This is a genomic window from Pseudomonas serboccidentalis (assembly GCF_028830055.1).
Classification (GTDB): domain Bacteria; phylum Pseudomonadota; class Gammaproteobacteria; order Pseudomonadales; family Pseudomonadaceae; genus Aquipseudomonas; species Aquipseudomonas serboccidentalis.
Window position 1 is genome coordinate 3,960,124 of the sequence record NZ_CP101655.1, and the last position, 84,795, is coordinate 4,044,918.

The window sequence follows — 84,795 nt, forward strand, 5'->3', positions numbered from 1 at the left end:
GTTCACCCAGCCAAACACCCATGTCGCCAGAATCAACAAGCCAAACGCGATCCGGTACCAGGCGAACGCGGCGTAGCTGTGGTTGGCGATGAATTTGAGCAGGCCGCGCACGGCGATCATGGCGAAGATGAAGGCGATGACGAAACCGAGAGCGAACACCGGCAGATCACCGGCCTGGAACAGGTCGCGGTACTTGTAGCCGGAGTACACCGCGGCGCCGACCATGGTCGGCATGGCGAGGAAGAACGAGAACTCTGTGGCGGCTTTCCGGGACAAGCCGAACAATAAACCGCCGATGATGGTCGAGCCGGAGCGCGACGTGCCGGGGATCATCGCCAGGCATTGCACCAAGCCGATCTTCAACGCGTCTGACCAGCGCATGTCGTCGACATGCTCGACGCTCACCACGTGGCGGCGCTGTTCGGCCCACAACATGACGATGCCGCCCACCACCAACGCCATGGCCACGGTGATCGGGTTAAACAGGTATTGATGGATTTTGTCAGCAAACAGCACGCCGAGGACCACCGCCGGCAGGAAGGCGATCAGCAGGTTGAGGGTGAAACGTTGCGCATTGCGTTGGGTGGGCAGGCCTTTGACGATGTCGAAGATCTTCGGGCGAAACTCCCAGACCACGGCCAGAATCGCCCCTAGCTGAATAATGATGTTGAACGCCATGGCGCGTTCGCCGCCGAAGTCCAGCAGGTCGGCGACGATGATCTGGTGGCCGGTACTGGAGATCGGCAAGAACTCGGTCAGGCCTTCCACTGCGCCTAAAATCAACACCTGGATAAAGGTCCAGAAATCCATTAATCCTCCGTCAGAGCGCTCTTGATGAGCGACCGGTCAACTGCATTCAGGAATTGAGTATCTGAAGTTAAACAATCGGTATAACGCGACACCCATTGCCTGATCAGGCGACGGAGAATATGTCTTATCAAAAGACACACTCAAGCCATGTTAATAAACGTCCGCGTACGAACTACTCGGAAAATATTTAGGTATTTAGTAGAAAAAAGTTCGATCCGGCAATAAAGTGTGATCGAGCTCACACTCTCCTACCACAGCAGACAGTGGCAATTAGACATGAACAAAGCCGTGGCCATAGATTCAAAATAGTGGCACAATTTCATATTGCCACCATGTAACGACTAGTTCACAGCCCCGAGAAAATCAACTAAAAGCTTGAAAAGCTTAATTATTGTTAGAAAACTCGGGAGCCACGTCTAAAAATCGCGTGAATGTTACCAATTGTCAGTCACAGATGAGAACCGGTGCTTTAACATCCCGATGTCAGCACCTAATTCGAGTCAATGCATGATGCTCTCAGGGAACTTGGCGACTAGAAGTCCTCGCCCGACAAACGACGATCCCGGTGTACTCACTCTGGGCCGTACCCGTGGCGTGGCCGAACATTTTAGAGCGCTGGTCGCAAAGCACGTACGCACTGATATGGCACTTGAGGCCAGTTCGTACCCTAGTTCATATAAGCACAATGAACTTTCTGGCTCATATCGAGCCATCTTCATCGTTATCGACAGTCCGCAAGCCTTGGAAGACAATCTTGCACTGATCGAGAACCTGCGCACCGACAACTTGAAGCCGATCATTTGCGCGGTCATCACCGGCCGCGGCGCCTTCAACAAGATCAAGTACTTTCTGGCCGGTGCCGATTTTTGTATCAAACTCAATACTCTATCCGACGAGGGCGCGGAGTTGCTCGGTGAGTTCTTCAACAGCGAAGAATGGCAGCGGGATATCAATCTCACGCTCGACCCGACGCGCATCTGCCTGCTGGGCACCAGCAAGAAACTCGACATCTCGTTTGCCGAGATGAAGATCCTGGAAGCCTTTGCGCAGACCAGCAATCACATTCTCAGCCATGATGAAATCGCCAGCATCATGGGGCTCAATACCAATTTCTACGACCCGAGAGCGCTGGAAAAATCGATCAGCCGCTTGCGAGGAAAAATCAAGGACATGTATGGTACCAATGCGATTCAGAGTATCCGCGGTCATGGATATCGCCTGATGCGAGGTCTGATATCGACTGCCTGAATCTCGGGCAGCCATTCTCTTTGCATACTTACGAAGGATCGTCCTATGCAACCATACGGCTCCAGTTGTATTACACACCTAATTATAATCAAGCAATTGAATGAGCACGGCCACACCAAACCATAACAATAAACATCACAACATAGCAGCAGAACGAGTGGAACTTATCGAGGGCCATTTTGGGCCCAGACCCTGCCTGTCGATTACTTCCGAGGAAGTCATTGCTCGCCTGCCGATTTATCTTTTTGCCCATTTTGGTGCACATTTTAGGAGAGAGACATGGAAACGAGTACAACCCTCCCAAGAAAATATTTTGTCGTCGTGACCCACAGTACAACGTCGCAGCGTGAACTTGAGAGCATTCTGTCCAGCGAGCGCTTCAATTCGTTTGGCACGTCTCAGGCACAAATGTTTATTGAAGGTGCTACTTCACCCTCTTTCGCCCCCATGCTGATGGAGTTCTCTTACCCAAGCGGCACCCGGAAAAACGTCGGCCGCACGATTGAACACGACACCCAGCGCATACTGACCAACCTCGAATCGGAATGGCTGGCCGCGCAATCGGCATATCCGTTTTACAAAATCCCGACGATGAACGTAGACACCGGCAACCAGACCTCAGCCAATGAAGGCGATGCAACCTGCAGCGAGACCTGGCACCTGGACAACGATCAAGGCGCACTGGTCAAGGAAGGCGTCGAAATCAGTCTTACCGGGCTTGAAACCGCGCTGGTCAGGAAGATGCTCAATCACGAAGAACGCGTGGTCAGTCGAGATGACCTGATCCTCAGCATCGGCCGCGAGCCGGAGCAGTATCGTGGCCTTGAGATGTGCCTGAGTCGCCTGCAGGACAAGTTCAAAAGCGCCAGTAATGGTGAGCGTCTGTTTCGCGCCGTAAGAAACCGCGGTTATTGCCTCATCCAGGAAATCGTTGCGTAAATACCGCCGATCTCTGCGGACAAAACAAACAGAAAACAGTGCGATTACAAAAACAACAAGAGCACTCTGTTTGACTTCACCTCCCTGGTAAAATAAAACTCCCTGCCTCCACCCCTCCTACAGTAACAAACACAACATCATTTATTCACCCCCTCCTCCACGACCTTTTCTAACAGCCTTGTATTTGATTATTTAAAAGTTGGCATTGTGCCACCTTGTTAGAACTCGTCAGACACCCTCTCCGGCAATAACTTAGTCTATTGATTGACGACAGTTCGACCTATCGACGTTGTTACCTCAGGACACTCGTCCAATAACAACAACAAGCCTACTTAGCAACTCGGACTTCAACTGTCGAAACCTGAATGGACGTATTTCTGGGGATATCTCATGGAACTTTCTCTACGGATCAATCGAAATAACGGCCTCAAGGGACTTACCTTCTGGGGCCAATGGGCGCTGGCGCAGAGTTTCATTGTTGCGCTGTTGTTCATACTCGCTGAACGGCATACCGGAACCGTCGAGTTCTATTACCGCATGTGCGCGACACTCGCGGTGCTGGCCTCGGTTCCGGCGTACACGTTCAGCGGTGTGTATCGCAAACAGGACAATTACCTGACGGGCCTGGGGCGTCTGTTCATGGGCTGGTCCATGACCATGGTCGCGCTGGCCTGCATCGCGTTCGTCTGCAAGGCCGACGAGGTGTTCTCCCGTGAAGTGACGCTGAGCTGGGCGGTTTACGGCTTCCTGGGTCAGGCGTTGCTGTACGCGCCGCTGCATGCCTTTTCCAAGTACTACCAGCGTTCCCGCACCAGCGCGCAGAAGACGCTGATCGTCGGTACGGGTGAGCTGGCACTGGGTCTGGCGAAGAAGATCAGCCAGGTGGAAAACCTGCCGCTGGTAGGTTTGGTCAGCAATGGAACAACGGCGGATCTGGATTCGGATGCACCGCGCGTGGTCGGCGATCAGGAAGATCTGCTGCAACTGATCAAAGACCATGACATCCGCCGCTTGTACATCACCCTGCCGCTGGCGGAAGCCGCGAAAATCGAAGCGATGTACGTCGATTTGCTCGGTGCTAACGTTGATGTGGTGTGGGTGCCGGACTTGAACAGTCTGACCCTGCTCAATCACTCGGTGAAGGTGGTGGACGGTCTGCCGGCGATCTGCCTCAATGAAAGCCCGCTGACCAGCCGCCCTACCGCTGCGCTGAGCAAAAGTCTGGTGGAAAAAGGCGTGGCACTGCTGGCGATCATTCTACTGAGCCCGCTACTGCTGCTGATTGCGCTGGCGGTGAAGATCAACTCGCCCGGCCCGGTGTTCTTCAAGCAGGATCGCCACGGCTGGAACGGCAAGGTGATTCAGGTCTGGAAGTTCCGCTCGATGCGCGTGCACGATGACCGCGAAGTGATCCAGGCCAGCCGCCATGACTCGCGCATTACCGCAGTCGGGCGCTTCATCCGCCGCACCTCGCTGGACGAACTGCCGCAGTTGTTCAACGTGCTGCAGGGGCAAATGGCCCTGGTCGGCCCACGCCCACACGCGGTGGCGCACAACAACTACTACTCGGGGAAAATCCTCGCCTACATGGCCCGCCACCGAATCAAACCGGGCATCACCGGGCTGGCGCAAATCAGCGGCTGCCGTGGCGAGACCGACACCATCGACAAGATGCAGCGTCGCGTCGAGATGGACCTGCATTACATCAACAACTGGTCGTTGTGGCTGGATCTGAAGATCCTGGTGAAAACGCCGTTTACGTTGTTGTCGAAGGATATTTATTGATGGGTGAGTGGTAGATCAGGCTATGCCACAAGGGGACGAAAGTCCCCTTTTTTGTGGGCGGGATTTGGGGAGGCCAGCGGATTGATGTTGGATGGGCCGACGCTATCGCGAGCAGGCTCACTCCTACAGGGGATATGTGGATGGATCGAGGTTGGTGGTTTGCCGCTGAGCCATTGTAGGAGTGAGCCTGCTCGCGAAAGCGGTGGGTCAGGCGCCATGGATGTTGGATGGGCCGACGCCTTCGCGAGCAGGCTCACTCCTACAGGGGATTTCGGTATGGTTTGGGGTTGGTGGTTCGCCGCAGGACCAATTGTAGGAGTGAGCCTGCTCGCGAAAGCGGTAGGTCAGGCGCCAGGGATATTGGCTGGACCGACGCCTTCGCGAGCAGGTTCACTCCTGCATGAACCGAGGGGTTTACTCGGTAATCTTCGAGAAGTTGCGGTAGAACATGTCGCCCTCGCGGCTGTCGGTCATCGAGTGCAGCTGGAAGCTGCGATTGAGCCTCGCGCCGCCATCACGGGTCAGTGGGGCCCAGACGAGGTTGGCGCGACGCATGGTCGACATGCTCATCATTTCGTCAAACGGGATCGACAGGTAGAGACCCTTGTCGAAACTACCCTCCCCGTACTCCGCGCTGCCGGCGGTGGTGATCGTCGCCCAGGCGCCGAAGCGCACGCCGTTGAAGAACTCGCGGGAGATGTCGAGTGTGCCGCCCCAGTCGCCTGCCAGGTATCGACCGACGCTGACCGCGGCCAACGTGTCGTATGGCAGGTCGGTATAACCGGTGACGTGGCCGGTCCAGACCGAGTAATCGCGCAGGCCGAAACCCTGGTCGAATTCACGCTGGCGCACGTAGTTCAGATCCGCCCCCACCGACCAGCGCTCACCGGTCGGACGGAACAGCACCTCGCCGCCGACACCGGCAAACATCGACTCCAGATACCCGCCATAGACCATGCCATACAGGTCTTTGTCCAACTGCTCGGCGTGACTGACCTGGAACAACGGCATGGTCACTTCCGAGGTGGTCAGGTACTGACGCAAATCGGTGCGCACACGTGGCAGGCCGCTCGGCGCATCGTAGGTGAACCTGTCGAAGTTGTTCACCAGGTTGGCACTGAGCAGGCCGTTCCACCAGGTGTTGCGATTGAAGCGGTATTCGGCGTCCGCATCGGCACTGAACTGATAGAGCAAACCATCAGGGCCGCCAACGTTTTGCTTGAAGCCCAGGCCGACGCCATAGTTGAAATGCTGCGGCGCTTCGGTGTAGAGGGTTTTCTCGTTGTGCGGCATCGCCGGATTGATCTCGGTGGTGCGGTGCAACGACTCCAGCGGCTCCTCGTTGTTGATCACTTCGCGGAAGGTCTGGCGTGGCACGCTGGTCTCCTCCAGCGGCAGGTCGTAACGCTTGTTGACCACGGTGAACCAGTTGATGTCGTCGTTCACACTGTTGTCGAGAATCCGGCTCGCGCGGCCAACGGCCTTGGACGAATGAAAGTAACGCTGCTGCTCGCCGTACACGATCAGTTCGGAATCGCGCTGGCTGATGCGCTCGACCTTGTACCCGGCATTTTGCTGCAGGCGTTGCGAGACATCGGCCCAGTTGACCTGATCCATCGGCGTACCCGGCGCCTTCGCCGGCAGCGGCTCAGGCGTTGGGTCGTAGGTCTTGGCCGGCGCCTTGCGGCTGACGAAATTGGTGTGGAACGTGATGCCGAACATCGCCGTGTTGCCACGCTCCCACGCCGCGCTGACGTCGACCGAATCGGTGACCTTGAACACCGCGCCGAGGTTGATCGGCGAGTCCTGCTCGATCACGTTGTCCTTCGGTTCGTGCTTGTAGTCGTTGCCTTCGTATTCGAGTTTCAGGCTGAGCCGATCCCACGGCGTCTGATAGCTCACGCCACCGAAGAACGACGGCTTGCCGCGAAAGTACGAGCCAGAGTTGACGTCACCGGTACCCTCAAGGGCCGGCCGGGTATCAAAGCGATCACTGACGTAGCCCAACGGGTTGTCGATGTCGCCGCGATTGCCCAGATAACCCCAGGCAATGCCGGCGCTGAAATCGAAATTGTCGTAGCGTTTGTTGGCGACAAAAAATTCACTGGAGAACAAGCCGGTACCGCCGATGTCTCGGAAGCCCAGCGCGACTTCCGGCGCCCAGTGGCTTTCCTGCCAGAGCCGGACTTTGGCGTCGACCGCCTTGTCCTTATAGCTCTGGCTGCCGCTCAGCGCCTCGGAGCCGTAAGGCCGGTTAGTGATGGCGGTGTAGCGGAACGAACCTTCGAGCCAGTCCAGCGGCTGCAGCGACACGCTGTAGCGGCTGTAAGGCTCGGTGCGGTTGGCGTTGACGCTCAGCTCGCCAGCCGGGGCCATGCGCGCCGTCGGCGTCTGCAACAGGCCGGTGCCACCGAAATCATTTTGAGTAATGCGCGGCTCGGCATGCACCAGGCCGCACGGCAATAACAACACAGCTGCAAAACGTAACTTCAACGAACCACCTCAGCCAGCTGCGTGGCAATCAATTCGGCCAACTGCTGATTCAGTTCAGGAAGAGGCGGATCAAGATCATCGTTTTTCACCGGCACCAGAATCTTGCTGCCGGCCACGGGAAAGTGCCCGCTCTCGCGATTCCAGTGCGCAGTACCCACGCGCCGGACCGCACCATTGGGCTGAATCAGCCACAGGTAATCGGCCTCGGCATCGTCCAGCGGCGCACAGATGTCCAGGTACTCGCGCGCCTCCAGCAATGGCTGATATGGCACGTGGCAGGTGTCGGCCACCGCGCCCAGCACTTGCACCTCGTCGACCCGCGTCGGATAGATCAGGCGATCGCCATCGTCGAGACGAATGTTGCGCGCAAAACCGACTTCCACCGCGACCGGGTCCAGATCCGCGACCTGGCGCCCGGTAACCGGCATCTGCTGCACCTGCTCGGCCAGACGCAATGCCAGCGCCGCACGGTCGGGGCGGTCGAACAACGAAGCCATCCGGTGCAGCACATCCAGATCGAACAACACCCCGGCCTTGAGCCGCGCCTGTTCCTCCAGCAACGACTGGCGCAGCAACACGCCGGCCAGCCAGTAACCTTCGGCATTCGGTTGCGCCACGCTGATCACATCGAGCAAGCGCCCGCCCGGCGGCAACTCGACCGGCCCCGGGTTGGCGACATCGCCGCTGACGGTGACCGCTGCCTGACTGACGCCGCTGATCAACAGCAGACACGCCGAGAACATCCGCAAGCGCTTCACGGCAGATGCCTGTGATCAGGGGTCAGTTGCACGATGCGCACACGCAGTTGCGAGGTCAGTTGTTGCTCGCTCTGCACGATGAAACCGTCCACCGGGTCGACCCAATAATGGTTGGTCGCCCGCAGGCCGATGGCCGGGACGTCGATCTGCTCGTCGACACGCAGCACGGTGTATTCCTTGTCGAGAATGTCCAGGGTTTGCGTGGACCGGCGCACGAAGCGGCTGTTGACGATCAAGCCGACTTCCTGGCCCTTGTAGAGGTCGATCCAGCGTCGGCTGGTGAAACCATCCGCGACACGGTGCAGGCCTTGTTTGAACGGCGCGTTGTCGGACAGCCGCGTGCCGTCCAGATCGCCCTCCACGCCCAGGCCAATCGTGCGCACGGCGAGGCCATCGCGCAGCAGCAACACCTGCTTGCCGGAGGCGACCCAGAACTGCAGGTCTTCACGCTCGCGCACCAGCGCCAGCACCCCGGAGCCGGACGGCGTGGTCAGTTTGATTTGCGGGTACTTGACCTCGGCCACCTCGGCCGCGCTCACGTCCAGTTCATCCGGGCCGAGCACCGCCGATTTGAGGTTGCGCACCGAGGCGGTCATCAGCGGGTTACAGCCACACAACATCAAGGCCGCCATCAGGCAGACGCCAACTTTCAAGGTTTTCACAGTCGGCCTTATTTGCTGTTGTTACTGAATTCGCTCCAGTTCTTCGCAGCGGAAGCACCGGTCCCGACAATCGATGCCGACGGCACCAGTTGGCTGATGAAGCGGTTCCAGCGCGTCACGTTGGCCGGGCCGACATAGACCACATCCTGCGGGCGTACCTCGAAATGCGAAGCGAGCGCCATGGCGGTCGGCGACTGGGCTTCCAGTTGATAGATCTTCGCTGGCTCGACATCGAGGTTTTCCACCCCGCGAATGACGTACACCGCATTGCCGCTGGAGGTGGTCTGGCTCAGGCCACCGACCGAACCGAGCACATCGGACAGGTTCATGGTCGCGGTCTTGAAGCTCAGCGCACGGGGCTGATTGACTTCCCCCATGACGTAGATGCGCTTGTTGTCGTTGTACGGCAGGTACAGCTGGTCGCCCCCCTTGAGGTAGACATACTGCAGCTCGGAATCCTGCTGGTTGAGCGAATCCAGATTGAGCGGATACACCCGGCCATTGCGGGTCAGCAGCAGGCCGGACAAATCGGCATTGTTGGTGTCGATACCGGCCGATCCGAGGGCTTCGACCACGCTCAGCGGGTTGGTGGAAATCGGCTGTGGACCGGCCTTGGCCACGGCCCCCGAGACCACCACTTTCTGACTGGCGAAACGCAGCACCGCGACATCCACCTGCGGCTCGGCGATGAACGCCGACAGACGCGTTTCGATGTCCGCCCGCAGTTGCTGGATGGTTTTGCCGGCGGCCTGCACTTCCTTGATGAACGGGTAGTACAGCGTGCCATCGGAGCGCACCAGACGACCGTTGGCGTCGATCTGCTGTTGTGCCCCCGATGGCGCGGTCAGCTCCGGGTGATCCCAGACTGTGATGTACAGCACGTCGTTGCTGCCGATGCGGTATTCGGCTGGCGTTGCCAACAGTTCCGCCGGCACCGACTGACGCTTTTGCGTGGCGCGCGTCGTCGAGATCAGCTTGGGCGTGATCGGGATCAGCTCGACCCGACTGCTTTCACTGGCGCCCTGGCGCGTGATGTCACTGGTGCTCAGGTATTGGCCCGGGGAAAACATGCAACCTTGCAAAGCGATACTTGCCAACAGCAAAAGAGAAAAACTACGAGTCATAATGGCACTACGCTATTCAAGGCAAATCTAAAAATAAAGTCACCCGACTTGCGTCGGGCGACCCTGTACAGCACTAACAAATGTTCCTGTTAGTTGTGCGTGCCGGTGGTGCCGGTGGTACCGGTGGTGCCAGTGGTACCGCCGTTGGCACTTCCGCCGCTGTTGGACGCTGCGACTGCACTGGCGACCATTGCCGTACTGGCTGCGGGCGCTGTAGAAGCCGCGACACTGCCAGATACATTGGTCACCGCAGTAAGCGGCGCTTCAGCGGCGGACGCCCAGTTGCTCAACATCGTCAACAGGGCAATCGCCATCACTTTTTTCATATCAACTCCTTTCTAACATTCGGCCTGTTAAAAACCGGCCTGTGTTAGAGGTGGTAGCGTTCAAGTCCGCGAAAAGTGCGAACAAGATCCGTTGTTCTTTCACAGTCTTACCCAACTGATAAAAGTCGAACGGCAGGTTTATATCTACGGACTTGCAAAAGGCATTTCCAGCGTATTTTCCCGACGTTATCTAACACCTGACCGAAACTAACATTCAGTATTAGAACGACATCATTCGAGATAACCGCGCGGATGGTTCGATTGCCAGCGCCAGGTATCGGTGACCATGTCCTGCAAATTGCGCGTGGCTTTCCAGCCGAGTTCCTTTGCCGCTTTCGAGGCATCGGCCCAGCTCTCGGCAATATCACCACTGCGACGCGGCATCATCCGATACGGCACCGGCTGTCCACAGGCCTGCTCGAAGGCGTGGAGCACTTGCAGCACGCTGTAGCCATCGCCGGTGCCGAGGTTCCAGGTATGAATGCCGGTGCGCTCCGAGATGGACTGCAACGCCTTCAAGTGCCCGTCCGCCAGATCGACCACGTGGATGTAATCGCGCACGCCGGTGCCATCGACCGTTGGGTAATCGTTGCCGAAAATCGACAACTCTTGCAGGCTGCCGACCGCCACCTGACTGATGTAAGGCACCAGGTTATTGGGGATGCCGTTGGGGTCTTCGCCCATGTGCCCGCTGTGGTGGGCGCCGATCGGGTTGAAGTAGCGCAGCAAGGCGATGCTCCAGCGCGGCTCGGCCTGACTCAGGTCACGCAGCACGTTCTCGACGATCAGCTTGGACTGGCCGTAAGGGTTGGTCGGATTGCCGGTGGGGAAATCCTCGCGAATCGGCATTTGCTCAGGCTCGCCATAGACCGTGGCCGACGAGCTGAACACCAGACGGAACACCCCCGCCGCCGCCATCGCCTGACACAGATTAATGCTGCCGCTGACGTTGGTCTCGTAGTATTCGAGCGGCTTGCGCACGCTCTCGCCAACGGCCTTGAGCCCGGCAAAATGCAGAACGGCATCGATGTTGTGCTCGCGGAAAATCCGGTCGAGCAGTGCCCGGTCACAGACATCGCCGCGGATCATCCAGGCACTCTTGCCACAGATGCCTTCAACGGCATGCAACGCTGCTTCGCTGCTGTTGCAAAGATTATCCAGTACAACAACTTCATAACCTGCTTCAAGCAGCGCAAGTGTGGTGTGCGAGCCGATATAGCCAGCGCCACCCGTTACCAGAATCTTCATAGCGCGGTCCGTCATTGGATAAGTGACAAGTAGCGTGTCAAGTCCCTTTTATTCATTCTGTGGCGCACCACACAAAGAAGGGCGACAACAGCCTCAAACAAAATTAGTTCAACCACTGGCAATAAATATTTTTGCGGGTCAAACTGTATTGCCTGGTACTTATTAGCACTCCAAGTACACTCATCACTATCAACAGATACCGACTAAAAATAACTAATAACACTGTTACCGACATCTCATAACATTGTCATGTTTTACCCCGCCTGCTAATTGCCACTCACCGCCTGAGTCAGGTATTAAAGCAGTCGTTCAATAATGATTGAAACTTGCACGTCCTTTATGAGGGCGCGCACCCGTTGCCTGTGTTCCATGACTGTTCAGGATACTTTTATGATTCGTAAATGTTTGTTTCCCGCCGCCGGTTACGGCACGCGTTTCTTGCCGGCCACCAAAGCCATGCCGAAAGAAATGCTGCCGATCGTCAACAAGCCGTTGATCGAATACGCCGTCGAGGAAGCACGGGACGCCGGCCTGCAACACATGGCCATCGTCACCGGTCGGGGCAAGCGTGCGCTGGAAGACCACTTCGACATCAGCTACGAACTCGAACACCAGATCCGCGGCACCGAGAAAGAGAAGTTCCTCGCCGGCACCCGCGAACTGATCGACACCTGCACCTTCTCCTACACCCGTCAGGTGGAAATGAAGGGCCTGGGCCACGCGATTCTCAGCGGCCGTCCGCTGATCGGCGACGAACCTTTCGCCGTGGTGCTGGCCGATGACCTGTGCCTGAACCTTGAGGGGGACGGCGTACTGACGCAGATGATCCAGCTGTACAAGAAATTCCGCTGCTCGATCGTCGCCATCCAGGAAGTCCCGGCCGACCAGACTCACAAGTACGGGGTGATCGCCGGCGAGCTGATTTCCGATGGCATCTACCGGGTCAACCACATGGTGGAAAAACCGGCGCCGCAGGACGCTCCGTCGAACCTGGCGATCATCGGCCGCTACATCCTCACCCCGGACATCTTCGACCTGATCGCCGACACCCAACCGGGCAAGGGCGGCGAAATCCAGATCACCGACGCGCTGATGAAACAGGCGCAGAACGGCTGCGTGCTGGCCTATAAGTTCAAGGGCATGCGCTTTGACTGCGGCGACGCCGAGGGTTACTTGCAGGCGACCAATTTCTGCTACGACAACGTGTACCTCAAGGGCCGCTGAGACGGTTCCCCGCCCACTTCTCTACTCAGGAGACCAGCATGAACATGGCACAACATTCAGCGGACATAGAACGGGAGGTGGGCAACCTCGGGGTGGTGAGCTGGCTGTCACGCCATCAGCCGTTGCCCAGCGCCAACGAGTCGTGGCTGGGCAGCATTCTGCTGGTGGAGCGCATCGGCATGTTTCCCTCGTCCGGCGACATCCGCCGGACGCTGGCGGATCCCTATCCCCTGCTCGCCCACCTGAAACTACGCTACGCCGAGCAGGCGCTGGAAATGGACGACCGTGACGGCCTGAAAGTGATTTTCAGCGACTGGCGATTCCGTGTGCGTCTGTGCTGCAACGAGCCGGCGATCATCATCAATGTGGAGACTCGTTGCGCTACGCAGTTGATGCCGCAGAAGCTCGCAGAGCTGCTGAGCCAGATCGAGCAATTCGAATAAACACACTCCCTGTAGGAGCTGCGGTACGCTGCGATCTTTTGATCTTGATCTTGATCTTGAAAACAAAATCAAAAGATCGCAGCGTACCGCAGCTCCTACAGGGGTTTTGTCGTGTCGCAACTGTCCGCATTGATGCCACTGACGATCCAGCGATAGAAATAATCGGCAATCACCTTGCCGCCCGTGGCCGGCTTTGGATGAATCTTGTCCGGGCCGATCATCGCGGCGGCATAACGTTTGACGTCAGGGCCAAACGCGCATTGCAGGTTGGCGTAACCCAGGTGTTGCGCCTGGGCCCACGGCTGTAGCACCTGGGCATACGCCGACATCGGATAAGCACTGGAACGTGTAGTGTCCTGGCGCATGATCAGGTTGATGCTCGCCGCCGGTTGAATCTCGCGGATCATCGCCACCAGGCCCTGAACGTTGTGCAGATACTGTTCGGGTTTGACGCCGAAGCCCTGGTCGTTGCCGCCGAGCATGATCAGGTAAATATCGGCGGGAATCTTCGACACGGCGGCTTTCCACTGCACCTGCCATTGCGGATCCTGGTGATAGAAGTCTGCAGATGCCGCGCCCGATGCCGCCAGTTTCGATACCCGCACGCCGTTTTGATCGTTGCTCATCCACAGGCCAAACAACGTCGGCGCGCCCTTCACGACCTCCAGTTTGAATGACCAGTCTGCCGCTGCAGAGAGACCTGCAAGCGGCACTTCCTGAACGCCTTCCCCCTTGAGCGTCAACGGTTTCCAGTCTTGCGCGGGTGTCCAGCGGTAGCGAATCTCTGCGGACTCGCCGTTGCCCAGGTAGAGCAATTTCGCCTGGGTGACGGCGGTGTCGATGGTCGGTGTCGGATTGGCGTCGATCTGCAGCCAGGCGCCGGGCTTGCCGGTCACCGTGCGGCTGTCGGGGCTGGCCTGACCGAGGCCGGACACCTGCCAGTCGCCAGCGAAATACTTTTTGCTGCTGCGGGTGTATTTGAAATGCGTGCCGCCCAGCGCCGCACCATGGTTGAAGCCGACATAACCTGGGCCGGCAAAACCGACCTCCCCGGCCACGCGCTGCACCAGTTTGTTCAGGTAGAAATCCTGCCCGGCGCTGTAGCTGTCACCGATCACCGAGACCGACAACACCTTGCCGGCCTTGCCTTCGCGCCACTGCGCAAAACGCTCGCGGGCATCGCCCACCTCAACCACCGTCGCCGCAACGGGTTGAGCGTCATTCACTGCCAACATGCTTTATTTCCTTCAGTCTGGAATGGCCCCTTCGCGAGCAAGCCCGCTTCCACACTGGATCGGTGCCGTACACCAATTCCCTGTAGGAGCTGTCGAGTGAAACGAGGCTGCGATCTTTTGATCTTTAACATCAAAATCAAAAGATCGCAGCGTGCCGCAGCGCCTACAGGTGATTGGTATCCACCACTGAACCCTGTAGGAGCGAGCCTGCTCGCGAAGCTTTTCAACTATTGGCTGGCACCGGAGCAATGCTCGCCGCCAGTTTCTTCTTCGCCGCACGCTCGCCCAGGAACAGCACCGAAGTGACATTGAAGCGACTGAAAATCATCGACAGCACCACCGGCCCCAGCAAGCCAAAGGTCAAGCCCCCCAGCACCAGCAGGCTCTCGTCCTTCACCCCGAGACGCCCCAGGACAAACCGCGAAGTCGCCGCGAACAGCACATGAAACAAAAAGATCGCGTAAGAGTAGCCACCCAGCCAGGTCAGCCACTTCGAACGCATGTCACTCGACAGCAAGGCGATGCAGGACACACACCCCACGGTCAACCCGATCAGGCTGCGACGATCGACAATCAACTCGCGATCAATCGCTGCCACGTACAGCAGCGTCAGTGAAATCAACACAAACACCAGCGGCCCGATTACCTTGAACCGCTGCTTCAACGCCTCGACATTTTCCTGCCCGATCATCCCCGCCACGAAAAACGGCAGCAGATAAATCGCGCCATTGATGCCGAACGCATCGAACTTGAACGGCGGCAGCAGAAACACCCCAGCGGCGAACGCGAACAGCCAATACAAGCGCGTCATCGAACGCAACATCCCGCGCCATTCCAGCAGGCCGACGAACATGAAAATGATGAACACCGCCTGTAAGAACCAGAAGTGGTTGATCGGCACCCAGAACGACAACAACGCATCGATCACCCCGACGTCCTTGTTCACCCCCGGCCCCACCGCCTGCAACACCGAGAACGGCACGCCGACGCAAAACAGCGGCACGATCAGCCGCCGCACCTTGCCGCTGAAGAACGCGGAAAAGTCATTGCCGCGAATTTTGTAGATGGAATAGATGTAGCCGGAAATAAAGGTGAACAGCGGCATGCGCACGTACACCATGGAGTCGGCGATCACCCGGAACGGCGAGCCGATATCGATTTTCAGCCCCCCGCCCAACGGGCCGATGACGTGATAGAGCACCAGCAGCAGGCACGCCAGGCCGCGCAGGGTTTCGATCTCCAAGGACTTTTTCTTGCTCGACATACAGCACCCGCCTCAATTCAGAACTCTTGATTCAACCCGCACCGGTTTGTTCGCGCGCAACATCAGACCCAGGCCGACAAACAGCACCGGCACCACCATGGAAAAGTGCCGGGCGAAGGAGCCGAAGTCCGGTTCGAACAACCCTTGAACCAGCAGAAACGCCAGCGGAATCGCGATCAGTTCCTTGGGTTTGGTCTCGATCGGCGCGCCTTTGTAATCCGTGGAGGTGATGACTTTGAACAGCAGCAGCGCGGTCATGATCATCAGCGCGACGAAGATCACCTGCCCCGGCCCCGACAACAGAATCAGCTCCACCGGGAACGACAGCCGGAAGAAGATGATCATCGAGTCCAGCGCCTGCGAGACGAAATCACTGCCACTGAGCCACGACACGATCAGCGATTTCGAGCCCTCCTCGCCCGCCGTGCGCAACTCGTTGTTGCTCGCGCGGATCGACGACACCGGAAACCCCAGCGCCAGCTGAATCGCCGTGGCCACCGCCAGGTAAAACAGGAACAGCATCAGGAAGAAGGTGAAGCGCGACACGTACTTTTTCATCACGCAGACGCCGACCCAGGACAGCGAAAACAGAATCCAGTAAGGCCGGATCAGCACGCCGTAGATCACTGCCGAGAGGAAAAACCCGCCACGGTATTTGCGCGTCAACGCGCTGAACAAAATACTCAGCACCGCCACCGACACGATGATTTCCTTGGTCAGGTTTTCCAGAAAAAACGAACGCACCACACCCCACAGACACAGGGTGCCGAAGATCGCCAGCGGCATGCGCCGGAACACCACCACCGGAATCGCCGTGAGGAAGAAATTGCAGAACATCCCGTAGGCCCAGGCGTTGGTCAGGTTGATCCCGGTGGGCCGTAGCAGGAACGCCGAACACTCGTAGGAGGAGCGGTCCGGCGAGAACGGGTTCCAGAAATTGCAGTTGTCCGCCCGGGCGTAGGACGACCACAACGTCATCGCATCCGGCCCCGGATCACGCGGGATCAGCAGCGGCATCGCCACCGACAGAAACAGCCCGGTGAACAGAATCAGGAACGACAGCGAGGAATCGAGTTTGCGCCCGCGAAACTCGATGCACGGCAACTTCAACCCCATGCCAGTGCCCCTTTTGCACGGGTCGCCCGGGTCAACAGAGCAATCACGCCAAGCTGCACGACGATCGCGAAGACATTGCCCCACGCCGCGCCATAAATCGAATAGTGCTTGATCAGCAGGTAGCTGACCGGCACCGACACCAGCAGACAGATCGCCGCGCTGGCGAATGACACTCGACTGTTTTTCGAGGCGATCAAACCGCCCCAGACGATGTCGCCGATGGCCCGCAGGGCAAAGGAAAAGATCAGCACGCCGAGGATCGCGTTATCCGGACGCGGCACGCTGGTGGCGACGTAATCGAGCACCACGTTGAAGAACAGATAAATCAGCACGGCCACCGCCGCCGATACCACCAGCGAGCGCATCACCCATTGGTTGACGAACAACTGCCGGACCGTGAACGCCTGTTGATCAGCCTGAAAGCGCTTGGCGAGTACCGGAATGCCGACCACCGCCACCACGGCATAGGACAACGCCTGCAGGGTGTTCGCCGCCGACCACGCATACACGTATTTACCGAGGCTGGCGTAGGGTTCGAGATCGGCGATCAGAAAGCGCTCGGCGTACTGACTCAACGCGATCAGCCCCGTGCCGAAATAGAACGGCAGCCCGGCTTTCCATACGGTCGCTGTCGCCAGCGTCTCGCTGACGCGGCCCTTGTGCACGCTCACCACGATCAGGTAACCGGCGACGATCACCAAGACGTTGGCCGCGACCCACAGCCACAGCACACTGGCGATGCCGGACACCCGGTCGAGCATCATCCCGCCCACTGCCAGCAACGCCCACAACCCGGTCTTGATGAAAAACAGCAGCGCGCCCGCCGTGGCTTTCTGCGCGGAAAACACGAACGAGTTGATTTCGAACGACAGGTGTTCGGTCAGCAGCACCAGCGTCACGCATAGGATCAGCGCCGTGGTCGCCTCGACCTGCTGGAACAGTGAATAAATCCCCACCGTGACCAACGACAAAACCAGCCCGACCGCCAGGTACAGCAGCAGGACTTTGTCGACCACTCGCCGCGAGCTGCCGCCGACACTGATCAGCCGATTGATCTCGGAACTGAAACCGACGCTGTAGAACTTCGAGGCGATCAGCGAAGCCGCGACCACCACCCCGTAAAACCCCAGCGCTTCGTAGCCCAGGTAATGGGTGATGGCGAGCACCAGCAGAAACTTCGCGCCTAAAGCTCCGCCGCGCAGCAGCAGGCGAAATATCATCGAACGATCCCTTTGATGATCTCGTCCATGGCCACGGTTTTTGCCTCAATCTCGCGGCAGGTGTCGGTCAGGCGTTTGCCGAAATTCGACAGCGCGTTCGGCGCGTAAACGGTGTTGATGATGGTGTCGACATTGATGTCGCCGCCATTGATCACCCAGTCTTCCACGCCCATGTCCTGATAAGCGCCGAAGCCCTTGCGCTCATAGCTGATGTGGTACGCCGGGACCCCGGACAGCAGCGATTCGATGGCGCCGTGCAGGCGCACCGAGATCACCAGGTCCGGCTGATATTTGGCAATCGTGGCTTTCAACGACAGCAAGTCTTCAGTAATGCCCAGTTCGCGATAGAACGCACCGTCATCGTTGCCGCGAACGGCGCTCTGCACGGCGCACACCACTTTGCTTTTGTTCTTCAGGCGCTGCAGCAGCAACTTCAGGTTGGCGACGTAGGCGACCTTCTTGTCCTTGCTCCACTCCGGCGGCTTGCGCAACACCACGCACACAGTGGCCGGCGATGCGGCGCAGCGGGTGAACTTGGGTTGCTGGAGGATCTTGCCGGCCAACGACTGCACCGCCAGATCCGGCGCGCGGTAGACGTTTTCGCAGGCATCGAACATCGCCGAGGAGCGGTTATCGCGCACGAACACCGCGTCGGCGCTGGCGTAGTGCTCGACGATCTTGCGGCTCTCACCATGGAACGGGCCGATGCTTTGCGGCAGGTACACCGACGGCACCTTGCTGAGAATCGCCGTTTCCAGTTGCTTGGCGTGGCCGAGCTTCAGCTTGATGTGTTCGAAGGCACTTTTGGAGCGCATGTAGCCGCCACCCACACCGACGATCAGATCAGTCTTCTGCAACAGATCCGCCAGGCCGGCATACGACTGGTTGAGGAACACCGCCTGCTTGACCCGACCCAGGCCCTTGGCCGCCATCACTGGCGCGTCGAAACGCGGGTGCGGCAAGTAGGCGAAAGATTGCGGGTCGGACGCCACGACGTTGATCGAAGTGTCCTCGCCAAAGTTGCGCTGCACCAGCGCGATGGCCAGATCGACGAGCAGGCCGTCACCGGAGTTGGACGCACTGTAGCCATGCAAAATCGTTACGTTCATAAGCTGAGTTCTACTTAATAAGTGGGAGCGCAATACACGTCATAGGTCTGGCGAATCATCAGTGCAGCGCTGAAACGTTCGCGCACGATGTTCCGGCCTTCGCTGCCGAGGTCGAGCAACCGCGGCTTCTGGATTCGCGCCAGCACATCGGCCAGCGCCTGGTGGTCACCGGTGGGGAAGACATAGCCGGACACTTCATGGGTGACCAGTTCGGGCAGCGACGTGCAATTGCTGGCGATCACCGGCAACCCCATGGCCATGCCTTCCAGCGGCACCATGGCGAAACCTTCCCAGCGACTGGGGACGATCAGCGCGTCGGCCTGTTGATACAGCGCGTGCACTTCGGCAGGCGTGACCCACGGCAGGTACTCGACCGCGTCCATCTCCGGGCATTCAACCGTGTCCTCGTTGACCGCACTGCCGACCACCGTCAGTTTCAGATCGCTGCGCTGCACCTTGGCGAAGGCCTTGAGCAGCACGTCGAAGCCTTTCTGGTAGTCGAGGCGACCGACGAACAGCAAATGAATCGGCTCGGGACTATCAACCTTCGGCGCTTCGTCACGCTGATGGATGCCGTTGTAGATCAGCTTCATGCGCTTGCGCTGGATGCCGAAGCGCGCCGCCTTGTCCATCTCGTAACGGCTGACGCAGATGATCACGTCAGTGACCCGCTGCAGGACCCGTTCGATCCACGCGTAGAGCTTCTGCTTGATCGGCGAGCTTTCCATCAGGAACGAAAACGCGTGCGGGCAGTAGACGATTTTTGGTCGACGCCATGGTTTGAGCAGCACACACACGCAACGGCCGATCACCCCGGAAAAGGTGCTGTGCAAATGCACCACATCGGGTTTTTCCTTGAGCATCACCCGGGTCAGTTGCCAGGCGAAACGCAGCAGTGAGCGCACATCGCGGCCGCTGCGTTCGAACGTGCGAATCTGTCGTTCATCGATGCCGTGCAGCTCTTTTTGCTGATCGAGCGGCACCAGATAGACCAGCTCGTAATTCGAATCCTGACCTTCGGGGGAAGCCGAGATGGTGCGGATAACGGTGGCGACCCCACCTTTTATCGTTTCAGCCACGTGCAGTATTTTTTTCACAACCCACCCACTTCCTTGCCTGTAAGGACAATCGCTGACACTCAGGATTTGTCGGACGCGTATTCGTAGTTGTAATAACCGTAGCTACCGTTGCCGTAGGAGCTGGCTGTGCGCTTCTCGACGCCGTTGAACACCGCGCCCTTGAGCTCGATGCCGTTCTGGGCGAAGCGGCGAATGGTTATTTCAATCTCTTTGGCCGGGTTCACCGCAAACCGGGTGACGATCAGGCTGATGCCGGCTTCGCGCCCGACAATCGCGGCGTCGGTCACCGCCAGCAGCGGCGGCGTGTCGATGATCACCACGTCGTAGCGCTCACTCAGTTCGGCCAGCAGGTCGCGGAAGTTGACGTGCATCAACAGCTCGGAAGGATTGGGCGGAACCTGCCCACGGCTGATGAAGTGAAGGTTGTCGATTTCCACCGTATTGACGGCCTGCTCGATGCTGCAACGCTTGGCCAGCAGGTCCGACAGGCCATTGTCGATCGGCACATTGAGCGTCTTGTGCAGATGGCCCTTGCGCATGTCGGCGTCGATCAGCAAGACGCGCTGACCGCTTTGCGCCATGACGGCCGCGAGGTTGGACGAGACGAATGTCTTGCCGACCTGCGGGCTGGGGCCGGAGATCATGATGCGGTTGTTGGTCGAATCCAGTGCAGCGAAATGCAGACTGGTGCGCAGGCTGCGGATCGATTCGATGGACAGGTCGGTCGGATTGCGCAGAGCCAGCAGAGAGGCCGGCGTCTGCGCCGTGCTTTTGACCCGCACTTTCTTACTGTCCTCTTCGCGCTGCAAGACGCTATAGGGAATCGAGGCGTACACCGGCAACCCGAGCTGCTCGATGGCTTCCGGCCCTTCCAGGCCTTTGCTCAGGGATTTGCGCAGCAGCACCAGGGCCACACCGACAAAAGCACCGAGGAAGGTTGCGATCAACACAATCAGGGCTTTTTTCGGTTTGACCGGGCTGGTCAGGTCGACATCCGCCGGATCGACCAAACGCACGTTGCCCACCGCACCGGCGCGGACGATGTCCAGCTCCTGGGATTTGTTCAGCAACTGCGTGTAGATCTGCGAAGCCACTTCCACATCGCGGGTCAGGTTAAGCAGCTCCTGCTGCGTGGCCGGCAGATCGCCGACTTTGCCTTCCAGCGCCTTCTGCTGCTGGGTCAATTCACCGATCTGCGACATCAGGGCGCGATACGCCGGATGCTGCTTGGTGAATTTGCGATCGAGTTCCGCCTGCTGCATTTTCAACTCGGAAATCCGCGTTTCGAGCGCGACGGACTGACCGAGCACCGATTGGGTTTCCAGGGAAATATTCACGGTCTTGCCGTGGGTCTGGTAGGCGTTGAGCGCATCGCTGGCCTTGGCCAGATCACGTTTGACCTGCGGCAACTGGCTTTGCAGAAACGCCAGGCTCTGCGCCGCTTCCGCCGAAGTACGGCGCACGTTTTGGTCCACGTACAGCGCCGCGATCTTGTCGAGGATCTTCACCGCCTCGGCGGCGTCGGCACTGGCCAGCGCCAGACGGATAATCCCCGATTCCTTGCCCTGCTCGGAAATATCCAGCGCATCCTGGTAACCCTGAATGGTCACAATCCGTGGATTGCGCACCACTTCAAATCGGGTACCCGGGTTGGCCGACAACTGAGCGATCTGCCCCTCTACCCCGCCCTGCGCGAAGGCTTCGCCCGCGACGCCCTCGGCCAACAGGTTGTCGTTGTCATCGAACAACTGAAAGTGCTGTTGGTCGCCCGCCACCAGCGTGAGCTTCTTGCCCATCAGCTCTTTGGGCAGATTGAGCCGGGTGAACTCCAGACGCTGACCGCCCCAGGCGTAGCTGTTAAAGCCGAAACGCGGCGGCGCCACGCTGAACTCGGTTTCGCCGCGATAACGCCGGGCGAGAAAACCGCCGATGACCGGGAAGGTGTTGGGGGTGACGTCGATGTCCAGACGCAGGTCGTCGACGGTTTTGCCGATCACCGCGCGGGACTTGATGATGCCGATTTCGGTCACCGACGGCGATTGCCCGCCGAGCATGCTGCTGAGGTCGGAAAACCCGAGCATGTCATTCTTTTTCGGTTCGACCTGAACCAGCGCGTTCGCCAGGTACACCGGCGTCGCCAATACCGCATAGGCTACGCCGGCGGCCATGAAGGCACCGGTGAAGGCACCGATCAGCCATTTCTGGTCGATCAAACTGCCAAATATGCCGAGAAGATCAATAGTGTCTTGATCGTTATCACGGTTGGCGATTACTGACGGTAACTGCATAAGTCTGTTCTTACCATTCACTGATCTGAAGAATATTCATCAATGTCCGAGGCGCTGCGCCCACGAGCTAACAGCATCTTCAATCAATGCATGGGCATGAATAAAAGCGGCCTTACCTTGACGATACGGATCCTGTATTTCTCGTTCGCTCTGCCACTTGCCAAGAAGAAACACTTTGCCTCTGGCGTGAGAGGCAATCTTCAGCACCTGATTCACATGTTGTTTTTCCATGACCAGAATCAGGTCCGACTCATTGACAATATCAGCGGTCAATTGCCGCGCCGTGAAACCCTCGGCACTGTGGCCGCGGGCTTCCAGAACCTGGCGCGCCGACGCTTCCATGCCTTCACCAACCCGCGCCGCGAGGCCTGCGGAGGTCACCGAGATCGTTGAGGGAGTCAGCGCGTTACGCAGCAGAAGTTCTGCTGTCGGACTTCGGCAAATATTGCCAACGCACACAACCAGGATATTTCTGAACAAGGTTTACTTTCCTGTGTAATATCATTCTGCCAACATCCAGTGCGGTTATTAATGAACCCACTAGATCATCCTGCACTCAGAAATAGATTCGCCCTGTTAATACCAGCGTATTAAGTACCACAGCGCCAAAAGTCGCCCAAACGGAATTACCGGACTAAAAATAACTGTGATTTTCAGAGCCAGATTTCCTGACAAAAACTAACATTTACGCACTTAGTTCAATTGTCAGTTTCGAATCGGTTATCACCCGATACTTTTCGCCGTTGTCACTTCTCACCGGAGAACCGACATGAAATCAGCACCTCTCAAACGACTGGGCGCTTTGACCCTGTTGCTGCTGGCTGCAACCGGCCACAGTCACGCCAATGAACTGTTCCCGGCCCTTCCCGCCAATAAAACCGTTGGTGTTCAGGTCAAGGTTCAGACCTTCTCCGCCGCTGACGCCCAGCAGATCAAAGCCACCGGCTTCAGTTTCGTGCGCTTTGGCGTCTGGACCGACAGCCTGGCCAGCGCGACGTATCAAAAGCAGATCAGCGACGCCTTCGCCGTGGCCCGCGCCGCTGGCCTGCCGGTATTGATGACCCTGCGCGCGACCAAGCCGTTACCGACCAATGATCTGACGAGCGCCGGCGTCGCGTACGCCAACGCGCTGACCAGCCTGGCGACGACCTACGGTTCGCAACTGGTGGCGATTGAACTGTGGAACGAGCCGGACCTGGGCACCTACTGGCCGACCGGCAATTTCGACACAACGTTCGTGCCGTTCATGAGCGCGGCGTGCAAGACACTGCAGGACCAGCCTCCGGCCGCCCCGGTGATCGGCTTTGGCTTCGCCCGGCCACCCACCGCCGACTCGGCGTCCACGGTGGCCCTCAACCGGATCGTCAGTGAATACCCCAAATGTCTCAGCGCGATCTCCTATCATCCGTATGGCATGACGGGCACGCAGATCAGCAACGCTCAGGCGTTCATCCAGCAGAACTTCCATCTGCCGGGAGTGATCAGCGAATGGGGCATCTCGGCGCTCGCCTCAAACGGTGGGACCGAGGGTCAGGCGAGCAAAATCAGTGCGTTTGTCGCCGATATCAAAACCCGCAACATTGCACTGACCTCGATCTACGAATGGAAAAACAGCGACACGGGCAGCAACGACCGAGAGAAAAATTTCGGCCTGCAAACCTCCGACGGCCAGGCAAAACCAGCCGAATCCGCAGTCAGGACCCAGTTGAACCTGCAATAGCCCTCTCTCAACGCGCTCAAGGGGCGTTAGCCGTCAGTTGCTTTGAACCTGCGGCCGATTTTGGCATCGTATTCATCGATACCGCGTCCCGCCTTTCAAACAGCCGTTCTCAGGTTGTTGCCACCGGGGAACCCGTTACGCCTTGATGCCCTTGAGTGGCTGTCAGCGCTCGGGTAATGTCGTCAAACCCACAGGACAGAGCACACCCATGACTTCCAAGCTGGAACAACTCAAACAAATGACCACCGTGGTTGCCGACACCGGCGACTTCGAAGCGATCGCCCGGGTCAAGCCGGTAGACGCCACCACCAACCCTTCCCTGCTGCTTAAAGCCGCAGCCATCCCGGCTTACGCCGAACTGCTGAACGCGTGCGTCAGCGACTGCAAGGGCGACGTAGGCCTGGCCAGCGACCGTTTCGGCGTCGCCGTGGGCCAGGAAATCCTCAAAGTGATCCCGGGCCGTATCTCCACCGAAGTGGATGCGCGTCTGTCGTTCGACCAGGACGCCGTGCTCAAGCGTGCACACCGCCTGATCGAGCTGTACGACAAGGCCGGCATCGGCCGTGACCGCGTGCTGATCAAGATCGCGTCCACCTGGGAAGGCATCCGCGCGGCCGAGATTCTCGAGAAAGAAGGCATCCAGACCAACCTGACCCTGCTGTTCTCCTTTGCCCAGGCGGCCGCCTGCGCTGACGCCGGGGTGTTCCTGATCTCGCCGTTCGTGGGCCGCATCTACGACTGGTACAAGAAGGCCAACGGCAACGACTACACCGGCGCCGATGATCCGGGCGTACAGTCGGTCACCCGCATCTACAACTACTACAAGTCCAATGACTACAAGACCGTGGTCATGGGCGCCAGCTTCCGCAACCTGAACCAGATCGAGCAACTGGCCGGCTGCGACCGTCTGACCATCAGCCCGGACCTGATCGACAAGCTGGCGGCAGACACCGGCAAACTGGAGCGCAAACTCGCCCCGGGTCACGCCGGCGAAGCCCGCCTGAGCCTGAACGAAGCGCAGTTCCGCTGGTTGTCCAACGAAGACGCGATGGCCACCGAGAAACTGGCTGAGGGCATCCGTCAGTTCGCCCGAGACCAGGAGAAGCTCGAGGCGCTGTTGCAGGCCAAGCTGTGATTTGAGCGGTTGAAATGCAAAAAGGGCGAACCCGTTAAGGTTCGCCCTTTTTTATTGGTGCGATTCAGTGGCAAATGATGATTGATGGCAGGAGATGACCCTGTGGCGAGGGGGCTTGCCCCCGTTCGGCTGCGCAGCAGTCGCAAAGCCTGCAAACCAGTCTATCCACAGAAATTCAGTGACGTGGTTCAGGGCCGCTACGCAGCCCAACGGGGGCAAGCCCCCTCGCCACAGAGGCCACTCAGTGTCTTTCGAGGGCATTCACCAGATCATGAAAGGCTTCACGGTTGGAATCGTTCAGGCCCATGAGGATCTTGTGCGCTTCGAGCACCTTGATCCGCACCACTTCTTCAGACTGATCCTGATCCGGCAGGTCGTCCAGGCACTCGGGGCACGGCACCGGGTGGTTGACGATGTTGAACACCTGCTCGAAGCCCATCGACTGCAGCAGACGCGTGATGTCTTCGTGGGTGGTGACGACAGTCGGCAGCAGGCCGACCTTTTGCCGCGACAGGATCGACAGTTTGGCCAGCAGGCCCAGGGTGGTGCTGTCGATGCTACGGGTTTCGGTCAAATCGATCACGATCGCGTTGAAATTCAACGCGGTGAAGATTTTCTCAATAGTCGCATCCAACGCCGAACACAGGGTCAGGCGAACTTCACCGACGAACTTCAGGACGAAGGTGCCGTCCTGCTCGGCGAACTGGATTCTACCGGTACTCATTGAAGGTTCCTGCTCAACACCAACAGGGCGATATCATCCGGCATCTCCCCTAGCGTGGCCAATCCAAACACTTGCCGCAGACCATCCAGGCTGCCGCCCGCCGACTTCACCCGTTGCGGCAAAGCAGCTTCTTTTTCTTTGAGCGTAGGTTCTGGCAATAGATCCAGAATGCCGTCGGACATCAGCGTCAGGCTGAAAGTCGGTGGCAGCTCAAGCACGTGATCTTCGTAGGTGGCCTCGTTGAAAAGGCCTACCGGCAAACCGCGGCCTTCGAGGTAACGAACACTGTCAGGCGTGTACAACACAGGCAACGGCAGATGGCCGCCGATGCTATAGGTCAACAAACCGGTCTCCTCGTCGATGACTCCACCGACCATTGTGACGTGTTTGCCCAGCTTACAGCTGATCAGCCCCCGGTTGATATGACCAAGGACTTCCGAAGGCTTGAATTCCGGCAGGGTGCCGTTGCGCTTGGACTCGAACAGCAAGCGCGTGGTCATGAACTTCAGCAGCACGGTGACGAACGCTGAAGAAGCGCCATGGCCCGATACGTCGGCCAGGTAGAACGCCACCCGACGCTCGTCAACGCGGAAATAGTCGACAAAATCACCCGACAGGTACAACGACGGGATGATCTGATGTGCAAACTGGAACTCGTCGATGCGCCACGGGCTTTCCGGCAGCATGTTCATCTGCACCTGGCGACCGGCATTCTGGTCTTCCTGGAGCAGGTTCAGGCTGGCTTCGAGCTCGCGGTTGGCCTTCTCCAGCTTCTCGCGGTAGCGCTGGTTCTCCAGCAGCAGGCGCGCACGATCAAGCGCGCGACGCACCGAGTGCTCGAGCACGGCGAGGTCTTCGAGAGGCTTGATCAGGTAGTCCGCCGCACCCAGGCGCAGCGCCTCGACCGCGTCGTTCATCACGCCGGCACCCGAAACGACGATCATCGGCGTTTGCGGTGACCGCTCAGTGACCTGACGGATGAGTTCGAGACCGCCCATCTGCGGCATGCGCAGATCGCAGATGACCAAGTCGGGCTTGTCTTGCTCGAATACCTGAAGACCCTGTTGGCCGTTGCTGGCCTGCAGGACGCTGAAACCACTGTCTTCCAAATAGGCCGCGAGGCTCGCGCGTACTACTTCGTCATCATCGATTATCAGCAGCGTGGCACTGGTTTTTGGCATGTGGGCAAACGGCGCCAGAATTAGGTTGGCGTAGCAGGCGGGGCATCGGCCCGGCTCAGACTACTGGATTCGCTTTCTAGCCTCTCTGCTGCACCGCTTTCGAGCATTGGCCCGGAACGCGATTGCACCAGAGGTGCCCTTCTAAGGCGCAGACGGTACTCCCATCCGCGGGGCGTTTCAAGCATGCGCCGATGGTCGCTCGACGACTTTACTTGTCAAATCACCGAGAGTTATAAGAACAGCTCAAACCGTAACCCAATGGAAGGACAAAGCCATGAGTCAAACCGGTCGGGACTACAGCGAAAAGCGCGATTTCATCCGCATGCGGGTCGATGCCGATGTCGTGTTGATTCATGAGGGTGATGAGGTTGCAGCGGTGTGCATCGACCTCTCCAGCAGCGGCATGCAGGTCGAGGCACCCCGGCAGTTCGCGGTCGGCGACCGTTTGAGCGTGCGTATCGATTCCGATCATGCGGCCCTCAGCGGCCTGGAAGCCGAGACCGAAGTGGTCTGGGTCAAGGCGCAGGATGGCAACAACCAGAAGCTCGGTTTGAGCATTCTGAAGATGAAATAGCTGCACACAAAAAAGGCGACCCTGAGGTCGCCTTTCTGTTTTAACGGTCGCGATTAAAAATCGTCTTCGACCTGGCCATCCTTCACTTTGAACTCGCGGTTCTGCAAGTAAGCGTTGCGGATGAAGGTGTACTTGTCGCCACTGATCAGCTTCTCGCTCGACAGCAGGCTGGCGCGGGTATCGACGATGTTCAGCCCGAACACCGAGTTACGCACCGGCACGTCGTTCATGTAGCGGTACGGGCCGGTGTAGCTGTCGACGTACTTGGAAGGCGCGTCACGCAGGGTGCTTGGGCCCAGCAGCGGCAACATCACGTACGGACCGCTGCCGACGCCCCAGTAACCGAGGGTCTGGCCGAAGTCTTCGTCGCTGCGATGCAGGCCCATTTTGGTGCCGACGTCGAAGAAGCCCAGCAGGCCGAAAGTGGTGTTGAAGATGATCCGTGCGGTATCGACACCGGCCGCTGCAGGTTTGGCCTGCAGAATGTTGTTCGCCAGGTTGGTCACGTCACCGACGTTGCGGAACATGTTGTGAATGCCGTCTTCGAGGAACTGCGGCGTCACGTATTCATAGCCCTGGGCCAGTGGCTTGAGCGCGTAGGTGTCGACGAAGTCGTTGAACTGGAAGATCGGGCGGTTGACGCTTTCCCAAGGGTCTTCTTCCGTCGCGGCGTTGGCAGCGAACGGAACCAGCAAGACGCTGGCACATACACAAAGCTGAGCGAGAGGGTTGCTCCAGCGCATAGAAAAGCTCCTTGGATTTTACTGGCGCGGGCACCGTCGGCCCAGGCGTTAAGACCGCTAGTATAAGCGCAAAAGCCATTTTGGGCAGTCTACCCGTGAAGAGTCGTGTAGGAGAATTCCTGAAAGCCCCTTCACACGTTTGTCATCCAACTGTCACCGGTGTCCCCTAGCCTCATGACTATTTCAGGGACGTTTTCCATGTCACACGCTGAAGCCTTGCCTGTCGCCGCACCCGGTCTGACCGCCGTGCTGTTCGGACTCAGTGGTTGTCTGGTGGATTTCGGTGCCCGTACCCATCAACACGCCAGCGTGCTGCCCGAGCACGCAGACGTCACCCCCGGTGCCCTCGACAGCCTGCTCAGTTTGCAGCGCCAGCAGATTCCCTGTGCCTGGCTCGACGAGTTGCCCCCTGCCCTCGCGCAACCGCTGTCGGCCTCGCTGCCGGCGTGGATCAAACCGACGCAACATTCAGCAACAATCAATCCCTGGCCGGCGCCGAACGCCTGCTGGCAAGCGCTGATGGGCTTGAACGTCAGTCGTCTGGACGGCTGCGTACTGGTCAGCGGCGAGCCACGCTTGCTGCAATCGGGCCTCAACGCCGGGCTGTGGACCATTGGCCTGGCGTCCTGCGGTTCGCTGTGCGGCCTGTCGCCGAGCGAGTGGCAAGCCCTGAGCCAGAAGGAACGCGAACAGCGGCGTGGCAAGGCGACCATGCAGTTGTTCGGGCTGGGCGTGCATTCGGTGATCGATCATCTGGGTGAGCTCGACACCTGCCTGGCCGACATCAACCTGCGTCGCTTCAAAGGCGAAAAGCCCTGACCGGGATCATGCAGGTTGGAGCAGAGTGGATTAATCTAAAGGTCAGCCATAGACCTTTGGCGCGCGGCTGCGGTCAATGCCAGTGCCTCTTGATAAAAGGAACCCCACCATGCCCGCCCAAGAACTGCAAAAACAACTCGACACCCTGCGCGAGCAATTGGAGCAGAATCCGCCGCTGTCCGAAGCCGAGCGTGAAGATCTGCATGCGCTGATGGCGCAGATCGAATCGGAAATCAAACTGGAAAGCGCCACGCAGGACACCAGCATCGCCGATGGCGTGAACCTGGCGGTGGAACGCTTTGAAGTGGAACACCCAACTATTGCCGGCACCCTGCGCAATATCGTCAATGCGCTGGGCAGCATGGGTATCTGATTTCCCAAACACAAAAAGCCCTGTCAACGATGACAGGGCTTTTTCATTTCGGGACTGAAAAGATCGCAGCCTTCGGCAGCTCCTACACGGGATCGACGTACGACCTGTAGGAGCTGCCGCAGGCTGCGATCTTTTGATCTTACTGACGGACCAGACGGTGGTTCGGCAGTTGTACAGATTCAGTGCTGCGATACGGGTTGATGTCCAGTCCGCCGCGACGCACATACCGCGCAAATACCGTGAGTTTCTCCGGCTTCAGCAGACGCTGCAGGTCGAGGAAAATCCGCTCCACGCACTGTTCGTGAAAGTCCGAGTGCTGGCGGAAGCTGACGATGTACTCCAGCAGGCTGGCGTGATCCAGTGCCGCGCCGCGATATTCCACCACCACGCTACCCCAATCCGGCTGACTGGTCACCGGACAGTTGGATTTGAGCAGATGGCTGTGCACGCTCTCTTCGACAATGCGCGAATCATCGCAACGCAGCAGTTCGGGACGCGGATGCTCATAGTTGCTGACGCTGATGTCCAGATCGTCGATGCACACGCCCGGCAGAGCCACGACGCCTTCGCCTTCGACATCCTTCAAGCTGCGCACCCGCACGCCCACTGGCTTGCCGGCAGCAGCCGACAGGTCCTTGACCAGCGTCGCTTCCAGGCTGGCGATGTCGGCAAACGGCGTCTGGTTCAGCGAGTTCAGGTACAGCTTGAACGACTTGGACTCGATGATGTTCGGCGAATCGGCGGGAATACTGAATTCACCAATCGCCACCACCGGTTTGCCCGACGGCAGCAGCCACGACAATTCGAAGCAGTTCCAGAAATCCACACCTTTATACGGCAGGGTGTCGGCGGTCAGGCCCAGTTCGGCCCACTTCGCAGTGCGCGGGATCGGGAACAACAGGGACGGTGTGTACGTGGCGATGTATTCGCTGGACTTGCCCAGCGGCGAATGTTCGGCTGCGGGATGCATGGCGGAAACCTGACTGAAGAATCAGCGGATTCTATCAGCCTTTGCTCCCGCCTTTGAGTGCTTACTGACTGACAGTCAGTTTGCCGACCATGCCGGCCTGGTAATGCCCGGGAATATTGCAGGCGAACTCCAGGCTGGTGGCCTTGCTGAATGTCCAGGTCAGTTCGGCGGTTTTGCCCGGCTCGACCAGCACGCTGTTCGGGTCATCGTGCTTCATGTCGTGCCCCATGGCCGCGTGATCCATGCCCGCCATGTCGTGGGACATTTCTTTCATGCCGGTAGGCGTGAGCATGCCGCTTTGCTGCATCTGCAACATTTCCTGCTGGTGCCTGGCATGCATTGCCGCGTCACCGAGGTTGAATTCATGCAGCAACTGGCCTTTATTCACCAACACAAAGCGAACGGTCTCACCGGCCTTGACCTGAATCGCCTTGGGGTCGAACGACATGTCGTTCAGCACCACTTCGATGCTGCGGGTGGCCTTGGCGGCCGGTGCCGGTTGGCCGAAGTCGTAGGTGTACGCGGGTGCGGCCCAGACAGGTGAACTCAGCGCCAGCAAACAGGCGACGACGGTCAGAGGGGTGCGCAAAAACATAGTCATACTCCAACAAGATAAGGTTCAGCCTGTGGGAAACTCTAGCCCGTCTGCGCTGGCAGCTACCTGACAGGCAGATTACAACTTTGTCAGGTTGGCGCTTGTCGCCAGCGCTCACGGTATAAAGCTTTCGTTTCCCAAACCTGAATCAACCCGAGCCGCCCATGAAACTGCTGATCGTCGAAGACCAACCGAAAACCGGCCACTACCTGCGCCAGGGCCTGACCGAGGCCGGGTTCAACACGGAACTGGTGGCCGACGGTAACAGCGGTCAGCAACTGGCCTTGAGCGGTGATTATGCGCTGCTGATCCTCGACGTAATGCTGCCCGGACGCAGTGGCTGGCAGATCCTGCAAGCGGTGCGCAGCGCCGGCCTCGACACGCCGGTACTGTTTCTGACCGCCAAGGACGCCGTGGAGGACCGGGTGCACGGCCTCGAACTCGGCGCCGACGACTATCTGGTCAAACCGTTCGCCTTCTCCGAACTGCTGGCCCGGGTGCGCAGCCTGTTGCGGCGAGGCAGCGCGACGCCGCAGGAAACCAGCCTGCAACTGGCTGACCTGCGCCTGGACCTGATTCGCCGCCGGGTCGAACGCAGCGGCCAGCGCATCGACCTGACCGCCAAGGAGTTCGCCCTGCTGGAAATGCTCCTGCGCCGTCAGGGTGAAGTGCTGCCGAAATCGCTGATTGCCTCGCAGGTCTGGGACATGAACTTCGACAGCGACACCAACGTGATCGAGGTGGCGATCCGCCGTTTGCGCCTGAAGATCGACGATGATTTCCCCAACAAACTGATCCACACCGTGCGCGGCATGGGTTACGTGCTTGAAGAGCGTCCGGCGTGATGCGTCGTCTGTCCCTGAGCTCTCGCCTGGCCTTGCTGTTCGCCGCTTGCACCGCCGTGGTCTCGCTGTTTGCCGGGGTGCTGTTCAGCCGCGCCAGCGAAGCGCACTTCGTCGAGCTCGACCAGCAACTGCTGGACGGCAAGCTGATCGGCCTGCGCCGGGCCTTGCAGGATGTTCAACCCGGTCAACGTGAGGCGCGGCTGGCCGATGAATTGAGCCGCCAGGCTGATCTGGCGCTGCGCATTACGGGCAGTGACGGCCAACGCTGGTACGACAGTTCGACGCAGATCCCCACGGATTTGCCGAAACAATCCGGCCTGGTGACCGTGAGCCAGGCAGGCACTGATTATCGGGTGCTCAACGCCCCGCTCTACCCGGACAAAACCGACTCGCCGCAATTGACGCTGTTGCTGGACATCACCCACCACCAACACTTCCTGCAACGCATGCAGCATCTGATCTGGCTGACCGTCGGGCTGTCGGCGCTGGCCACTGCGCTGCTCGGCGCCTGGGCCGCGCGCAGCGGTTTGCGTCCGCTGCGGCGCATGAGTGCGATCGCCCGTGGGATTTCCGCACAATCACTCAATGCCCGACTGCCGGAAGCGCAAATGCCGCCAGAACTTGCGGAAATGGCCCACAGCTTCAACGCCATGCTCGGACGCCTCGACGACTCGTTTCAACGGCTGTCGGCGTTCTCGGCCGACATCGCCCATGAACTGCGCACACCGCTGTCGAACCTGCTGACTCACACTCAGGTCACCCTCACCCGCCCGCGTCCGATCGAAGACTATCGCGAAGCCCTGCACAGCAACCTCGAAGAGCTGCAATGGATGGCACAACTGGTCAACGACATGCTGTACCTGGCCAAGGCTGACCATGGCTTGCTGATGCCCAAGCGTGAGGCGCTGGAACTGGCGGATGAGAGCGATGTGTTGCTGGAGTTTTTCGCGCCATTGGCCGAGGACGCCGGAGTGACGCTGAGTCGCGAAGGCCACGCGCGCATCGAGGGCGATCGCAGCATGCTGCGTCGGGCCTTGTCGAATCTGCTGGATAACGCGCTGCGCTTTACCCCGGCGGCTGGCAGCGTGCGCCTGTCCATCGTCGATCAGCCGCACGCCGTGCAGGTGTCGGTCGAGAACAGTGGTGACGGAATTTCAGCCGACCTGTTGCCGCGGCTGTTTGACCGGTTTTATCGGGCGGATCCGGCGCGGCAGGAAGGCAGTAGTGAACATGCGGGGCTGGGGTTGGCGATTACGCAATCGATCGTCCGGGCGCATGGTGGGCAGATTCGTTGCGAATCGGCTGCGGGGTGGACGCGGTTTGTGATTGAGTTGCCCAAGGGGGAATGAGACCGTTCATTGCGGGCCCATCGCGAGCGGGCTCACTCCTACAGGGAAATGCATTCCAACTGTAGGAGTGAGCCTGCTCGCGATGGCGGTAATAGAGCTTACGAATATCTCAAGGCGTGAGCCGGTTCGATTTTCGCCGCCCGCAAGGCCGGATACACCGTCGCCAGGAAGCTCAGAATAAAGCCCGCCGAGCAGATCAACAGCACATCCCCGCCCTGCAATTCCGAGGGCAGGTTGCTGACGAAATACACGTCGGAACTGAAGATGTGCTGCCCGGTAACGCGCTCGACCCAGCCGACCATCTCACTGACGTTCAGCGCGGCAATCACGCCCAACACACCGCCAATAATGGTGCCGACAATGCCGATCACCGTGCCCTGCACCATGAAGATCGCCATGATCTGCCGTGGCGTGGCGCCGATGGTGCGCAGGATCGCGATGTCCGCGCCCTTGTCGTTCACGACCATGATCAGCGTGGCGATGATGTTGAACGCCGCCACCGCAACGATCATCAGCAACAGCAGGCCGATCATGGTTTTTTCCATTTTCATCGCGCTGAACAGGCTGCCCTGGGTGTGGGTCCAGTCGTCAGCCTTGAAGTCGGCGCCCAGGCCTGCGGCGATGTCCGAGGAGACTTTCGGCGCGGCGTACAGGTCCTTGACCGCCAGGCGCACGCTTTGCACCTGATTCGGCTGCCAGTGCTGCATGGTCGCCGCATCGGCCACGTGGATCAGGCCCATGGAACCGTCCAGCTCGGCACCGACCTTGAACACACCGACCACGTTCAGGCGCTGCATGCGCGGGGTGATGCCACCCGGTGCGGTGCTGACTTCCGGCACGATCAGGGTGATCTTGTCACCGACGTTGAGGCGGAAGCGGCGCGCGGTGATTTCACCGATCACCACGCCGAATTCACCCGGTTTCAGGTCATCGAGACGACCCTGCACGATGTGCTGGGCGACGATCGACACCTTGCCTTCCTGAGCCGGGTCGACGCCACTGATCTGAATCGGCTGCATCAAGCCCTTGTAGGACAGCATGCCTTCCATCTCGGTGAACGGCACGGCGGCAGTCACTTCAGGATTTTTCAGCGCGGCGGCGGCTACCGGCTGCCAGTCATCAATCGGCTTTACGCCGACGATGGTCGCGTGCGGCACCATGCCGAGGATGCGCGAGCTCATCTCGCGCTGGAAGCCGTTCATCACCGACAGCACCACGATCATCGCCAGCACGCCGAGGGCGAGCCCGATCATTGAGGTCATCGAAATGAACGAAACAAAGCGATTGCGGCGCTTGGCGCGGGTATAGCGCGTGCCGATAAAGATCGATAACGGTCTGAACATTCGCTGGGGCACCGTATAAAAATAAAAGACCCGATGCCTTTACAGGCACCGGGTTTCGGTCGGTCAGATGGCGGTCAGGCAACCTTCCTGCAATTGCAGGACGCGGTCCATCTGGCGGGCCAGGTTCATGTCGTGAGTCACCACCAGGAACGCCGTGCGCATCGAGGTGCTGAGTTCCAGCATCAAATCCTGAATGCCTTCGGCGGTGTGGGAGTCAAGGTTGCCGGTGGGCTCGTCGAGCATCACCAGGCCTGGATTGTTCACCAGCGCCCGGGCGATCGCCACACGCTGGCGTTCGCCACCGGACAGTTCCGCCGGTTTGTGCTCCAGACGATGGCCCAGCCCCACGCGCTCCAGTAACGCCGTCGCGCGCTGACGCGCTTCTGGGATCGCGGTCTTGCCGATCAGCAGTGGCATGCAGACGTTTTCCAGCGCGGTGAACTCCGGCAGCAAATGGTGGAACTGGTACACGAACCCGAGGGCACGGTTACGCAGCAGGCCACGCTTCTTCTCGCTCAGGGCCGACAGTTCTTCACCGTCGAGCCAGACGCTGCCTTCGGTTGGCGTGTCGAGGCCGCCCAACAGGTTGAGCAAGGTACTTTTGCCCGAACCGGACTTGCCGACGATCGCCACACGCTCGCCTGGGTGCAACTCCAGTTGCAGACCGGCCAACACTTGCACCGACTCCGGGCCTTCCTCGTAGGATTTGCCCAGGTTGCGGCAGCTCAAGATTGCTTTATCACTCATGCCCGACTCACTCATAACGTAGCGCCTCCGCCGGCTGGGTGCGCGCGGCACGCCAGGCGGGATACAGGGTGGCGAGGAAACTCAGGACCAACGCAGCGGCGCAGACCATGACCACGTCCTGGCTCTGCACCTGCGACGGCAGGTAATCGATGAAGTACACGTCGGCGTTGAGGAACTTGTGACCGATCAGCCCTTCCAGTGCCGAAATCGCGGCGCTGACATTGAGCGCGGCGAAAATCCCGACCACGGCACCAATCGCCGTACCGACCACGCCGATCACCGTGCCTTGCACCATGAACGTACGCATGATCGTCCCCGGCGTGGCGCCGAGGGTGCGCAGAATGGCGATGTCGCCCTTCTTGTCGTTCACCACCATCACCAGCGTGGAAATGATGTTGAACGCGGCCACCGCAACGATCAGCAGCAACAGCAGCCCGATCATGGCTTTTTCCATGCGGATCGCCTGATACAGGTTGCCGTGGGTACGGGTCCAGTCGCGGGCATAGTAATGGTCTTCGCCAAGCTGCTGGGCGATGGTCCAGGCCACACGCGGCGCCTGGAACAGATCATCGAACTTCATCCGGATGCCTTGCACCTGATCAGGCTTCCAGCGGTGCATCTTCGCCAGATCCTGCAGGTTGGTGACACCCAGGTAACCGTCCAGCTCACCGGCGCCGACATGGAAGATGCCGACCACGGTGAAGCGCTTCATGCGCGGGAACATCCCGGCGGGGGTCACGCTGACTTCCGGCGCGACGAAGGTGACCTTGTCACCGAGGCCCACGCCGAGTTTGGTCGCGGCCTTGTCGCCGATCACGATGCCGAAGCTGCCCGGCGTCAAATCGTCGAGTTTGCCCTGCTTCATGAAGTTGTCGATGATCGACACATTGCGCTCGAGCGCAGGGTCGATCGCATTGAGCAACACCTTGGACACCTGGCCGTTGTTGGTCAGCAGGCCCTGCATCTGGGTGAACGGCGCAACGGCCGTCACCTGCGGGTTGCGTTTGACCTTGGCGGCCAGGCTTTGCCAATCGTTGATCGGTTCGCCGGTTTCAAGGGTCGCGTGGGGCACCATGCCCAGCACACGGGTGCGCATCTCATGATCGAAGCCATTCATCACCGATAGCACCACGATCATCACGATCACGCCAAGGGCGAGCCCGATCATCGAAGTCAGGGAAATGAATGACACAAAATGATTGCGACGCTTTGCACGGGTATAACGCGTGCCGATAAATACGAAGAGAGGTCTGAACATGTCGGGGCTTGTTCGGAGGGAAAAGGAACGTCCTTGTGGCGGGGGTCGATAACCAGCTTTACACTCAGACCACCGCCGCTACCATGGGTTCGCCATGTCGACATTAGATGAAGAAGATCGCCGCGAATACTACCGTATCGAGGACATGATCGCACTGGAAATTCGGCCCCTGTCCGCTCCCGAAGCCGCAGGCCAGGAAGTGTTGCAGGATGCTTCCCCGTTGTTCAACCTGCTCAGCGAACTGCACCTGAGCGAATTCGAGTCGCAGCACCTGCTGCGCCAGATCAGCGAGCGCGACCGGGCCATCGCCGCGTTCCTCAAATCCCAGAATAAACGCATCGACCTGCTCAGTCAGGTAGTCGCCCTGACCGTGCTCGGCCATATCGGCGAACCGCAACCGGTGATCATCTCCGAAGGCGGGATCGACTTTCAGCACCCGACCGCGCTCGCCAACGGCGCGCACTTGTCGGTCAAACTGGTGCTGATGCCCCAGGCACTCGGCCTGCTGCTGCGCGCCCGCGTCACCCATTGCGATCGCAAGGGCGACGGCTACGACGTCGGCACCGAGTTCGAACACTTGACCGACGCCCAGCGCCAGTTGCTCGCCCGTTATATCTTGCAGAAGCAGGCCCAGGAACGACGCCTGGCCCGCGAACAGAACGAATCCGGCATTTAAATTAAGGAAGCACCGTGACCCTCATCTACGGCCACCGCGGCGCCAAGGGCGAAGCACCGGAAAACACCCTGACCAGTTTTCAGGAATGTCTCAAGCACGGCGTACGCCGTTGCGAACTGGATCTGCACCTGTCCAAGGACGGCGAGCTGATGGTGATCCACGACCCGACCCTCAAGCGCACCACCGACCGGCGTGGCAAGGTGGTCGAGCACACCGCCGCCGAGTTGGTGACCTACGACGCACGCAAGGGCGGCCCGGGCTGGATCAAGCCATGCCCGATTCCAACATTGGAAGAGTTGTTCGAGAAATGCGATTTCGAACACTGGCAGCTGGAAGTCAAAAGCGCCTCGCGCACCCGCGCGGCGACCACTGTGCTGGCGATTCGCGAAATGGCCCAGCGCCATGGTTTGCTGGACAAGATCACCATCACCTCGAGTTCGCGGGAAGTACTGAAAGCGGCACTGGACCTGGTGCCGGACGTGTCGCGTGGACTGGTGGCCGAATACGCCTGGCTCGACCCGCTGAAGGTCGCGGCCAGCTATGGCTGTGAGATTCTGGCTTTGAACTGGACGCTGTGTACGCCGGAACGCCTGCAGAAGGCGCAGCGTCAGGGCCTGCATGTGTCGGTGTGGACCGTCAACGAGCCTGCGCTGATGCGCAGACTCGCCGACTTCGGCGTTGACAGCCTGATTACAGACTTTCCCGGTTTGGCCACTGCCACCCTCGAGAATTGCTGAAATCGGTCTCCCCGGCCGGCTCAGGCCACCGGCCGGAGCCCGTCAAAAAAGCCGGTTGAGGCCGTCGTATGCCGCTACCCGATAGGCTTCGGCCATGGTCGGGTAGTTGAACGTGGTGTTGACGAAGTACTTCAACGTGTTCAGCTCGCCCGGCTGGTTCATGATCGCCTGACCGATGTGCACGATCTCCGACGCCTGATAACCGAAGCAGTGAACGCCCAGCACTTCCAGGGTTTCACGGTGGAACAGGATCTTCAGCATGCCTTGCGGCTCGCCGGCGATCTGTGCACGCGCCATGCTCTTGAAGAACGCCTTGCCCACTTCGTACGGCACTTTGGCCTGGGTCAGTTCCTGCTCGTTCTTGCCGATCGAGCTGATCTCCGGAATGGTGTAGATGCCGGTCGGCACGTCATTCACAAAGCGCCAGCTACCGTTATCGACGATGCTGCCGGCTGCCGAACGACCCTGGTCGTGGGCGGCACTGGCCAGGCTCGGCCAGCCGATCACGTCACCGGCGCCATAGATGTTCGGCACGCAGGTGCGGTAGGCCTCGTCGACTTCGATCTGCCCGCGGCTGTTGACCTTGACGCCGATGTTTTCCAGCCCCAGCTGGTCGGTGTTACCGGTACGGCCGTTGCACCAGAGCAAGGCGTCGGCCTTGATCTTCTTGCCGGACTTCAGGTGCAGGATCACGCCGTTGTCCACGCCTTCGACACGGTCGTAGTCTTCGTTGTGGCGCACGGTGATGTTGTTGTTGCTGAAGTGGTAGCTCAACGCCTGGGAGATTTCCGAGTCGAGGAAGCTCAGCAACTGACCACGGTTGTCCACCAGTTCAACCAGCACACCCAGACCGCTGAAGATCGAGGCGTATTCGCAGCCGATCACGCCGGCGCCGTAAACGATCAGTTTGCGCGGGGTGTGGCCGAGGCTGAGGATGGTGTCGCTATCGTAGATACGCGGGTGGTGGAAATCGATGTCCGCCGGGCGATACGGGCGCGAGCCGGTGGCGATGATGATGTGCTTGGCCACCAGTTTCTCGACCACGCCGTTGGCGCAGACCACTTCGATGGTTTGCTCGTCAGCGAAGCTGCCGGTGCCGAAGAACACGTCGACGCGGTTACGGGCGTAGTAGCCGGTACGCGAAGCGACTTGTTTGGAAATGACTTTCTCGGCGCTTTTCAACACGTCCGGGAAGGAGAACCAGCGCGGCTCGCCGATCGCCCGGAACATCGGGTTGGTGTTGAACTGCATGATCTGCCGGACCGAGTGACGCAGAGCCTTGGACGGGATGGTACCCAGGTGGGTGCAGTTACCGCCGACCTGGCGACGGCTGTCGACCATCGCCACCTTGCGCCCTGCTTTGGCGGCGTTCATTGCCGCGCCTTCTCCCGCCGGGCCGGAACCCAACACCACCACGTCGTAGTTGTAGACAGCCATGCGTACTCCTCAGAACAGGCCGCGGTGCCAGCAGCACCAGCGGCTAAATCACGCCGAATCGCGGCGCGAAGGAACAATTGGGGGTCAATAAAGAACCCGGACACAGTCTATAGAAGCGTCAACGCCGCGCACATTAACCCTTGGTCGCGTCGTAGGCTACTTTTGCCTGCACTACAACGCCAGCTTTCGTACTGTTCTCAGTCAACTTTTGCGCCACTGAGGCGCTCGAAAGCCGCACTGGTGCGGATGACGAAACCTGTATCGGCACGAATCACGAAGAATGCACCAATGTCATGTTTTTCGGCATAGTCCCAGGCCCTTTCCGGCCCGAGAATCAGCAACAGCGTCGATAGTCCATCGGCCATCAACGCTGAAGGATGAATTACCGTGACCGACGCCAGGTCGTGTAGGACCGGTGCCCCGCTGCGCGCATCAAAGGTGTGGGAATAGCGCCGACCGTCCTGCAGGAAATAGTTACGGTAATCACCGGAAGTGGACACACCGTAGCCATCGACACTGATGACGCGCTCGGCCACCTGCTGATCGTCACGCGGCTCCTCCAGCGCGATGCGCCATGCCGAGCCGTCGAGTTTTTTGCCCTTGGCCCTCAGCTCGCCCGTGGCTTCGGCGAGATAGTCATGGATGCCCATGGCTTCGAGTCTGGCGGCAATGGTGTCGACGGCATAGCCGGCGGCGATGCTGTTGAAGTCGACTTCGACAGCGACGTCCTTGCACAACTGATCACCCTTGATGTGCAAGTGCTGATGGCCGACCCGCTGCATCACCTCGGCCAGTACAGCGGTATCAGGGACCTTCTCTTCTCGACCTTGCGGGCCGAAACCCCACAAGTTCATCAGCGGCTCGACAGTGAGGTCGTAGGAACCTTCGCTTTGTTCTGACAGTTGCTCGCCAACCCGAACCAATTCGAGCACTGGCGCGGGCATTGTCTGACAGCTGTTGGCGGGCAAGGCATTGAAGCGTTCGATCTCGGAATCGCTGCGGTAAGTGGACAATTGTCGATCGACTTCGACGAGGATGCCCTCCACTTCCCGACGAACTTGTGCGGAATCTGCAAGACCGGTGTGGCGCACGTATTTGATGGAATAGGTGCTGCCCATGGTCGGCCCGCCGAAGCTCTCCATGGAATCACCATCGCCGCAGCCAGCCAACAGGCTGACCAGCAACACAAGCCCAAACCATCGTCCAGTGAACAATTCTTCATCTCCCCGCAAAACCGCGCCGGCCATTATGGATCAAAGGGCCCGCTCGCTCCCAACGGATGCAACGCGTTTATAAAATCCAATAATGAGTAACTGAAAATGTCCTCCACCACGGGCAAAGGCAAAGCGATTTTTCGCGTTGTCAGCGGCAATTTTCTCGAGATGTTCGATTTTATGGTCTACGGCTTCTATGCCACGGCCATCGCCAAAACCTTCTTCCCGGCCGACAGCGCCTTCGCCTCCCTGATGCTCTCCCTGGCGACGTTCGGTGCCGGCTTCCTGATGCGGCCATTGGGGGCAATCTTCCTCGGCGCCTACATTGACCGTCATGGTCGTCGCAAGGGTCTGATCATTACCCTCGCGATGATGGCCTCCGGTACGATCCTCATTGCCTGCGTGCCGGGCTATGCGACCCTTGGGGTAGCCGCTCCACTGATCGTGCTGTTCGGCCGCCTGCTGCAGGGTTTCTCGGCCGGTGTCGAGCTGGGCGGAGTCTCGGTGTATCTGGCGGAAATCGCCACACCGGGCCGCAAGGGCTTTTTCGTCAGTTGGCAGTCCGCCAGCCAACAAGCGGCGGTGGTATTTGCCGGATTGCTCGGGGTCGGCCTCAACCACTGGCTGAGCCCGGAACAAATGGGTGACTGGGGCTGGCGCGTGCCGTTCCTGATCGGCTGCATGATCGTTCCGGCAATCTTCATCATTCGTCGTTCGCTGGAGGAAACCCCGGAATTCCAGGCGCGAAAACATCGCCCTACCCTGCGGGAAATCGTGCGCTCGATCGGTCAGAACTTTGGCATCGTTATCGCGGGCATGGCACTGGTGGTGATGACCACGGTTTCGTTCTACCTGATTACCGCCTACACCCCGACCTTCGGCAAGGCTGAACTGCATCTGTCGGACTTCGACGCGCTGCTGGTGACGGTGTGCATCGGCCTGTCGAACTTCTTCTGGCTGCCGGTGATGGGTGCGGTATCCGACAAGATCGGCCGCAAGCCGTTGCTGCTGGCGGCGACCATTCTGGCGATCCTGACCGCTTACCCGGCATTGTCGTGGCTGGTGGCGAACCCGAGCTTCAGTCATCTGCTGATTGTCGAACTCTGGTTATCGTTCCTGTACGGCTCGTACAACGGCGCGATGGTGGTGGCGCTGACCGAAATCATGCCGGTGGAAGTGCGCACCACCGGGTTCTCACTGGCCTACAGCCTGGCGACCGCGACCTTCGGCGGATTCACGCCGGCGGCGTGCACTTACCTGATTCATGTGCTGGACAACAAGGCTGCGCCGGGGATCTGGCTCAGCGGTGCGGCGGTGCTGGGGTTGATTGCGACGCTGGTGCTGTTTCGGGGCAACAAGCATGAGCTGCGGACTGTGCAAGCGGCTGTAGCCGGCGGTGCCCGATAGGACGTCATCGCTGGCAAGCCAGCTCCCCCAGGGGATTTGTGAACCACGCAGATCGCCCGTGGGGGCCAGCTCTGGCACTACATGTCTAAATGACCTTAAAGAAAAGATCGCAGCCTTCGGCAGCTCCTACAGGATCAATTGCGATTCCTTGCAGGAGCTGCCGAAGGCTGCGATCTTTTGATCTTCTCCAAACAAAAACGCCCCGACCTAGGTCGGGGCGTTTTCATTGGCAGCGAGTGCTTAGCGCGGGAATGCTGGCGGGTTTACACCGGCCATGTCTTCCATCACGCGAACCACCTGGCAGCTGTAGCCGAACTCGTTGTCGTACCAGACGTACAGAACAACGCGATTGTCCTGAACGATGGTCGCTTCAGCGTCGACCACACCGGCGTGACGCGAGCCCACGAAGTCAGTGGACACCACTTCCTGCGAGTTGACGAAGTCGATTTGCTTGTGCAGATCGGAGTGCAGCGCCATGTAGCGCAGGTACTCGTTCATCTCTTCACGGGTGGCGGCTTTCTCAAGGTTCAGGTTGAGAATGGCCATCGACACGTTTGGCGTCGGAACGCGGATCGCGTTACCGGTCAGCTTGCCGGCCAGCTCAGGCAGGGCCTTGGCAGCAGCGGTGGCAGCACCGGTCTCGGTGATCACCATGTTCAGCGCGGCGCTACGACCACGACGATCACCCTTGTGGAAGTTGTCGATCAGGTTCTGGTCGTTGGTGTACGAGTGAACGGTTTCGACGTGACCGTTGATGATGCCGAACTTGTCATTCACAGCCTTCAGCACCGGCACGATGGCGTTGGTGGTGCAGGACGCGGCGGACACGATCTTGTCGTCAGCGGTGATTTCGTTGTGGTTGATACCGTGAACGATGTTCTTCAGCTTGCCTTTGCCAGGCGCAGTCAGAACAACGCGGGCGACACCCGGGCATTGCAGGTGCTGGCCCAGACCATCGGCGTCACGCCATACACCGGTGTTGTCCACCAGCAGCGCGTCTTTGATCCCGTACTGGGTGTAATCCACCTCGGTCGGGTTCTTCGCGTAGATCACCTGGATCAGGTTACCGTTGGCAGTGATGGTGTTGTTTTCTTCGTCGATGACGATGGTGCCGTTGAACGGACCGTGTACCGAATCGCGACGCAGCAGGCTGGCGCGTTTGGTCAGGTCGTTTTCGGCGCCTTTGCGCACGACGATGGCACGCAGACGCAGACCGTCGCCACCACCGGTTTTCTCGATCAGGATGCGCGCCAGCAGACGGCCGATACGACCGAAGCCGTACAGCACAACGTCAGTGCCTTTGCGCGCCGAAGCGTTTTGCTGGCCAACCACATCAGCCAGTTCCTCACGCACGAACTGCTCGGCGCTGCGGCCATTGCCTTCGCTGCGGAATTTGAACGCCAACTTGCCCAGGTCTACCGAGGCCGCGCCGAGCTTGAGCTCGCTCATGGCCTTGAGCAGTGGGAATGTTTCGTGGACGGAGAGTTCGCTGTCGTCGGAAGAACGGTGGCGAGCAAAGCGGTGAGCTTTGAGAATCGCGATGACAGACTGGTTGATCAGGCTGCGGCCATAGATCGAGCTCACCACGTTGTTATTGCGGTAGAGCTGACCGATAAGCGGAATCATCGCTTCTGCGAGTGCTTCACGGTCGATCCATTCACCAAGACACTGGTCGGGCTTCTGAGTCACGGTAACCTTCCACATGTAGGGGCAGAAAAAAGGGGCTACATTATGCCGCCGAGAACCTCTTGTAGCAATGCGCACTTGTCGCACAATCGGCAACAAAATTCCGTTCAAAAAAATTACGCACCTCGCCAGCCCAGTAAAACCGGGGCTTCCAGCGCAGTCAATTTTTCGACGACTGTTAGACGATGTCTGTAACCCTCCGTAACACCAAGCGATTTCGGCACTACATAACCCTGAAAAAAGTGCTCGTTTTTATGGTTACCACTACATTTCGCGCAAACAGCGAAGATAGACGCAGTCTGCAACTGACAGGCGGCACCGGACGCCGCTACAATTACCGACTTTGTCGCAAAGCCTGGAGCTCAACCTTCCGTGCCCGTTCTGCGTCTACCGCTTCTCCCTGCTGCGGCAGGTAAACAGCATTGGGGCAACCTTCCCGGTGCTGCCCTGAGCCTCGCGATTGCCGAGGCTGCCAGCGCTGCCAAGCGCTTCACCCTGCTACTGACCGCCGACAGCCAGAGTGCCGAACGGCTGGAACAGGAGCTGAGTTTCTTCGCCCCGGATTTGCCCGTTTTGCATTTTCCCGACTGGGAAACCCTGCCCTACGATCTGTTCTCGCCGCACCAGGACATCATTTCCCAGCGCATCGCCAGCTTATACAGGCTGCCGGAACTGGCGCACGGCGTGCTGGTGGTGCCAATCACCACCGCCCTGCACCGCCTGGCGCCGACCAAATTCCTGCTCGGCAGCAGCCTGGTGCTGGATGTCGGACAGAAGCTCGACGTCGAACAGATGCGCTCACGGCTTGAAGCCAGCGGCTATCGCTACGTTGACACGGTCTACGAGCACGGCGAATTCACCGTTCGCGGTGCACTGATCGACCTGTTCCCGATGGGCAGCAAGCTGCCGTATCGGATCGACCTGTTCGACGACGAAATCGAAACCCTGCGTACCTTCGATCCGGAAAACCAGCGCTCTATCGACAAGGTCGATTCGGTCAAGCTGCTGCCGGCTCGGGAATTCCCGCTGCAGAAAGATGCGGTCACCCGCTTCAAGGCGCGTTTCCGCGAACGTTTCGACGTCGACTTCCGGCGCTGCCCAATCTTCCAGGACCTGAGCAGCGGGATTACCCCGGCCGGTATCGAGTACTACCTGCCGCTGTTCTTCGACGAAACCTCGACCCTGTTCGATTACCTGCCGCAGGACACCCAAGTGTTCTCGCTGCCAGGCATCGAGCAAGCGGCGGAAAACTTCTGGAACGACGTGCGCAATCGCTACGAAGAGCGTCGCGTCGATCCTTCGCGTCCTTTATTGCCGCCCGCCGAATTGTTCCTGCCGGTGGAAGACTGCTTTGCCCGGCTCAAGAACTGGCCGCGCGTGGTCGCCAGCCAACAGGACGTGGAAACCGGCGCTGGCCGTGAACGCTTCCCGGCCCAGGCGCTGCCGAATCTGGCGATCGAAGCCAAGGCCACGCAACCGCTGGCGGCGCTTTCAGCATTCCTCGACGAATTCCCCGGACGCGTGCTGTTCACCGCCGAATCGGCGGGCCGTCGCGAAGTCCTGCTGGAGCTGTTGGAACGCCTGAAGCTGCGCCCGAAAACCGTCGACAGCTGGCCGGACTTCGTCAGCAGCAAGGATCGCCTGGCGATCACCATTGCCCCGCTCGACGAAGGCCTGATGCTCGACGACCCGGCGCTGGCGCTGGTGGCCGAGAGCCCGCTGTTCGGTCAACGGGTCATGCAGCGTCGCCGTCGGGAGAAACGCGCCGATGCCAACAACGATGCGGTGATCAAGAACCTCACCGAACTGCGCGAAGGCGCGCCGGTGGTGCACATCGATCACGGTGTCGGGCGCTATCTGGGCCTGACGATTCTGGAAATCGACAATCAGGCCGCCGAGTTCCTCACCCTGGAGTACGCCGAGAACGCCAAGCTCTACGTGCCGGTGGCCAACCTGCACCTGATCGCGCGCTACACCGGTAGCGATGACGCACTGGCGCCACTGCACCGCCTCGGCTCCGAAACATGGCAGAAAGCCAAGCGCAAAGCTGCCGAACAGGTGCGCGACGTTGCCGCCGAACTGCTCGACATCTACGCCCGCCGCGCTGCTCGCGAAGGCTACGCGTTTGCCGACCCGAAAGCCGATTACGCCACGTTCAGCGCCGGTTTCCCGTTCGAAGAAACCCCGGACCAGCAAGCGACTATCGAAGCGGTGCGCGAAGACATGCTCGCACCAAAACCGATGGACCGCCTGGTCTGCGGCGACGTGGGTTTCGGCAAGACCGAAGTCGCGATGCGCGCGGCGTTCATCGCCGTGCACGGCGGCCGTCAGGTGGCGATTCTGGTGCCGACCACCCTGCTCGCCCAGCAACACTACAACAGCTTCCGCGACCGTTTCGCCGACTGGCCGGTGACCGTGGAGGTGATGAGCCGCTTCAAGTCGGCCAAGGAAGTCAACGCCGCAATCGCCGACTTGGCGGAAGGCAAGATCGACATCGTCATCGGCACGCACAAGTTGCTGTCCGACGATGTGAAGATCAAAAACCTCGGCCTGGTGATCATCGACGAAGAACACCGCTTCGGTGTCCGTCAGAAAGAACAGCTCAAGGCCCTGCGCAGCGAAGTCGACATTCTGACGCTGACCGCCACGCCGATTCCGCGCACGCTGAACATGGCGGTGTCGGGCATGCGCGACCTGTCGATCATTGCCACGCCACCGGCGCGACGCCTGTCGGTGCGCACCTTCGTCATGGAGCAGAACAAGAGCACGGTCAAAGAGGCCCTGTTGCGTGAACTGCTGCGCGGCGGTCAGGTTTACTATCTGCACAACGACGTGAAGACCATCGAGAAGTGCGCGGCGGATCTTGCCGAACTGGTGCCAGAAGCACGGATTGGCATCGGCCATGGGCAGATGCGTGAACGCGAACTCGAACAGGTGATGAGCGACTTCTATCACAAGCGCTTCAACGTGCTGATCGCCTCGACCATCATCGAGACCGGCATCGACGTGCCAAGCGCCAACACCATCATCATCGAGCGCGCCGACAAGTTCGGCCTGGCGCAGTTGCACCAGTTGCGTGGCCGCGTCGGCCGTAGCCACCACCAGGCTTACGCTTACCTGCTGACCCCGCCGCGCCAGCAAATTACCTCGGATGCGGAAAAGCGTCTGGAAGCGATCGCCAACACTCAGGACCTCGGTGCCGGTTTCGTGCTGGCGACCAACGACCTGGAAATCCGTGGCGCTGGCGAACTGCTCGGCGATGGTCAGAGCGGTCAGATCCAGGCCGTGGGCTTCACGCTGTATATGGAAATGCTCGAGCGCGCGGTGAAGTCGATCCGCAAGGGCGAGCAGCCGAACCTCGATCAACCGCTTGGCGGTGGCCCGGAAGTCAACCTGCGCGTGCCGGCGCTGATTCCGGAAGACTATCTGCCGGATGTTCATGCACGCCTGATTCTCTACAAGCGCATCGCTTCGGCCACCGACGAGGAGGGCCTGAAGGACCTGCAAGTCGAGATGATCGACCGTTTCGGCCTGCTGCCGGAGCCAACCAAGAATCTGGTGCGCATTACCGCGCTGAAGTTGCAGGCCGAGCAGTTGGGCATCAAGAAGGTCGATGGCGGCCCGCAAGGTGGGCGCATCGAGTTCGCCGCGCAGACGCCGGTCGACCCGATGACCTTGATCAAACTGATCCAGACTCAGCCAAAACGCTACAAATTCGAAGGCGCCACGATGTTCAAGTTCCAGGTGCCGATGGAGCGCCCGGAAGAGCGCTTTAATACTGTAGAGGCGCTGTTCGAGCGCCTCCTCCCGAAAACTGTTTGAAGGACGCCGCATGCGCCTGTTTCGCTCACTGACTTTGCTACTGACCTTCGTAGCACCGATGGCGTTTGCCGATGACCTGTATCAGGTCGAAATGATTCTGGTGCGGCAGAACGCCGTGCCGGCCATCATCAGCCGCGCTGCACCGGAAGACTGGGCCGCCGGCGCCCAACGCCTGGACGCTGCCAGCCAGCGCACGCCCGCTCTGGGTGAGATTGCCAGCAGACTCAGCGCCAGCGGCGATTACAGTGTGCTGCTGCACAAAGCCTGGCAGCAGACGCTCGGCGAGGCACCGACCAAGGTCGCCGTCAGCGACGGCAAGGAACAGTTCGGTCAGTTCCCGATCGAGGGCACTCTGGAAATGAAACTCGGACGCTTCACCGATGTGAACGCCGACTTCTGGGTCAACCAGATCGACGCCAACGGCATGGTCACCGCCAGCGAACACCTGAAGCAGGACAGCCACACCAAAAACGGCCAGCTCAACTATCTCGACAACGGCCACCTGGCCCTGCTGATCAAGATTACCTCCCTGACGGCGCCCGCCCCACGGCAAGCCCCTGAAGCGATTCCGGACTGATCGAAGTCCTTATGTCCCCGCCCCTGAGTAAACCGTTGGCGCCCTCCTGGGTCAGCCGATTCAAGGAACAGAGCCTGGAGCGTGGCCGCCGTTACGCCCTGGAGAATCGAGTCCGCATCGCCCAGGTCGGCGACGCCACCATCACCGCCAGTTGCGAAGGCTCTGGCGGTAACGTCTACCGTCAGACCATTCACCTGCGCGAGTCAGCCAAAGGCACCCTGCTGCTGGTTGACGCTGCTTGCACGTGCCCGGTGCGCAACAACTGCAAACACTGCGCAGCGGTACTGCTGCAAGTGCAGGAAACCCTCGAATACCCTGCCGCCGCAAAAGACGCTGAACTGCTGGAAAAGCTCCAGGCCGTTCTGGAAAACCGCAACCCCAAGGCACCGCCGCAAGTGCTGGTAGACAACGTGCAACCGGTGCCACGCCTGTGGCTGGCGAGCGTCGAGTTCAGTGCGTTCGAACCGCGCAACGGCAAGATGCAGCGTTACATCCAGCATCGGGCGGCGCTGTCGTTCAGCTATCTGGATGAATACGTCAGCGGGCAGAAAAACAGCGACATCCTGATCCGCCAGGAAGCGCAGACCCTGCGGATAAAACGCCACCCCGAAGTGGAACAATCCTACCGCGAACAGTTACGCATCCTCGGCTTCCGCATCGCCACCCGCCAGAGCAAAGCCCTGCCGGAAAGCGCCGGCGAGCTGTACGAGATGGTCAACGACAGCGCCTGGCTGACGTTCACCCTCAACGAACTACCAAAGCTGCGCACCCAAGGCTGGGAATTGCAGATCGACGAGGAATTCGGTTTCGATCTGACCGCCGTCGACGACTGGTACGCCACCGTCGAACAGACGCCGGAGCGCGACTGGTTCGATTTGGAACTGGGGATCATCGTCAACGGCGAACGCCTCAGCCTGCTGCCGATCCTGCTCAACCTGATGCGCTCGCACACAGAAATCCTCAACCCTGAACGCCTGGCGCGCCGGCGCGATGACGAGCTGATTCTGGTCAACATTCCGCAGCGCAACAGCGAACACGGGCCGCTGCAGGTGGCCCTGCCCCTTGGCCGATTGAAACCGGTATTGGCAACGCTGGGCGAGTTCTACTTGCAGGAACCGGGCGAAACCACCCTGCGCCTGAGCAAGGCCGACGCCACGCGGCTCAACTCGCTGGAAGGCATTCCACTGCTGTGGGAGGGCGGCGAACAGATCCGCAGTTTCGCCCAACGCCTGCGCGACATCCGTGATTACACCGCCAAGGCACCAAAGGGCTTGAACGCGACGTTGCGTCCTTATCAGCTCGAAGGGTTGAGCTGGATGCAGTCCTTGCGTCAGCTTGAGGTCGGCGGGATTCTCGCGGACGACATGGGTCTGGGTAAAACCCTACAGACTCTGGCGCATATTCTCAGCGAGAAAAACGCCGGACGCCTGGACCGACCGTGCATGGTGGTCATGCCCACCAGCCTGATTCCGAATTGGCTCGACGAAGCCGCGCACTTCACGCCGCAACTGAAAGTGGTCGCGCTGTACGGTGCCAGCCGTAAAAAGCATTTCGACCATCTGGCCGAGTTCGACCTGATCCTGACCACCTACGCGTTGCTGCCCAAGGACGTCGAACGGCTGGCGCAACAGCCTTTGCACGTACTGGTGCTGGACGAAGCCCAGTACATCAAGAATCCCAACAGCAAAGCAGCGCAGGCTGCCCGCGAACTCAACGCGCGTCAGCGCCTGTGCCTGAGCGGTACGCCGCTGGAAAACCACCTCGGTGAGCTGTGGTCGCTGTTCCACTTTCTGCTGCCCGGCTGGCTCGGCGATGTCAAAAACTTCAATGCCGACTACCGCGTGCCCATCGAAAAACGCGCCAGCGAAGTCAGACTTCAGCACCTCAATGGTCGGATAAAACCGTTTCTGCTGCGCCGCACCAAGGAGCAGGTGGCCACTGAGCTGCCGCCCAAGACCGAGATCATCCACTGGGTCGAACTCAACGAAGCGCAGCGCGACGTGTACGAGACCATGCGCTTGGCGATGGACAAGAAAGTCCGCGACGAGATCACCCGCAAGGGCGTGGCGCGCAGCCAGATCATCATTCTCGAAGCCTTGCTCAAGCTGCGTCAGGTCTGCTGCGATCTGCGCCTGGTCAACGATGCCACCCTGCCCGCTCGCGGCAGCACCTCCGGCAAACTCGACAGCCTGATGGAGATGCTCGAGGAGCTGTTCGAGGAGGGCCGACGGATTCTGTTGTTCTCGCAGTTCACCTCGATGCTGTCACTGATCGAAGACGAGCTGAAAAAGCGCAATGTCGCCTACTCCCTGCTGACCGGCCAGACCCGGGATCGACGCACGCCAGTGAAGGAATTCCAGAGCGGCAAGCGTCAGATCTTTCTGATCAGCCTGAAGGCCGGCGGCGTCGGCTTGAACCTGACCGAAGCGGACACGGTGATTCATTACGACCCGTGGTGGAACCCGGCGACCGAGAACCAGGCAACCGACCGCGCCTATCGGATCGGCCAGGAGAAACCGGTGTTCGTTTACAAGATGATTGCCCGGGGCACGGTGGAAGAGAAGATTCAGCACCTGCAGAAGGAAAAGTCTGACCTGGCAGCGGGCGTCCTGGATGGGCGCAAGGCCGGGGACTGGAAACTGCAGAGCGATGAAATCGAAGCGCTGTTTGCACCGTTGCCGGACAAGCTCGACAAGCGCTGAGATCGTTGGCGTCTATTAGATCGTCTTCGCGAGCAGGCTCGCTCCTACAATTGATCTGTGGTGGTCACAAATCTCCTGTAGGAGTGAGCCTGCTCGCGATGCAGTCGACTCGGTCTAAAGCCTGGATCAGCCCTTGAGCACTCGCGCCAACGTCGACTTCACCTTGCCTATTCCGTCATGCAGCGCCTGCTCGATCTCGGCCATGGTGATCACCGCTGTGGTCTTGCCCGCTGCCGGGTTCACCACCAGCGAGAGGCAGGCATAGTCCAGGTCCAGCTCACGAGCCAGTGCGGCCTCAGGCATACCGGTCATGCCAACGATGTCGCAGCCGTCACGCTCCAGTCGCACGATCTCCGCCACGGTTTCCAGACGCGGGCCCTGAGTGCAGGCGTACACGCCTTGATCGCTGTATTCGCAGCCTTCGGCAGCCAGCGCGGCGATCAATTGCTGACGCAGCGGCTCGCTATAAGGGAAGCTGAAGTCGATGTGGGTAACGTGCTCCAGATCGTCGGCGAAAAATGTGTGTTCACGCCCACTGGTGTAATCGACGATCTGATGCGGCACGCAAAAATGTCCGGTGCCCATGGCCGGGTGAATCCCGCCCACCGCGTTGACCGCGATGATCGCCTCGGCACCGGCCTGCTTCAGTGCCCAAAGGTTGGCGCGGTAGTTGACCTTGTGCGGCGGGAAACGGTGCGGATGACCGTGACGGGCGAGGAACAGCACTTCCTTGCCGGCGTACTCGCCGATCTGCACGTCAGCCGACGGCGCACCATAAGGCGTATCCACCGCCAGGGACTGGCGAATGCTCAAGCCTTCGAGCTGGGTCAGGCCAGTGCCACCGATGATTGCGTAAACCGTCATAACGAATGAGTCCTTAATCGATCAATTGAGCGTCTTTGAGCGCGCCGATGGCGGTGAGCCAACGCGGATCCTGACGGTAGTCGGTGCTGGCGAACGCCTGTCCGCGCATCCGCGCAATGCGCGCGGACGGCTTGACCTTCATCCGTTGCGCGGCGCTCAGGGCCAGTTCGGCCGCCGCACGATCGTTGCACACCAGGCCCATGTCGCAACCTGCACTGAGCGCGGCTTCGATACGGCTGGCAGCATCACCGACCACATGTGCGCCGGCCATCGACAGGTCGTCGCTGAAGATCACGCCGTCGAACTGCAACTCGCCACGCAGGATGTCCTGCAACCAGCGACGGGAGAACCCGGCCGGTTGCGAATCGATTTGCGGATAGATGACGTGCGCCGGCATGACCGCCGCCAGTTGCTTGCTGAGTCGGGCAAATGGCACGAGGTCCTTGGCGCGGATCTCGTCGAGGCTGCGCTCGTCGTTCGGGATCGCGACATGGGAGTCGGCTTCAGCCCAACCGTGACCGGGGAAATGCTTGCCGGTAGCGGCCATGCCGGCGCTGTTCATGCCGCGAATAAACGCTCCGGCGAGCAAAGCAGCGCGCTCGGGATCACCCTCGAACGAACGGGTGCCGACCACGGCGCTGCGCTGGTAATCCAGATCCAGCACCGGAGCGAAACTCAGGTCGAGGCCGACCGCCAGCACTTCGGTGGCCATGATCCAGCCACACTGCTCGGCGAGGTATTCGGCATTTGGATTGTCGGCAATGGCGCGCATCGCCGGCAGTCGCACGAAGCCCTGACGCAGGCGCTGCACGCGACCGCCCTCTTGATCCACCGCCAGCAACAGATCCGGGCGAATCGCGCGGATCGCGGCGCTCAGCTCCCGCACCTGCCGCGGATGCTCGATGTTGCGAGCAAAAATGATCAGGCCGCCCACTTCGGGCTGACGCAACAATTGGCGATCCTCGGCCGTCAGCCAGGTACCGGCGACGTCCACCATCAACGAGCCTTGCAGGCCAGCAGTCATAGAGATTCCTTGAAAACGAAAAACCCGTCCCGCACGACATCGCCACCGAGGGCAATGCCCGGCAGGTTGGCGATGGTCATGGGAGACGGGTTCAAAACGAGAGTCGGCATGGGCGGCTAGCTTAGCGGATGTAAACTGCCGCGCCCACCCGTGTGCGGTTAAACCTTGGCGGCCACCGGGGTCGATTTGCTGCGAGGACGCAGTTGCGCGGTTGCCATGGCCGGGTCGGTGACACCGCTTTCGGCACGCATGCCGGCTGCGAGGAACGGCACCATCAGGCGCATCACCTGTTCGATTGAGGTGTTGACGCCGAAGTCAGTCTCGGCAATCGCACGCAAGGCCTTTATCCCCGACATGCTGAACGCCGCAGCACCGAGCATGAAGTGCACGCGCCAGAACAGCTCGATAGGTGGAATGCGCGGCGCTGCTTCATTGACCAACAGCATGTAGCGACGGAATACCTTGCCGTACATGTCTTCCAGGTAACGACGCAGGTGACCCTGACTCTGGCTGAACGCCAAGCCAAGCAAGCGCATGAAGATCGACAGGTCGTTACCGCTGCGCGGCTGAACAACCAGCGCCTGCTCAACGAGGATTTCCAGCAGCTCTTCAAGCGTCGGCTTGATTTCAGGCTTGGCCTGACGCCGCTCCAGCTCTTTGTCGAGACTGAGGCAGAACGGCCCGAGGAAGCGCGAGAAAACCGCCTGGATCAGCGCCTTTTTGGAGCCGAAATGATAGTTCACCGCCGCCAGGTTGACGCCGGCCTTGCTGGTGATCAAACGCAATGAGGTTTCGGCGAAACCTTTCTCCGCGAACAACTGCTCGGCAGCATCAAGAATGCGTTCAACGGTTTCCGACTGGGCCATGGCTACTCCGCCTGACAAACACTTGTTTGAAACATACGTTTCAGCCTGTGCCTTGTCAAGCCTGCCAGTTCGTTTTGGGAATGGTCGGTCAGCTATTTAACCACACTCGCCCGACGCATTAATAAGCACGGCAGCCGACCGTCCGGCGGCCTGCAAAAAAACGGGCATTGCCAAGACCGCTTCACTGTATATAATCCCAGTCACTGTATAAAAAGACAGAGCGATCAATATGCTAAAGCTGACGCCACGCCAAGCCGAGATTCTGGCCTTTATCAAACGCTGCCTCGAAGACAACGGCTACCCGCCAACCCGCGCGGAAATCGCTCAGGAGCTGGGCTTCAAGTCGCCCAACGCGGCAGAGGAGCACCTCAAGGCTCTCGCCCGCAAAGGCGCCATCGAGATGACCCCCGGCGCCTCTCGTGGCATTCGAATCCCGGGCTTCGAAGCCAAGGCCGACGACTCCACCCTGCCGATCATTGGCCGGGTCGCTGCCGGTGCTCCGATCCTCGCCCAGCAGCACATCGAAGAATCCTGCAACATCAACCCGGCCTTCTTCCATCCCCGCGCCGATTACCTGCTGCGCGTACACGGCATGAGCATGAAGGACATCGGCATTTTCGACGGTGACCTGCTGGCGGTGCATACCACCCGCGAAGCACGCAATGGTCAGGTCGTCGTGGCACGCATCGGCGATGAAGTGACCGTCAAGCGCTTCAAGCGCGAAGGCAGCAAGGTCTGGCTGATTGCCGAAAACCCTGAGTTCGCCCCTATCGAAGTCGACCTGAAAGATCAGGAACTGGTGATCGAAGGCTTGAGTGTCGGCGTAATCCGCCGCTAAAGGAGGCTTTATGCAGTTCCCACACACACCTCAGCAAACACAACTGCCTTTATTCGAAGCGTTTCTGGCACAACCGATGGCGCCGACCCTGAAAGACGTGGTCGAGCGCCCCTGGAATGCCGAACCGGAAGTATTCAGTGAGCTGTCACTGCGCGGTGCGGCGGGGAACTGCCTGAACCTGCTCGCCCCGATCCTTCGCGAATTGAGCGAGGATCAGGACGCGCGCTGGCTGACGCTGATCGCCCCTCCCGCCAGCCTGACCCAGACCTGGCTGCGCGAGGCCGGCCTGAACCGCGAACGCATCCTGCTACTGCAGCCGCGGGGCACGCAAAGCGCTCAGCAACTGGCCTGCGAAGCACTGCGCCTGGGTCGTAGCCATACGGTGGTGACCTGGCTCAACCCGCTGAACACCGGCTCGCGGCAACAGCTGATCAGCGCTGCACGCACGGGCGACGCTCAGAGCTTGAACATTCGATTGGGTTGATTCACTTGTAACGCGCGCTGTGTGAAGCGCATGGCTTCTCCAGGGACAGAGAAGCCGACTTGATGCGGTATCGGCAAACGCCGAAAAGCAGCGGGGATCAGTGAAGAACCCGCGGCCCCTCTTCCTTATCAAATTCGCCTTCAACCATGCGACCGGCCATCTGCACGCCGACGCTCAACATCGCTTTGGCGATTTCCACGTGCTGGCCTTGCAGGAACGCCTTGGCATCCTCGGAGAAATCCAGCGTCACCAGAGAACCCTCGTCCTCAGCCCTGCGCAGTTCGATTCGGCCGTCTGGTAACTCGACAATTTCTAGAAAGGACGTTGGCATATAGGTCTGTTCTCCACGAAAGGCAGGGATTATATAGACATCATTCAGGCTTCGCTCGGGATCTTGACCAGCAGCATGTTTCAGATTGCCACCGTGTCAATTGTCCTCAGCATTCGTTCAAGCCTTCGCGAAAACGGATCGCCAGACCTTTGAGATTCTGCCGCCAGCTCTCCAGCTCTTCGCGACTCAACTCCTGCGGCGCCTCTTCTTCGTCCAGATTAACCGCCTGAATCAATGGCTGTGTCACATCGCCTTTTGGCTTGTGTGGAACCCGTGGCGGCTGGAACAACGCCGAATGCGCCGCCAGCAGTTTTGCCAGCCAGGTTTCAGGATTGCCGGCCAGCTCCACCATCTCGGCCAACTCAGGGATCGCAATCGATTCCAGAACTTCGCGAGTCAGTAGCGTCTCTGCCCGTGGCGCATTGGCCTGAGGCAGTCGGTAGAAACCGGCAATCTCATGGCATAACCCCAGGAGCGCGCCGTAGAGGTGAAACAACGCCGATTCACGCCCTGCCTGAATCAACGCCAACGCGTTCATCGCCCGGCCTTCTTCGGCGCGGGCCAGAGCTTCCAGCGACAGGCCGGCGAAATAGATCTTCTGATTGGTGCGGGTATAGAGTTCGTGCGCCATGCCGGCAGTCTCCACAGCGAAATAATTGCGTCACACAGGCCGGACAGTGTCATGGATCAGCCGATCCTACCGCAAGCACAAAACAAAAAGGCCGCATGAAAACCCGAGGGTCATCATGCGGCCTTTGTGTATCTGACTAGCGCTTAGTCAGCCTTGGCTTTCGTGCGTTTGTCTTCAACGGTCCACTTGCCACCGTCGTAGAACGCTTTCCAGCCGGTAGGCTTGCCGTCGACCTCGGTCTGCACGTATTGCTCTTTGGTCTTGCGGCTGTAGCGGATGACCGCTGGCAGACCATCAGGATCCTTCTGCGGCGCATCGCACAGGAAGTGATACTTCGGATCGATCTCGTCCTTGTGCGGCAGAATCTCGATCACCAGCGGAGCACGGGTCTCGCGGTTTTTCGGGAACTGACTGGCCGCCAGGAACAGACCGGAAGCACCGTCGCGCAGGATGTAGGTGTCGTTGACCTTCTCGCATTTGAGCTCAGGCATCTTCACCGGATCCATCTTCGGCGGTGCCGCATCACCGCTCTTCAGCAGTTTGCGGGTGTTCTTGCAGGTCGGGTTGGTGCAACCAAAGAACTTGCCGAAACGGCCGGTCTTGAGCTGCATCTCGCTGCCACACTTGTCGCATTCCAGGCTCGGGCCTTCATAGCCCTTGATGCGGTAGTTGCCCTCTTCGATTTCGTAGCCAGCGCAATCCGGGTTGTTACCGCAGATGTGCAGCTTGCGCTTCTCGTCGAGCAGGTAGGCGTCCATCGCCGTGCTGCAGATCGGGCAGCGATGCTTGCCGCGCAGTACCAGCGATTCGGACTCGCCCTCGTCGTCCGCCGCAATCTCGTCGCCTGGCACCAGATTGACGGTGGCCTTGCAGCGCTCTTTCGGCGGCAGACTGTAACCCGAGCAACCGAGGAATACACCGGTCGATGCGGTACGGATCTGCATCGGACGGCCGCATGTGGTGCACGGAATGTCAGTCATGACCGGCTGATTGGCACGCATGCCGTTGTCCGGATTCTCCGCCACTTCAAGCTTCTTCTTGAAGTCGCCGTAGAACTCGTCCAGCACGTTCTTCCAGTCGCGCTCACCCTGAGCCACGTCATCGAGGTTCTCTTCCATGCCGGCGGTGAAACCGTAGTCCATGAGGTTCGAGAAGCTCTCCGACAGACGCTCGGTGACGATGTCACCCATCTTTTCCGAGTAGAAACGACGGTTGTGCAGGGTCACATAGCCGCGATCCTGAATGGTCGAAATGATCGCTGCATAGGTCGAAGGACGGCCGATGCCGCGCTTTTCCATTTCCTTGACCAGGCTGGCTTCGGAGTAACGCGCCGGCGGTTTGGTGAAGTGCTGGGACGGATCAAGCTTGATCAGCTTCATCACGTCGCCCTGTGCCATGTCCGGCAGAACGTCGTCATCGCCAGGCTTGGCGATCTGCGGCAGAACGCGGGTGTAACCGTCGAACTTGAGGATACGGCCCTTGGCACGCAGCTCGAAGTCGCCAGCGGCCACGCTGACGGTGGTCGACAGGTATTGCGCCGGCAGCATCTGGCAAGCGAGGAACTGGCGCCAGATCAGCTCGTAGAGGCGCTCAGCATCACGCTCCATGCCCGCCAGCTTGCTCGGCGTGGTGTTGGCGTCGGAAGGACGAATCGCTTCGTGAGCCTCTTGCGCGCCTTCCTTGCTGCTGTAGACGTTTGGCGTTTCCGGCAGGTACTTCTTGCCGAACTCGTCTTCGATGTAGGTACGCGCCATCGCCACGGCGTCAGCCGAGAGGTTGGTCGAGTCGGTACGCATATAAGTGATGTAGCCGGCTTCGTACAAACGCTGGGCCATCATCATGGTTTTCTTCACGCCGAAACCCAGGCGGTTACTCGCGGCCTGCTGCAGGGTGGACGTGATGAACGGTGCCGACGGCTTGCTGCTGGTCGGCTTGTCTTCGCGCTTGACGATGCTGTAGCTGGAAGACTTGAGCTTCTCCAGCGCGGCCATGGCCTGGGCTTCGTTCAGCGGCTTGAAGGCTTCGCCCTTCTCACGCGCCACCTCGAAACGCACGGTCGAGCCCTTGGCGGTGCCAAGGTCGGCGTGCACTTCCCAGTACTCTTCCGGGTTGAACGCACGGATCTCGCGCTCACGCTCGACCACCAGCTTCACGGCAACCGATTGCACACGACCGGCCGACAGGCCACGGGCAATCTTGGCCCACAGCAGCGGCGAGACCATGTAGCCCACGACGCGGTCGAGGAAACGACGCGCCTGCTGAGCATTCACACGATCGATGTCCAGCTCGCCCGGCTCGGAGAAGGCTTCCTGAATCGCCTTCTTGGTGATTTCGTTGAACACCACGCGCTTGTAGCGGCTGTCGTCACCACCGATGGCTTCGCGCAGGTGCCAGGCAATGGCTTCCCCCTCGCGATCCAAGTCGGTTGCGAGATAGATGGTGTCAGCATCCTTGGCGAGCCGGCGCAGCTCTTCGATGACCTTCTCTTTGCCCGGGAGGATCTCGTACTTGGCTTTCCAGCCATGATCGGGATCGACACCCATGCGCGAGACCAGTTGCTTGCGCGCCTTCTCTTTCGGCGTGAGCACCGGCCCTTCGCCCGCGGCAGCCTTGCCGCGCTTGGCGGCCGGCTCTTTGCTGGCGCTAGCCGAACCGCTGGTGGGCAGGTCTCGGATATGGCCGATACTCGACTTCACCACGTATTGGTTGCCCAGATACTTGTTGATGGTCTTGGCCTTAGCCGGGGATTCCACAATGACCAGCGATTTGCCCATGGATCAGAAAATTCCTGAATTCTAGAAGTGAAAGGCGGTTGGCGCCTGACGCGGCACCGCTATATATAGTGGCTACAAGGTGAGGTCAAGCACAGGGTTCTGTGCGCACTCGCCTTATGCCTTGGAAAAAAGGCTCGGTTCGGCTTGCACCAAAGCAAAGCGTGGCACCTGCTCGCCGTCAACCTCGACCGACTCGACGAACATGCTCAAAGGGCGTACCCAGAAGCCGTAATCGCCATACAGGGCTTGGTAAAAGACCACTTCCTCTTCGGTCTCGGAATGCCGCGCAACACTGAATACGCGGTACTGCGGACCTTTGTAATGTTGGTAGAGCCCAGGTTGTATCGGCATGCTTCGGCCCTCACTCAAATTTTTTCAAAATAAATACAAAAATAAATCCCAAAAACAAAAACCGGGGCACTTGGCCCCGGCTTCCATCGACGAGACGCTTAAACGCGTTCGAAGACGGTGGAGATGCCTTGGCCGAGACCAATGCACATAGTGGCCACCCCGAAGGTGCCGCTATTCTGCTTCATCACGTTCAGCAAGGTGCCGGAGATACGGGCACCGGAGCAACCGAACGGGTGACCCAGGGCGATCGCGCCGCCGTGCAGGTTAACCTTCTCGTTCATCTTGTCGAGTACTTTCAGATCTTTCAGCACTGGCAGGGCCTGTGCAGCGAAAGCTTCGTTGAGCTCGAAGAAGTCGATATCGTTGATGCCAAGGCCCGCACGTTTCAGGGCTTTTTGTGTAGCCGGCACTGGACCATAGCCCATGATCGCCGGATCCACACCCGCCACTGCCATCGAACGGATCACGGCCATCGGCTGGATCCCCAGGTCCTGCGCACGCTGCGCCGACATCACGATCATGCACGAAGCACCATCGGTGATCTGCGACGAAGTGCCGGCCGTCACGGTGCCGCCCTTTGGATTGAAGGCAGGTTTGAGGGCCGCCAGACTTTCCAGGGTGGTTTCCGGACGAATGGTTTCGTCGTAGTCGAACAGCTTCAGGAAGCCGTTTTCGTCGTAGCCCTGCATCGGGATGATTTCGTCTTTGAACTTGCCTTCCACCGTCGCTTTATGGGCGAGCTGGTGGGAGCGCACGCCAAAGGCGTCCTGCTGCTCACGGGTGATGCCGTGCATCTTGCCAAGCATTTCCGCGGTCAGACCCATCATGCCCGAGGCTTTCGCCGCGTACAGCGACATGTGCGGGTTCGGATCGACACCGTGCATCATGCTCACGTGGCCCATATGCTCGACGCCGCCAACCACGAACACGTCACCGTTACCGGTCATGATCGCTTGCGCAGCAGTGTGCAAAGCACTCATCGACGAGCCACACAGACGGCTGACGGTCTGGCCGGCCGAGGTGTGCGGGATCTGGGTCATCAGCGACGCCATGCGCGCGATGTTCCAGCCCTGCTCCAGGGTCTGGTTGACGCAGCCCCAGATCACGTCCTCGACTTCAGCAGGATCGACCTTGGTGTTGCGTTCCAGCAATTTGCTGATCAGGTGTGCCGACATGTCTTCGGCGCGGGTGTTGCGGTGCATGCCGCCCTTGGAGCGGCCCATCGGAGTACGACCGAAGTCGACAATCACGACGTCTCTAGGATTCAAGCTCATAAGTTCACTCTCACTCTAGTTGGGGGCGCTTAACCGAAGAAGCTTTGGCCGTTCTTGGCCATTTCGCGCAGCTTCGCGGTCGGGTGGTACAGCGCGCCCAAATCAGCGTACTGGTCAGCCAGGGCAACGAACTCGGCAACACCGATCGAATCGATGTAGCGCAGCGCACCGCCACGGAATGGAGGGAAACCGATACCGTAGACCAGACCCATGTCGGCTTCGGCGGCGGTTTCAACGATGCCGTCTTCCAGGCAACGCACGGTTTCCAGGCACAACGGGATCATCATCCAGTTGATGATGTCTTCGTCAGTGACTTCGCGCTGCTCGTAAACGATCGGCTTGAGCACTTCCAGCACCGACGGATCGGCGACTTTCTTCTGCTTGCCTTTCTTGTCGGCTTCGTAGGCGTAGAAGCCCTTGCCGTTCTTCTGGCCCAGACGCTTGGCTTCGTAAAGCACGTCGATGGCCGAGCGACGGTCATCCTTCATGCGATCCGGGAAGCCTTCAGCCATGACGTCACGACCGTGGTGACCGGTGTCGATACCGACTACGTCCATCAGGTACGCCGGGCCCATCGGCCAGCCGAATTTTTCCATGACCTTGTCGATACGGACGAAGTCCACACCGGCGCTGACCAGCTTGGCGAAACCGCCGAAGTACGGGAACAGAACGCGGTTGACCAGGAAGCCCGGGCAGTCGTTGACGACGATCGGGTTCTTGCCCATTTTCTTGGCGTAGGCAACGGTGGTTGCAATCGCCAGCTCGCTGGACTTCTCGCCACGGATCACTTCCACCAGCGGCATCATGTGCACCGGATTGAAGAAGTGCATGCCGACGAAGTTTTCCGGACGCTTGAGGGCCTTGGCCAGCAGGCTGATGGAAATGGTCGAGGTGTTGGACGCGAGGATGGTGTCCTCTTTGACCTTGTCTTCGACTTCAGCCAGCACGGCTTGCTTGACCTTCGGGTTCTCGACCACGGCTTCTACAACCAGGTCGACGTGACCGAAGTCGCCGTAGGACAGGGTCGGACGAATGCCGTTGAGCACTTCAGCCATTTTCGCGGCGGTCATGCGACCTTTGTCAACGCGGCCAACCAGCAGCTTGGCGGCTTCAGCCAGGCCCTGCTCGATACCGTGCTCGTTGATGTCCTTCATCAGGATCGGCGTACCTTTGGAGGCCGACTGATAGGCGATACCGCCACCCATGATGCCGGCGCCCAGTACGGCAGCCTGCTTCACGTCCTTGGCGATTTCGTCGTAGGCCTTGGCCTTTTTCTTCAGTTCCTGATCGTTCAGGAACAGACCGATCAAGCTCTGCGCGGCAGAAGTCTTGGCCAGTTTGACGAAACCGGCGGCTTCGACTTCCAGCGCCTTGTCACGACCGAAGTTCGCGGCTTTCTGGATGGTCTTGATCGCTTCAACCGGCGCCGGGTAGTTCGGGCCAGCCTGACCGGCCACGAAACCTTTGGCGGTTTCGAAGGCCATCATTTGTTCAATGGCGTTCAACTTGAGTTTTTCAAGTTTCGGCTGACGCTTGGCCTTGTAATCGAACTCGCCGGAGATAGCGCGCTTGATCAGTTCAAGGGCAGCTTCCTGCAGCTTCTCGGGAGCAACCACGGCGTCGACGGCGCTGACTTTCAGCGCGTCTTCAGGGCGGTTTTCCTTGCCGGCGGCAATCCACTCGATGGCGTTATCGACGCCGATCAGGCGCGGCAGACGCACGGTACCGCCGAAGCCTGGGTAGATGCCCAGTTTGACTTCCGGCAGGCCGATCTTGGCCTTGGTCGACATGACGCGGTAGTCCGCTGCCAGGCACATTTCCAGACCGCCACCGAGGGCAATGCCGTTGATCGCAGCCACGGTCGGAACGTTGAGGTCTTCGAAATCGCTGAAGATCTTGTTGGCTTCGAGATTGCCAGCAACCAGCTCGGCATCCGGCAGCTTGAAGTTCTCGACAAATTCGGTGATGTCGGCGCCGACGATGAACACGTCCTTGCCACTGCTGACGATCACGCCCTTGATCGAAGCATCTGCCTTGATGGTGTCCACGGCCTGACGCAGTTCGTTCAGGGTAAGACGGTTGAACTTGTTGACGGACTCACCCTTGAGGTCGAATTTCAATTCGACGATGCCACTTTCAAGAGCTTTAACCGTGATGGCTTTACCTTCGTAAATCATCAACTGATCTCCACGATATGGAAGCTGAACAGTACACGTCGGACGCAGGTAAATGGCTCGGCAGGACGCTTTTTCGTCGATGCTGACGCCAATCCACCCGGCACACCCGCCAACGCGATAGTCGGGATTCTGTAGGAGCAGTCTGTAAGACAAACGCTCAATTCATACGCCCGTTTGATTTGGGTACGTCACCTTCACGGAATTTCCGACAATTGTCAATCGCCCAAAATACGGGTTGAAATGCGACTTTGCGGTCACTTCCGTCGCACGCAGACCTGCAACACGGCGCTGCATGCAAAGCCATTCATAGAATCAATAGTTAGAAAAGTCGCCCTAATTCACAGCGGGCCTTGTTTAACAGGCTACGCTGGCTGGACTACAGGGAGATTCGCTGACCCCGTAACGTCGAGTCAGCGATAAAAACAGTTACCGGCCTGCCTGGCCACCCCGCCCGATGAATCATGTCGGGCTTTTTATTGCTCGTCTGCCGGACCCTCACCACCCTTGCAGTGGGAAAAGTCCGCGAGTCATGCCAGCGCTTTCAGAGTCGCATCAATATCCTGCAAAACCGCGGCTTCGCCCTTCTCGCCCCAGTACAAGGCGATCATCTGCTTGTCGGCCTCGACCTTGAACACATTGCCTGGCAACTTTTCGAAATGATTGAGCAGCGCCCGGTCTTCGCAGACTTCCTGCCATTGATTGACCCACACCCCCGGCGACTTCTGCCAGTAGGTCCAGCACGCTGGCTGACTGCCACGGCGCGGTCGATGGTATTGCGCACACGGGCTGGGAGGCTCCTGAGACAGCCAGTGCGGCCATTCCTGAGGCGCCAGTTGCATGGCCAGCCCGATACGCCGCGCTTCCATGCGCAGGGCCATGCGGCCACTCTGCACGCGCGATGGACGCAACCATGCCAATGGACTCAGGACCACCAGCAGGATTGACACCACTAACCAGACCGTCATATCTCTACTCCCGACTTAAGGTGAGCGCATTGTGTCACTTTGGAACCAATGCGCTTGAAACCAGCCATACTTAACAATATTGAACCGTCACGAGGAGCACCTCATGCCCTACTCCCATATCCTGGTCGCCGTAGATCTGACCGAAGAGTGCGACCCTGTGATCCACCGCGCCCGAGAGCTGTCGGTGAGCAATGGCGCCAAGCTGTCGCTGGTGCATATCGTCGAACCGATGGCGATGGCGTTCGGTGGCGACGTGCCGATGGATCTGTCACAACTGCAACAACAGCAGTTCGATCAGGCCAAGGAGCGCATGGAGCGCCTGAAAGCCAAATACGCGGAGCTTGAAAGTGCCAACTGCCACCTGACCTATGGCCAGCCACGCCAGGAAATCCATCATTTCGCCAAGGAAAACCACTGCGACCTGATCGTGGTCGGCAGCCATGGCCGCCATGGTTTGGCGCTGTTGCTCGGGTCGACCGCCAATGATGTGCTGCACGGTGCACCTTGCGATGTACTGGCGGTACATCTGGTCAAACACTGAAACGCTGCCACATTTGATCTGCATCAGCCTGCAGATCGCATTACATATGAAAAGCCCGGCGTTCATCACTGAACGCCGGGCTTTTTCATGACTGGATCAGTCAGGCATCCAGCTCGGCCCAACGCTCCACCAGTGCATCCAGCTCAGCCTGCAACTGCTCCAGCGAAGCAATCACCTTGGCCGTCTCGGCCGGCGGCCGCTGATAGAAACCGGCTTCGGCCATTTCAGCCTCGACGGCTGCGATCTGCTGTTCCTTGGCATCGATGTCGCCCGGCAACGCTTCCAGCTCACGCTGCAGCTTGTAGCTCAGCTTCTTCTTGGCCGCCGGCGCGGCAGCAGCAGGCGCAGCCACTGGCGCTGGCTCAGCGGTGACTACCGCCGAATTCAGGTCAGCCTTGCCCGACTTGCTCTCGGTCACGCCCAGCAGACGCGGCGAGCCGCCCTGACGGATCCAGTCCTGATAACCACCGACGTATTCACGTACCTTGCCTTCACCTTCGAAGACCAGGGTGCTGGTCACCACGTTGTCGAGGAATGCCCGGTCGTGGCTGACCATCAGCACGGTGCCGTTGAAGGTCAGCAGCACTTCTTCGAGCAGTTCGAGGGTTTCCACGTCGAGGTCGTTGGTCGGTTCGTCGAGTACCAGCAGGTTCGCCGGCTTGCTGAACAGTTTCGCCAACAGCAAGCGCGCACGCTCACCACCGGACAGCGCCTTGACCGGCGTGCGGGCACGCTGCGGGCTGAACAGGAAGTCACCGAGATAGCTCAGCACGTGGCGGCTCTGGCCGTCGATGTCGATGAAGTCGCGACCTTCGGCGACGTTGTCGATCACGGTCTTTTCCAGATCCAGCTGATGACGCAGCTGGTCGAAGTAGGCCACGTCGATCCGGGTGCCCTCTTCCACTGTGCCGCTGGTCGGTTGCAGACCGTTGAGCATCAACTTGAGCAGGGTGGTCTTGCCGGTACCGTTGGCGCCGAGCAGGCCGATACGGTCGCCGCGCTGCAGGACCATCGAGAAGTCCTTGATCAGGTACGGACCGTCCGGGTGATGGAAGCTGACATTTTCCAGCACCATCACTTGCTTGCCGGACTTGTCGGCGGTTTCCAGCTGGATGTTGGCCTTGCCGGTGCGCTCGCGACGCTCGCTGCGCTCAACGCGCAGGGCTTTCAGGGCGCGAACACGGCCTTCGTTACGGGTCCGACGGGCCTTGATACCCTGGCGGATCCACACCTCTTCCTGAGCCAGACGCTTGTCGAACAGCGCGTTGGCGGTTTCTTCAGCGGCCAGCGCGGCTTCTTTGTGCACCAGGAAGCTGGCGTAATCGCCGTTCCAGTCGATCAGGCCGCCGCGATCGAGTTCGAGGATGCGCGTGGCGAGGTTTTGCAGGAAAGAACGGTCGTGCGTGATGAACAGCACGGCGCCCTGGAAATCCTTCAGGGCTTCTTCGAGCCAGGCAATCGCACCGATGTCCAGGTGGTTGGTCGGTTCGTCGAGCAGCAGCAGATCCGGTTCGGACACCAGCGCCTGCGCCAGCAGCACGCGACGACGCCAGCCGCCGGACAACTCGGCGAGGGTCTTGTCGGCCGGCAGTTGCAGGCGGCTCAAGGTGCTGTCGACCAGGGTCTGCAAGCGCCAGCCATCACGGGCTTCGAGGTCGTGCTGGACGTGCATCAGCTTGTCCAGATCGGCATCGGTGACGATGTTCTGGCTCAGGTGATGGTATTCGGCGAGCAAGGCGCCAACGCCGTCCAGGCCCTCGGCAACCACGTCGAACACGGTCCGCCCGTCGGCCACTGGCAATTCCTGCGGCAATTCGCCGATTTTCAGACCGGGGGCACGCCACACCGAGCCGTCATCGGGCTTCTGGTCGCCCTTGACCAGCTTCATCATGCTGGATTTGCCGGTGCCGTTGCGGCCGATGATGCACACCCGCTCACCACGGGCGATCTGCCAGGACACCTTGTCCAACAACGGCATCGCGCCGAATGCAAGGGACACATCGCTGAATTTGAGCAGGGTCATGAGCTTCTCCAAAAACCGGGCGCGCATTCTACCTGAGTTAGGCCCTCAACAGGCCGGCAATTTGTCCGCTGAAGCACTCTGCACAACATTTGTTGCGAACTTGTGCTGCGAGACCGGCAAAGCTTTCGCCCGTTGCTGGCAAAAGGCTAAGCTACAGACAATTCAGTGCTGGCCGCGGCCGGTGCTTGTCATGATTTCTCTGCCCGGATGTCTCATGCGCAGTCGCCTTTTCAGTGTCTTGTCCTGTTTGCTACTTACCGCCGCTGCCGCTCAATCCGCCCAGGCGGTGGACCTGTCCACCCAACGCCAGTATTACGATGAGGCCAAGCGCGCCCTGGCCAAGGGTGATACCGGCCCGTACTTCCGTTACAGCCAGGCCCTGGCCGATTACCCGCTGGAACCGTACCTGGCCTACGACGAACTGACCGCGCGTCTGAAGACCGCGAGCAACGCCGAGATCGAGAAATTTCTCGCCGAGCACGGCGATCTGCCCCAGGCCAACTGGATGAAGCTGCGCTGGTTGCGCTGGCTCGCCGACCGTGGCGACTGGGCGACCTTCGTCAAGTATTACGACCCGAAACTCAACTTCACTGAACTGGACTGCCTGAATGCGCAGTACCAGATCAGCAGCGGCCACAAGGCCGAGGGTTACGCCAACGCCGACAAACTGTGGCTGACCGGCAAATCGCAACCGGCCGCCTGTGACGGGCTGTTCGGGATCTGGGCCGCCGACGGCCAGTTGACCGAACAAAAACGCTGGGAGCGCACCAAACTCGCCGCCCAGGCGCGCAACTATCCACTGGCCAACAGTCTGGTCAACGGCCTGACCACCCTCGCCCCGCGCGGTCGTCTGCTGGTGGATGTGGCGCAGAAACCCGAGCTTCTCAATCAGCCATCGCGCTTTGCCCCGACCGACGAGCCGATGTCCGACGTGGTCAGTCTCGGCCTGCGTCGCCTCGCCCGTCAGGATCCGGACAAGGCCATGGCCCTGCTCGACGGTTATGCCAGCAGCATGCACTTCTCCCGTGACGAGAAAGTGGCGATCGCCCGGGAAATCGGCCTGACCCTGGCCCGGCGCTTCGACAGCCGCGCGCTGGACGTGATGACCAAATACGACCCGGAACTGCGCGACAACACCGTTTCCGAATGGCGTCTGCGTTTGCTGCTGCGTCTGGCCCGCTGGGACGATGCCTACCAGTTAACCCGTCGCCTGCCGCAGGATCTGGCGATCACCAACCGCTGGCGTTACTGGCAGGCCCGTAGCCTGGAACTGGCGCAGCCACAGAACCCGGAAGCGCAGACGCTGTACAAGAATCTGGCAAAGGAACGCGACTTCTATGGCTTCCTGGCCGCCGACCGCTCGCAACTGCCTTACTCGCTGATGAACAAGCCGCTGGTACTCAGTCAGGCGACCATCAACAAGGTGCGTAACACGCCTGGCGTGCGTCGCGCCCTGGAATTCCATGCCCGTGGGCAGATCGTCGACGGTCGCCGCGAGTGGTATCACGTCAGCCGCCATTTCAATCGTGAAGAAATGGTCGCCCAGGCCAAGCTGGCCTACGACCTGAAATGGTATTTCCCGGCCATCCGCACCATCAGTCAGGCGCAATACTGGGACGACCTGGACATCCGCTTCCCGATGGCGCACCGCGACACGCTCGTGCGTGAAGCCAAGACGCGTGGCCTGCATTCGAGCTGGGTGTTCGCCATCACTCGTCAGGAAAGCGCGTTCATGGACGACGCTCGCTCCGGCGTCGGCGCCAGCGGCCTGATGCAACTGATGCCGGGCACCGCCAAGGAAACCGCGCGCAAATTCAGCATCCCGCTGGCCTCGCCGCAGCAAGTGCTCGATCCGGACAAGAACATCCAGCTCGGCGCCGCTTACCTGAGCCAGGTGCACAGCCAGTTCAACGGCAACCGCGTCCTCGCCTCTGCCGCCTACAACGCCGGCCCAGGCCGTGTGCGCCAGTGGCTGCGCGGCGCCGATCACCTGAGTTTCGACGTATGGGTGGAAAGCATCCCGTTCGACGAAACCCGCCAATACGTACAGAACGTGCTGTCGTACTCGGTGATCTACGGGCAGAAGCTCAATTCGCCGCAGCCGCTGGTGGATTGGCATGAGCGGTATTTTGATGATCAATAATCTGTAGGTTCTGCCGAAGGTTCGGGCAGTGCTCGGACGAGCTTTTGCTTCAAAAAAATGCCCGCATGAAGATGCGGGCATTTTTTAAGCAAGATCAAAAGATCGCAGCCTTCGGCAGCTCCTACACTGCCACTGCGTGACCATCATTGAACTGCAACGACGCCAGCCGCGCATACAGTGGACTGCTCACAATCAGTTCTTGATGGGTACCGATCGCCACCAGTTTGCCCTGATCCATCACCGCGATCCGGTCGGCGTTTTTCACCGTGGCCAGGCGATGCGCGATCACCAGCGTGGTGCGGTTGTGCATCAGGCTGGGCAAGGCTTCCTGGATCAAGTGCTCGCTCTGCGCATCGAGGGCGCTGGTGGCTTCGTCCAGCAGCAGGATCGGTGCGTCCACCAGCAACGCACGGGCAATCGCCAGGCGCTGACGCTGGCCGCCGGAAAGACCGAGGCCGCCATCGCCCAAATGCGTCTGGTAACCGTTGGGCATCTTCTCGATGAAGTCATGGGCGTGGGCGATTCTCGCCGCTTCCTTGACCTGCTCCAGCGTCGCGCCTGCATTACCGTAACGAATATTTTCTTCGACGCTGCCGAAAAACAGCGCGGGCGATTGCGAGACCAAGGCGAAATTGCGACGCAGATCCAACGGGTCAAGGCTGGTCAGCGGCACGCCGTCGATCAGGATCCGCCCTTCAATCGGGTCGTAGAAGCGTAACAACAGGTCATACACCGTGGACTTGCCAGCGCCGGATGGCCCTACCAGCGCGAGGGTTTCGCCGGCGCGGATGGTCAGATTCAAGCCGTTGACGGCGTAGCTTTCGGGACGCGACGGGTAGGCAAAGCGCACATCCTGCAATTGCAGTTCACCCTTGATCCGCTCCGGCAAGGTCACCAATCCGGTGGTCGGTGGCAGGATGATATTCTGCGAGCCCAGCAGTTCGGCGATCCGCTCGGCGGCACCCGCCGCACGCTGCAGTTCGCCGATCACTTCGCTCAAGGTGCCGATGGCACTGCCGACGATCAGGCTGTAGAAGACGAACGCGGCCAGTTCACCACCGGTGATGCGCCCGGCAATCACGTCCATGCCGCCGACCCACAACATCACCGCCACCGCGCCCAGCACCAGCACGATCACCATGGTGATCATCCAGGAACGCTGAAAGATGCGCTTGCGTGCGGTGTCGAACGCATCCTCGACGGTCGTCGCGAAACGTCGCTCATCCTGCACCTGATGGTTGTAGGCCTGCACGGTCTTGATCTGGCCCAGGGTTTCGGAAACGTAGCTGCCGATATCGGCGATCCGGTCCTGGCTCAGCCGCGACAGATTGCGCACGCGCCGACCGAAAATCAGAATCGGCGCGACCACGAACGGCAAGGCAATCACCACGATACTGGTGAGTTTCGGGTTGGTGACGAACAGCAGGACCACCCCGCCGAGCACCATCAACAGGTTGCGCAGAAACATTGACAGTGATGAACCGATCACTGATTGCAGCAACGTCGTGTCGGCGGTCAGTCGCGACTGGATTTCCGAACTGCGATTGTTCTCGTAGAACCCGGGGTGCAGATAAACCAGGTGGTTGAACACCTCGCGCCGGATATCCGCCACACAGCGCTCACCGATCCACGACACCCAGTAAAATCGCGCAAACGTGCCAACCGCCAGGCCCAGTACCATCATCATGAAGATGCCGATGCTCTGGTTCAGTTGGTGCGGCGATTGCGTCATGAAGCCCTGATCGACCAGCAATTTGATCCCCTGCCCCATCGACAAAGTGACGGCTGCAGTGAGGACCAACGCCAACAGCGCACCGCAGACCTGCCAACGGTAAGGCGCCAGAAATCGACTGGTCAGACTCAGCGCTCGACGGTGCCGGGAGGAAAGCTTCGAGATCATTCAGGTACACATCCGCGTTGATGAAAGGGCTGGCCTAAACCTTCTATGGGGCGAAACTCTGTAAATCACAATGAGTCAGGTTAAATATGCCCCCAAAGACTAGGCCATAGTTGCTATTGGTCTAATGCTCCGGTTGAGACGAGCGGTCATTTCTGTTGGAGTGGAGGTGCCGCTTTTGACAGACCCAAGGGTGATGTCACAGCCTGGTCACGTGGCGGTTTTAATCTACGTGCACAACCTGATGAGGAGACAGGCCATGTCCTTGCAACACAGCAGCGAAGACAAGATTCAAGTGATCCGCACCAAGCCCGGCCAACCTCTGGGATGCTCCATTATTGACAAGGATGGGCGTGAAGTACCGATCACTGAAGACATGATCCAGGACGCCTGCCGCGAACTGGAGAAACGATTGGTCAAGCCTGCCGAACAAAAGTGATATAGCCACCGTCTTCCTGACCCGGCCCCCTTTGGCCGGGTTTTTTCTGCCTGGCATTTCACCTACCCCTGTAGGAGCTGTCGAGTGAAACGAGGCTGCGATCTTTTGAAGCAAAAGAGCAAAAGATCGCAGCCTTCGGCAGCTCCTACAGGGTATGAAACAGAACCTACGTGTTTTCTAGACCGCCACCGCCCCCAGCGCCGCCACAATCTGTTGCAACTGTGGCGAGTCCCCTTCGATTCGCACCTTCAGCCCCTCGATCTCGCGTCGCACCGGATACTGTTTGCGCAACACATCGAACGCCGCACGCTGTTCACCGACATTGCCTACAAGACTGCGGCGAAAATCCGCATCGTCGCGGCGCGGGTCATACACCCCACGGCACAACATCGCCAGCGCCCAAGCCGGATCGCTATCGGCGTGCAGGGTCACTTGTGACAGCCACGGTGCCGGCAGCAAGTCACTAAGCTGGATGCTCGCCGGCTGGCCGATGAACTCGCAGTACGCCTGATAGATCTGTGCTGTCCCGCGTTGTTTGCCATCGAGGCTGTAGCCGGCAATGTGCGGTGTCGCCAGCACGCAGAGTTCGGCCAGCGCCACATCGACCTCAGGCTCGGCCTCCCAGACGTCGAGTACGGCTTGCAGGTCTTCACGTTCCAGCAGCACTTCGCGCAGCGCGGCGTTATCCACCACCGGCCCACGCGCGGCATTGATCAACCAGGCGCCGGGCTTGAGTTGCTCCAGACGCTGCTGATCGAACAGGTGCCAGGTCGCGCCGTCACCGCTGCGGGTCAGCGGGGTGTGCAGGCTGATCACGTCGCACTGTTCGATGATCTGCTCCAGGCTGACATAGTCGCCGCCCTCGGCCACCTGACGCGGCGGATCGCAGACTTTCACGTTCCAGCCCAAGCCTTTGAGTACCTTGATCAGCCGTCCACCGACTTCACCGGCGCCAACCACACCATAGGTGCGTTGCGTCAGATCGACGCCTTCGATTTCGGCGAGGGTCATCAGGCTGCCGAGCACGTAATCGACCACACCCCGGGCGTTGCAGCCAGGCGCGCTGGACCAGGTGATCCCCGCCTCGGCGAAATAATCGAGATCCAGATGATCGGTGCCGATGGTGCACGTGCCCACGAAACGCACCCGGCTGCCTTCCAGCAACGCCCGGTTGACGTTGGTTACCGAGCGCACCAGCAACACATCGGCCTGTTCGACCGTCGCACGGTCGATGGAACGACCCGGCACCCGGCGGATCTCGCCGAAACCGGCAAAAAAAGCATCGAGCAGCGGGATATTTTCGTCGGCAACAATCAGCATGGCGGGCTCCTTTGGCGGATCGGCAGTTTAGGTGCAGATCCACCGTTGGGCCAGCGCAGACTGCACTGTGGCGAGGGAGCTTGCTCACGCTGGACTGCGCAGCAGGCGGAAAGTCTGCAATCGGGATTTCCTGCTCCACCACGCCGAATGGTTTCGGGGGCGCTTCGCACCCCAGCGGGAGCAAGCTCCCTCGCCACAGTGGATGGCACGGATGATTACAAATCCGCAACAGAGGATTTTTCCTGACTGTCACGTCAGCGGCGTAGAATGCGGCGCCTTGCGCATCAACACCTGTGGACGCTTTGCCTGTGAATTCTGCAACTGAACAACCTGTCGCCGCCTCCCTCACCCGCCCCGCGCGGATTCGTCTGGAGTTCAAGAACCTGCTCGCCCTGGCGTTGCCGATCATCATCGCGCAACTGGCGACCACGGCCATGGGCTTCGTCGATGCGGTGATGGCCGGCCGCGTCGGGCCAAAGGATTTGGCCGCCGTGGCACTGGGCAACTCGATCTGGGTGCCGGTGTTTCTGCTGATGACCGGCACCCTGCTCGCCACCACACCGAAAGTCGCCCAGCGGTTCGGCGCCGGCACCCACAGCGAGATCGGCCCGATCGTCCGTCAGGCGTTGTGGCTGGCATTGGTGGTCGGCCTGATCGCGACGTCGATGCTGCTCGCCGCCGAGCCGGTGCTGCACCTGATGAAAGTCGATCCCGAGCTGATCGGCCCGTGCATGCAGTACCTGCATGGCATTGCCAGTGGCCTGCCAGCGGTGGCGTTCTACCATGTGCTGCGCTGCACCAGTGACGGCATCGGCCGCACCCGCCCGGCGATGGTGCTGGGCCTGTGCGGTCTGGCGCTGAACATTCCGCTGAACTACATCTTCATTTATGGCCACTTCGGCGTGCCGGCCATGGGTGGCGTCGGCTGCGGCTGGGCCACGGCCATCGTGATGTGGGTCATGGCGCTGGGTCTGGCGGGTTGGGAGCGCTGGGCGCCGGCGTATCGCTCGAGTGAGATCTTCAGCCGCTTCGACTGGCCGCAATGGGCGGTGATCAAGCGGCTGCTGGCAATCGGTCTGCCGATCGGCATCGCGGTGTTTGCCGAGTCGAGCATCTTCGCCGTGATCGCCCTGCTGATCGGTAGCCTCGGCGCCACCGTTGTGGCCGGGCATCAGATCGCGCTGAACGTCAGTTCGCTGGTGTTCATGATTCCGTATTCGCTGGGCATGGCGGTGACCGTGCGTGTCGGCCAGGCCCTGGGGCGCGAAGAACCGCGTGAGGCGCGCTTTGCCGCCGGCGTCGGCATGGGCACCGCTTTGGCCTACGCCTGTCTGTCGGCGAGCATGATGCTGTTGCTGCGCGAGCCGATCGCGTCGATCTACACCGCCGACCCAACGGTGATCCACATCGCGGCAATGCTGATTGTGTACTCGGCGCTGTTCCAGTTTTCCGACGCGATCCAGGTGACCGCTGCCGGTGCCCTGCGCGGTTATCAGGACACCCGGGTAACGATGATCCTGACCCTGTTCGCCTACTGGGGCATCGGCCTGCCGGTGGGTTACGCCCTCGGCCTGACCGATTGGCTCGGCGAGCCGCGTGGCCCAAGCGGCTTGTGGCAAGGCCTGATCGTCGGCCTGAGCTGTGCGGCACTGATGCTGTCGATCCGCCTGACTCGCAGTGCGCGCAAGCGTATTCGTATCAGTCGTTCGATGGGCTAGGCCCTTAACGCAAAACCCAATGTGGGAGCGAGCCTGCTTGCGAATGCGGTGTATCAGTCGCCATTAATAGTGACTGACATACCGCTTTCGCGAGCAGGCTCGCTCCCACAGTAGTTTTATGTGTAGCGGCTGTTACGCGTGCTTCTTGCGGATCCAGTACAGATAAGTACCGGCCTCTTCGTGTTGCCCTACCAGTTCGTGGTCGAGAAACACACAGAACTTGGGAATGTCGCGACGGGTCGAGGGATCGGTGGCAATCACCTTGAGCAGACCGCCAGGCACCAGGTCACGAATGTGCTGGTGCAGCATCATCACCGGCTCCGGGCAATTGAGGCCGGTGGCGTCGAGGGTGCCGTCGACCGGGGTATCGATCATTTCACTCATGATTCACTCCTGAAACTGGCCGGCATTGTCGCGCATTGCCGGGTGTTCGGTCATCTGTGGCGTTACGCCACACCTCCTGTAGGAGCTGCCGCAGGCTGCGATCTTTGCTTTTAGAAGATCAAAAGATCGCAGCCTTCGGCAGCTCCTGCAGAGATCTGCGGTGTTAGCGGGATTTGGCTTTCTTGATGTCATGCCGACGCAGATGGCACGTCACTTCCTCGCGGTCGTGATACAGCTGCTTGCAGCCAATATCGACCTTGATCCCACGGGCCTTGAAGCCATCGGCGATACGTTCGAGCAAGCGCTTCACTTCGGCATAGCGCTGCTTCATCGGCAGCTTGAGGTTGACCACCGCCTCCCGGCAATGGCCCTCACCGATCCATTCTTCGAGCATCGCCGCATTACGCGCCGGTTTCTCGACGATGTCGCAGACCATCCAGTCCACCGGCTGCTTGGGCTTGAAGGTGAAACCGTCAGCCATCAAGTGCTGCACCAGCCCGGTGTCCATCAGGCTTTCAGCCATCGGGCCGTTGTCGATGGCAGTCACCAGCATGCCGCGGTTGACCAGTTGCCAGGTCCAACCGCCCGGTGCCGCGCCGAGGTCGACACCGGTCATGTCGCTGTGCAGGCGCTCGTCCCACTGATCACGCGGGATGAAGTGGTGCCAGGCCTCTTCCAGTTTCAACGTCGAGCGACTGGGTGCCTCACGGGGAAACTTCAAACGCGGAATGCCCATTGGCCACATCGCCGAGTTACCGGCATCAGCCATGCCGAGGAACACTTCGCGGCCACTTTTGAAGGTCAGCAACAGACGCGGCTTGCTGGCGTCCTCCACCAGTTTGCCGGCAGCGGTCAGCGCCTTGCGAAGCGGGCCTTCGAATTTCTTGCAGAAGTTCGACAGTTCCTTGCCGTCGTTGGTGTCGACGACTTCCAGCCACAGGCTGCCGAACACCGGAAAATCGGCCATGTGCGCGAGGATCACGCTGATGCGGTCGTTTTCCGGCAGATCGATGAAAATCCCACGCGCCCATTGCCGCGGGAAAATCAGTTCGGCGAAACGCTGGCCGCGCATCAGGCGCTCGGCGCCGTCTGCTTCGGTGCAGACAAACTCCGCGTACGCAGTGGCCGCTTTGGCCTTGGCGTAACCGGCGACGTTCAACTGGGCGGCGAGGTCGGAAATCTCCGAACAGACTTCGCCTTCGAAACCTGGCCGGCAATGCATGAATAGGGTGTTCATTCTTACTCCTGGGCAGAGGGCGGATATTCGGCCCCTGCGCGATGCTCAAGCCTTGCGGTGAAGCAAAGCCTGTCACGAAAACCGGCGCATGATAGCCGATGTCGGAACCTTGGTTCTCTTCATAGAGTCCAGTTATTAGCCAGCTACTGAAAACAGGGCTACGTTGATAGCTCTTCCCGTCCCCTCAATCCGTAGCCGTGCGGATTCAAAGGAGTGATCGTAATGCCGTCCCTCGATAGTCTGAAGACCCTTAAAACACTGCAAATCGACGACAAGACCTACCACTATTTCAGCCTGCCGGATGCCGCGAAAAGCCTAGGCAATATCGACCAGTTGCCGATGTCGCTGAAAGTCCTGCTGGAAAACCTGCTGCGCTGGGAAGATGAAAAAACTGTCACCGGCGCCGACCTCAAGGCCATCGCCGCCTGGCTCAAGGAGCGCCGCTCCGACCGGGAAATCCAGTACCGCCCGGCCCGCGTATTGATGCAAGACTTTACCGGCGTACCCGCCGTGGTCGACCTCGCCGCGATGCGCGCTGCCATGGCCAAGGCCGGCGGTGATCCGCAGCGAATCAACCCGCTGTCGCCGGTGGATCTGGTGATCGACCACTCGGTGATGGTCGACAAATTCGCCACCGCCAGCGCTTTCGAACAGAACGTCGACATCGAAATGCAGCGCAACGGCGAACGTTATGCGTTCCTGCGCTGGGGCCAGAGCGCCTTCGACAACTTCAGCGTGGTGCCACCGGGCACCGGGATCTGCCACCAGGTCAACCTCGAATACCTCGGACGCACGGTGTGGACCAAGGATGAGGACGGTCGCACCTACGCATTCCCCGACACCCTGGTCGGCACCGACTCCCACACCACCATGATCAACGGCCTCGGCGTACTCGGCTGGGGTGTTGGCGGGATCGAGGCGGAAGCGGCGATGCTCGGCCAACCGGTGTCGATGCTGATCCCGGAAGTGATCGGTTTCAAACTGACAGGCAAGCTCAAGGAAGGCATCACCGCCACCGACCTGGTGTTGACCGTCACGCAGATGCTGCGCAAGAAAGGCGTGGTCGGCAAATTCGTCGAGTTCTACGGTGACGGCCTCGCCGACCTGCCGCTGGCCGACCGCGCGACCATCGCCAACATGGCCCCGGAATACGGCGCGACCTGCGGTTTCTTCCCGGTCGATGACGTGACCCTGGAATACCTTCGTCTGTCAGGTCGCCCGACGGAAGTGGTGAAACTGGTCGAGGCCTACACCAAGGCCCAGGGCCTGTGGCGCCTGCCCGGTCAGGAACCGGTGTTCACCGACAGTCTGGCGCTGGACATGGGCAGCGTCGAAGCCAGTCTGGCCGGGCCGAAGCGCCCGCAGGACCGGGTCTCGCTACCGAACGTCGCGCAGGCTTTCAGTGATTTCATGGACCTGCAATTCAAGCCCACCAGTAAAGAAGAAGGTCGCCTGGAAAGCGAGGGTGGTGGTGGCGTGGCAGTGGGCAACGCCGACCTGGTCGGCGAAACCGAATACGAACACGAAGGCCACACCTATCGCCTGAAAAACGGCGCGGTGGTGATCGCCGCGATCACGTCCTGCACCAACACCTCCAACCCGAGCGTGATGATGGCGGCCGGTCTGCTGGCAAAAAAAGCCGTGGAGAAAGGCCTTACGCGCAAGCCGTGGGTCAAGAGTTCGCTGGCACCCGGCTCGAAAGTGGTCACCGACTACTACAAGGCTGCCGGGCTGACGCAATACCTCGATCAACTCGGGTTTTCGCTGGTCGGCTATGGCTGTACGACGTGCATCGGCAACTCCGGGCCATTGCCGGAGCCGATCGAGAAAGCCATTCAGACAGCCGATCTCACTGTGGCTTCGGTGCTGTCCGGCAACCGCAACTTCGAAGGCCGCGTGCATCCGCTGGTCAAGACCAACTGGCTGGCCTCGCCGCCGCTAGTGGTCGCTTACGCCTTGGCTGGCAGCGTGCGCACCGACATCAGCAGCGAACCGCTGGGCAACGACCAGCAAGGCAACCCGGTGTACCTGCGCGACATCTGGCCAAGCAGCAAGGAAATCGCCGACGCGGTCAGTCAGGTCAACACCGCGATGTTCCACAAGGAATACGCCGAGGTGTTCGCCGGCGACGAACAATGGCAGGCGATCCAGGTACCGCAAGCTGCCACCTATGTGTGGCAGGACGACTCGACTTACATCCAGCATCCGCCGTTTTTCGACGACATTTCCGGCCCATTGCCGGTGATCACTGACGTCAAAGGCGCGCGTGTCCTGGCGCTGCTCGGCGATTCGGTGACCACTGACCACATCTCCCCTGCCGGTAACATCAAGGCTGACAGTCCGGCCGGGCGCTATCTGCGCGAGAAAGGCGTGGAACCGCGGGACTTCAATTCTTATGGCTCACGCCGGGGCAACCATGAAGTGATGATGCGCGGCACGTTTGCCAACATCCGTATCCGCAACGAAATGCTCGGTGGCGAAGAAGGTGGCAACACGATCTACATCCCGAGCGGCGAGAAGATGGCGATCTATGACGCCGCCATGCGTTATCAGGCTGACGGTACGCCGCTGGTGGTGATTGCCGGTCAGGAATACGGCACCGGCTCCAGCCGCGACTGGGCAGCCAAGGGCACCAATCTGCTGGGGGTCAAAGCGGTGATCGCCGAAAGTTTCGAGCGTATTCACCGTTCCAACCTGGTGGGCATGGGCGTGTTGCCGCTGCAGTTCAAACTCGATCAGAACCGCAAGAGCCTCAACCTCACCGGCAAGGAAACCCTGGAGATTCAGGGCTTGACCGGTGTCGAGCTGACGCCGCGAATGAACCTGACCCTGATGATTACCCGTGAAGACGGGCGGCAGGAGAAAATCGAGGTGCTGTGCCGCATCGATACGTTGAATGAGGTGGAGTACTTCAAATCCGGCGGGATTCTGCATTACGTGTTGCGGCAGTTGATTGCCTCCTGAAACCGCGTTTCCCTGTAGGAGCTGCCGCAGGCTGCGATCTTTTGACTTTGGCTTTTAAAAGCAAGATCAAAAGATAGCAGCCTGCGGCAGCTCCTACAGGGGATTTGTACTTTTCTACAGACGAAAAAAAACCCGCCGAAGCGGGTTTTTCCCAAGACCATTATCGACTCCATGTCGGCAGCGATCCTTGCTAATGGTCGATCATCCATGATCCTGAAACACTCCCTGTGTCTCAGTTGATGGGTGTAGATTACGCCGTGGATCCAATCGGCAATAGTCGAAAAAGCTACCATCGCGTGTAAGACATTCGCTATAAAACCCCTTCCGAAAACCCTTACGCCGGTCAGGCATCAAGCATGCAAGCCGCGACTTTCAGTATTCGGGCGGCGTGCTGCAGATCATTGCGGGTCGCAACCTGGCACTGTCAGCCACCGTCACGATCGCGGGTCTTGGCGCTTTCGGCGAGAAACTGTTCCAGTCGACTCAGTTGTTCCTCCCAGCCACGGCTGTCCATGTAATACGCCTCTTTCTGCCGCACATCGGGTATATGCGCAAAACCGGATTCGGACACCTTGAGCAACGTGCCGCCCTCGTAATCCTGCAGCTCGAACTTCACCAGTGTCGTCGGCTCCTGGGAATAGTCGATTTTCGGGTTGACCGCGTATGGGTGCCAGCGAAACGAAAACAATTGCTGCGGCTCGACCCGCTCGACCAGCACGTTCCACAACACGTGTTCATAACCGGGATAGGTGACCTGCCCCTGCGTCCATTCACCGGCAATGAACCGCCTGCCCTCCAGCGCCACACCAAACCACTGACCAAACGCCTCGGCATCGACCAGTGCGCGCCAGACATAAGAACGCGGCGCCTTGAGCGTGATTTTGCGTTCGAAACTATTGGGTACTGGTTTCATACGTCACCTCCTGTTCTGAACAGTAGGCTTGTATGACCACATGTCCAACCTGAAGTTGTATCAAAGGGCTGCACCCATGCAGCACCAAGGAAACATTCGGCGGCATTTCTGTTCGTTGAAGAGCGAGTGTCGAGCACACCCGATCCGGTGAACCTGTTACCTTTTCCAGCGAAATGGAAACAGACAAGGACGAAACATGCGGCCATCCTTACCCGAACGTTATCGCGGCGCCCTGCTCGGCCTTGCTTGCGGTGACGCCGTGGGCACCAGCGTGGAATTCAAGCCGCGGGGCTCATTCCAACCGCTGACGGACATGGTCGGTGGCGGCCCCTTCCACTTGAAGCCAGGGCAATGGACGGATGACACCTCGATGGCGCTGTGTCTGGCTGAAAGCCTGCTGAACAAAAATACATTCGATGCCGCTGACCAGATGGGACGCTATCTCAACTGGTGGCAATGGGGATATCTCAGCTCGACGGGGGATTGTTTCGATATTGGCCTGACCGTCAATCAGGCACTGTCGCAGTACCAGCTCTCCGGTCAGCCATTTGCCGGGGCAACCGACCCGTATACCGCGGGCAACGGTTCACTGATGCGGTTAGCGCCGGTGGTGCTGTTTTACTTTCCTGATATCCAGCAGATCCGTCAGTTCGCCAGCGACAGCTCGCGGACAACTCACGCAGCCCCTGAAGCCATCGAATGCTGTCAATTGTTTGCCGAACTGATCGGCAAGGCGCTGCTTGGCGCCTCCAAAGCAGAGTTGCGCAGACTGCCACTCTCAACCTTCACTCAACCTAAAGTCACCGCGCTTGCTCGAGGCGACTACCTGGCCAAGTCAGTCAGCGAAATTCGCGGAAGCGGCTACAGTGTCGAATCGTTGGAAGCAGCGCTGTGGTGTTTTCATCACACCGACAGTTTCGCCGCGGCGATTCTGCAAGCCGCCAACCTGGGCGATGATGCCGACACCACTGCCGCTATCGTCGGTCAACTGGCCGGGGCCTATTACGGCGTTCGGGCGATTCCTGCCCACTGGCTGGAAATGCTCCATGAAGGCGAGGAAATAGCGGCTACCGCAGATCGCCTGCTCGAAGCATCCCGGTTACGTATCTCTGAATAGAAGCCCCACAGCCGCTAAACTGCTCTGTACCTTCATCCGACACAGTGAGACTACCCATGTCCCCACGCCTGCTCCTGGCCCTGACACCCTTCCTGTTCACGCCCCTCGCCCACGCTGCCGTCGACTGCGCCAACGCCAGCGATCAAGCCACGATGAACCAATGTGCCGGGCAGGAATTCAAGGCGGCAGACAAGGCGTTGAACGCGGTATATCAGCAGATCACCGGTCGTTTGAAGGACAACCCGGATAGCAAGAAGCTACTGGTGAATGCGCAACGGGCGTGGATCGGGTTCCGTGATGCCGAGTGCAAGTTTTCGGCGTCCGGGGTGGAAGGCGGGAGTGTTTATCCACTGATTTACAGCAATTGCCTGACCGGGTTGACCAAGGTGCGGGTCGAGGCACTAAAGCAGTACTTGCAGTGTCAGGAGGGCGATATGAGTTGTCCGGTGCCGGGGGCCTGACTTTGTAGTGGTTTCGAGGGCCTCTTCGCGAGCAAGCCCGCTTCCACAGTTTGAAATGCATTCCAATGCAGGAGCGAGCCAGCTCGCGAAGACGTCCGAACAGTTGACGCAATCTACCGGACAAAAACCTGCGCCGTAGTGATCGCCATCTCCCCCCTCAGGCAACTTGATACTTCCCGTCTGCTTTTTCGTATGGGCGCGGGTCGGCCGAGAATCGGATGCCGGAGCAATAAATCAAAATTAATTATTGTTAATCGATAATTTATCATCGAGAATTCGCTACCCAATTGAAACAACCAGGAATTTTCATGAGTACTCACATCAACGGATTGGCGCTGCAGCGCATGCACTGGATCGGGCTGCTGGCAGCGATTCTAGTCTGGGTTCTGGGGGTGACGGAGGTCGGCGGCAACGCGACGATCTGGTTCTTCAAAAAGGATGAAATGCTGGCGGGTCTGCTCTATGCCTTTGCTGAAGGGTCTCCGCAATTGCTTGACCCGTTTGTCGAGGGAGCGCTGCTTGATCCCGACACCTGGCTGTCGTCAATGGTCACTGCGCTGATCGTTTTTCTGGATTTCCTGCCCGTTGTCCTGTCGGCTTACGCGTTATGGCTAACCGGGTTGTTTTTCCTGCGCTTGTCGCGTGGCGAAACCTGGACCGGCCGCAACATCAGGGTCCTGTGGCGAGTGGGCATACTGTGCATCGTTTCTCCGGCAACCTACCCGCTGGTAGAGACGTTGCAGGGCCTGGCGTTGTCAATAGATCTGCCCCCAGGAGATCGCATTTTTCAGTTCTCGATCGGCCTGTCTTCCGCTTCTGCCTACGAGATAATCAAAGGCGTATTGCTCTGCATATTTTCAATTATCATGCGTGACGCAAAAGTACTCAGCGATGAGCAAAGTCAATACATATAGAACAACATAATGACCATTATCGTCCGCCTTGACGTTGTCATGGCCACGCAAAAAATTCGCTCGAAAGAGTTAGCCGCCCTGCTGGGCATCACCGAGGCCAACCTGTCATTGCTGAAGAATGGCAAGGTCAAGGGCGTGAAGATGGCCACCCTCGATAAACTCTGCGCTGCGCTCGATTGCCAGCCGGGCGATCTGCTGGAATACCAGAAAGACTGAGCCTTGCTGACAGCGATTTATTTATCGCGCACCTCAACCGTTTAACTTCTATTCAATCCTTAGTTGCAAGGCGTCTTTGTCATGTCCCGTTATTTGTTCTGCGTCCTGTTAATGCTCACAGCGTTGCTTGGCGGTTGCGCCACGCAAATAGACGTAGCACTTAATGCAATACCTGATCCGGACTATCAGTTCGACCGACATGCACCTGTGCTGGTGACCTCGGCAAGCGGTACCGATGAGAACGCACTCAATGCCCGCTACTATCTTCGTGACATGGTCAACGCACTGAAAGACAGGGGGTTCCAGGAAGTCTATACCGACACCAGCCTGCCCCGGAATCACGCGCCGATCAAAATGACCATCACTTTCGATATCGGCAGCCGCCAAGTGTCTTACCGCTATACCGCTACCGACTATGGGCAAGTGCCGACCAGCACTTCGACGGTGTGCAAGAACAGCAAGAAGAAAGATGACCGACTGACCTGCACCAGTACGCCCAATACGACCTACGGCCCGGTGGGTACTTCTGAGCGAATCGGCTACACCACCCTCAGTACCTTCATTGCCACCGCCCGGGATGAGGCGAGTAAACGCACGGTGTACCTGCTTCGGGCCTCGTCTTATAACGAGGACTGTCAGGCAGCCAAGGTCGAAGCGTTTCTGGTGGAGCAAGGCCTGCAGAACCTGAACTTCCAGGACCGGATGCAACGCAACTACAGCGTCACGATGCCCGAGGGTTACAGCTGCAAATAGTCAGCAACCCAAACATCTGTCTCGACAGCTTCCAGCACAGGCTCAACCTGCGTGAGCCGGTGCTGTGAGACTGATCCCGGTTACACGTGCGGATCACCCGGTGGCTTGGCTGGCGCGGCGTATTGCGGCTTGAGGTGGCCGTCCTGGTCCAGTAGCCAGGCGTCCATGATCTGTCGAACCACAGGGCCGGCCACCCGACCACCGGCCTCACCGTTTTCGATCATCACCGAGATCGCAATCTTCGGGTGTTCCGCCGGGGCGAAGCCGACGAATAAGGCGTTGTCACGGTGGCGTTCGAGGGTTTTCTCACGGTTGTAGCGCTCGCCCTGTTTGATCGCCACCACTTGCGCAGTACCACTCTTGCCGGCAATGCGGTATTGCGCACCGGCCGCAGCGGCGCGGGCAATGCCGCGGGCATCGTGCATCACCATCTGCATGCCGTGGTTGACCTGATCCCAGTCGCGCGGATTCTTCAGCAGGATGTTGGGCATTGGATGTTCGTCGACCGGTGCCACGCCATCGACGGTCTTGGCCAGGTGCGGACGGTTCCATACCCCCTTGTTGGCGATCAGCGCAGTGGCCTGGGCCAACTGCAGCGGCGTGACCTGCATGTAGCCCTGACCGATGCCGAGAATCACGGTTTCGCCGGGGAACCACGCCTGACGGCGTGTGGCGCGTTTCCAGGCCTGCGATGGCATCAAACCGGGCGACTCTTCGAACATGTCCAGCGAGACTTTTTCGCCGAGGCCAAACATGGCCATGTAGTCGTGCAGGCGATCGATGCCGAGCTTGTGCGCCAGATCATAGAAGTAGGTGTCGTTGGACCGCATGATCGCCGCGTCCATGTCCACCCAGCCGTCGCCGCTGTGGTTCCAGTTGCGGTACTTGTGATCGAAATCCGGGAGCTGGTAATAACCCGGGTCGAAGACTCGCGTCTGCGGAGTGACCACGCCAGCATCGAGACCGGCAATCGCCACCTCTGGCTTGATGGTCGAACCCGGTGCGTACAATCCGCGCAGCACACGGTTGAACAGCGGCCGGTCGATGGAGTCGCGCAGCGCCGAGTATTCCTTGGAGCTGATACCGGTGACGAACAGGTTCGGGTCGAAACTTGGGTTGCTGACCATGGCCAGTACTTCGCCAGTGGACGGATCCAGTGCCACCACCGAACCACGTCGATCCCCCAGCGCCGCTTCAGCAGCCTCCTGCAGATTGACGTCGAGGCTTAGCACGATGTTTTTGCCAGGCACCGGATCGGTGTGTTTGAGCACCCGCAACACTCGGCCCTGGGCGTTGGTCTCTACCTCTTCATACCCAACGTGGCCGTGCAGCTGCGCTTCGTAGAAGCGTTCGATACCGGTTTTGCCGATAGATTGCGTGCCACGGTATTCAACCGAGTCCAGCGTCTTGGACTCTTTCTCGTTGATCCGACCAACGTAGCCGATCGAATGCGCGAAGTGCGGACCCAGCGGGTAATGACGAACGAACTGCGGTTCGACATCCAGGCCTGGCAGACGGAATTCGTTGACTGCCAACACGGCGATCTGTTCTTCCGTCAGTTCGTAGAACAGCGTCACCGGGGTGAATGGATGACGGGACTGCTTCATGGCCTTATCGAAAACGGTGCGGTCTTCGGCGGGCAAGTGCAGAAGATTGATGACCTCGTCCAGCTCCTGATTGACGTCAGTGGCGCGTTCGCGGGTGATGACCAGGTTATAACTGGGACGGTTATCGGCGAGCAGCACACCGTTGCGATCATAGATCAGGCCGCGAGTCGGCGGGATCGGCAAGACGTGGACACGATTGTTTTCAGAGATGGTGGAGTGGTAGTCGTATTCCACCACTTGCAGGATGTACAGGCGAACCACCAGCGCACAGCTGATAGCGAAGACGAATAGAGCACAGGCAATCAACCGTTTGTTGACCAGGCGCGTCTCTTTTTCGTGATCCTTGATCGGGATAGGTTCGGGCATTTCTACAGCAACTCTTTGACAAAAATTGAGTGCCGATCCGTGGGCATGACGTCAGTCCGTTAAAAAACGAGCTGCACCATACCAAAAACCGAGTAGTCACTTCAGAAGGTTTTTCCCCAATGGCGGCCCGTGGCGACGGTTGGAACGCCCGTACCTCGCGCTGGGTGCCTTGCCTGGCAAGCAAAAAACTTTTCTGCG

The 84,795-nt window shown here is 59.5% G+C and carries 73 protein-coding genes (1 of these 73 only partly in view); 30 read left to right on the forward strand and 43 right to left on the reverse strand.

Going from position 1 to position 84,795, the window contains the following annotated elements; genetic code table 11:
- Positions 1-810 carry the 5' portion of an undecaprenyl-diphosphate phosphatase gene (locus NN484_RS18090; protein WP_127650326.1) on the reverse strand. It extends 21 nt beyond the left edge of the window, so 810 of the gene's 831 nt are visible here — the first part of the coding sequence; the start codon lies at positions 808-810; its stop codon lies off the left edge, out of view.
- 507 nt (positions 811-1,317) lie between these two features.
- Between NN484_RS18090 and NN484_RS18095 the strand changes: the two genes are divergently transcribed.
- From NN484_RS18095 to NN484_RS18105, 3 genes are all read left to right on the forward strand, one after another.
- A complete protein-coding gene (locus NN484_RS18095) occupies positions 1,318-2,058 on the forward strand; it encodes a winged helix-turn-helix domain-containing protein (protein WP_127650324.1) in 741 nt (246 codons plus the stop codon).
- Positions 2,059-2,337: 279 nt separating this feature from the next.
- The gene (locus tag NN484_RS18100; RefSeq protein WP_274657601.1) at positions 2,338-2,997 is read left to right on the forward strand and encodes a winged helix-turn-helix domain-containing protein; all 660 of its coding nucleotides are present in this window, start codon (positions 2,338-2,340) and stop codon (positions 2,995-2,997) included.
- Between the two features lie 390 nt (positions 2,998-3,387).
- A complete protein-coding gene (locus NN484_RS18105) occupies positions 3,388-4,782 on the forward strand; it encodes an undecaprenyl-phosphate glucose phosphotransferase (protein WP_215502445.1) in 1,395 nt (464 codons plus the stop codon).
- Positions 4,783-5,196: 414 nt separating this feature from the next.
- Here NN484_RS18105 and NN484_RS18110 read toward each other — a convergent pair whose 3' ends face one another.
- The 6 genes from NN484_RS18110 to galE all read right to left on the reverse strand — a co-directional run bounded on the left by NN484_RS18110 (position 5,197) and on the right by galE (position 11,393).
- Entirely contained in the window at positions 5,197-7,275 is a 2,079-nt protein-coding gene (locus NN484_RS18110; protein ID WP_274657602.1) for a YjbH domain-containing protein, read from the reverse strand.
- Positions 7,272-8,033: a capsule biosynthesis GfcC family protein gene (locus NN484_RS18115; protein WP_425518790.1), complete on the reverse strand. Its 762-nt coding sequence runs from the start codon at positions 8,031-8,033 to the stop codon at positions 7,272-7,274. Before NN484_RS18115 ends, NN484_RS18110 begins: the two co-directional genes overlap by 4 nt.
- Positions 8,030-8,695: a YjbF family lipoprotein gene (locus NN484_RS18120; RefSeq protein WP_274657603.1), complete on the reverse strand. Its 666-nt coding sequence runs from the start codon at positions 8,693-8,695 to the stop codon at positions 8,030-8,032. Before NN484_RS18120 ends, NN484_RS18115 begins: the two co-directional genes overlap by 4 nt.
- A gap of 8 nt (positions 8,696-8,703) precedes the next feature.
- A complete protein-coding gene (locus NN484_RS18125; RefSeq protein ID WP_485064244.1) occupies positions 8,704-9,819 on the reverse strand; it encodes a polysaccharide biosynthesis/export family protein in 1,116 nt (371 codons plus the stop codon).
- An 89-nt stretch (positions 9,820-9,908) separates the two neighbouring features.
- Entirely contained in the window at positions 9,909-10,145 is a 237-nt protein-coding gene (locus NN484_RS18130; protein WP_003226528.1) for a hypothetical protein, read from the reverse strand.
- Between the two features lie 231 nt (positions 10,146-10,376).
- Entirely contained in the window at positions 10,377-11,393 is a 1,017-nt protein-coding gene (galE, locus tag NN484_RS18135; RefSeq protein ID WP_215502442.1) for a UDP-glucose 4-epimerase GalE, read from the reverse strand.
- A gap of 390 nt (positions 11,394-11,783) precedes the next feature.
- On the opposite strand from galE, the gene galU reads away from it, so the two are divergent.
- Both galU and NN484_RS18145 read left to right on the forward strand, forming a co-directional pair.
- Positions 11,784-12,617 carry a UTP--glucose-1-phosphate uridylyltransferase GalU gene (gene galU, locus NN484_RS18140; protein WP_127650310.1) on the forward strand — a complete coding sequence of 278 codons (834 nt, stop codon included), beginning with the start codon at positions 11,784-11,786 and terminating at the stop codon, positions 12,615-12,617.
- A gap of 38 nt (positions 12,618-12,655) precedes the next feature.
- A complete protein-coding gene (locus NN484_RS18145; protein WP_274657605.1) occupies positions 12,656-13,060 on the forward strand; it encodes a phosphohexomutase domain-containing protein in 405 nt (134 codons plus the stop codon).
- Between the two features lie 95 nt (positions 13,061-13,155).
- Here NN484_RS18145 and NN484_RS18150 read toward each other — a convergent pair whose 3' ends face one another.
- From NN484_RS18150 to NN484_RS18185, 8 genes are all read right to left on the reverse strand, one after another.
- Entirely contained in the window at positions 13,156-14,295 is a 1,140-nt protein-coding gene (locus tag NN484_RS18150) for an SGNH/GDSL hydrolase family protein (protein WP_274657606.1), read from the reverse strand.
- Between the two features lie 223 nt (positions 14,296-14,518).
- The gene (locus NN484_RS18155; protein ID WP_274657607.1) at positions 14,519-15,559 is read right to left on the reverse strand and encodes an acyltransferase family protein; all 1,041 of its coding nucleotides are present in this window, start codon (positions 15,557-15,559) and stop codon (positions 14,519-14,521) included.
- Between the two features lie 12 nt (positions 15,560-15,571).
- The gene (locus tag NN484_RS18160; protein ID WP_127650302.1) at positions 15,572-16,675 is read right to left on the reverse strand and encodes a hypothetical protein; all 1,104 of its coding nucleotides are present in this window, start codon (positions 16,673-16,675) and stop codon (positions 15,572-15,574) included.
- A complete protein-coding gene (locus NN484_RS18165; protein WP_274657608.1) occupies positions 16,666-17,895 on the reverse strand; it encodes an MATE family efflux transporter in 1,230 nt (409 codons plus the stop codon). The genes NN484_RS18160 and NN484_RS18165 overlap by 10 nt, the downstream gene beginning before the upstream one ends.
- A complete protein-coding gene (locus tag NN484_RS18170) occupies positions 17,892-19,004 on the reverse strand; it encodes a polysaccharide pyruvyl transferase family protein (RefSeq protein WP_215502437.1) in 1,113 nt (370 codons plus the stop codon). Before NN484_RS18170 ends, NN484_RS18165 begins: the two co-directional genes overlap by 4 nt.
- 14 nt (positions 19,005-19,018) lie before the next feature.
- A complete protein-coding gene (locus tag NN484_RS18175; RefSeq protein WP_274657609.1) occupies positions 19,019-20,101 on the reverse strand; it encodes a glycosyltransferase in 1,083 nt (360 codons plus the stop codon).
- 41 nt (positions 20,102-20,142) lie between these two features.
- Positions 20,143-22,371, reverse strand: a complete 2,229-nt coding sequence (locus tag NN484_RS18180) for a polysaccharide biosynthesis tyrosine autokinase (RefSeq protein WP_274657610.1) — start codon at positions 22,369-22,371, stop codon at positions 20,143-20,145.
- 39 nt (positions 22,372-22,410) lie between these two features.
- Positions 22,411-22,851: a low molecular weight protein-tyrosine-phosphatase gene (locus NN484_RS18185; protein WP_127650292.1), complete on the reverse strand. Its 441-nt coding sequence runs from the start codon at positions 22,849-22,851 to the stop codon at positions 22,411-22,413.
- A 289-nt stretch (positions 22,852-23,140) separates the two neighbouring features.
- On the opposite strand from NN484_RS18185, the gene NN484_RS18190 reads away from it, so the two are divergent.
- Together NN484_RS18190 and tal are read left to right on the forward strand one after the other, a co-directional pair.
- On the forward strand, positions 23,141-24,091 hold the full coding sequence (locus NN484_RS18190; RefSeq protein WP_274657611.1) for a glycosyl hydrolase family 5: 951 nt from the start codon (positions 23,141-23,143) through the stop codon (positions 24,089-24,091).
- A gap of 208 nt (positions 24,092-24,299) precedes the next feature.
- The gene (tal, locus tag NN484_RS18195) at positions 24,300-25,226 is read left to right on the forward strand and encodes a transaldolase (protein ID WP_127650288.1); all 927 of its coding nucleotides are present in this window, start codon (positions 24,300-24,302) and stop codon (positions 25,224-25,226) included.
- A gap of 241 nt (positions 25,227-25,467) precedes the next feature.
- Here tal and rssC read toward each other — a convergent pair whose 3' ends face one another.
- Entirely contained in the window at positions 25,468-25,950 is a 483-nt protein-coding gene (gene rssC, locus NN484_RS18200) for an anti-sigma factor antagonist RssC (protein WP_003226553.1), read from the reverse strand.
- On the reverse strand, positions 25,947-27,131 hold the full coding sequence (rssB, locus tag NN484_RS18205; RefSeq protein WP_041074010.1) for a two-component system response regulator RssB: 1,185 nt from the start codon (positions 27,129-27,131) through the stop codon (positions 25,947-25,949). The genes rssC and rssB overlap by 4 nt, the downstream gene beginning before the upstream one ends.
- A gap of 274 nt (positions 27,132-27,405) precedes the next feature.
- On the opposite strand from rssB, the gene NN484_RS18210 reads away from it, so the two are divergent.
- Positions 27,406-27,705, forward strand: a complete 300-nt coding sequence (locus tag NN484_RS18210; protein ID WP_274657612.1) for a PilZ domain-containing protein — start codon at positions 27,406-27,408, stop codon at positions 27,703-27,705.
- A 53-nt stretch (positions 27,706-27,758) separates the two neighbouring features.
- Here the strand turns inward: NN484_RS18210 and NN484_RS18215 are convergent, their stop codons facing one another.
- Positions 27,759-28,448, reverse strand: a complete 690-nt coding sequence (locus NN484_RS18215) for an MlaA family lipoprotein (protein ID WP_127650284.1) — start codon at positions 28,446-28,448, stop codon at positions 27,759-27,761.
- A gap of 198 nt (positions 28,449-28,646) precedes the next feature.
- On the opposite strand from NN484_RS18215, the gene pcrP reads away from it, so the two are divergent.
- Together pcrP and NN484_RS18225 are read left to right on the forward strand one after the other, a co-directional pair.
- Positions 28,647-29,267: an HAD superfamily inactivated hydrolase PcrP gene (pcrP, locus tag NN484_RS18220; protein ID WP_274657613.1), complete on the forward strand. Its 621-nt coding sequence runs from the start codon at positions 28,647-28,649 to the stop codon at positions 29,265-29,267.
- Positions 29,268-29,376: 109 nt separating this feature from the next.
- Complete coding sequence (locus tag NN484_RS18225; RefSeq protein ID WP_127650280.1) at positions 29,377-29,640, forward strand: DUF4404 family protein; 264 nt, start codon at positions 29,377-29,379, stop codon at positions 29,638-29,640.
- A gap of 139 nt (positions 29,641-29,779) precedes the next feature.
- Here the strand turns inward: NN484_RS18225 and queF are convergent, their stop codons facing one another.
- On the reverse strand, positions 29,780-30,610 hold the full coding sequence (gene queF / locus NN484_RS18230) for an NADPH-dependent 7-cyano-7-deazaguanine reductase QueF (RefSeq protein ID WP_215502433.1): 831 nt from the start codon (positions 30,608-30,610) through the stop codon (positions 29,780-29,782).
- A 61-nt stretch (positions 30,611-30,671) separates the two neighbouring features.
- The gene (gene copI / locus NN484_RS18235) at positions 30,672-31,205 is read right to left on the reverse strand and encodes a copper-resistant cuproprotein CopI (RefSeq protein ID WP_274657614.1); all 534 of its coding nucleotides are present in this window, start codon (positions 31,203-31,205) and stop codon (positions 30,672-30,674) included.
- Between the two features lie 164 nt (positions 31,206-31,369).
- Here copI and NN484_RS18240 point away from each other — a divergent pair, with 164 nt between their 5' ends.
- Together NN484_RS18240 and NN484_RS18245 are read left to right on the forward strand one after the other, a co-directional pair.
- The gene (locus NN484_RS18240) at positions 31,370-32,050 is read left to right on the forward strand and encodes a heavy metal response regulator transcription factor (RefSeq protein WP_127650274.1); all 681 of its coding nucleotides are present in this window, start codon (positions 31,370-31,372) and stop codon (positions 32,048-32,050) included.
- A complete protein-coding gene (locus NN484_RS18245) occupies positions 32,050-33,399 on the forward strand; it encodes a heavy metal sensor histidine kinase (RefSeq protein WP_274657615.1) in 1,350 nt (449 codons plus the stop codon). Before NN484_RS18240 ends, NN484_RS18245 begins: the two co-directional genes overlap by 1 nt.
- Before the next feature lie 98 nt (positions 33,400-33,497).
- On the opposite strand, the gene NN484_RS18250 is transcribed toward NN484_RS18245, so the two are convergent.
- The 3 genes from NN484_RS18250 to NN484_RS18260 all read right to left on the reverse strand — a co-directional run bounded on the left by NN484_RS18250 (position 33,498) and on the right by NN484_RS18260 (position 36,747).
- Complete coding sequence (locus NN484_RS18250) at positions 33,498-34,742, reverse strand: lipoprotein-releasing ABC transporter permease subunit (protein ID WP_127650270.1); 1,245 nt, start codon at positions 34,740-34,742, stop codon at positions 33,498-33,500.
- A gap of 63 nt (positions 34,743-34,805) precedes the next feature.
- Entirely contained in the window at positions 34,806-35,489 is a 684-nt protein-coding gene (lolD, locus tag NN484_RS18255) for a lipoprotein-releasing ABC transporter ATP-binding protein LolD (protein ID WP_164747873.1), read from the reverse strand.
- A gap of 7 nt (positions 35,490-35,496) precedes the next feature.
- Entirely contained in the window at positions 35,497-36,747 is a 1,251-nt protein-coding gene (locus NN484_RS18260; RefSeq protein ID WP_127650268.1) for a lipoprotein-releasing ABC transporter permease subunit, read from the reverse strand.
- Between the two features lie 94 nt (positions 36,748-36,841).
- On the opposite strand from NN484_RS18260, the gene NN484_RS18265 reads away from it, so the two are divergent.
- Both NN484_RS18265 and NN484_RS18270 read left to right on the forward strand, forming a co-directional pair.
- The gene (locus NN484_RS18265) at positions 36,842-37,423 is read left to right on the forward strand and encodes a PilZ domain-containing protein (protein ID WP_127650266.1); all 582 of its coding nucleotides are present in this window, start codon (positions 36,842-36,844) and stop codon (positions 37,421-37,423) included.
- 14 nt (positions 37,424-37,437) lie between these two features.
- Entirely contained in the window at positions 37,438-38,160 is a 723-nt protein-coding gene (locus tag NN484_RS18270; RefSeq protein WP_064588424.1) for a glycerophosphodiester phosphodiesterase, read from the forward strand.
- A 42-nt stretch (positions 38,161-38,202) separates the two neighbouring features.
- Here the strand turns inward: NN484_RS18270 and sthA are convergent, their stop codons facing one another.
- Both sthA and NN484_RS18280 read right to left on the reverse strand, forming a co-directional pair.
- Positions 38,203-39,597 (reverse strand): Si-specific NAD(P)(+) transhydrogenase, encoded by a 1,395-nt coding sequence (gene sthA, locus NN484_RS18275; RefSeq protein ID WP_007984277.1) that lies wholly within the window; start codon positions 39,595-39,597, stop codon positions 38,203-38,205.
- 197 nt (positions 39,598-39,794) lie between these two features.
- Positions 39,795-40,844, reverse strand: coding sequence for an FAD:protein FMN transferase (locus NN484_RS18280; protein WP_215502429.1), 1,050 nt, complete (start codon positions 40,842-40,844; stop codon positions 39,795-39,797).
- A 72-nt stretch (positions 40,845-40,916) separates the two neighbouring features.
- On the opposite strand from NN484_RS18280, the gene tcuC reads away from it, so the two are divergent.
- Positions 40,917-42,218 (forward strand): MFS transporter, encoded by a 1,302-nt coding sequence (tcuC, locus tag NN484_RS18285; protein WP_215502428.1) that lies wholly within the window; start codon positions 40,917-40,919, stop codon positions 42,216-42,218.
- Between the two features lie 240 nt (positions 42,219-42,458).
- Here tcuC and NN484_RS18290 read toward each other — a convergent pair whose 3' ends face one another.
- The gene (locus NN484_RS18290) at positions 42,459-43,922 is read right to left on the reverse strand and encodes a glyceraldehyde-3-phosphate dehydrogenase (RefSeq protein ID WP_127650258.1); all 1,464 of its coding nucleotides are present in this window, start codon (positions 43,920-43,922) and stop codon (positions 42,459-42,461) included.
- 354 nt (positions 43,923-44,276) lie between these two features.
- On the opposite strand from NN484_RS18290, the gene mfd reads away from it, so the two are divergent.
- The 3 genes from mfd to NN484_RS18305 are packed head-to-tail and all read left to right on the forward strand — an operon-like array spanning position 44,277 to position 51,005.
- A complete protein-coding gene (mfd, locus tag NN484_RS18295; protein WP_127650256.1) occupies positions 44,277-47,726 on the forward strand; it encodes a transcription-repair coupling factor in 3,450 nt (1,149 codons plus the stop codon).
- A gap of 10 nt (positions 47,727-47,736) precedes the next feature.
- Entirely contained in the window at positions 47,737-48,303 is a 567-nt protein-coding gene (locus NN484_RS18300) for a CsiV family protein (RefSeq protein WP_127650254.1), read from the forward strand.
- Positions 48,304-48,314: 11 nt separating this feature from the next.
- A complete protein-coding gene (locus tag NN484_RS18305) occupies positions 48,315-51,005 on the forward strand; it encodes a DEAD/DEAH box helicase (RefSeq protein WP_274657616.1) in 2,691 nt (896 codons plus the stop codon).
- Positions 51,006-51,131: 126 nt separating this feature from the next.
- On the opposite strand, the gene NN484_RS18310 is transcribed toward NN484_RS18305, so the two are convergent.
- The 3 genes from NN484_RS18310 to NN484_RS18320 all read right to left on the reverse strand — a co-directional run bounded on the left by NN484_RS18310 (position 51,132) and on the right by NN484_RS18320 (position 53,759).
- Complete coding sequence (locus tag NN484_RS18310; RefSeq protein WP_274657617.1) at positions 51,132-51,869, reverse strand: S-methyl-5'-thioinosine phosphorylase; 738 nt, start codon at positions 51,867-51,869, stop codon at positions 51,132-51,134.
- 13 nt (positions 51,870-51,882) lie between these two features.
- Positions 51,883-52,893 (reverse strand): beta-N-acetylhexosaminidase, encoded by a 1,011-nt coding sequence (gene nagZ / locus NN484_RS18315; protein WP_274657618.1) that lies wholly within the window; start codon positions 52,891-52,893, stop codon positions 51,883-51,885.
- Between the two features lie 158 nt (positions 52,894-53,051).
- On the reverse strand, positions 53,052-53,759 hold the full coding sequence (locus NN484_RS18320; RefSeq protein WP_274657619.1) for a TetR/AcrR family transcriptional regulator: 708 nt from the start codon (positions 53,757-53,759) through the stop codon (positions 53,052-53,054).
- Between the two features lie 229 nt (positions 53,760-53,988).
- Between NN484_RS18320 and lexA the strand changes: the two genes are divergently transcribed.
- Complete coding sequence (lexA, locus tag NN484_RS18325) at positions 53,989-54,597, forward strand: transcriptional repressor LexA (protein WP_003226590.1); 609 nt, start codon at positions 53,989-53,991, stop codon at positions 54,595-54,597.
- A 10-nt stretch (positions 54,598-54,607) separates the two neighbouring features.
- Positions 54,608-55,081: an SOS-induced cell division inhibitor SulA gene (sulA, locus tag NN484_RS18330; protein WP_215502426.1), complete on the forward strand. Its 474-nt coding sequence runs from the start codon at positions 54,608-54,610 to the stop codon at positions 55,079-55,081.
- Between the two features lie 97 nt (positions 55,082-55,178).
- On the opposite strand, the gene NN484_RS18335 is transcribed toward sulA, so the two are convergent.
- From NN484_RS18335 to NN484_RS18365, 7 genes are all read right to left on the reverse strand, one after another.
- A complete protein-coding gene (locus NN484_RS18335) occupies positions 55,179-55,412 on the reverse strand; it encodes a hypothetical protein (protein ID WP_003226592.1) in 234 nt (77 codons plus the stop codon).
- Positions 55,413-55,518: 106 nt separating this feature from the next.
- Positions 55,519-56,043, reverse strand: a complete 525-nt coding sequence (locus NN484_RS18340; protein WP_127650241.1) for a DUF6586 family protein — start codon at positions 56,041-56,043, stop codon at positions 55,519-55,521.
- Positions 56,044-56,186: 143 nt separating this feature from the next.
- Positions 56,187-58,817 (reverse strand): type I DNA topoisomerase, encoded by a 2,631-nt coding sequence (gene topA / locus NN484_RS18345; protein ID WP_274657620.1) that lies wholly within the window; start codon positions 58,815-58,817, stop codon positions 56,187-56,189.
- 114 nt (positions 58,818-58,931) lie between these two features.
- Entirely contained in the window at positions 58,932-59,168 is a 237-nt protein-coding gene (locus NN484_RS18350; protein WP_007961814.1) for a DUF1653 domain-containing protein, read from the reverse strand.
- Between the two features lie 98 nt (positions 59,169-59,266).
- Positions 59,267-60,442 (reverse strand): acetyl-CoA C-acyltransferase FadA, encoded by a 1,176-nt coding sequence (gene fadA, locus NN484_RS18355; protein WP_025111054.1) that lies wholly within the window; start codon positions 60,440-60,442, stop codon positions 59,267-59,269.
- Between the two features lie 29 nt (positions 60,443-60,471).
- Positions 60,472-62,619, reverse strand: a complete 2,148-nt coding sequence (fadB, locus tag NN484_RS18360) for a fatty acid oxidation complex subunit alpha FadB (RefSeq protein ID WP_127650237.1) — start codon at positions 62,617-62,619, stop codon at positions 60,472-60,474.
- 527 nt (positions 62,620-63,146) lie between these two features.
- Positions 63,147-63,584, reverse strand: coding sequence for a hypothetical protein (locus NN484_RS18365; RefSeq protein WP_215502424.1), 438 nt, complete (start codon positions 63,582-63,584; stop codon positions 63,147-63,149).
- 103 nt (positions 63,585-63,687) lie between these two features.
- Between NN484_RS18365 and NN484_RS18370 the strand changes: the two genes are divergently transcribed.
- Positions 63,688-64,125, forward strand: coding sequence for a universal stress protein (locus NN484_RS18370; protein WP_215502423.1), 438 nt, complete (start codon positions 63,688-63,690; stop codon positions 64,123-64,125).
- Between the two features lie 100 nt (positions 64,126-64,225).
- Here the strand turns inward: NN484_RS18370 and NN484_RS18375 are convergent, their stop codons facing one another.
- A complete protein-coding gene (locus tag NN484_RS18375) occupies positions 64,226-66,148 on the reverse strand; it encodes an ATP-binding cassette domain-containing protein (RefSeq protein WP_127650231.1) in 1,923 nt (640 codons plus the stop codon).
- 214 nt (positions 66,149-66,362) lie between these two features.
- Here NN484_RS18375 and NN484_RS18380 point away from each other — a divergent pair, with 214 nt between their 5' ends.
- The gene (locus NN484_RS18380; protein WP_274657621.1) at positions 66,363-68,291 is read left to right on the forward strand and encodes a transglycosylase SLT domain-containing protein; all 1,929 of its coding nucleotides are present in this window, start codon (positions 66,363-66,365) and stop codon (positions 68,289-68,291) included.
- A 121-nt stretch (positions 68,292-68,412) separates the two neighbouring features.
- Here the strand turns inward: NN484_RS18380 and NN484_RS18385 are convergent, their stop codons facing one another.
- On the reverse strand, positions 68,413-70,191 hold the full coding sequence (locus NN484_RS18385; RefSeq protein WP_215502421.1) for an ABC transporter transmembrane domain-containing protein: 1,779 nt from the start codon (positions 70,189-70,191) through the stop codon (positions 68,413-68,415).
- 256 nt (positions 70,192-70,447) lie between these two features.
- On the opposite strand from NN484_RS18385, the gene NN484_RS18390 reads away from it, so the two are divergent.
- Complete coding sequence (locus tag NN484_RS18390) at positions 70,448-70,627, forward strand: PA1571 family protein (protein ID WP_025111047.1); 180 nt, start codon at positions 70,448-70,450, stop codon at positions 70,625-70,627.
- 177 nt (positions 70,628-70,804) lie between these two features.
- Here the strand turns inward: NN484_RS18390 and pdxB are convergent, their stop codons facing one another.
- On the reverse strand, positions 70,805-71,947 hold the full coding sequence (gene pdxB / locus NN484_RS18395; RefSeq protein WP_215502420.1) for a 4-phosphoerythronate dehydrogenase PdxB: 1,143 nt from the start codon (positions 71,945-71,947) through the stop codon (positions 70,805-70,807).
- 308 nt (positions 71,948-72,255) lie between these two features.
- On the opposite strand from pdxB, the gene NN484_RS18400 reads away from it, so the two are divergent.
- Entirely contained in the window at positions 72,256-73,665 is a 1,410-nt protein-coding gene (locus NN484_RS18400) for an MATE family efflux transporter (protein ID WP_215502419.1), read from the forward strand.
- 132 nt (positions 73,666-73,797) lie between these two features.
- On the opposite strand, the gene tusA is transcribed toward NN484_RS18400, so the two are convergent.
- Both tusA and rlmM read right to left on the reverse strand, forming a co-directional pair.
- Positions 73,798-74,049 carry a sulfurtransferase TusA gene (gene tusA / locus NN484_RS18405; RefSeq protein WP_025111044.1) on the reverse strand — a complete coding sequence of 84 codons (252 nt, stop codon included), beginning with the start codon at positions 74,047-74,049 and terminating at the stop codon, positions 73,798-73,800.
- Between the two features lie 163 nt (positions 74,050-74,212).
- Positions 74,213-75,286, reverse strand: coding sequence for a 23S rRNA (cytidine(2498)-2'-O)-methyltransferase RlmM (gene rlmM / locus NN484_RS18410; protein ID WP_025111043.1), 1,074 nt, complete (start codon positions 75,284-75,286; stop codon positions 74,213-74,215).
- 222 nt (positions 75,287-75,508) lie between these two features.
- On the opposite strand from rlmM, the gene acnA reads away from it, so the two are divergent.
- A complete protein-coding gene (acnA, locus tag NN484_RS18415) occupies positions 75,509-78,250 on the forward strand; it encodes an aconitate hydratase AcnA (protein ID WP_215502418.1) in 2,742 nt (913 codons plus the stop codon).
- Between the two features lie 424 nt (positions 78,251-78,674).
- Here the strand turns inward: acnA and NN484_RS18420 are convergent, their stop codons facing one another.
- Positions 78,675-79,163, reverse strand: coding sequence for an SRPBCC family protein (locus NN484_RS18420; protein WP_215502417.1), 489 nt, complete (start codon positions 79,161-79,163; stop codon positions 78,675-78,677).
- A gap of 196 nt (positions 79,164-79,359) precedes the next feature.
- On the opposite strand from NN484_RS18420, the gene NN484_RS18425 reads away from it, so the two are divergent.
- The 5 genes from NN484_RS18425 to NN484_RS18445 all read left to right on the forward strand — a co-directional run bounded on the left by NN484_RS18425 (position 79,360) and on the right by NN484_RS18445 (position 82,624).
- Positions 79,360-80,280 carry an ADP-ribosylglycohydrolase family protein gene (locus tag NN484_RS18425; protein WP_215502416.1) on the forward strand — a complete coding sequence of 307 codons (921 nt, stop codon included), beginning with the start codon at positions 79,360-79,362 and terminating at the stop codon, positions 80,278-80,280.
- Positions 80,281-80,336: 56 nt separating this feature from the next.
- Positions 80,337-80,741 (forward strand): lysozyme inhibitor LprI family protein, encoded by a 405-nt coding sequence (locus tag NN484_RS18430; protein ID WP_127650214.1) that lies wholly within the window; start codon positions 80,337-80,339, stop codon positions 80,739-80,741.
- A 308-nt stretch (positions 80,742-81,049) separates the two neighbouring features.
- On the forward strand, positions 81,050-81,655 hold the full coding sequence (locus NN484_RS18435; protein ID WP_215502414.1) for a hypothetical protein: 606 nt from the start codon (positions 81,050-81,052) through the stop codon (positions 81,653-81,655).
- Positions 81,656-81,664: 9 nt separating this feature from the next.
- Positions 81,665-81,871 (forward strand): helix-turn-helix domain-containing protein, encoded by a 207-nt coding sequence (locus NN484_RS18440; protein ID WP_003226632.1) that lies wholly within the window; start codon positions 81,665-81,667, stop codon positions 81,869-81,871.
- An 81-nt stretch (positions 81,872-81,952) separates the two neighbouring features.
- Positions 81,953-82,624 carry a hypothetical protein gene (locus tag NN484_RS18445; protein ID WP_215502413.1) on the forward strand — a complete coding sequence of 224 codons (672 nt, stop codon included), beginning with the start codon at positions 81,953-81,955 and terminating at the stop codon, positions 82,622-82,624.
- 80 nt (positions 82,625-82,704) lie between these two features.
- On the opposite strand, the gene mrdA is transcribed toward NN484_RS18445, so the two are convergent.
- Positions 82,705-84,597, reverse strand: coding sequence for a penicillin-binding protein 2 (gene mrdA, locus NN484_RS18450; protein WP_215502412.1), 1,893 nt, complete (start codon positions 84,595-84,597; stop codon positions 82,705-82,707).
- Positions 84,598-84,795 lie beyond the last annotated feature (198 nt).

Coding starts and splice junctions, on each gene's coding strand:
- acnA (WP_215502418.1), top strand. CDS start 75,509: ATGCCGTCCCTCGATAGTCTGAAGACCCTTAAAACACTGCAAATCGAC.
- copI (WP_274657614.1), bottom strand. CDS start 31,205: ATGTTTTTGCGCACCCCTCTGACCGTCGTCGCCTGTTTGCTGGCGCTG.
- NN484_RS18125 (WP_485064244.1), bottom strand. CDS start 9,819: ATGACTCGTAGTTTTTCTCTTTTGCTGTTGGCAAGTATCGCTTTGCAA.
- NN484_RS18160 (WP_127650302.1), bottom strand. CDS start 16,675: ATGGGGTTGAAGTTGCCGTGCATCGAGTTTCGCGGGCGCAAACTCGAT.
- topA (WP_274657620.1), bottom strand. CDS start 58,817: ATGGGCAAATCGCTGGTCATTGTGGAATCCCCGGCTAAGGCCAAGACC.
- NN484_RS18250 (WP_127650270.1), bottom strand. CDS start 34,742: ATGTTCAGACCGTTATCGATCTTTATCGGCACGCGCTATACCCGCGCC.
- NN484_RS18445 (WP_215502413.1), top strand. CDS start 81,953: ATGTCCCGTTATTTGTTCTGCGTCCTGTTAATGCTCACAGCGTTGCTT.
- NN484_RS18155 (WP_274657607.1), bottom strand. CDS start 15,559: ATGTCGAGCAAGAAAAAGTCCTTGGAGATCGAAACCCTGCGCGGCCTG.
- galE (WP_215502442.1), bottom strand. CDS start 11,393: ATGAAGATTCTGGTAACGGGTGGCGCTGGCTATATCGGCTCGCACACC.
- rlmM (WP_025111043.1), bottom strand. CDS start 75,286: ATGAACACCCTATTCATGCATTGCCGGCCAGGTTTCGAAGGCGAAGTC.
- NN484_RS18385 (WP_215502421.1), bottom strand. CDS start 70,191: ATGATCTCGAAGCTTTCCTCCCGGCACCGTCGAGCGCTGAGTCTGACC.
- NN484_RS18350 (WP_007961814.1), bottom strand. CDS start 59,168: ATGCCGATACAACCTGGGCTCTACCAACATTACAAAGGTCCGCAGTAC.
- NN484_RS18095 (WP_127650324.1), top strand. CDS start 1,318: ATGATGCTCTCAGGGAACTTGGCGACTAGAAGTCCTCGCCCGACAAAC.
- NN484_RS18440 (WP_003226632.1), top strand. CDS start 81,665: ATGACCATTATCGTCCGCCTTGACGTTGTCATGGCCACGCAAAAAATT.
- lexA (WP_003226590.1), top strand. CDS start 53,989: ATGCTAAAGCTGACGCCACGCCAAGCCGAGATTCTGGCCTTTATCAAA.
- pdxB (WP_215502420.1), bottom strand. CDS start 71,947: ATGCTGATTGTTGCCGACGAAAATATCCCGCTGCTCGATGCTTTTTTT.
- queF (WP_215502433.1), bottom strand. CDS start 30,610: ATGCATCCCGCAGCCGAACATTCGCCGCTGGGCAAGTCCAGCGAATAC.
- NN484_RS18265 (WP_127650266.1), top strand. CDS start 36,842: ATGTCGACATTAGATGAAGAAGATCGCCGCGAATACTACCGTATCGAG.
- NN484_RS18425 (WP_215502416.1), top strand. CDS start 79,360: ATGCGGCCATCCTTACCCGAACGTTATCGCGGCGCCCTGCTCGGCCTT.
- nagZ (WP_274657618.1), bottom strand. CDS start 52,893: ATGACTGCTGGCCTGCAAGGCTCGTTGATGGTGGACGTCGCCGGTACC.
- NN484_RS18170 (WP_215502437.1), bottom strand. CDS start 19,004: ATGAACGTAACGATTTTGCATGGCTACAGTGCGTCCAACTCCGGTGAC.
- galU (WP_127650310.1), top strand. CDS start 11,784: ATGATTCGTAAATGTTTGTTTCCCGCCGCCGGTTACGGCACGCGTTTC.
- NN484_RS18180 (WP_274657610.1), bottom strand. CDS start 22,371: ATGCAGTTACCGTCAGTAATCGCCAACCGTGATAACGATCAAGACACT.
- NN484_RS18210 (WP_274657612.1), top strand. CDS start 27,406: ATGAGTCAAACCGGTCGGGACTACAGCGAAAAGCGCGATTTCATCCGC.
- NN484_RS18240 (WP_127650274.1), top strand. CDS start 31,370: ATGAAACTGCTGATCGTCGAAGACCAACCGAAAACCGGCCACTACCTG.
- NN484_RS18335 (WP_003226592.1), bottom strand. CDS start 55,412: ATGCCAACGTCCTTTCTAGAAATTGTCGAGTTACCAGACGGCCGAATC.
- NN484_RS18225 (WP_127650280.1), top strand. CDS start 29,377: ATGCCCGCCCAAGAACTGCAAAAACAACTCGACACCCTGCGCGAGCAA.
- NN484_RS18320 (WP_274657619.1), bottom strand. CDS start 53,759: ATGGCCCAGTCGGAAACCGTTGAACGCATTCTTGATGCTGCCGAGCAG.
- sulA (WP_215502426.1), top strand. CDS start 54,608: ATGCAGTTCCCACACACACCTCAGCAAACACAACTGCCTTTATTCGAA.
- NN484_RS18245 (WP_274657615.1), top strand. CDS start 32,050: ATGCGTCGTCTGTCCCTGAGCTCTCGCCTGGCCTTGCTGTTCGCCGCT.
- sthA (WP_007984277.1), bottom strand. CDS start 39,597: ATGGCTGTCTACAACTACGACGTGGTGGTGTTGGGTTCCGGCCCGGCG.
- NN484_RS18435 (WP_215502414.1), top strand. CDS start 81,050: ATGAGTACTCACATCAACGGATTGGCGCTGCAGCGCATGCACTGGATC.
- NN484_RS18305 (WP_274657616.1), top strand. CDS start 48,315: ATGTCCCCGCCCCTGAGTAAACCGTTGGCGCCCTCCTGGGTCAGCCGA.
- NN484_RS18430 (WP_127650214.1), top strand. CDS start 80,337: ATGTCCCCACGCCTGCTCCTGGCCCTGACACCCTTCCTGTTCACGCCC.
- fadB (WP_127650237.1), bottom strand. CDS start 62,619: ATGATTTACGAAGGTAAAGCCATCACGGTTAAAGCTCTTGAAAGTGGC.
- NN484_RS18150 (WP_274657606.1), bottom strand. CDS start 14,295: ATGTTGGCAGTGAATGACGCTCAACCCGTTGCGGCGACGGTGGTTGAG.
- tcuC (WP_215502428.1), top strand. CDS start 40,917: ATGTCCTCCACCACGGGCAAAGGCAAAGCGATTTTTCGCGTTGTCAGC.
- mrdA (WP_215502412.1), bottom strand. CDS start 84,597: ATGCCCGAACCTATCCCGATCAAGGATCACGAAAAAGAGACGCGCCTG.
- pcrP (WP_274657613.1), top strand. CDS start 28,647: ATGTCACACGCTGAAGCCTTGCCTGTCGCCGCACCCGGTCTGACCGCC.
- NN484_RS18420 (WP_215502417.1), bottom strand. CDS start 79,163: ATGAAACCAGTACCCAATAGTTTCGAACGCAAAATCACGCTCAAGGCG.
- NN484_RS18290 (WP_127650258.1), bottom strand. CDS start 43,922: ATGTGGAAGGTTACCGTGACTCAGAAGCCCGACCAGTGTCTTGGTGAA.
- NN484_RS18260 (WP_127650268.1), bottom strand. CDS start 36,747: ATGTTCAGACCTCTCTTCGTATTTATCGGCACGCGTTATACCCGTGCA.
- NN484_RS18190 (WP_274657611.1), top strand. CDS start 23,141: ATGAAATCAGCACCTCTCAAACGACTGGGCGCTTTGACCCTGTTGCTG.
- NN484_RS18215 (WP_127650284.1), bottom strand. CDS start 28,448: ATGCGCTGGAGCAACCCTCTCGCTCAGCTTTGTGTATGTGCCAGCGTC.
- NN484_RS18105 (WP_215502445.1), top strand. CDS start 3,388: ATGGAACTTTCTCTACGGATCAATCGAAATAACGGCCTCAAGGGACTT.
- NN484_RS18365 (WP_215502424.1), bottom strand. CDS start 63,584: ATGACGGTCTGGTTAGTGGTGTCAATCCTGCTGGTGGTCCTGAGTCCA.
- rssC (WP_003226553.1), bottom strand. CDS start 25,950: ATGAGTACCGGTAGAATCCAGTTCGCCGAGCAGGACGGCACCTTCGTC.
- NN484_RS18310 (WP_274657617.1), bottom strand. CDS start 51,869: ATGACGGTTTACGCAATCATCGGTGGCACTGGCCTGACCCAGCTCGAA.
- NN484_RS18375 (WP_127650231.1), bottom strand. CDS start 66,148: ATGACCCTGCTCAAATTCAGCGATGTGTCCCTTGCATTCGGCGCGATG.
- NN484_RS18380 (WP_274657621.1), top strand. CDS start 66,363: ATGCGCAGTCGCCTTTTCAGTGTCTTGTCCTGTTTGCTACTTACCGCC.
- NN484_RS18165 (WP_274657608.1), bottom strand. CDS start 17,895: ATGATATTTCGCCTGCTGCTGCGCGGCGGAGCTTTAGGCGCGAAGTTT.
- lolD (WP_164747873.1), bottom strand. CDS start 35,489: ATGAGTGATAAAGCAATCTTGAGCTGCCGCAACCTGGGCAAATCCTAC.
- NN484_RS18300 (WP_127650254.1), top strand. CDS start 47,737: ATGCGCCTGTTTCGCTCACTGACTTTGCTACTGACCTTCGTAGCACCG.
- tal (WP_127650288.1), top strand. CDS start 24,300: ATGACTTCCAAGCTGGAACAACTCAAACAAATGACCACCGTGGTTGCC.
- NN484_RS18130 (WP_003226528.1), bottom strand. CDS start 10,145: ATGAAAAAAGTGATGGCGATTGCCCTGTTGACGATGTTGAGCAACTGG.
- NN484_RS18390 (WP_025111047.1), top strand. CDS start 70,448: ATGTCCTTGCAACACAGCAGCGAAGACAAGATTCAAGTGATCCGCACC.
- NN484_RS18340 (WP_127650241.1), bottom strand. CDS start 56,043: ATGGCGCACGAACTCTATACCCGCACCAATCAGAAGATCTATTTCGCC.
- rssB (WP_041074010.1), bottom strand. CDS start 27,131: ATGCCAAAAACCAGTGCCACGCTGCTGATAATCGATGATGACGAAGTA.
- tusA (WP_025111044.1), bottom strand. CDS start 74,049: ATGAGTGAAATGATCGATACCCCGGTCGACGGCACCCTCGACGCCACC.
- fadA (WP_025111054.1), bottom strand. CDS start 60,442: ATGAGCTTGAATCCTAGAGACGTCGTGATTGTCGACTTCGGTCGTACT.
- NN484_RS18280 (WP_215502429.1), bottom strand. CDS start 40,844: ATGGCCGGCGCGGTTTTGCGGGGAGATGAAGAATTGTTCACTGGACGA.
- NN484_RS18370 (WP_215502423.1), top strand. CDS start 63,688: ATGCCCTACTCCCATATCCTGGTCGCCGTAGATCTGACCGAAGAGTGC.
- NN484_RS18145 (WP_274657605.1), top strand. CDS start 12,656: ATGAACATGGCACAACATTCAGCGGACATAGAACGGGAGGTGGGCAAC.
- NN484_RS18100 (WP_274657601.1), top strand. CDS start 2,338: ATGGAAACGAGTACAACCCTCCCAAGAAAATATTTTGTCGTCGTGACC.